The sequence below is a fragment of the Streptomyces sp. CC228A genome (assembly GCF_021390935.1).
GTDB lineage: Bacteria > Actinomycetota > Actinomycetes > Streptomycetales > Streptomycetaceae > Streptomyces.
This window is the reverse complement of record NZ_JAJPUI010000005.1, coordinates 1-110,816: the sequence shown is the minus strand read 5'-3', so window position 1 is coordinate 110,816 and position 110,816 is coordinate 1. Positions and strand designations below refer to the sequence as shown.

The window sequence follows — 110,816 nt, the reverse complement described above, 5'->3', positions numbered from 1 at the left end:
GTGGAGGCCGTGCCGCTGATCGTCCCGGCGGTGCCGCTGCTCGTCGTGCACGGCGACCGCGACCCGTACTTCCCGCTCGACCACCCGCTGGCGCTCGCCGAGGCGGCGGGCGGCGCCGCCGAGCTGTGGCTGGAGCGGGGGATGGGGCACGCCGAGAACGCCGCGGACGACGCCCTGCTGGGCCGGATCGGCCGCTGGCTGGCGGCGGGTCCGCCGGACGCGTGGCCCATGATGGAACCCTGACGAAAGGAGCCCCCATGGCAGCGGGAACCATCCGCTACTGGGCCGCGGCCAAGGCCGCCGCCGGTATCGCCGAGGAGCCGTACGCCGCGCAGACCCTGGCCGAGGCGCTCGACGCCGCACGCCGGCGGCACCCCGGGGAGCTGGAGCGGGTGCTGAAGCGCTGCTCGTTCCTGGTCGACGGCGACCCCGTGGGCACGCGCGCGCATGAGACGGTACGGCTGGCCGAGGGCGGCACGGTCGAGGTGCTCCCGCCGTTCGCAGGAGGGTGAACCCCAGCAGCATGAGCAGCGATCAGCAGTACCCGTACCAGGGCGCCCACGGGGGCGGGCACCGGAACGGGCCGCAGGGCGGACCCGACCAGGACGTCTCCCAGACGTGGGAGGGCCAGACCTGGGACACCCACTACCAGCCCGCCGTGCCGTCCGCCCCGGACGGCGGCGTGTACCTGCCGCCGCAGCAGACCGGCCCGGCACCCGCCGCGTACGACGCGCCCACCGACTGTCTGCCGCCGGTGGCGGACCCGGCGCCCCCGGCCCCGGCGTACCCCGCGGAACCGCAGGCCGCGCACCCCGGCTACGGCTCCCGGGTGTACGCCCCCGAGCCGCCGCGCCCGCGCAGGACAGCGGATACGCGGCGGCCCCGTACCCGCAGGACCAGGCGGCCCCGGGGGCCGCGCCGGCCGCCACGGGTCCGCCCCGTACCCGGCGGGAGCCGCGCAGGCCGGGTACGGCTCGGCTCCGTACGCACCGGAGGCGGGGCCTGCCGGTGACGCGTCCACCGCGTACGGCTCCACCGGGTACGGGCCGCAGCCGGCTCCGGGGGCGGCGCGCCCGGGGGCACGAGCCTTCCCCGTACGGGGGAGCACCGGAGCCCGCGCCGGACGCGGCCGAGGCGCCCGGCGGCGGGGCGGGGCCCGCGTGCGGCGCTCCCACCACCCTCGGCGACACCCGCATCACGGACGCCCAGCGGGCCCGCGCCGAAGGGCGCTCGCCGATCATCGCCCCCGGGATCCGGCCCGCGGGGCTGACCGCGCTCCTGGGCGTCCTGCTGGCGGCGGGCGCGGCCGTCGGCCCGTACGGACTGCTGGTGCCCGTCCTGCTGCTCCAGGCGGTGACGGCCGCGGGTTGGTTCCGCCTCAACGGCATGTGGCCGGCCCGGCAGGGCATCGCGCTGGCCTTCCTGGGCGGGGTCGTCGCGGACGCCGTGCTGCTGGCCGCGGGCCGCGAGCACGCGCCGCCGCGATCCTCGGCACGCTCGGCGTGTGGGTGCTGCTCGTCCTGGTCCTCCAGCTGCGCAGCCACGCGGCGCCGGAGGAGCGGATGTACGGGCTGATGGCGACGGTCGCCTCGTCGGCACTGGCCGTCGTGGGCGCCGGCTTCCTGGCCGCCGGGCCGGACGCGGCCGTCGTCGCCGCCCTCGCGGTGGCCGCCGCGGCGGTGGCCCGCGCCCTGCCGCTGCCCGGCCCCGCCTCCTCGCCGCGGCGCTGCTCGCGGCGGCCGGCGCGGGCCTCGCCGCCGGTGCGGCGACCGGGACGGGCGCGGGCGCCGCGCCCGCGGGACTGGGCCTTGCGGCGGGAGTCTGCGCGGTGGTCGGCCTGCGGGTCGCCAGCTACGACTACCCGTCCCGGTTCGTGCACATGACGGCCGGGGTCGCGCTGCCGCTCGCGCTGGCGGCGCCCGTGGTGTACCTGCTGGGGCGCGCGCTGGGCTGAGCCCTCCCGGCCGGCTCCGACGGGGCCGGCCGGTGTGGCGTGTGTGACGCACGAGCCGTCGGGGGAACCAATCGGTGACCCAGGGCCGTATACCCGTGGGGGAGGCGGGGCCGGACCGTCCGGGACCGGCCGTACGAGCAGCGGGGGAGCGCCGACTTGCGAGCATTGCGGATACTGCTGACCATCGCCGTCGTCCTGGGCGGCCTGCTGGCCGTCGGGGACCGGCTCGCCGTGAGCGCTGCCGAGTCGGAGGCGGCCGACCGGCTGCGGGCCGCACAGGGGCTGAGCGCGCAGCCGGAGGTCTCCATCAGGGGCTTCCCGTTCCTGACGCAGTTCATGGACCGGCGGTTCGAGCAGGTCGACCTGGCGATGACCGGGGCGGCGGCGACCGTCGGCGGCAAGCAGGTGCGGCTGGGCGAGCTCACCGCGGAACTGCACGGCGTGCGGGTGGAGGGCGACTTCACGCGGGCCGTCGCCGCGACCGCGACCGGCACCGCGCGCGTCCCCTACGACGAGCTGGCCAAGGTCTCGGAGAGCGACGTCACCATCGGGTACGGCGGCAACGGCAAGATCAAGGTCACCGGGAGTGTGGAACTGCTCGGCCGGCAGATCACCCGCAGCGTGCTCTCCACGGTGAGCACCGTCGACGGCGACACGATCCGGGTGCGTGCCGACGAGGTGCCGGGCCAGGGCCTCCCGGGTCTTGAGGAACTGGTCAGGCAGCGCACGGACTTCGAGCGGGACGTGACGGGCTTCCCCGCGGGGCTGGAGATCCGGGACGTCGAGGCCGCGCCGGACGGCCTGATGGTGACGGTGGGCGGCGCGGACGTCGTCCTGGAGCGGTGAGGCCCGGCGCGGACGTCGTCCTGGAGCGGTGAGGCCCGGCGCGGGCAGCGGTGAGGGCCGGCGGGGCCGGCGCGGGGGAGCGGCCGGGGCTCCTCGGATGCTCCCGCGGCGGGCCTCCCGGCGGTCCTCCGGAACCACTGCGGCCACATGGTGAGACGCCGCCGTCCGCACCCTAGACGAAAGGCCGAAACGCTCCGGCGGCCGCCGTCCGGGAGGGCATGTCGCGGAGCCTTCCATCCCGGCATGCGGATGATCCCGTCTCGCCATATGACACACCGGTGACACGGTCCCCCCTCCCTCCCTACGATCGGGGCCATGATGAAGCGACAGGCGGACCTCACGAAGCGGCGGGCAGTAGACCTGTGCCGCGTCGCCGCCATGCTCTGTCGCACTGTCTGAGCGGGGCGCCTCCGAGCACCCCGCGCTTTTCGGCCCTTCCGCGCCGGAGGGCCTTCCCCGCGCCGCAGCCGCCCCGCACCCTCGTACACGAGTGCGCCCCGCGGAGAGCGCCCGGCGCGGTCTGTGCACCGTCAGCACCCGCAGCACCCCGCCGCACACTGCCCCGGAGGAGAAGACAGCATGAGCCGCAGCGACGTTCTGGTAGACGCCGACTGGGTCGAGGCCCACCTCGACGACCCGAAGGTCGTCATCGTGGAGGTCGACGAGGACACGTCCGCGTACGACAAGAACCACATCAGGAACGCCGTCCGCATCGACTGGAAGCAGGACCTCCAGGACCCGGTCCGCCGCGACTTCGTGGACCAGGAGGGCTTCGAGAAGCTGCTCTCCGCGAAGGGCATCGCGAACGACGACACGGTCGTCCTCTACGGCGGCAACAACAACTGGTTCGCCTCGTACGCCTACTGGTACTTCAAGCTGTACGGCCACGAGTCGGTCAAGCTCCTCGACGGCGGCCGCAAGAAGTGGGAGCTGGACTCCCGCGACCTGGTCGACGGCTCCGAGGTCCCGAACCGCCCGGCCACCCAGTACAAGGCCAAGCCGCAGGACACCTCCATCCGCGCCTTCCGCGACGACGTGGTCGCCGCGATCGGCAGCCGGAACCTGGTCGACGTGCGCTCGCCCGACGAGTTCAGCGGCAAGCTGCTCGCCCCGGCGCACCTGCCGCAGGAGCAGTCGCAGCGCCCCGGCCACGTGCCGACCGCCCGCAACATCCCGTGGTCGAAGAACGCCAACGACGACGGCACCTTCAAGTCGGACGAGGAGCTCAAGGCGCTCTACGCCGCCGAGCAGGTCGACCTGGAGAAGGACACCATCGCGTACTGCCGCATCGGTGAGCGCTCCGCCCTGACCTGGTTCGTGCTGCACGAGCTGCTGGGCCAGGAGAACGTCAAGAACTACGACGGCTCCTGGACCGAGTACGGCTCCCTCGTCGGCGTGCCGATCGAGCTCGGCCCGGCCAAGTAAACCCGTCGACCTGCGACAACGAAGGACAGATGCACCATGTGTGGAGCACAGGCCGGCGGCCCCGACGCCTCCGCGATCAAGCCCGGTGAGACCACCATCCAGGGCCAGGTGACCCGCGCCGGCGAGCCGGTGACCGGTTACGTCCGGCTGCTGGACTCGACCGGCGAGTTCACCGCCGAGGTCCCGACCTCCGCGACCGGCCAGTTCCGGTTCTACGCGGCCGAGGGCACCTGGACGCTCCGCGCCCTCGTGCCGGGCGCCGAGGCGGCCGACCGCACGGTGGTCGTCCAGACGGGCGGCCTCGCCGAGGTCGCGATCGCGGTCTGAGACCGCGTCTCCTGAACGGCCGAAGGGCCGCACCTCCTGGGGGTTGGACGCTTTCCGGGACTTGAGGTGCGGTCCTTCGGTCTTTCCGCACGCCGGGCGGCCGCGGCCCTCTGCACGCCCGGCGGACGCGCCCTCCCCGCACACACGCCCCGCCCCGCACACACGCCCCGCCGCGCGCCACGCCCCTCCCCGCACACTCGCCCCGCCCCGCCGACCGCCGCGCGGTCAGCGGTGCCGCCGTCCGTACGGGCAGCGGTGCCGCCGCCGTACGGGGGCGGCGCGGCGGACGTACGCTGAAGGCGTGTACGAGCGGCGGAGGCGCGCCTACTTCGCGATCATGGGGGCCTGCCTGGCCCTCTTCGTGAGCGCGTGGGTGCTCGTGCGCCTCTGGTCGACGGAGGCCGCCGTCGGCATGGCGTTCGCCGCCGCCCTGCTGCCGCCGATCGCCGCATGGGTGGCGAACCGGCGGGGCCCGGACGACCGCTGGTGGGACGACCCGTCCGGCGACGCCCAGTCCGACGCGTGGTGGGACGAGCTGGACGGCAGGCGGAAACCGGACTCGGGTCCGCAGTAGCGCCGCTCCCGGCCGCCCGGCTGAGCGCCACCTCACACGCCGGGCCCGGGACGCCACCCATTACGCTGGGACCCGGCCCCTTTTCCGTCCGCCCACCGCCATCGAGGAGCACCCCGTGCTTGAGGCTTTCTTCTCCGCCCTGCTGGTCCTGGTCTGCGTCGGCGTCCTCGCCTTCGCCGGGCTGACCGTGAAGAAGCTGTACCAGGGCCAGCGCTGACCCCGACCGGGTCCGCCGCCGCAGCCTCCGCCCCCCGCCGCCGCACAGATCTGCAGAGCAGCCAGACACCATGATCCAGATTCCGTCCGACCTGCACCCCGACCTCGTCCCGCTCGCGTTCCTGCTGGGGACGTGGGAGGGAGCCGGCGTCTTCGACTTCCCCGGTGACGAGAAGTGCAACTTCGGCCAGTCCGTGACCTTCACCCATGACGGCAGGGACTTCCTGGAGTACGTCTCCCGGTCCTGGGTCCTGGACGCCGAGGGCAAGAAGGTCCGCCCGCTGGAGAGCGAGAGCGGCTACTGGCGCGTCGCCCAGGACCGCAAGGTCGAGGTCGTCATGATCCGCGACCAGGGCGTCGTCGAGGTCTGGTACGGCGAGCTGGCCGAGAAGAAGCCGCAGATCGACCTGGCGACCGACGCCGTCGCCCGCACCGCCGCGTCCGGCCCCTACAGCGGCGGCAAGCGCCTGTACGGCTACGTGAAGAGCGACCTCATGTGGGTGGGCGAGAAGGCCACGCCGGAGGTCCCGCTGCGCCCGTACATGTCGGCGCACCTGAAGAAGGTCGTCACCCCGGAGGAGGTCGAGGAAATGGCCAAGAGCCTCGGCGACCTCCCCGACGACGGCATCGCCTTCTTCAAGTAGGCCACTGCGCCGCCGGTCGGCCGCCGGTCGGTCGCCGTACGCAGCGGCAGCCCGGCGGCGTTCGGCGTCCCGGGGCCGCCCGCCGCTCCCGGCACCGGCCCCCTGCCGTCCCGGAGGCGCGCCGGGCCCGCGGAAAGGCGCTGTTCTTCCGGTAGCCCCCTGGGAAACCGGCTCCGTCCTCCTACACTGGGGCGCGTGGTGAGCACCGACTGGAAGAGCGATCTTCGGCAGCGCGGTTACCGGCTGACGCCCCAGCGCCAGCTGGTCCTGGAGGCGGTCGACGTGCTGGAGCACGCCACGCCCGACGACATCCTCCACGAGGTCCGCAAGACCGCTTCCGGCGTCAACATCTCCACCGTCTACCGGACGCTGGAGCTGCTGGAGGAACTGGGGCTCGTCAGCCACGCCCACCTCGGGCACGGCGCGCCCACCTACCACCTCGCCGCCCGCCACCACCACCTCCACCTGGTCTGCCGGGACTGCGCCGAGGTCATCGAGGCGGACGTGGAGGTGGCCGCCGAGTTCACCGCCAAGCTCCGCGCCTCCTTCGGCTTCGACACGGACATGAAGCACTTCGCGATCTACGGCCGCTGCGCGGACTGCACCGGCAAGGCCGCCGAGGCCGCCGAGAGCGGCGGCGCCGAGACCGCGGACGCCGGCGAGCCGGCCGGCGGGACCGGCGGCACGCCGTAGGCCGGGACCCCTCCCGTCCCGTCCGTCCGCCGCCCACTCCCCGCCCCACGTGCGGGCACCCCCCGGCGTCCCGTCCGCGGGGCCGTACGCTGGACGCCATGAAGAGCCCTCTGCTGTCCCTGCCCGGCGCGGTCCCCGCCGAGGGGCGCGACGAAGGCGTCGCCGGCCACTACGGCGACCCGTTCCGCGAGCAGCGCGCCCTCGCCGCGGGCGACGGCCTCGTCGACCTGTCCCACCGCGGGGTGGTCGCGGTCACCGGCGACGACCGGCTCAGCTGGCTGCACCTGCTGCTCACCCAGCACGTCAGCGAGCTGCCCGCCGGCCGGGCCGCCGACGCGCTGATCCTGTCCGCGAACGGCCACATCGAGCACGCCCTGTACCTCGTCGACGACGGTGAGACGGTCTGGGCGCACGTCGAGCCCAGCACGCAGGAGGCCCTCATCGGCTACCTGGAGTCGATGAAGTTCTTCTACCGCGTCGAGGTCGCCGACCGCACGGGCGACACCGCCGTGGTCCACCTGCCGGCGGGCTCCCTCGCCGAGACCCCGGACGGCGTCGTCGTACGGGAGACAGCGCACGGCCGCGACCTGTTCCTGCCGCGCGCCGATCTGGAGGCGTACGCGGAGCGGCACGGGCCGCCCGCCGGCGTCCTCGCGTACGAGGCGCTGCGGGTGGAGGCGCACCGGCCGCGGCTCGGTTTCGAGACCGACCACCGGACCATCCCGCACGAGATCGGCCTCATCGGCTCCGCCGTCCACCTGCAGAAGGGCTGCTACCGCGGCCAGGAGACCGTGGCGCGCGTCCACAACCTGGGGAAGCCGCCGCGCCGGCTGGTGTTCCTGCACCTGGACGGCAGCGAGGTGCTCCTGCCGGAGCACGGCACGCCCGTGCGGCTGGCCGCCGACGGCCCGGACGGCCGCCAGGTCGGCTTCGTCACGACCGCCGTACGCCACTACGAGCTCGGCCCCATCGCGCTCGCCCTGGTGAAGCGGAACGTACCGGTCGACGCGCCCCTGCTGGCGGGCGGCACGGCGGCGGCCCAGGAGGCCGTCGTCCAGCCCTGACCGCCCGGGGCCGCCTGCCGCCGCCGACCGCGCCGTACGCACGGCTCACCCCCGCCGACCCGGGCCCCCGGGCTCCCCGGCTGCCCTGGCTTGCGGGCTCCCCCAGGCTCCCGGGCTGCCCTGGTTTTCCGGGCTCCCCAGGCTCCCGGGCTGCCCAGGCTTTCCGGGCCGTCCTGGTCGCCGGCTCACGGCTCACACCTGCGGGCTGCTGACCGCCCGGGGCCGGCTGAGGGTGTCCGCCGGGCCCCGGGCGGCAGCATCCGGCGCGGACCCCGGTCGGCTCCCTCCGGTCCGGGCCCGGCTCACACCTCCAGCAGCACCGTGAACGGGCCGTGGTTGGTGAGCGAGACACGCATCTCGGCACCGAACCGGCCCGTCTCCACAGTGGCGCCCAACTCCCGCAGCCGCGCGACGACCTCGTCCACCAGCGGCTCCGCCACCGGCCCCGGAGCCGCCGCGTTCCAGGTGGGGCGGCGGCCCTTGCGGGCGTCCCCGTAGAGGGTGAACTGGGAAATCACCAGCAAGGGTGCATTCACGTCGGAGCAGGACTTCTCGCCGTCCAGGATGCGGACGGACCACAGCTTGCGGGCCAGCTGCGCGGCCTGCTCCGGGGTGTCGCCGTGCGTGACGCCGACGAGTACGCACAGCCCCTCGCCCACGATCTCGCCGACCGTCTCGCCGGCGACGTCGACCCGTGCCCCGTCGACTCTCTGTACCACTGCTCGCATGCCACCCAACTTACCGAGGGCCGAACGGGTGCAGAGCACCTGCACCGGGCATGCGGGAATGGCACCATGCGTGTCAGGCGGTGCCCGTGAGCACCGGTCGAGGGGACGGATTCACATGAGCACACCTGGCGCCGGGCAGCGCCCCGGTTCTGTCTCGATCACCTGTGCCGACTCGGGCAAGGCTGTCGAACGGACCCGCCCACCGGTCCAGCGGACCCCGGCCGGCACGGCGGGAGCCTCCGGGAACCCGTGCGGCCGGGCCGCCGCGGACGCCCCCGGGGCGCTGCGGTCGCTGTGCCTGAAGGAGTTGCGCGCCCTGCGCCGCGACTCGCACACGGACGAGGCGGACCTCAGCTACGTGCGGCGGCTGCTGCAGGGCCGGATCGACATCCTGCGCGCCGAGCTGGCGCGGCGGGCCGGCCCCGAGGTGCCCGTGGTGCACCGGCTGTCGGAGATCCTGGTCGACACCCCGTCGCCGCGGGGCGGCGCCCGGCGCAGTTCGGCGCGGCACCTCACGCTGTCGACGCCGCGGAGCGAGGAGTACCGGCGGCTGGCCGCCGAGATGCTCTCCGAGGTGGAGCTGTCCGACCTGGCGGCCAGGACGGACGACGAACTCCAGGAGGCGATGGGGCGGTTGGCGCGCTACGAGCAGCAGGTGTCGCGGCAGCGCCAGGAGCTCCAGCGCACCGCGGACGAGTGCAGCGCGGAGATCGCCCGCCGGTACCGGGAGGGCGAGGCGCAGGTGGACGACCTGCTGGCCTGATCCGTGCGCCGGGCCGAAACGGGGGTGCGGCGCGGCGAGGCGGCCGCCTAGCGTGACGCGTATGAGCTCAGACGCCTCCCACGCCCCCCACGCCTCGGAAGCCCCCGAGACCCCGGACACCTCCCCCGCCGTCTCCTCCCCCATCTCCTCCGCCGCCTCCCGGCCCTCGCAGGCGGCTGACACCTCCTCGGCGTCCGGCGCCTCCGATGCCCCTGGTGCCTCGGGCGGCCCCGCCGGCCGCTTGCGCCCCGCGGCCGGAGGGTCCGGCGCCCTGCCGTCCCCGGTCGTCCGCACCGTCGGCGAGGCGGAGTTCGCGGAGTGGGTCCGGGCCAAGAAGACGGGCTTCCTGAACCCGCCGGTCGTGCCGGAGGAGGAGGTCGCGGTCCGGCTGCGGACCTTCGAACCGGACCGCACGTGGGGCGCGTTCGACGGCGGGCGCTGCGTGGCGACGTACCAGACCTTCGCCCAGGAGGTGACGGCGGTCGGCGGCGCGGCGGTGCCCGCGAGCGCGGTGTCCGGCGTGACGGTCTCCCCGACGCACCGGCGGCGCGGACTGCTGCGCCGCATGATGGCCGAGGGCCTGGCGGACGCGCGGGAGCGCGGCGACGTCCTCGCGTCGCTGATCGCCGCCGAGTACCCGATCTACGGGCGGTACGGCTTCGGGCCCGCCACCTGGTCGACCGTGTGGGAGGTCGACCTGCTGCGGGCGGGGCTCGACCGGCGCTGGTCCGGCCCGTCGGACGGCGGCCGTATCGACCTGGTCGACGGGGCGGCCGTCCGCGCGTTCGGCCCCGGGCTGCACGACCGGGTGCGGGCGCTGCGGCACGGCATGGTGAGCCGCTCGGCCCGCGTGTGGGAGCGCAGCACGGGGGTGGACCCGCATCCGTCCGACGGGTGGAAGGAGCCGTTCTACGCGGCGTACCGGTCCGCCGCCGGGGAGGTGGAGGGGTACGTGGCGTACTCCGCCGACGGCAAGTGGGACGACGCGAAGCAGCCGGTGAACACGGTCGTCGTCCACGAACTGCTCGCGGCCTCCCCGGATGCCGAGCAGGCGCTGTGGCGGTACGTGTGCGCCATCGACTGGGTGACGCGGGTGCGCAGCGGCCACCGCGCGCCGGACGACCTGCTGCCGCTGCTGCTGCCGGACCCGCGCGCGGCCCGGGTGCTGACGCACGCGGACATGCTGTGGCTGCGGATCCTCGACGTGCCGCGGGCCCTGGAGGCGCGGACGTACGCGGTGCCGGGGGTGCTGGTGCTGGAGGTGCGGGACGCGGCCGGGTTCGCCGGGGGGAGGTTCCGGCTGGACGCCTCGCCGGAGGGCGCGTCCTGCACGCCCACCACGGCGTCCGCGGACCTGGTGGCGGACGTGGCGGAGCTGGCCGCGCTGTCCTGGGGGACGAGTCGGCGGTCCGGCTGGCGGCGGTGGGCCGGGTGGAGGAGGCCCGCCCCGGGGCGGCGGCCACGGCCGACGTGCTGTTTCGGGCGGCACGGCGCGCGTGGTGCCCGGACATCTTCTGAGCGGCCGCCCCGGCCCGGCGGCGGGCGGTGCGGGCGGCCTCGGCCCGGCGGCGGGCGGTGCGGGCGGCCCGGCACCGCGGTGGCCGCCGCGTCCGGGTGACTGCCGCGCCGCGGGGGTGGCTGCCGGGTCCGATGCGGGCTGCTGCGTCCGTGGTGGGCCGCCGCCGCGGTCAGCGCGTCCGGAGTCCGCCGGAGTCCGGAGTCCGGAGTCCGGAACAGCGTGCCGGACAGGGCGACGGGACACCGAAGAGCAGCCCCGCGCACCAGGCGAGCGCGGGCCACGGTGCCGTACCGACGGGCTGGTCGAGTAGCAGATCGCGCAGCGACTCGATGAGCGGTGCGACGGGCTGGTGCGCGGCGAAACCGTGCAGCCGGCCCGGCCCGGCCTGTCGGCTGCGGACTGCGGGTTGCGGGCGGCATGGGGGCGTACCGCCTCCCCGCGGGGCGTGCCCCGCGAGCGCGCCCCGCGGTGGCCTGCCGCTTGCCGGTGGGGTGGCGGGCACCCGCCGACGACGGACCGGCCCGCCGCACCCCGCACGGCGGCCGCCCTCCGCGGAGACGCACCCGCCGCTACGATCGGCTCCGCCGGGTATGCAGGGACTTGGGGATGCCGGGGGTGGGGGGATGTCCGGGCCGCTCGTGGTACTCGGGGCAAGCGGAGACGTGGCAGCCGCGGCGGCCGCGCTCCCGGTGCCGGTCGTGCACGTCCGCATGCCGGGCGCCCCGCGCCCCGCGGGCCCCGCGGCGGTCGCGTACAGCGTCGACTACCAGCACCCGCCCGCGTTCCTGCCCTTCGTCGACGAGGTGCTCGCCCCCCTGAGGCCGGTCGCGGTGGTGTCCCTCACCGAACTCGGGCTCGAACCCGCCTCGGCCGCCGCGGAGCGGCTCGGCGTCACCGGTGTGCCCCTAGAGGCCGTACGGGACACCCGCGACAAGCTGCGGATGCGCCGCCTGCTGGCACGTGAGGCGCCGCACCTGAACCCGCCGTACGCGCCGGGCGACGCCCCACCGGACGAGGTGGCCGCGCTGTTCGCCGGGGGCGCGGGCGTCGTGGCCAAGCCGGTGGCCGGGACCGGCAGCCTCGCCGTGGCCCTGCTCCGGCGGCCCGGTGACCTCCCCGACAGCCGGCGGAGCCCGGGCACCCTCCTCGAACGGTACGTACCCGGTCGGGAGTTCAGCGTCGAGGCGCTGTCCTGCGGCGGGCGCCACCGGGTGCTGGGCATCGCGGAGAAGCGGACCTCACCGGACGGCTTCGTGGAGCTGGCCCACCTGATGCCGCCGCCCGGTCTGACGGAGGCGGACCGCGGGAGCGTCGAGCGGGCCGTGGCCGAACTGCTGGACGCGGTGGGCCTGGCCGACGGGCCGAGCCACACGGAGGTGAAGCTGGGCGAGGACGGCCGGGTCACCGTCGTCGAGACGCACAACCGCCCCGGCGGGGACGGGATCGCCGACCTCGTGCAGCTCACGACCGGTATCGACTGGCGCCGCGCCGCGCTCGGCTGGGCGGTCGGCGAAAGACTGCCGGCGACCGGGGAGCCACCGGGTGCTCCGGACGCCGGAACGACTGCGGGGCGGGCGGTGGCGGCTTCGGTGGGGTCGGGGCCGCCGGTGGCTGCGGCGGCCACGGTGTTCCTCACGGCGCCGCCCGGCCGGGTGACGGCGGTGGCGCCCGCACCGAAGCTCACCCGGGGGCGGATCGCCACCTGGGAGGTGCAGGTGGAGCCGGGCGACCCGGTGCAGCCGCTGCGCTCCTCCGCCGACCGTCTCGGCATGGCCCTGATCACCGCACCCGACGGACCGGACGCCTGCGCCGCGGCGGTCGCGGACCTGCTCGCCCGCCCCGTCGTGACGACGTGCCCCGACGAGGCCCCGCCGGAGCCCGCCCGCCCGTGAACCGGCAGGGCCCCGGTGTACGCGGGCTGCGGCGCCGCCACCGGAGCGGACTCGCGGGGCGCCGGCGCGTGGGGGTGCGGGCCCTGAGCCCGGGTGGGGCGGGCTCGGCGTACGCATCGATCGCGGGGCGCCGGCGGCGGCCCGACCGGCGGCCGGCCCCCGGTGGCCCGGCGGTCCCGGCCCCCGCACACGGGGCCGGGGCCGCCGCCCGCGGCCGGCCTCATCCGCGGCCCAGGACCTCCGCGACCCGGCTGATGCCGTCACCGCCGTGCCCGAGCCCGATCGCGCGGCGCGCCATGCCCTCGGCCGCGCGCATCAACCCGGCGTCGATGCCGTGGGCCTCGGACGCCTCGACGATGTGGGCCATGGAGGACACCGCCGAGGTCATCGGGTTGATCGCCCCGGAGAAGCTGCCGTTCTCCACGTCCCCGGCGAGCTCCTCGAAGAGCGGCGGCAGGATGGCGGCGATGCCCTGCGCGAAGGGTGTCAGCTCCGTGGGGGAGACGCCCTCCGCCCGCGCGACGGCGAGGGCGTGGGCGTAGCCGGCCATCGCGGTCCAGAAGATGTCGAGCAGCGCGATGTCGTACGCCGCGGCCCGCCCGAGGTCCTCGCCGAGGTGGGTGTGCGTGCCGCCCAGCGCCTCCAGCACGGGCAGGTGCTCCTCGTACAGGTCCTTCGGGCCGCTGTGGATGAACACCGCGCCCGGTGTCCCGATGCTCGGCGCGGGGGTCATGATCGCGCCGTCGAGGTAGCGGATGCCGTGGTCGGCGGCCCAGGCGGCGGTGGCGCGGGCCCGGCCAGGGGTGTCGGCGGTGAGGTTCACGACGGTGCGTCCCTTCAGCGCGGCGGCCACCGCGTCACGGCGCAGCACGGCGTCCGCGGCCCCGTAGTGGACGACGCACACGACGGTCAGCGGGCTCGCGGCGACGGCGGCCTCGGCGGACGGGGCGCTGACCGCGCCGCGTTCCACCAGCTCGCGGTCCTTGCCGGGCGTACGGTTCCACACGGTGGTGCGCACGCCGGAGGCGAGGAAGGCACCGGCGAGGGCGCGGCCCATGGGGCCGAGGCCGAGCACCGTGACGGACTCCGCGGCGGAGGGGGACGGGGAAGTGGACATGGCTCAACTCCGTTGCAGAAAAGGTAAGAAGGAACCGGAAGAGAGGTGGGCGGGGCGCGCGGAAGCCGGCGTGCCCGCCGACGGCGGAACGCGTACCGACGAAAGGACTTCCCAATCGTGATGTCAAGCCGCAGCGGTGACGGGAGGTGAACCTTGGTAGCACTTTCCGTCACGGATCATCGCCCACAACACGTTGAGGCGTCGGCGGGCAAGCGCGAGCAGGGCCTGCTTGTGCCCCTTCCCCTCGCTTCGCTTGCGCTGGTAGTACGTCTTCGAGGCGGGGCAGGTCGTGATGCTGACCATCGCCGACAAGTACATGCTTCGCAGCAGACCACGGTGATAACGCTTGGGCCTGCGCAGATTGCCGCTGACGCGGCCGGAGTCTCGGGGTCTGGGGGCCAAACCAGCGAAGCCGGCCAGGCGGTCGGCGCTGCCGAAGGCGTCCATGTCGCCGCCGGTCGCGGCGAGGAACTCGGCACCGAGCTTCGGGCCCATGCCGGGCAGGCTGGTGATCACTTCTGCGTGCGGATGCTCGCGAAACTTGGCCTCGATCAGGGCGTCGAGCTCGGCGATCTCCTCATCGAGGGCCATCACCCCCTTCGCGAGGCGGGCCACCATGGCGGCGGCCAGCTTCTCGCCGGGCAGCGCGGTCATCTGAGCCTGAGCAGCCTCCACCGCCGTCTTCGCAAGTGCGGCGGCACTGCGGACCTTACGGTTCTTCAGCCAGGTCTCGATCCGCTTGACGCCTGCGCGGCGGATCGCGGCCGGGGTCTGGTAGCCGGTCAGCAACATCACCGGCCCCTTGTTGACCAGGTCCAGCGACCGCTCCAACGCCGGGAAGATCTCCAGCAGTTGAGCCCGGAGCCGGTTGATCTGCCGGGTCCGGTCGAAGACCACGTCCAGGCGCCGGGTGGTCAGAGTGCGCAGGTCGACGGCGATCTCGTCGCCGGGCCGCAGCAGGCCGATGTCCCGGCGGACGCGGGCCTGGTCGGCGATGACGAAGGCGTCCTTGGCGTCCGTCTTGCCCTCGCCCTTGTAGGTGGCCGAGGCCCGGTGGACCGCCAGGCCGGTGAGGTAGGCCATGGGCTGGCCGTGGCTGAGCAGCAGGCCGATCAGCAGGGCGGCACCGCCGTGGTTGAGGTCGACGGCCCACAGCACGTCGGTGGATATCTCCAAGACGTCGCCGATGAGCTGGAGCAGCTCGGTCTCGTCGTTCAGGACCCGACGGGACAGCAGTCGCCGGCCGTCCGCGTCGATCACCACGCAGTGGTGATGTCCCTTGCCGATGTCCACTCCGGCCCAGATCTCGGGCACGTTCCCCTCCGCCAGCTCGCCGTCACATCGATCCCGCAGACGACCTCGCCGACGTTGTCCTACAGCAGCGATCGAGTCGCGTCTCCCAATTGGCGGTCGAGTCGTCGCGGGGCTCCGGGCGGCCAAGTCCTTTCAGCCGTCGGACCGGCACCCAGATGACAGCCATACCCAGAGCCCCCGGGCCCTCCGATCTTACGAATGACCAGATCAGACCCACGCCTTGAAAGGTAGGACCGACGATGACCCGCAGCCGGGCCCAGGACACGGAGGTGTGCGGCGTGACCGCCGCCATCGCCGTGATCGACGGCAAGTGGAAGACGCTGCTGCTGTGGCTGCTGGAGTCCGGGCCGCGTCGGCCGGGTGAGATGCGCCGGCTCGCGCCGGGCCTCAGCGAGAAGGTGCTGACCCAGGCACTGCGCGAGATGAAGTCCGACGGCCTGGTGCACCGGGAGGTGCACGAGGGGCTGCCGTTGAAGACCGTGTACTCGCTGACCCCGTTCGGGCGCGACCTGGCCGAAGCGCTCGGGCCCCTCGCGGACTGGGGCCACCGCCGCCTGGAGCGTCTCACCGAAGCCTCCGTGAAGGCTTCCTGAGGCTCCGTCATCCTCCTTCCGTGCCGGGCGACTCACCACCAGAGTCGCCCAGCCCCACGGCACCCACAAGTACCCACAAAAAGGTGGCTACAGCCGCACGCGGCCCCCTGAGCGGCATGCCGCGGCACGGTACGGCGGCGAAGAGGCGACGCGCCCAGGCGCCCGGCATCTGGCGCCTGGCGCCCGGCACCTGGTGCCCGGGGAGCGGTGCCCAGTGCCCGGGGAGCGATGCCCGGCGCCCGGTGTCCGGGGAGCGGTGCTCGGCGCCCGGTGCCCGGGGCGCGGCGGGCTGCGGGCGGCTGCGGGCGGCGGCGTCAGCCGGAGACCGGCCGGCCCCCGTCGAGGAACCGCAGCAGCACCTCGGCTTCGGCGCGCAGCCGCTCCGCCCGCCCGGCGTGCGCGGGAGCAGTCAACTGCCCCGCCGCAGCGAGCCGTTCGGCGACCTCGGCCCGCAGGACCGCCTGTACCTCGCGCTCCGTCAGCTCACGGCGCGCGACCTCCGTGGCACCGGCCCCCACCGGTGCCGCCTCCAGAGCCCCGGCGGCCGGAGCGGCAGCGTCAAGGGGCACCGCCTCCGCGTTGTCGAGCGCGGCGAGCGCCGCCCGCAGAGCGCTCACGGCGACCTTGTCCCGCGCGCGCATGGCCGCGGACAGCGCTTGACGCATGGGGACCCGTACCCGTACCGACATGCGGCGACCCTACGGCCACCGGTCCGCCGAGGCGACCGGATATGCCCCGGCCCCCGACATACCCACCGGCCCGCGAACTTCGGCACCGCAGGCCGCCGCCGGTGTCCTGTCTCAGTGAAGGTGAATCACGGCGAGGTCATGACCAGTGATGGGTCATCTTGAGTGAGACGCGGTGCGGCCTGACGTCTCGGTCAATCTGAGAACTGTGCACCCTGGGCTGCTTCGCGCTCGGCCGCGAACTCGTCGAGGAGCTTGAACAGGACCTTGATCGCGTGTTGTTCGTCCTCAGGTGGAAGGTTCCAGATGTCGTCCCAGCCGTTCGGGATGGCGACGTGGAGAACCTGGCCGGGCCAGGCGTGGCTGCAGTCACGTCCGCGACGGGCGACAAGCCAGTCGTGCCAGCCGGTGAGGCCGTGACCACCATGCCGGAGAGCGTGCTGGTCGTAGCCGGTCAGGAACGCGGTCAGCATGTGGAAGGAGGTCTTGCCGACGAACATGCCGGGACGTTGGCCAACGCTGGCGAAGTACTCGCGTTCGGTCATTTCCGAGAGGGGTTTCATGCGTCCGAGCCCTTGTGATCAGTGGTGTCGCTGTCCGGGACCGGACGAAGCCTGCGGCGGGCTGCTTCCAGACGTTCGGCGTAGTCCGCTGCGAAGATTCCCGGTAGCGACTTGTCGAGCGTTCCGGCGATGCGGTGAAGGGGCGCCCAGACCGCCGCATCGTCGACGAGCAGGCTGAGGTCCGTCATCTGCACCTGCTCCAGCCAGTCCGACAGGACCAGCGCCTCATCCGAGGTGAGCTTGATGATGATCTCCGGATCTTCCACCACTCGAACATAGTCCGTGGACCGGGTGTTGTCAGAGGTGCCTGGCACAGTGCCGTTGTGGACATCGATTCTTTCTGGGACCTCATCGAGGAGTGCCGGCGGCAGGTGCAAGGGCCAGACGAACGGCTCGCGTGGCTGCGTGGCGAACTGTCGCGAAGGTCGCTGACTGAGGTGGTGCAGTTCCAGGTGCGCTTGGACGAGGTGACGCACGAGGCGTTCACGTGGGACCTGTGGGCAGCCGCGGATAGGATCTTCGGCGGTTGGTGTACGGACGACGGGTTTTGCTACTTCGGCCTGTGGATGGTGAGTCTCGGCCGGGATGTGTTCTCCCAAGCGGTGGCCAACCCTGATGCCCTGGCCGACGCCCCGGAAGTCCAGGGCCTGCTGGGGCGTCCGCGGGAGGTGTGGAACGACGACTGGCCAGGGTGGGAGTCGCTCGACTATGTCGCCATGGAGGCGTACGGGATCCTGACCGGCGTCGATGACGAGTGCGGCGAGGCGTTCTACGACGCCCTCGACGCCGAGCAGCGCAATAGTGGCGACAGTTCTGAGCCGCTTGGCAAGCGGTGGGACGTGCGGTGCGAGGATGAGGCTTCCCTCCGGCTGCCGAGACTGAGCGCGATGTTTCCCTTGCGATCACTCACTTATTGATCAGAAACGGTTTGGGTTCTGGGTCGTTGGGTGGGTGTGAGCGATCTGGTGGGGGACGCGCGGCATCTGTCGCCGTCGGCGCAGGAGGCCCTGCGGCTGCGGGCGGTGGCCGCTCTGATGGCGGGGCGGGACCGCGAGGACGTGGCGGCAGTGTTCGGGGTGTCGCTGAAGGCGGTCGACGGCTGGTGGGCGAAGTGGCAGGCCGGTGGTCGGGAGGCCCTGGTCATGCGTCCTCGGGGTAAGCCGGTCGGTGTGCACCAGGTGCTCGGGGAGGCCGAGCAGGCCGCGGTGCGGCAGGCGGTCCTGGACCACCGGCCGTGTGACGTGGGGCTTTCCGGTCAGCTGTGGACACGGCGGCTGGTGGGCGAGCTGATCGCGAAGCTGTACCGGGTGCGGCTGACCGAGGTGGGGGTGGGCAAGTATTTGAAGCGATGGGGGCTGTCCTTCCAGCGCCCGGACAAGCGGGCCGTCGAGCAGGACCCCGAGGCCGTCCGGCGCTGGCATGAAGAGACCTGGCCGAAGATCCGCGTGCAGGCGAAGAAAGACGGCGGCGAGATCCTCTTCGCCGACCAGGTCGGCATCCGATCCGACCAGGTCACCGGCCGCACCTGGGGTGAGAAGGGGAAGACGCCCGTCGTGCGGCGGAGCGGGAACCGGTTCTCCGTGAACGCGATGTCGGCGATCAGCACCAAGGGCCGGATGCACTTCATGGTCTTCACCGAGTCCTTCACCGCCGAAGTGATGTGCCGCTTCCTGGGCCGGCTCGCCGGCCACTTCGACCACAAGGTCCACCTCGTGGTCGACGGTCACTCCGCGCACCGCTCGAAGAAGGTCCGCGACTGGCTCGCCGCCCACCCCGATGATGTAGAGCTGCACTTCCTGCCCCGTACTCGCCCGAGCTGAACCCCGACGAGCTGGTCAACGCCGACCTCAAGCACAGCCTGCCCAAGCAGCACCGGGCCCGCGACCAGGCCGAACTCGCTGCCGAAACCCGCCGCTTCTTCCGCAGGCGTCAGCGTCAGCCGCACATCGTCCGCGGCTACTTCGGTGGCCCACACGTCCGCTACGTCATGGACGAGAACCCCATGAGTTTCTGATCAATAGAAGGGCAGCTCATCGGCCTCGGGGAGCTCGGAGTACCCGCACGCCCATTGCCCAGGGACAGCCGAGTAGATCGACTGCAGGTCGGCAGCTGTCCTTCCTCGAACGTGCAACCAGCTGTGGTCGTCCTGTCCGTCCAAGCGCAGGAGCTTCCCCGGCGCCGAAAACCAGCGCACAGGTGCTTCCTCCATCCCCGTCCACATCGGGTAGTCGGGAAAGTCCACGTGCGTGAACCACCTCGGTAGCTCACTGATCAGCTCGGCGGGCAGTTCACAGGCGTTATAGAGTCGCCCTTCGCCGAGGAGCGTCTCACTGAGCACGAGTTCGACCCAGGCGAGAGAGGCCCTCTCCAGGAAGGGGATCCAGCCGTCTCGCGACTGCACGAACACCGGCGGATCGACCTGATCGAGGTCTCGAAGACGAACGCCCCAGAAGGCACACCCTTGGTTCTCGCTGCGGAAGACCAGGACTCCTCCGAACTCATCGTGCACGAAGAGTTCAGAGGCGGGCAGTAGCGGATCCTGGTTCCCCGTGAGATCGCGCCGCGTGGCTCCGAGAAGCGAATAGCCCTCGCGTAGCGCCACTGGCAAGCGGAACCCCAGGGCTGCCTCGGCCTGCTCCAACTCTGCCTCGTGCGCGCCGGAGCTGACGCCCAGCGGCGCCGACCATGCTGCCGCGAAATCACGGACAAAGTCCCAGGCCTGCCGTCTGTCGCGTATCCCGCCGCGCAGAGCCTGAGCCACGTCGAAAGACCCGACCATGTCGCTGACGGTACAGGGTCATGAGCTGAGCCTGGTCTGCATCCTGGAGATCGCAGGACATGACGGCCCGCTGGGCGCAGGCCCAGAGGAAACTCCTCGCCTTGCGGGGGCAGCGGCGTGCATTCTGGGCTGTCATACCTTGCACTCGACATCGGGAAGTGACGTGACGGATACCCTCCAGCAGCCTGATCCGGAGATGCTGAGCGCGGCCGTGATGGGCTACTACCAGGCTGTGCAGCGCTTCTTGCGGGACGTCACGCGAGTCACTGAGCACGACGACGGTTTTGCTGCCCTCGCCTCCGCAACGGAGTGCCTGTTCTGGCTGTGCTCACTCGAAGAGCAGATGCGCGAGAACGATCCGACGTATTTGAGTGACGCCGACAACTACGGCCGAAGGCTCGTTCAGGGAGCGCGCTGGGCGCGCAACCAGGCCACACATCAACTGGCCTTCATCATCGCTCAGTCCGACGGTCCGCAGTACCCACAGTCCGACGCCGCAGCGCTGGTCGAGGTCGTGTGGCGGCCCGCCGACGAGATGCCGGTGCCGAAGCGGGAGTACCAGAAGCAACGCGAAGCCTATGATCAGTATCTGGCCGGGCGTCCTGTACGCATCACCTTCGATCACATCAAGGGTTTCTTCGCGTCCGAGCAGAACCGGGCCGGTTCGCTGCTCAACCGCAGCACCATGGCGTGACGGCGTCCGCAGCCCGATCAGATCTCGCCCCGCGTTGTCGTGATTGATGCCACTTCGTGTATCAGGAGGCGGATCTGGGCGTCATCGACCTGGCGGTGGGACATCCATCGGTGGGTGGGCGACGTGCTCCACAGCCAGAAAGTGCCGGATATCGGATGCGAAGGACGACATCTGCTCGCCGGCCTCCAACCAGGTGGTCACCGAGGTGCTCCAGTCGCCTGCCACGCTCCGCCAGGGACGAATAGTCCAGGTCAGGCCGATGTAACCGCCGGAGCGGAAGACGGCAGAGACAGCGAGGTCGCGGTCCATGGTGTGCCAGGTCCGCTCACCTGCCCAGCCCCAGTAATCTGCGGCCAGCGCGTCCAGGAACGTGGTGAGGTCGTTGTCACAGATCCAGGCGACCACCTCGTTGACACGGGCGATCAGGCCAGGCGCCCGGGCTTCTACGGCGTAGTGGACAGAGTCCTGGTCGAAGCTGAATCGGTCGCAGAACGCCACGCTCACTGATGAGTTGTCCTGGCAACGGACGGTCACGCTGGGCTTGTCGTCGAGGTGGCTGTCTGGGGATGTCATGCACGGAACGCTAGGTCAGTGCTGCCTTGATCGTCATCCGGATTCGCTCCTGGCACCGTGCAAGAGAGATTCGGCGATTTCGCGTACGCGGTCCATGGTGATTCCGACGCGCTGTTCGACAGCGAGCGGGTGGTCGGTGGGTTCGAGCTCGATGAGGGGACGCTCACCGACTGGGCGGGTGTGGAGGTTGGTCTTCAGGTTGATGGTGGTGGGGGAGTAGATCGTCAGCTCGGTGGTGAGCCAGCCGAAGTACGGCTTCTCCGACTCGCGTCCCGGCGTGTCCCACAGGTCAGCCGCGCGGGAGAAGTTCTCACGGCTGAGGGAGACCCAGACGCCCCAGGAGAACACCTCGTCGCTGCCGATGACCGGTATCTCGATCAAGCCCTTGACGAAGTAGTGCTGCGCCTGGATGACGCACTGATCGGCGGACAGTAGGCAGTCAGGGGCATCGGCGAAATTCGGGTCCCAGACGTAGGGGGCCGTGGCGGAGTAGTTCATCGGCAGCTCGCCGTGGTGCCTGCCGCAACACGTGCAGGTGAATCCGAGATCGTTGGCCATGGGGAGGAGCCTAGTGATCTCGCCCGTCTCGCTGAAGGTGAGGAAGGGCTTGACCTGCGGAGTGTCAAGGCAGGAGAGACAGAGGGAGCTCGCCTGTCTCGCTCAATTTCAGGAGTCTGGCATAGGCGTCCATGCGCTTGGCCAGCGTGGCGAGGGCGTCTCGCATCCAGGGCCCCGTGATGGAGCGAGGGCGGTAGTCGAGGGGAAAGCGACGGGCGAACTCGTCAGGGACTTCACGTTCCGCGTCTTCGGAGGACCCTCGTGCGATGCGCCGCAAGGTGCGTGACGCGATCATTGCCGTGAACTTGACGACCTGGGGATAGCGGGACGCCTGGCGACGGCGGTCGAAGGAGCCAAGGCGGTATCGGACGTCAGGGACATCGATTTCGCAGAGGCGATCGAGTAGTTCTTCGGCATCGCTCCGGACTAGTCCTCGCTTGTCCAGGTTGGTCCAGAGCCGGTCGCAGTGTCGGTAGCACTCGGTCATGAACGGTTCGCCGTGCCGCCGAACAAGCCGGTTCAAGGCGATCTGGGCCCGGACGACTTGTGGAACCGTGGTTAGGTCGAGCTGGTGGCGGTGAGTCGTGATACCGGTGCCAATCCAGAGGTTGTGCTTGATGCAAACGTTCTCGAAGTGGGTGGCGACGTGAACGGTAATCGGCATTGTGCTTCCGGACTGGGCGACGCAGCGGCGGCAGGCGAAACGGGTGGTCACGCCGAGTTTCTTCGGAACAGGGGCGATGTCTGGAGCGTGGCATCGCAATTCGGGGAGGGCCCAAGCGAGGCTGGTGCGGGGCTGGTCGCTGAGGATGCGCAACAGCTCCAGTTCGTTCAGAGAGCAGCCGAGCCAGCGTGAAGGCGCACGAAGGAGGCGAGCCTTGGTCTGATTCGCTGCCGCGAGGCGGTCGGTGTAGGAAGCGACGGTCTCGTTGGCGAACGGAACGACGGTGTGCGGCAAGGGGCGGGCGATGATCGGGGTGAACGGGAGTGACGAGACAGCTGCCGGTGTGCTCATCCCGCCGCTGCCTCTCCGCGGTAGTCACGCTCGCTGGCGTGGTCGACGCGAAGTCGGTGGAGCTGCCGGCGGGTGATGCGTTCGCTGCCGTCGAGGATCGCGGAGATGGCGGCCAGCCGGACCAGGTGGGACAGGCTGCCAATCATGCCGCCGGTGCGCTGGTAGAGGTAGTCCGACAGTTCCACCAGGGTTCCGGGCTTGTAGTGGTGCAGCCGCAGGGTGGCTTCCAGCTGCGCGACCAGACCCTCCCACTCGGAGCCCCTGGGGAAGGGGCCGGTATGCAGGAGCGTGCAGCGGCCAGCGATCTGGTCGCCTCGGATGCCGGTGAACAGCCCGGAGTGCTCGACATCGATCCCGGCATAGACGAACGTAGCGGGCAGGTGCTCGGTGAAGTACTTCAGGTGGTCGGACAGCTCCTCGCCGGCGGTGGTGGCCAGGTTCATCAGGTGGATCTCGTCCACCAGCACCAGATCGGTGCGGGCCTCGATGAGGACCTGGCAGACCGCGTTGGTGACATCCGCGGTGTTGGCACGGGGAGTGATCGACGGCAGGCCGAGGAAGCGGGCGAACTCCATCGCGAGCTTGCGGGCCGAGCCCTTGGGCGGGGCGGTGACGTAGACAACCGGGATGCGTCGGCCGCCGGGATAGCGCTGGCGGACGCGCAGTTCGTGCAGGCGGCCGAGCTGTTTGAGTGCGGTCGTCTTCCCCGTGGTCCGCTCCCCAGAGATGATCAGCCCGCGGCGGGCGCCTTCTTCGCGACGGTTCAGCAGGGTCAGCAGCCGCCCCTGGTGGGCGACTTCCCTGACCGTGGAGGTGCGCACGACTTGCAGTTCGGAGTGGTAGTCGATGCGGGCCTCGTCGTAGGCGGCGCGCGCACGGTCATCCATGGCCTCCCACTGCGCCGTGGGAAGGAGGTCGAAGGTCGCGTGATCCTTCTCGACGAACCGGCGCCACCCGCTCAGCGAGGTGGGCGGTTCGATCCGCTCGTCGTCGCCCGGCGCCTGCTCGGGCTCCTCGGGTGTATTCACCACCATCGTTTCGCCTCCTCCCGGGCGTCGAAGATGCCCAGCGGCACCACCTTCGCCACCTCCTCCATCTCCTCGGCGGTCTCGGGATCCGGGGCCGGTTCGAGCCGGGACGTCGGGCCGGCCGTCGGCGGCTCGGGGCGGGGCCAGGCCGGGGTGCTGGTCGCCCTGGCGCGGGCGGCGACCTTGCGGTCGCGCCGCTCGGCCGCTCGGCGCCCGCCCTTGCCGCGGCGGGCGGGCCGCCCGGCCCCGCCCTCGGGACCGTCGGCCGCGCGGTCCAGCAACTCAGCAGCAACTTGCGCGACTTCCTCCTCGTGCGGCCGGCGGCCAGCGCGTTCGGCCAGCACCTGGTGGGCCCGGTCGAAGACCAGCTCACCCATCGGGACCGGGCAACTCCGCAAGTGGCGCCAGGTCGCGGTGATCCACCCTTCGCTGCGGTGGTTGCGTACCCAGACGCAGGAGATGTCGTAAGGGTCGTAGTGAACCTCCCAGAGCCTGCCGTCCGGCCCGGCCCCGGAGGGCTGGCGCCTGCAGGGGCCCAGCTCGCGGGCGTCGTAGGTTCGGTTGTTGATCCGCACCCCGCCAGGGCCGACGACCCGCCACTCGCGCGGCATGAGCTGGATGTACTCCTCCGGGCTGAGCGCGACCGGCACGTACCCGGCTGCCGAGACCAACGCGGCGTACTTCTCGTTCGGACTCAGCGGACGGTCCGGCATCAGCGGGTCCCGAAGCCCGTCGTGCGGCCTGACCTGCCAGACGGCGACGACCCATTCCTGAAGGAGTTCCTGGAGTTCGTGGATTGACCAGGCCGCCTGCGCGGCCGGGTCCTTGCCCCGCATCTCCGCGCTGCGGCCGGTGTAGCCGGCCACGTACTGGGCGAACATCGTCGCCACCGACCCCAGCGTCCGCTCGATGTGCGGCTTGTCGGTCGGGGTGTCCGGGTGCGCGGGCTGGAACGAGATCCCCAGGTGCCGGCAGGCATTGCGGAAGTTGTCCGAGATGAACGCCTTGCCGCGGTCGCTGACCACTGTCTCCGGAACGATCACCGGCTTCGCGGCGGCCTTGGCCAGCCGCTCGTCCAGTGGCAACAACGAGGCATAGGGCAGCACCGAACGCGACATGCGCAACGCGTCCGACCAGCCGGGCCGCGTCGGCTCCGGCGTCATCGCCCGGGCCAGCAGCAGCGCGGCGTCCACCGCCTTCGTCGACGGCCGCAGCACCACCGCCGCCAGCGTCCTGGTCGCCAGATCCACCAGCCCGGTCAGCTCGCAGCGGTCCACCGTTCCGTCATCGTGGACGACCATCACGTCCAGCGGCGTGGAGTCGATCTCCATCACCTCACCCGGCCGGACCGCGGTCAGCTGCCCGAACATCCGCTTCGGCTGCTTTCCCAGCGCACGGCGTGTGCGGGCCGATCCCAACAGGTGCCGCCCTGTCGAAACCGCCTCCAGCAGCCGGTAGAACGTCGCCCTGGACGGCATCGGGACTTCTCCGGCGCCGTGCTCGTCCGCCAAGAGGCGTTCGACCTGGCGCCGCAGCACCTGCGCGGACACCGTCGCCTCATTGGTCCGGCGGTTCACGACCTGCTCGATCGCGGCCACCACCCGCGGATCGGCCCGGCCCGTGCCGGTGGCCGGCTTGCGCTGCCGCCCGTCCACCAAACCCGCCACCCCGTCACGCTCGAAGCGGGCCCGCATCCGGCGCAGCGTGCTCAGCGCCACCTCCTCGCCGCCCTGCCGTAGTTCGGCGAGCTTGGCCAGCTCCCGCTGACGCACCGAGTGCACCTCCGGGTCGTACTCGGCCCTCATGGGGGCGTGCGGATCACCATCCACGCGGCCCGTCATCAGCTCGGTCAGATGCCGCTGCCACCACCAGGCCCGCTCCACCACTTCCTCCGGCAGCCCATCCAGCACGCCCTCCTCCGGCAACGGCGGGCGCGAAGGGCCGGTGCTGAGCACGGCGAAGCCCTCCGAGGCCAGCAGATGCCCCAGCAGCACGACGCTCGCCGCCTGGGCGTCGTCGACCAGGCGGACCGATGTGCCGTGCAGGGCGGCCACGGTGTGCTCCCGCCTGTCGAAGCGGACCCTGTCACCCAGCGACAGCAGCCGCGGACGCGTCGGCATCCCAGCCCACCTCCCTCACGGCTGCGGGCGCCGGCCGCACCAGCGACGCCGCTGACAAGCGCTCGGTCCGGAGTTCCGCTGTCAGCTCGCGGCGCCAGAGCAGGTGGTAGAGCACCGGCAGCACCGCGAGCGGATCCCCGACCGCGCGAGCCCCGGCCAACAGCCCCAGTGGCTCGCTGAACGCTGCCAGCAGAGCACCTGCCACCGGCTCCTGCCGAACCCTGGGATGCCGGTAGCCCGACAGCCACCGCAGATTCGCCGCCAACACCGGATCGAGAACCCCGACCCGTTCGTAGCCCCAGCCGACCCGGGCGCAGGCCTCTGCCGTCGCTGTGAACTTCGCCGCATCCCCGGGCTCGATCCGCTCGTCCGGGCGCACGTCCAGCACGATGGCAGTGCCGTCCCGGCGGCGTACGAAGTAGTCCGGTGTGTGCCTGATCCGCCGGCCCCGTCCGCCGTACCGCCAGGACAGCCGGAACGGCTGTGAGGCCACCGCCACCACGTCCGGTTCGGCGTCGAGCCTCATCAGGTGCCCGAGCTCCCCCCACGACTCGTAGCCCACCAGCTCGGCGCAGGTCGCAGCCCAGTACCAGCCCGAGAAGTTGCGCTGCCCCCTGTACGACGGGAACGCACGCACCTGCCTGGCCATCTCGAACCGGACAGGCCACATCACGTCAAGCGGACCGGCGTGTGACTCGCCGCGGGCATCGGCGTACTCCAGCCAGAAGTCCTCCGCCTCCACCAGGCACCCCCACTAACCGCCGACCAGGTACGACGACGGTAGGGATCCGGCTACGGCGGCGGGTCAGGAAGAGCGAGACAGATCGACAGATGGCCAAGGTTGACTGAGACGTGTGACCAGATGGTTCACATGGACCGAGACTGGCTCACCTTCAGCGAGACACGTCAGCCGGCCCTGATGGCGCCGCCGGGCTTCCCGCTGTTGCATGCTGTGCTGCAAGCAGATGCTTGCAATAGTTAGCGGGATGGGGCAGCATCGGGGCATGGCATCGCTCCACGTCGGCAGTCTTGGCGAGTTCCTCCGCGAGCAGCGGCGCAGTGCGCAGCTCTCGCTGCGGCAGCTGGCCGAGGCGGCCGGAGTGTCGAACCCGTACCTGAGCCAGATCGAGCGCGGGCTGCGCAAGCCGAGCGCGGAGGTGCTCCAGCAGGTCGCCAAGGCGCTGCGGATCTCCGCCGAGACGCTGTACGTGCGCGCCGGCATCCTCGACGAGCGGGACCGCGAGGAGGTGGAGACACGGGCCGCCATCCTCGCCGATCCGTCGATCAACGAGCGGCAGAAGCAGGTGCTGCTCCAGATCTACGACTCCTTCCGCAAGGAGAACGGGTTCGACGCCCACCCCGCGCCGGAGGGCGACGGCGGTGCCGGAGCAGGCGCAGGAACGACCGAACGCTGACCGCGCTACACGGGAGGAACCCAACCCCATGGCCATCATCGACGAGCTGCGCACCCCCCTGTACTTCGCCGCCGGAACGGCCGATCTCGCCGTGCAGCAGGCGCGCAGGATCGCCGCGGAGGCCCCGGCCCGCATCGAGCAGGTCCGCGCCACCGACCCCAAGGCCGTGCAGCAGAAGGTGACCGCCCAGGCCAAGGAGGCCCAGACGGTCGTCCAGACGAAGGTCGCCGAGCTCGTGGGCGGCCTCGACACCGACCTGAAGAAGCTGGGCGAGACCGCCCAGGGCCTCGCGCTGCGCGGGGCGGGCGTCGCCGCGGAGTACGCGGTGAGGGCGCGCGAGACCTACGAGAAGGTCGCCGAACGCGGCGAGCAGGCCGTGAGGACGTGGCGCGGCGACGCCGCCGAGGAGATCACCGAGATCGCCGTCGCCGTCGAGCCCGACCCCGAGCCGAAGACCGGGGCGTCGGCCGGCACGAAGTCCGGGCCGGCGGCCGCTGCCAAGACCGACTCCAAGACCGGCCCCGAGGCTGAGTGCAAGACCGACGCCACCGCGCCGGAGGCCGGCGCGCCGAAGAAGGCCCCGGCTCGCCGGACCGCGACCAGGAAGTCCGCGCCCGCCACCGACGCGTAGGTGCCGCAGGGAGCCCGGTCGGCGCCGCTCCGGGGGCCGGCCGGGCACATTCACGGAGACCGGAGCGTTGTACGGGTACGGTGACTACGAAGCGCTCCATCCACTTCACTAGGCGGTGCTCACCATGCTGATGGCCGGATTCAACTCCCTCATGGGACTCCTGTTCCTTGCCATGCTCGTCCTGGCCGTGGTGGCGCTGGTCTTCGCCGTCGTGGCACGCGAAGACGCCTACCGGGCCGCCGACAAGCAGAGCAAGCAGTTCTGGCTGATCATCCTGGGTATCACGGTCGTGGTGGACCTCTTCCTGCCCATGCTGTTCCTCCAGATCGCCGGCCTCATCGCCACCATCGTCTTCCTGGTCGACGTCCGCCCGGCCCTCCAGCAGGTGTCCGGCGGTGGCGGCGGCCGCGGTCGCCGCGGTTCCAGCAGCGACGGGCCGTACGGTCCCTACAACGGCGGCCGGTAAGCACCCCGAGAGCACCCCGCAGCCCCAGAGGCCCGGGCCGCCCCGACGGGCGGCCCGGGCCGTTGCGCGTGCGGCTCGGTTGCGCTGCGTGCCAGGGACCGCCGCCCGCGCCGCGCGGTGCGGGTCGCTGCCCGGTCCGGGCGTCATGATCCGTTGTGCCTGCGGCCTGGTGGCGCCGCGGGGCGTCGCACGGGCCGTGCTGCAAGCGCCGTTCCCCGCGCCGCGCGGTGGGGGCGCTGCTTTGTGCCGTGCGTCGCTGCCTTGCGCTGCGCGTCGCTGCCCGTTGCTCGCTGCCGCTTGCCGCAGTTCGTTTGCCGCAGTTGGTTTGCCGGTGTCGCGCGTCGCAGCCGCCCGTCGCTGCGGGGCGTGCCGCATCGCAGCCCGTCGCTCCGGGGTGTGCCGCGTCGTCCGTTGCGCGAGCGTGACTCCGAGTCCCTTACCCCGGGCAGCGCGGCCCTCAGCGGCCTTGCCGGTCCAGCAGCAGGACCGCCACGTCGTCCGTGAGCTCGCCGCCGTTCAGGTCCCGCACCTCCGCCACGGCCGCCTCCAGCAGCTCCTCGCCGCGCAGGCCGCCGGTCAGCAGCGACTCCACCATCGCGAGCATGCCGTCCTGGCCGAGCCTCGGCGACCCCGGGCCCGCCGACCGGCCCTCGATCAGCCCGTCCGTGTACATCATCAGGCTCCACGTCCCGCCCAACTCCACCTGGCGGCGCGGCCAGCGGGCGTGCGGCAGCAGGCCCAGCGCCGGGCCTCCGTCGTCGTTCGGCAGGAGCCGCGGGCCCAGTCCCGGCCGGGCGACGAGGGGCGCGGGGTGCCCGGCGAGGCACAGTCCGGCCCGGCGGCCGTCCGGCGCGATGTCCACGGTGCAGAGCGTCGCGAAGATCTCCTCGCTCTCCCGCTCGTGCTCCAGCACCCGCTGCAGCGTCGACAGGAGCTCGTCGCCGCACAGCCCCGCGAACGTCAGCGCCCGCCACGCGATGCGCAGCTCCACGCCGAGCGCCGCCTCGTCGGGGCCGTGCCCGCACACGTCGCCGATCATGGCGTGGACCGTGCCGTCGGGTGTGCGGACGGTGTCGTAGAAGTCGCCGCCGAGCAGGGCGCGCGAGCGGCCGGGCCGGTAGCGGGCGGCGAACCGCAGGTCCGAACCCTCCAGCAGCGGTGTCGGCAGCAGTCCCCGCTCAAGGCGGGCGTTCTCCTGGGCCCGCAGCCGCGACTCGGCGAGCTTCACCTGGACCGAGTCGGCGCGCTTGCGCTCCACCGCGTACCGGATGGCGCGGCTCAGCAGCGGCCCGTCCAGCTCCTCCCGGAACAGCCGGTCCTGCGCCCCGGCCCGGACCGCCTCCGCCGCCAGCTCGGCCCGCTCGGAGGTGGCCAGCGCCAGGACCGGGTGCCGGGGTGCGAGCCGGAGGATGCGGTGCAGCGGTTCCAGCGGGTCGTCGCCCTCGCGGCGGGCGTCCGCCGCCAGGTCCAGGTCGAGCAGGACGCAGTGCACGTCGTCCGTGAGCAGCCGCTCGGCCTCGGTGAGGTTCCTGGCCGTGCGGATCCGCACCCGGCTGCCGGCCGCGTCGACCAGCTCGGGGACGGTGAACGTGCCCGCAGGGTCGTCCTCGATCACCAGCAGGGTGAGGTCACCGCTTGACACGTCGATCGGGTGCACCCTCTGTCGCTGTGCGGGCACGGGCGCGGGTACGGGCATCGGTAAGGCTTCCTTCCCTCCCCCCGAGGGTGCGGCCGGAGCGCCAGGTCGACGCCCCGCCGGTCCGGACCATAGCGGCACCCGGGGCTCGAACGGAATGGTGATCACCGAAGAGGGGATGGCATATGCCCCACAAGGGGGAGGTAGTTGGGCAGGGCTCCATGACGAACATCACGCTTCGGACCCCGCTCCGTACGGTATGGCCCGCCACCCCGCCCGGCCCTTCCCCTCACCCGCCGCGACGCCCAGGCGCGAACCCCCCGTGCCCCGCGGCCGGACACGGCTCCTCGCCGCCTGCGGCTGCCCCTGCGCAGCCCTGGTGTCGGGGGCCCGAGCCTGTGCCCGCGTCGGGCCCCTCGCGGCGCGCGGCTGCCCTGTGCGGCGCCCTGTGTCCAGCGCCCGCTTACGGCGCCTCGCCGCTTGCCGCTGCCCCTGGGCGGTGCCCTGTGTCCGGCGCCCGCTTACGGCGCCTCGCCGCTTGCCGCTGCCCCTGTGCGGTACCCCGCGTCTGCGCCCGCGTCCCGCCCTTTCGCCGCTCCGCCACGGCCCGCCCGGCCCCGCGCGCGCGGTGGGTCGACCACCGGCCGGACCGGCCGGTGGGCCCGTGGCTGCGCCTACATGTCCGGGCGTACGACTCCGAGGATTGGCATCGAGCCCGCGCCCGCCACCGTCACGTCACGGCCCGGCCGCGGGGCGTGGACCATCAGTCCGTCGCCTATGTACATCGCCACGTGCGTCGCGTCCGCGTAGTAGATGATCAGGTCGCCCGGGCGCATGTCCCGGACCGCGACGCGCGGCAGCAGCCGCCACTGCTCCTGAGACGTCCGCGGTATCGCCCGGCCCGCCGCGGCCCACGCGCTCTGCGTCAGTCCGGAGCAGTCGTACGAGTCCGGGCCCTCCGCGCCCCACACGTACGGCTTGCCGGTCTGCGCCGTCGCGAACGCGATGGCCTTCCGGCCCTGCGGCCCGGCCGCCCGGTCGATGTCCTTCAGGACACCGGAGTCCAGCCAGGCCGTCTGCGACCGCTGCTGCGCCTGCCGCTCCAGCTCGCGCAGCCGCTTGCGCTCCTCGGCCTCCAGCCGGGACTCCAGCTTCTCCGCGGCGGCGATCTTCTCCTGGATGCGCTTCCTGGCCTTCTCCTGGGCCGCCCGGTGCTGCTCCAGCCGGTTCCACTCGGTGCCGGCGTCGTGCGTGTACGTCTGGAGGTCCGTCTGCCGCTGCTCCAGCTCGGCCAGCAGGTCACGCGTGGCCTTCAGCCCCTGGACGAGACGGCCGGCGCCGTCCAGGAACAGCTGCGGGTCGTCGGTGAGCACGAGCCTGGCCTCGTCCGGTATGCCGCCGTTGCGGTACTGGGCGCGGGCCGCCGCGCCGGCCCGCTGCCTCAGCTGCTCGATCCGGGCCTGGCCCGCCACGATAGCCTGCGACAGCCGCGCCACCTCGGCGGACTGCTTCTCGGCCCGCTCCTCGGCGAGGTTGTACGCGTCCGTGGCCGCGGCGGCCTGCCGGTACAGGTCCTCGATCTGGGTCCGCACCTGCTCCAGGCTCCGCTCCGGCTGCCGCGGCTGCTCCGCGGCGCCGGAACGGCTGGGCGCGGGCACGGGCGCCGCGTGCGCGGCCGCGGCCGGGACCAAGGCCGCGAGCACGGTCAGGGCGCACACCGCGGTGGCCGCGGCGGCGGCGCGACGGTGACGTCGGTTCACAGGCTCCCCCTCCTGGCAGCGACCAGCCGCTCCGATCTGACTTACCGTCAGTAACGTAGGCTCCCCGGCGATCGTGCCATGTCACCAGCGAAAGTAACAGGCGCCTACGACAACGGACCCGCCGCCCAGCCCCGCGGGGCCACCGCCTCCCACCGCACCGTCAGCTCCCCTGCCGCACCCGCCGCCGCCCGTCCACCAGCGGCCAGTCGGCCGCCAGCGCCGCCGCCGTGGCGATCCACCGCTGCCGCGCCCCCAGCGAGGCGTACGGCGCGGCCGCCGCCCAGGCCCGGTCGGCGTCCCGCAGGAACGCGTGGACCGGCTCCCCGGGGACGTTGCGGTGGATCAGTGCCTTCGGCAGCCGCTCCGCCAGGTCCGACGGCCGCTCCAGCGAACCCAGCCGGGTGGCGAACGTCACGGTGCGCGGCCCCTCGCGGTCCAGGGCGACCCACACGTGGCGGCGGCCGATCTCGTCGCACGTGCCCTCCACCAGCAGCCCGCCGGGCGCGAGGCGCGCGCGGAGCCGCGCCCACACGGCGGGCACCTGGTCCTCCTCGTACTGGCGCAGCACGTTCGCCGCCCGGATCAGGTCGACCTGGCCGGCGACCGGCACCTCGAAACCCCCGTGGACGAACGTGAGCCCTTCGCGGGCGTACGGCAGGGCGGCGGCGACCCGCTCCGGGTCGATCTCGACGCCCACGACGCGCGCCCGCGGGTCGGCGTCCCGCCGCAGCCTCGCCAGCAGCTCCACGGCGGTCCAGGGAGCGGCCCCGTACCCGAGGTCCACCGCGACGGGCGCGTCGGCGGCGCGCCGCAGGGCCGGGCCGTGCGCGGAGGCGATCCACCGGTCCATGCGGCGCAGCCGGTTGGGGTTGGTGGTCCCGCGGGTGGCGGCGCCGACGGGCCGGCCGCCGGCGGAACGGGAACTGCGCGGAACCATGCCCACGAGCCTAAGCGACCCGCCTGCCCCTTCCGCGGGGCCTCCCTGCGGCCCCCGTCCCGGGCCGCCTGCCCGTCTCCACCGGGGCACCTCCCGCCCGCCCGCACCGTGGGGCCTCCCTGCCGCCCGGGCCAGGCGTCGGCGCCCCAGGCCGTCGCCCGGCCGTCCGGCCGCACGGAAGCGGCACCCCCACCGGCACTCTCACGGTCACCCACCGGTCGCCCACCGGCAGCCCCCGCCCGCCCGCCGCCCGCCCGCCGCCCGCCCGGCGGACGGCAGGTCCCGTAATGAATTGGCAAAGCGGAAATGAAAGGGGCCGCCGCGGTGTTCTCCCCCCTACGGAGAGGAGCACGGACACCGCCGTCCACCCTCTCCGTTGCTGTGCCCTGCCCCGCGACCGACCTGCTCCCGAGCGGAAGGACCGACGACGTGAGCCAGTACGTGTCCCGGCTCGCCGGCACCCTGGTACCGCCGCCCCGGCTCCGGCCGCCCGGTCCCCCCAGGGTGCAGCGCGGCTACCGCGCCCCCCGCCGGGTCGCCATGCTCAGCGTCCACACGTCGCCGCTGCACCAGCCCGGCACGGGCGACGCGGGGGGCATGAACGTCTACATCGTCGAACTGGCGAAACGTCTCGCCGCCATCGACGTCGAGGTGGAGATCTTCACCCGCGCCACCGCGGGCGGCCTGCCGCCGGCCGTGGAGCTCGCGCCGGGCGTGCTCGTACGCCACGTCGAGGCCGGGCCGTACGAAGGGCTCAACAAGGAGGACCTGCCGGCCCAGCTGTGCGCCTTCACCCACGAGGTGATGCGCGCGTGGGCCGTGCACCGCCCCGGCCACTACGACCTCGTCCACTCGCACTACTGGCTCAGCGGCCACGTCGGCTGGCTGGCCGCCGACCGCTGGCGTACGCCGCTCGTGCACGCCATGCACACCATGGCCAAGGTCAAGAACGCCGCGCTCGCGGCCGGCGACACCCCGGAGCCGGCGTCCCGGGTGATCGGCGAGACCCGGATCGTCCAGGCGTCCGACCGGCTCATCGCCAACACCGAGGGCGAGGCCGGGGAGCTGGTCCACCACTACGACGCCGACCCCGCGCGCGTGGCGGTGGTGCACCCGGGTGTGAACCTCGACCGCTTCCGCCCCGCCGACGGGCGGGCGGCGGCCCGCCGCCGCCTGGGCCTGCCGCAGGACGCCTTCATCCCGGTCTTCGCGGGCCGCATCCAGCCGCTGAAGGCGCCGGACGTGCTGCTCCGCGCGGCGGCCCGCCTCCTGGAGGAGGACCCGGGCCTGCGCTCCCGCATGGTGGTCCCCGTCGTCGGCGGGCCCAGCGGCAGCGGCCTCGCCAAGCCGGAGGGCCTCCAGAAGCTGGCCGCGTCCCTGGGCATCGCGGACGTGGTGCGCTTCCACCCGCCGGTCGCGCAGCCGCAGCTCGCGGACTGGTTCCGCGCGGCCAGCGTGCTGGTCATGCCGTCGCACAGCGAGTCCTTCGGTCTGGTCGCCGTGGAGGCGCAGGCCACGGGCACCCCGGTCGTGGCGGCGGCCGTCGGCGGGCTGCCGGTGGCGGTCCGGGACGGCGAGACGGGCTACCTGGTGCAGGGGCACGACCCGGCCGGCTACGCGCGCGTACTGCGCCGCTTCGTGGACGAGCCGGCCCTCACCGCCCGCCTGGGAGAGGCGGCGGCCCGCCACGCCCGCTGCTTCGGCTGGGACCGGGCGGCGTCCGCCACGGCCGACGTGTACGCGGCTGCGATGCACGATCACCGCCGTCGCGTACGCTCGGGCCATGGCTGACGCAGAGCAGACAGAGCAGTCCGACCAGACCCGGCAGCCCCACCCGCCCCAGAGCCCCGGCTCCGGACGTCCCTCGGAGGATCCCTCGGGAAAGCCCGCGGGAAGCCCCTCGGAAACGGCTTCGAGCCCCTCGGAAACGGCTTCGGGAAAGCCCTCCGGGCAGCCCGACGCGGGGCAGGTCGTGGAGTCCGCGCTGCGTGACGCGGACCTGCCCTGGGAGTCGCCGTCGCCCGGCACGTACGTCGTCACGCTCCCCGGCACCCAGAAGCTCTCCACGACGCTGTCCCTGCGCCTCGGCAACCACTCGCTGTCCCTGAACGCCTTCGTGATCCGCCACCCCGACGAGAACGAGGCGGCCGTCCACCGCTGGCTGCTGGAGCGCAACCTCAAGCTGTACGGCGTCGGCTACGCCGTCGACGGGCTGGGCGACATCTACCTGACCGGCAAGCTGCCCCTGTCCGCGGTCACCCCGGACGAACTGGACCGCCTCATGGGCTCCGTCCTGGAGGCGGCGGACGGCGCCTTCAACACGCTCCTGGAGCTGGGGTTCGCGACGGCCATCCGCAAGGAGTACGAGTGGCGGGTGGCGCGCGGCGAGTCCACGCGGAACCTCGACGCCTTCAGCCACCTGACGCAGCCGTCGAAGTGACCCCCGGCCGCCGAGGGAGCGCCGGCGTGGCGCCCTGACCCGGCCCGCCTGCCCTGCCCCGCGAGCGCCGGAGTCCGGCCGAGCCCACCGCGCGCCCTCCCGCCGGAGCGCGCCGCTCCGACCGGGCGGGCAGGCCCGCCGCACCGAGGGTGAACCCCCTGCACGTGCACCGGGGGCGTACGGCACCCCCGTGTCCGTACGCCCCCGGAGTCCTGTGCGGACGCGCTCCGCGCCTAGCCGGCCGAGCCGGGTTCTCCACCCCGGTCCGCGAGGGCGCCGCCCTTGTCCAAGGCCACCGCGGCGACCCCGGCGACCGCGGCCCCCGCGGCGACCGGCGCCGCCGAGGCATCCGCGATGTCCGCGGCGACCGGTGCGACCCGACCGCCCGCGACCGTGGCGACCGGAGCGCCGGCAACCCCCGCGGCGACCGGTGCCGACTGCGCCTCCGACGCGCCCTGTGCCCCCGGTGTGTTCTTTCCTCCCGGGGTGTCCTTCGCTCCCGGGATGTCCTTCGCCCCCGATGGGCCCTGGGGCTCCGGCGCGTCCTGCGAGGGTCGCGTGAGGGCCGCGCCCGCGTCCTTCGGCGCCTCCTCGGACAGGGCGCGGCGCAGCAGCAGCGCGTACCCGGCCGCGGCCGCCACGCCGATGACCGCGCACGACGCCCACAGCACCTCGGGGCCGGGCCCCCCGACGATCCAGCCGGCAGCGATCGGGGCGACGAAGCCGCCCACCGACCAGGACATGCCCATCAGCCCCTGGTAGCGGCCGCGGGCGTGCACCGGGGCCAGGTGGGCGGTGGCGGCGGCGGTGACCGGGACGTACACCATCTCGCCGACCGTCCACACCACCACGGTCGCCGCGAACAGCAGGGGCGTCCCTGCCAGCGCGGTGGCGCCCGTGCCGACCGCGAACAGCAGGGAGGACACGACCAGCAGCGCGACCTGCGACCGGCGTTCGGTGAGCTTGTTGACGAGGAGCTGGAAGACCACGATGACCACGCCGTTGACGGCGATGACCCGGCCGTACGCGTCGGGCTCCAGGCCCTCGCCCGCCATGGTCAGCGGCAGGCCCACCCATGGTGTGCTGAAGACGGTGCAGACCAGCAGGTTCAGCAGGACCAGCGTGCGGAAGGGGCCGTCCCGCAGCACGTCCCGCGTGGACAGCCGCGGCGCGGCGGCAGGCGCGTCGGCGGACGGGTCGGCGGACGGGTCGGCCGCCGCGTCGCGCGGGGCCTGCGGGCGGGTCTCCGGCAGGCGCAGGAAGACGATCAGCGCGCACAGCACCGTGGCGACCGCGTCCACGACGAACAGCGCCCGGTAGCCGAAGACGATCGCCGCGCCGCCGCCGGTCGCCGCGATGGCGAAGCCGAGGTTGAGGGCCCAGTAGTTCAGCGCGTACGCCCGCCGCCGGTCGTGTTCGGGCACCTGGTCGGCGATGGTGGCGCTGATCGCCGGCCGGACCGCCTGCATGGCGACGCCCATGAGCAGCACCACCGTCGCCACCGCCCACGGGCTGCTCACCACGGCGAGCGCCGCCGCGCAGGCCGCGCCCGCGAGGTGGCCGGCCAGCATGGTGGGCCGGCGTCCCCACCGGTCGCTGAGCATCCCGCCGAGCGGCGACCCGGCGATGCCGCCCAGGCCGTGCAGGGCGATGACGACACCCGCGTACCAGCCGGAGAAGCCCAGCTCCTGGGTGAGAAAGAGGGACAGGAACGTCAGGACGAACGCCCCCGTGCGGTTCACGAGCGTCGACAGCCAGAGCCACCAGAAGCCCCGGGGGAGCCCGGAGCCCGCGGCGCGCACCGAACGTATGAGCGAAACAACGGGCACGCGGGCTCCCCCGGGACAGGTCACGTAAGTGGTGGCTTTCGTAAGGGGAAGTTACGGGGGGCCGACCGCCCGCTGCCACTGAATTGACGGGAGGCGTCAAGCGTCGCGGAGGGCCCCTCGGAGCCCGTACGGGCCGGAGGCGTCCATTAGGCTCGTACGCATGGCCGACGCACCGTACAAGCTGATCCTCCTCCGCCACGGCGAGAGCGAGTGGAACGCGAAGAACCTGTTCACCGGCTGGGTGGACGTCAACCTCACGGAGAAGGGCGAGAAGGAGGCGGTCCGGGGCGGTGAGCTGCTCAAGGACGCCGGTCTGCTGCCCGACGTGCTGCACACCTCCCTCCAGAAGCGCGCCATCCGCACCGCGCAGCTCGCCCTGGAGGCCGCCGACCGCCACTGGATCCCGGTGCACCGCTCCTGGCGCCTGAACGAGCGCCACTACGGCGCCCTCCAGGGCAAGGACAAGGCGCAGACCCTCGCCGAGTTCGGCGAGGAGCAGTTCATGCTGTGGCGCCGCTCGTACGACACCCCGCCCCCGGTCCTCGCCGACGACGCCGAGTACTCCCAGGCCCACGACCCCCGCTACGCGACGATCCCGAGCGAGCTGCGCCCCCGCACGGAGTGCCTCAAGGACGTCGTCGACCGCATGCTGCCGTACTGGTACGACGGCATCGTCCCCGACCTGCTCGCCGGCCGCACGGTCCTGATCGCCGCCCACGGCAACAGCCTGCGCGCCCTGGTCAAGCACCTGGACGGCATCTCCGACGCCGACATCGCGGGCCTCAACATCCCGACCGGCATCCCGCTCGCCTACGAACTGGACGCCGACTTCAACCCGGTCACCCCGGGCGGCACGTACCTCGACCCGGAGGCCGCGGCGGCCGCCATCGAGGCGGTCAAGAACCAGGGCAAGAAGAAGTAGGAATAGTGATCATGCCCCTGACCTGCGCACACGGCGCAGATCGGGGGCATTTTCGCGCTCTGGGCCCACCCTGGGCCCTCAGCGCGGAGAGTCGTCCGGCCTCAGGGCCCTGCCGAGTGCCTGCCGCGCGCGGTCCCGGCTGCTCGGCATCAGGTGGGCGTAGACCTTCAGTGTGAGCCCCGGGTCGGAGTGGCCCAGGTACTCGCTGACGGCCTTGATGCTCTCTCCGGCGTCCAGCAGCACCGAGGCGTAGAAGTGCCTCAGGGCATGCATGCCGTGCTCTCGCGCGGCGGCGTGCTCCCGGCTCTTCGCCGTGGGGATGACGCCCACCTTGGCCAGCGCGGGCTTCCAGTGGTCCTCGTTCAGCGACGTGCGCCAGACGTGCCCGCCCAGCGGGCCGGTAAAGAGCAGCCGCTTGGTCACAGGCGGACCGCCGGCGCGCATCCAGGGCAACGTGATCTCCACTGGCGGGAAGAGCTTCATGTGGGCCTTGAGGGCATCCGCCACGGGGTCGGGCAGCGGCACGTCACGCAGCTTGCCACCCTTCGGCGGGGCGAACACCGGCTGACTCAGACTCAGCTTGAGCTGCTGAACGACGTGCAGCGTGGCGTTGTCGAAGTCCAGCTCCTCTTCGGACAGCCCGAGGATCTCGCCCTGCCGGAGACCGCATCCGGCGCCCACGTCCACCATGGGCTGGAACCGCCCGACCAGGGCGGCGCGCACGGCGAAGACCCGTTCCGGCGTCCAGGGGACCACCCGACGTGCGCCCATTTCCGGGAGCGTCACCGTGCGCGAGTTGCAGGGGTTCCGGGGCAGGCAGCCGTCCTCGACGGCCGCGCTCAGGATGGCGCGCACGTTGGAGAAGATGACGCGGGCGTACGAGCCGGACATGCCGGAAGCTTCGAGCTGCGTCACGAACTCTCGGATGTGGCTCGGCTGGAACGAGCCCAGCGGGCGGGAACCGATGCGCGGGAAGGCGTGCAGCTTGAGCTGGGACTGCATCGACGCCTTGGTGTTCGGGTCGCCGCTCTGGCTCGCCAGCCACCTCTCCGCGAACTCCTGGAAGGTCGTCCGGGCCGCGTTCGGGTCGATGTACTGGCCCCGGGCCACGTCGGCGCTGATGCTGCTGAGCCACTGCTCGGCGAGGCGCTTCTGTCCGTCGGCGAAAGACTTGGACTTCCGCTTGCCGTCAGGTGCGAAGTAGCGGGCCCGGTAGCGCAGACCGCTGCCGTGGCGGGCGGTCTTGGTGCGGACGGTCTTGCCGTTGGCGTCGGTCTCGGTCTTGAACCAGCGGTCTTGGATGCTGCCAGCCATGTGGGCTGTGTCCTCTCGGGTGGGTGGTGTGCCGCCCTCAGGGAGGGAGGCATGGGGGTGCCGTGGAAGCGGCTGTGGAGGGGTTCTGGCGCGGCGGGGAGGGTGCCTCCCTGCCTCCCTGGAAGGGGTTCTGTGCAGGTCACCGGCAGGGAGGCGAGCGAGGGAGGCGCTGAGGGAGTTCTCCCTGCCTCCCTGACGCCTCCCTGCCCGTGACGGGGGCGTGACGGGCGGAGTCACGGCCGTGACGGCGCCCCTCTACCCTCCTTACCGTGCAGGTCACCGGCCTTTACCGGCCCCTCTACCGGGGTAGAGGGGCCCTCTACTTCGGTGGTGCGGGCGGAGGGTGTGACGGTGGGCGTGACGGGGATGTGACGCCGTGACGGGTAGCGGGGGAGGGCTCTACCCGTCGCGGCCGGCGGGGTCAGGCGGCGGTGTCGGTGGCTTCCTGGTGCTGGACCCAGGCGCGGACGGCGGCGGGGTCGTAGCGGACGTGCCGACCGACGCGGAAGCCGGGCGGGCCGGTGCGCTGCTTGCGCCAGCGGTAGACGGTCTCGATGGGGACGGAGAACATCGACGCGATGTCCTCGGGGGTGAGGTAGCGGTCCGGGAGTCCGGCGCGCAGGGTCTCGATCGGCTTGCTATCCACGGGGTCGGGTGACTCCTCGTGTCCGGTGGGCGGAGGGGGGAGTGGTGCCGGTGGCCGTCATCAGAGAGCTGGTGCATTTCAGCGTCCGCAGCGTCCTAGCGTCCGGGCGCTCCCGTTCTCGCAGGTCAGAGCACATGAGAGGTGTGGACGCTGGAGCGGACGCTGCGGGCGCTGGACGGCGGCAGCGTCCGCAGCTTCCTGCCGTGTCCGGGCCGCTGGTGTGCGGCCCGGTCCGGCTGGGTCAGTGCAGGTCAGACGGCATGTGCCCTTGACCGATCGGGGCCACGTCGGGCCACAAGGGGCCCGTCTCGGGTGCGGACGCTGTCTCGTCCGGGCGGTCGGTGCGGGTGAGGATGAGGAGCTTGTGGCGGTGCCGGTCGCGGCTGCGCTGCGTGTCGTCCACGGTGATGCCGACGGTCCGCAGGAGCGGGGCGAGGCGGCGGACCTTACCGCCGGCGCGGGTGGCGTCCTTGGGCCAGGTCGGCGGCCGGATGCCGCCGGGTGGCTGGACCTGTTCCAGAAGCATGGCGGCGGTGCCGGTCCAGGTGCCGAACTGCTCGACCAAGGCGACGATGGCGGAGCCGAACGGGTCGCCCTCCAGGGCGTCTCCGGCGACGTTCGCGGAGGTGGCGAGGTAGTCGTCCAGGGTGTTCCAGCCCATGACCTGGTCGACGGCGGCCAGCACGCGGGCAAAGTCCGCCATGCGGGGCATGGTCTCCAGCTTCACGTTCGGCAGCACGGCGAGCACGGTGGCCAGGAGGTCGAAGAGCGAGCCGAGGACGGCCGGGCGGACGGCTTCGAACGCGGTGTCCAGCTCCTCCTCCGTGCGTCGACGGCTGGGGTCGATCAACTGGAGTTCGAGCATCAGTAGCCGTTCGGCGAGGTCTCCGGCGAACGCGCCGGCGTCGATCGTGGTCATCGACAGCACGCGGCGGAAGGAGAGCACCACGACGTCATCGTCGGTGTACAGGGCCCGGTCCACGATGCCGTCCCCGGTCACCGCCTTGCACAGGGTGTCCGACAGCCACGCGGGGATCGATGAGACGTTGTCCAGGCACAGGGCCCAGGAGTTGAACGCCTGCGTCGACCATGCCTTGACGTCCCGCGGCTGTGACCGCTTGGCGGCCGGGGAGGGATCGACCAGGTTCACGACCATCTGCGCGGTCTTGGACTTCCCCGTGCCTTGCTCGCCCTTGAACGTGATCACCGGGTGGGGGATGTTCGGCATCCACGCGGCGATCAGCCAGGCGACGAGCTGACGGAACGCGGACTCGTGCATGTTGAACAGGCTGTGCAGCATGCTCAGCCCGTCGCCTTCGAGGATCGGGGCGGGCATGGGTGCCATGGCCCCGGACCGGCGAAAGAGGACCGGGGAGCGGTCCACGACGTGCCAGCCCCCGGCGGACACGGTGACTGCGCGGCCGTCGGCGGTGCCGAGGTCGACCACGATCGTCCCGGTCTCGTCCTGTCCGACCCGCAGGTGCACCGGCACCGGGTCGTCGTCCTCCGCGATCCCCTCCAGGACGGTCATGGCGTCCGCGAGCGCGGACTGGGAGGCCACGTCCCCCTCGTACGTGTCGGCGTACAGGCGGGCGAGACGCTGGCGCACCCCGGAGCGGCCCCGTAGCGGGAGGACGGTGTTCGGGCCGTCGAGGGCGACGGCGTAGGGGCGGCCATCGGTCGACATGACGAACCGGTACTGCTCCCGGGCGAGCTGGACGAGCCGCACGGCGGCTGACGGCTTCTTGTCCCCGCCCTCGGCCGGTGGGCGCTTGTTCACGGCCGTGCGACCGGTGTCCACGGTCGTCTGGTTGGGGTCGATCGGTCGGGTGGTGCCGTTCACGGGCGTGGTGGTCGTGTTCACGCGCTCACCCCTCGATCGGTCGACTGCTCACAGGTGTTCCGGGCCGATCGGCGGGAGTGGTCGAGTCGACCGACACGCACTCGCCGCTCAACCGGTTTGGTGGATTTTGTCTGGTCAGGGGTCGATCGTGCGGCCGATGAACGGGCCTGAACGGTCCGCGCGAGCATCAGCCAGTCGACCTTGTCGGGCCCGAGCTGGATCGACCGGGAGTCAGCCGACTCGTCGCCGGTCGTGAACAGCGGGCCGACCGGGTCGACGGTCGGCTGAACGCCCGTGAACGCCGGGTCGGTCGACCAGACCAGGAGCAGCGCGATCGAGAGGAACAGGCGGTCGGCCTTGGCGTGGTTGCACGGCTGGCAGGCGAGCACGAGCGCGCTGGCGGACCAGGTGCGGTAGAGCGAGTACGGCACGACGTGGTCCATCGTGGCGTCGCGCAGGTGGCGGAAGCGGTGCCGGCAGTAGGTGCACCGCCAGCCGTCGCGGGCCGTGAGCTGTGCCTTGCGGGCGCGACGGCGGGCGGAGTTGAGCCGTGGAGCGGTGTGCAGGCTCACGCGTTCACCCCGGAGACGTCGACCAGGTCGAGCACCGTGCGCAGCGCGGCCGAGAGCGAGCCGAGGTGCATGGCCATCGCGGTCGGGCTCGCCGTGCCGAGGTCGAGGTTCTCGACCAGGCTCAGCGCGTCCCTCGCGGCGGCCAGCAGCACCGGCGGCAGCGGCACCACGGCGGGCGCCTGCGGCCGGTCCTGCGGACGCAGCGCGGGCCACAGGTCCCACACCGTCGTCCCCAGGATCCGGGCCAGCGCGTGGCACGTGCGGGCGTACGGGCGACGGCCCGGCTCGTTCACCCACCGTTCCACCGTCTTCGGGTCCACCCGCAGCTCCTCGGCGAGCTCGGCGTAGGTCATCCCGGACTCCACGATCGCGGCAGCCAGCCGCACGTTCCGCTCCGGCGCCACAACGGGCGCGTTCAGCGGGGTCTCCGGCGCGATCGTCACAGCGCCACCCCCTCGACCATGCCGAGGTGCCCGGTCAGCCGCGTCACCATGGACTCCAGCTCCGCGATCCGCTCCCGCAGACTCTTCGTCGTCGCGGACTCCCGGGACTCGCGGGAAGAGGAGAAGCCCAGCTCCTCCGGCGTCACGCGGTAGATCGCGCACAGCAGGGACTGGTACGTCTTGCCCGGCCGGGTCAGGCCGTGCTCCCAGCGGGACAGGTACACCTTCAGGGACGGCTCGGCGGCGATTTGCCAGTTCCAGGACTCAGCCAGCAGGGTCAAGGCCCGTACGGCCTTGTCCTGCGACCAGCCCCGGGCCACGCGGGCCCGCCCCAGCGGCGTGTCAGCCGCCCGTAAGGTGTGCGGCTGCTCAGGTGCCGCCATGGTGTTCTCGGGCATCATGGGATTACCCCTTCGTGGGTCGGGGAGCGGCTGACTGCTTGGCGGTAGGTGGCCGCTCCCTGCTTCGTCCTAGGCCATTGACCAGGACGTTTCCATGCCTCAGCCCCCATGCAGGGAGCCGTACCCGTTCCGATCGGTTCGACCGGCGGGCACATCCCTAAGGTTCCCTAGGGCGCCCTAGGGTGTCAAGCGGTACGCTAGGGAACGCATCCAATGAGGCAAAGGAGTTGACGTGGTGTCGGATCAGGCCGGCCATCGGGCGCCGTACGCACGAATCGCCGCGCACTACGAGGAACTGATCACGTCCGGCCAGCTTCAGCCGGGCGAGCTTCTGCCCAGCATCAAGACGCTCTCCCAGGAGTGGAGCGTCAGCACGGCGACGGCCGAGAAGGCGCTTCGGAAGCTGCGCACCGACGGGCTCGTCCGGGGAATCCATGGCATCGGCACCGAGGTGATCGACCGCCCCGCTCCCATGTCCTCCGGCGCCCAGCGACAAGACCGGGGGCGCCGTAGCGGGTCGAGCTGGGGAGCGGGCGAGCGGTCCGACTCCCACCAGGCGGCGGTGGTCCCGGCGCCGGCCGACGTGGCTCAGGTACTGGACATCGCTCCGGGCGCGGACGTGATCCGGCGGCGCCGCGTCTACCGCGACCGGCACGGCATCGTCGCGCACTCCACGTCATGGATCCCGGTGCGTTACGGGAAGCTTGTCCCCCAGTTGGCGGAGAGCAAGCGCCTGACCGGCGGAACGTCCCTCCAGCTCATCGCGCAAGCCACGGGGCGGCCGATCACCCGCCGGATCGACACGGCTTCAGCGCGGCTCCTGACGCCTGTGGACGCGGAGCTCCTAGAGCTGGACCCCTCGAATCCGCCCGCAGAGCCGGTGGTCGTCATGACGGCGAAGTTCATCGACAGCGCGGACCACATCGTGGAGTACGGCGTGGACCTCGGCGGCCCGGGTCGTACCTGGCTCACAGAATCCGAGGTCGCCCAGTGACGGCGGGCTCGGCCCGTGCGCCGTTCTGCGTGTTGATGGTCGGCCTTCCGGGCTCGGGGAAGACGACGCTGTCCCGTGCGCTCACAGCCCGCGGTTTCATTCGGCTGTGCCCGGATGAGGTCATGTTCCAGCGGCACGGCGTGTACGGGGTCGACTTCCCTCGGGGCACGTTCCCCACTCTGGAGCGGCCGGTGCTGGAAGAGATCGCCGTGGACCTCCACGAACAGCTCCAGGCGGGACGCGACGTGGTGGTGGATCACGGGTTCTGGACGCCCGAAGAGCGTGCCCGATGGCTCGGGATCGCGGCAGCCGCCGGCCACCCGCTGCTCGTCTACCTGGAGGCGAGTCACGAGGAACTGTGGTCGCGTGTGAGCCAGAGAAACGCACGGCATGAAGCGGATCCGAACTCGATCTACTTCTCGGAGAGCGACTTGGTCCGCTACCGGGCCCGGTTCGTCCCTCCTCGACCGGACGAGCCTCACGTCGTCTACGACGGTGACCCTGATTCAGTGCTGAAGGTACTCGAAGCAGCGGGGCTTCAGGCGCCGGACCGTGAGAGGCCGGGACCCTCGTCCTAGCGGGCGGAGCGAGACCTTGCCAACCCCGGGGATCGGACGCGATTCCGGGGGCTCTACGTGTGCCCTGCTAGACGCTAGAGAGCTGGTCACGGGCCCTTCTGGTTGCTAGCGGTGCTGCTAGGTCTAGCAAGGGAGGTTGCTAGGACTGCTGAGGTCTCAGGGGTCGAACCCGTCGCGCAGCGGGAAGGGATAGTAGGACGCCCTCCGGGCGCGTCCTTTGGCAGCTCGCTCCGCGAGCGCTGCGGAGCCCGCCGCCGGGGTGCGGGCGGCCGGTGCGGTGCGGCTTGCGACAAGACAAGTGACAACGCCCCAACCGGGGGCGGGGGCGCTGGAAGCGGTGGCCGCGTACAGGCAAGAGGAGCACCCAGGCGCGGCGCGGCGTGCTCCTCTTTCCTGTACGCGGTTCCGTGACGTGGGAGGTCCAGCGTCCGGCGCCCGTATCGCTCTAAGAGCCCTCTGACCTGGGGTGATCCTCCTAGAGGGCAGTAGGTCTCGCGGACGCTGCGGACGCTACGCATCTCGTTTAGCGTCCGAACGGAAAGCGCAGGTCAGGAGCGGTACTGGGAAGGCGGCGGACGCTGCGGACGCTGTTTTCCTCGACTCTCTAGGGCGAGGGGAAGAGGCTTTTCAGGAGCGGGGGCGGCCGAGGGCGCGCACGGCCGTCCTCCGCCTCTCTGAAAAGCCCTCCTGGAGTTCCGTCCAGCGGCAGACGGCGGGGGCCTCAGTTCGTCTCTGGGCGCGGCCCGGCGGTCAGGAAAGTGACCACCCGCGCGGCCGGTGGTCTCTTCTGCTCGGGACGCGATGTGCGTCGGCCGCCCTCCGACGGTTCCCTGGACGGTGGTGGGCGCCCGAGAGTCGCCCGCCCGAAGGGCGGTCCTTCTCACTCTTCCCTGACGACCGGCGATAGCGGCCCGGCCGGCCGGTCCCCACGCCGCGCCTCACGCCGAGCTTCGGCGTGGCGGCCGGAACGGCAGCTAAATGAATGAGTCCGATGTTCGTGCTGGTCGCGACCATGGCGAAGGGCGCCCGTTGGTCAGTGTGTGAAGACAAACCTGGACGCCCTTCTGGCGGCACTGTACGTGTTCATCGACGACCATGTGGCGCCTTGTCGCCGGATCGGGCGACCCCCGAAACTGACGGACGCCGAACTGCTGTGCCTGGCGGTCGCCCAGGTCCTGCTCGGTTTTCCCTCGGCCCGGCACTGGATCCGCTTCGCCCACGCCCGCCTCGGCCACCTGTTCCGCTACCTGCCCCAGCAGTCCGCCTACAACAAGCGCCTCAACGCCGCAGGCCCCCTGATCAGCCGCGTGATCGAGGCACTGGCCCGGCAGGTGCCGACCTGGCACGACGACCTGCGGCTGATCGACTCCACCCCGCTGCCCTGCGCGGCCTCCCGCGAGACCGTCAAACGCTCCGAACTGGCCGGACACTGCGGGTACGGCTACTGCCGCAGCCACTCCCGCTTCTTCTGGGGCCTTCCGCCTCTACCTGGTCACCACCGCCGAAGGCATGCCCGTCACCTGGTGCCTGGCCAACCCCAAGATCGGCGAACGGGAGGTGATGGCCGCGCTACTCGAACGCGACCACCACCTCGTCCGCCAAGGACAGGTGATCCTCGCCGACAAGGGCTTCGCCGGGAAGGAGTTCGAAACCTTCTGCTCCGAGCGGCTCGGGGTTCATCTGGTGCGGCCGGACCGCGAGGACGAACCGGCCCGGCACGGAAAGATCGCCCGGGTCCGGCAGTGGATCGAAGCCGTCATCGACACCCTCAAGGGCCAGCTCAGCCTCGAACAGCACGGCGGCAGAACCCCGGCCGGAGTCTTCGCCCGCACCGGCCAACGACTCCTCGCCCTCGCCGCCGGCATCTGGCACAACTGGGCCACCAACGCCCCCGTCAAGCGATCACTGATCGCCTACGACCACTGAAGACATCGGACTCATTCATCTAACGGCTAACACGCTGTTCACGGCTGGTTTAGCCCGCTAGCGAGGGCGCTAACGTTAGAGGGCCGTACTGCTAGCGCTAGCGGTTATGGCGGGCCCTGAGCTGGGCCCTCTCTGGGCCCTCCGACGGTGACCCGTGACGACCAACAGCGACCAACAACGACCGCTCGACCGCAGGTCACTTGGGGTGCGTGCCCCTCTGATCAGGGGTGGAGAACGGGCCCTCCAGACCCAGGGCAAGAAGAAGTAACCCCCCCCACGAGCAAGCCCCCCGCCCGCGGTTCCCCCGCCGGCGGGGGGCTTGTTCCGTTGCGCGAATCGAGTGCGGCTCCGCCGCCCCGGTCACGGTGGAGCGCGTCGCCCGAGGCGGCCGCCCCACCGACGGCACCCCGCCTCCGCGGTGACCCCGGTGACCCGGCGAGGCGCCCGGCGCGGACGGTCGCGACGGTCTGCCCGGTCCGTCCGTCCCCGGCGGCTCGGCATGGAGGCGCAAGGTCCGGGACGTCAGCTCAAGACCGCCCCGGCGGCCCTCCCAACGCCCCTCCCACCCACCAGCGCCCAGCTGTGCGACGGCTACAGTCCCCTGGTCATTCCACCGTCACTGATCGACGACCACCACAGGGGGGAACGTCCCGCATGCGTCTGGGAAGCAGACTTGCCGCCCGCCTGGGCGGCGTACTCGCCGCCTCCGTTCTCGCCCTCGCCGGACCAGTGGGCACCGCCGCGCCCGCGCAGGCCGCGCCGGCCGAGGCGTTCGACTACCCGGTGACCCCCAAGGCCGGCAGCCCGTACTGGGACATCCCCGGTACGGAGGTGACGTTCACGGCCGCTGCCGGGGAGCGCTCGTACCTGTGGGCCCGCAACGTCCTCATCGAGAACGTCACGGAGTTGACCGGGGACGACTGGCTCGGCACCACCTTCTCCATCCGCTGCGCCCGGGGCGGCGGCACGCCGGAGACCGACCCGCTGCCCGCCGGTGTGGAGGCCGGGGCCTACTGGGCGGCCAACCTGCTGCCGCACGAGCACACGCAGAAGCCCACGGTGCGGTGGGTCTTCATCGCTCCCGAGCAGGGCACGTACACCTGCCGCCTGTCGGTCACCAGCTACTCCACCATCGTCGCCGACGGCCGCAAGGTGACCATGCGGGTCGCCGCCGGCGCCGAACTCGCCCGGGCCGCCTACCCGTACACGGCACGCTGGACGCTCCTCCAGGACGACGAGCGGGTGGTGGGGTCCGGCAGCACCGTGACGACTCTCGGTTCCACGATCACGCCGACCGGCGCCGACCGGATCGCCGTCGTCCAGGACGCCGCCCTGACCACCTGCAAGGCCGGCTCCGTCATCTGCCCGGGCGGCACCAGCCAGTACGACGGCACCACCGTGCAGACCTGGGTCGAGGCCCAGCCGCAGAACCCCGACGGCAGCCGGTGCGGCGCCCCGAAGACGAGCACGGCCACCACCTGGCACATCGCGAACCGCAAGCACCATCAGGCAGCGGTCAACACGCTTCTGCTGACCACCGCCGACCTCGGCGGCTGCTCGCAGTTCCGGGTCTCGCTGAAGGTCAAGCACACCTGGGGCAACCCGGTCGTGATCCACGCCGGACACGTCGGCGGGCACCTCGCCCGCACGCACGGCCTGGCCTTCACCTACTGAACCCGGTATCAGCGAACCGACGAGCGCCCGCCGCCCCGCCGCCCCGCCGCACCCGCATGCGCGGCCGGGGCCCTGTCCGTGTGTGTCGGACAGGGCCCCGGCCAGGGGCGGAACGGAGCGCCCTCCTACCCGCAGCAGCCGCCGCACTGGCAGGGGCCGCCCGACTGGCAGCCGCAGCCGCAGCCGGAACCGCAGCCGCAGCCGCCGAGCAGGGGGAGCCGGTGTGCCGCCCGCGCGTCGCGCACTTCGACAGGGGCCTTCTCGTACTCGGCGTGGGTCGTGGGGGAATCTGCCATGGGTTCCTCCTGAACGGTCGTACGTCAGCACGGCGTACGGACGTCGTCGCCTCACCCATTGCATGCCCACCCGGCAGGGCGCATCAACGGCGCACTGATGCGCCCGGTGCTCCCGTGCGCCGGGCGCGCGGCGGCGGCCGGCGGGGGCGCCGTGCGGTCACACGCCCTCGACGGGGGTGTCAGGCTGCAGCTCGTCGGCGTGCTCGCCCGTCACCAGGTACACGACGCGCTTCGCCACGGACACGGCGTGGTCGGCGAAGCGCTCGTAGTAGCGGCCCAGCAGGGTGACGTCCACGGCGGTCTCGATGCCGTGCTTCCAGCGGTCGTCCATCAGGTGCTGGAACAGCGTCCGGTGCAGCAGGTCCATCTCGTCGTCGTCCTGCTCCAGCTGGAGGGCCAGGTCGACGTCCTTCGTGATGATGACCTCGGCGGCCTTCGCCATGAGGCGCTGCGCCAGCTGGCCCATCTCCAGGATCGTGGCGTGCAGGTCGTTCGGCACGACCCGCTCGGGGAAGCGGAGCCGGGCCAGCTTCGCCACGTGCTGGGCGAGGTCGCCGGAGCGCTCCAGGTCCGCGCTCATGCGCAGGGACGTGACGACGATCCGCAGGTCCGTCGCCACCGGCTGCTGGCGGGCCAGCAGCGCTATCGCGCGGGCCTCCAGCTCGTGCTGGAGGTCGTCGATCCGCTGGTCGGCGGCGATCACCGCCTCCGCGAGCTTGAGGTCCGCGTCGAGCATCGCCGTCGTGGCGCGCCCGATCGCGGACCCGACCAGCCGTGCCATCTCGACGAGCGCCTCGCCGATCGAGTCGAGTTCCTCGTGGTACGCGTCCCGCATAAGGTGTCCCTCTTTCCTGACGTACGGGGTCCGGGTGGGGCTCGGACCCCACGCTCTCACGCTCCGGGCCCGACAAGTCGGGCGCCTCCCTCCCAAGTGAACCGGCACGGTCCCCACGGTGAACTCTGGGCGACGAGTGTTCGAGCAGCGACTCGGACGGCTGGGAGAGTGTCACCGGCCATGCCTAACCTGGACGCATGGACGTGAACGCGGCGGTCGCCGCAGCGGCAGCGATCGCCGGGTTGCTCACCGGTGTCATCGCCATGCTGGCGTTCCGCTGGAGCGAGCGGGAGCAGTCGCGGTTCACCCGCAGCTCCCTGCACACGGAGGCGGTCCTGCCGCCCGGTGTCGACACCGTGCTGTCGGTGCTCCGCTCCTCCGCCGTCGTCCTCGACGAGAGCGACTCCGTCGTCAAGGCGAGCTCCGCGGCGTACGCCCTGGGCCTCGTCAGGGGCGGCAAGCTCGCCGTGGACCAGATGCTCCAGATGGCCCGCGAGACCCGGCGCGACGGCGAGATACGGCAGGTGGAGCTGGACCTGCCCCGCCGGGGCACCGGCCGCGGCGAGGCCCTCGCCGTCTCCGCGCGCGTCGCGCCGCTCGGGTCCCGGCTGGTGCTGCTGCTGGTCGAGGACCTCACCGAGGCCCGCCGCATCGAGGCGGTACGGCGCGACTTCGTCGCGAACGTCAGCCACGAGCTGAAGACCCCGGTCGGCGCCCTGTCGCTGCTCTCCGAGGCGGTCATGGACGCGGCCGACGACCCCGAGGCGGTCACCCGCTTCGCGGGGCGCATGCAGATCGAGGCGACCCGGCTCACCAACCTCGTGCAGGAGCTCATCGACCTCTCCCGGGTGCAGAACGACGACCCGCTGGAGGACGCCGAGCCCGTACGGGTCGACGAGCTGGTCGCGGAGGCCATCGACCGGTCGCGGCACACCGCCACCACCAAGAACATCACCATGGCCGCGGGCGGCACCGCGGACCTGCACGTGTGGGGCCACCGCGGGCAGCTCGCCGCGGCGCTCGGCAACCTCGTCGAGAACGCCGTCAACTACTCGCCGGCCCACACCCGCGTGGGCATCGCCGCCCGCCGGGTGACCGCGCCCGGCGGGGACCTGATCGAGATCGCCGTCACCGACCAGGGCATCGGCATCCCGGACAAGGACAAGGAGCGCATCTTCGAGCGCTTCTACCGCGTCGACCCGGCGCGGTCCCGCGCCACCGGCGGCACCGGCCTCGGCCTTGCCATCGTCAAGCACGTGGCGGCCTCGCACGGGGGCGAGGTCACCGTCTGGTCCAGCGAGGGCCAGGGCTCCACCTTCACCCTCCGCCTCCCCGAGGCGGGCATGGCCCGCGGCCGCGGCCGCGGCTCGTCCGCCCCCGCGGACGCGGGTGGACCGGACCGCACGAGTTCCATGATCAACCGTGAACCACTCTCAGCCCCGGAGGTCCTTCCGTGACCCGAGTGCTTGTCGTCGAGGACGAGGAGTCCTTCAGCGAAGCCCTGTCCTACATGCTCCGCAAGGAGGGATTCGAGGTCGCGGTCGCGGCCACCGGGCCGGAAGGACTCGACGAGTTCGAGCGCAACGGCGCCGACCTCGTCCTGCTCGACCTCATGCTGCCGGGGCTGCCCGGCACGGAGGTGTGCCGCCAGCTGCGCAGCCGCTCCAACGTCCCCGTCATCATGGTCACGGCGAAGGACAGCGAGATCGACAAGGTCGTGGGGCTGGAGATAGGAGCCGACGACTACGTCACCAAGCCGTTCTCCTCCCGCGAGCTCGTCGCCCGCATCCGCGCGGTGCTCCGCCGCCGCGGCGAGCCGGAGGAGACCGCGCCCGCGGCCCTGGAGGCCGGCCCGGTGCGGATGGACGTGGACCGCCACGTCGTCACCGTCGACGGCACCAAGGTGGACCTGCCGCTCAAGGAGTTCGACCTGCTGGAGATGCTGCTGCGCAACGCGGGCCGGGTGCTCACCCGCATGCAGCTCATCGACCGGGTCTGGGGCGCGGACTACGTCGGCGACACGAAGACCCTCGATGTCCACGTGAAGCGGCTGCGGGCCAAGATCGAGCCGGACCCCGGGGCCCCGCGGTACCTGGTGACGGTGCGCGGCCTCGGCTACAAGTTCGAGCCGTAGACACCACCGCGTACGGCCGACCCCTGACGAGCCCCCTCAGGATGAGGCCCCTCGAAGTGCGAGGACCCGCCCCTGAGGCGCCGCGTGCGCCGGTACGCCCCGGGGGCGCCGTGTCCGGGGCGTGCAGGGCGAGGGAGCGGCGTACGACCGTACGCCGAGGGGCGCCGCACCGGCCGGACCGGTGCGGCGCCCCTCGGCGTCTGTACGGGCGGGTGTCAGTGGTCGTGGTCCTCGCCGTGCTCCTCGCCGTGCTCCTCGCCCTCGGCGCCCGCCGCCGGGGAACCGGTGGCGGCCGGGGAGCCCGCGGGCGACGCGTTCGCGTCGGGGCTCGGCGAGGCGGCCGGGGAGGTGGCGGGCGACGGCGACGCGGTGCCGGCCGTGCTCGGCGCGCCCGACGGGCCGAAGTCCTTGTAGAAGCCGTCCGCCGGGACGACGAGCGCGCGGAGGCCGACGTCACCGGTACGGCTGAGCTGGAAGACGACTTCCTGGACGCTGCCGTCCTTGGCGGCCTCGCTGCCGTTCTCGATCTGCGCGGCGGCGTTGCCCTCGCCGCCGAGGACGAGGAAGCCGCCCGCGGGGATGGTGACCGGGCCGGAGCCCTCCGCCGGCGTCAGCTCCACCGTGGCCTTCGTACCGGGAAGGGTGACGGCTTCCAGGGTCTCGGCGCTGTCGCCGTCGTTGAAGAGGGTGGCCGACACCACGGACGGGCCCTGGGCGCCCGCCCCCGGCTGGGTGATGACCACGGCGTTCTGCACCTTGATCGTGCCGACGGACGTGGCGGCGTTGTCCGGCCTGACGCCGAGGGTCTGCGCGTCGTTGCCCGCACCGCAGGCGGTGAGCGAGGCGAGCGAGATCACGAGGGTGGTGGCGGCGAGGGCGCCGCGTCGAAGGCTGCGGCTCACGGCGGCGGCAACTCCTAGGACGTACGGACTGCTGGGCACGGTCGGTGTAGCGGCCTCAGGTTACCGACCCCCGGTTGCCGCCCCGCACCCGACCCGCCCCTGTCACGCCCGCAAGCCCCGCGCGGGCGCGGCGGGCCCCGTTCCTGCCCTCCCCGCTGCCACCCCCTTGTGCCGCACCCCGCCACCCGCCCCCTGGCATCCGCCGCCCGCCACCGCCCGCCCCCTGGCCATCCCGCCACCCACCGCCCCCTTACCGCTCCCTCTCCCTCTGACTCCCGCCGCCCAGCGCCCCCTTACCGCTCCCTCCGGCTCCCGCCGCCCAGCGCTGCCGTTCTGCTCCCCGTCCTCGCCGTCCGCGGCCCCGCAGCACGCCCCGCCGCCCACGGCCACCGGCTCCACCACCGGCTCCACACAGCCGTACCGCCCCAGAAGCCCCCGCCCACGCCAGACCCCAACGCCCCGCGCCGTACCTGAGCACCGCCCTCGCGCCCGCACCACGCCCCCAGCCCACCCCCGCGCCGGTAGCGCCCCGCACCGCTCCCGCACCGCTCCCGTACTGCTCCCGCCCCGCACCCGCATCGTGCCCCGCCCGCCACGTCCCGCAGCACGCCCGCCCCAGACCCCGCCGCCGGACCCCACCACCCCTGGGCCCACCGCGCCCCGCCCCCGGGCTCGCGCCGCCGCTTGGGTCCGTTCCCGGCAGGGATAACCCCGCTTGATCAATTCCACGGCTCCCCCGCATTCCCCGCGGAATAGCCACGCGTGATCAAATTCGGGAAAGTTCACCGACGCTTCCTCCGTGCGTGTGACCGACATCCGAACGGAGCACGCGAACTGGACGACTCCGAACCAGACAAACCGGGGCGTTTCGCCTGGCAGGTGGCGCTCCGGACGCGCGTAGCGTGGTCGTTTCCGACCGTGCGCAGAGCCGCTCCGACCTGCGAATACCCGCTTCCGCTCGGCCTCCGCAGCACGTCCGCGACGCTGTTGTCAAGCCCCGAGATATGCCCTGACCTGCGAAAACGCCATTCAGAAGAAGCCGTTCTCGTGTTACCCTGGATAGCCACGGAAGGGGTACCTGTCACATGACGTTCAAGGTTGGCGACACCGTGGTCTATCCCCATCACGGGGCCGCGCTGATCGAGGCTATCGAAACTCGTCAGATCAAAGGCGTGGACAAGACCTACTTGGTGCTCAAGGTCGCCCAGGGCGACTTGACGGTACGTGTGCCAGCGGACAACGCAGAGTTCGTCGGCGTGCGCGATGTGGTCGGTCAGGACGGACTGGACCGGGTCTTCGAGGTGCTGCGTGCACCCTACGCCGAGGAGCCGACGAACTGGTCCCGTCGCTACAAGGCAAATCTCGAGAAGCTCGCCTCCGGCGACGTCATCAAGGTCGCCGAAGTGGTGCGCGACCTGTGGCGCCGCGAGCGCGAGCGCGGTCTCTCCGCAGGAGAGAAGCGCATGCTGGCGAAGGCGCGCCAGATCCTGGTCAGCGAGCTCGCGCTCGCCGAGAACACCAACGAGGACAAGGCCGAGGCCCTGCTCGACGAGGTCCTCGCCTCCTGAGCATCCGCAGTATCCGCACGGACGAGGCCCCAGGCGGCTGACGACGCCACCGCGTCACCGGCGGGCATCCGCCCGCCGCGACCGCTGGACGCCCCGGCGCCTCCCCGCATTCGGTCCATCATTGCCGCGGTGCCCGATGACATGCTGTGTCCCACAGCATCGTCGCCGGGCGCTGCGGCATGTCCGGGGCAGGGCGCCGCACCTCCGCTGCTGTGCACCCGCCCCCACCAGCGTCACGGAAGGGTCCGGTCGAGGCGTCGCGCCCAGCATGTCCCCCGGTCCTACAGCCGGGGGCGCGCCCAGTCCATACCCATGTCGGCCGAGTGAACAAACCTGCCGGAGTGCAACGATGACAGACGCAGCACGTCCCGCCCGTACCGCCGCGGTCATCCCCGCGGCCGGCCGAGGCGTACGGCTCGGCCCGGGCGCCCCGAAGGCGCTCCGCACGCTGGGCGGCACCCCGATCCTGGTGCACGCGGTCCGGGCCATGTCCGCGTCCCGCGCCGTGTCCCACGTCGTGGTGGTGGCGCCTCCCGACGGCGTCGCGGGCGTGCGGGCCCTCCTCGACGAGTACCCGGCGCCCGAGCGCACCGAGGTCACCGTCGTCCCCGGCGGCGCCACCCGCCAGGAGTCCGTCCGGCTCGGCCTCGCCGCGCTCCCCGACGACATCGGCATCGTGCTCGTCCACGACGCCGCCCGCCCCCTGGTGCCCGTCGACACCGTCGACGCCGTCATCGAGGCGGTACGGGACGGGGGCGCGCCCGCCGTCGTCCCGGCCGTGCCGTTGGCGGACACCGTCAAGGAGGTCGAGCCGGTCCCCGGCGGCGGCGCCGAACCGGTGCTGGGCACGCCCGAACGCGCCCGGCTGCGCGCCGTCCAGACCCCGCAGGGCTTCGACCGCGCCACCCTCGTCCGCGCCCACGACGAGGTCACCGACGGCTGCACCGACGACGCCGGCATGGTCGAGAAGCTCGGCCTGCCTGTCGTCGCCGTCCCCGGCCACGAGGAGGCGTTCAAGGTCACCCGGCCCCTCGACCTGGTCCTGGCCGAGGCCGTACTCGCCCGCAGGAGGGTCACCGATGGCTTCTGACCTGCCCGTGATGCCGCTGGTCGGCATCGGCACCGACGTCCACGCCTTCGAGCGCGGCCGCGAGCTGTGGTGCGCCGGCCTGCTGTGGGAGGACGAGGAGTACGGGCTCGCCGGCCACTCCGACGGCGACGTCGCCGCCCACGCCGCCTGCGACGCGCTGTTCTCCGCCGCCGGCCTGGGCGACCTCGGTGCGCACTTCGGCACCGACCGGCCCGAGTGGTCCGGCGCCTCCGGGGCCACCCTGCTCGCCGAGGCCGCCCGCATCGTCCGCGCCGAGGGCTACGAGATCGGGAACATCGCCGTCCAGGTCATCGGCGTCCGCCCCAAGATCGGCAAGCGGCGCGCGGAGGCGCAGAAGGCGCTCGGTGCGGCGGCCGGTGCGCCCGTGTCCGTCTCCGGCACCACCACCGACGGCCTGGGCCTCACCGGCCGTGCCGAGGGCCTGGCGGCCCTCGCGACCGCGCTGGTGTACCGGGTCCCGTAAGCGGCGCGCGGCGCCCGGGGACGTACACCGCGGACGGTGCGGCCCCGGGGCGCCCTCGCCCGCTCGGCGCACGGGCCGCGGACCGTACGCCCCGGGGCATCCGCCGGTGCCCCGCGTGAATCCCGCACGCACGGGTGCCCACTACTCTTGATGCGTGACTATTCGGCTGTACGACACCAGCGCCCGCCAGATCCGCGACTTCACCCCGCTCGCACCGGGCTGCGTCTCGATCTACCTGTGTGGCGCCACCGTGCAGGCGGCCCCGCACATCGGGCACATCAGGTCCGGGCTGAACTTCGACATCCTGCGCCGCTGGTTCGCCTACCGCGGCTACGACGTGACGTTCGTCCGCAACGTCACGGACATCGACGACAAGATCATCGCGAAGGCCGCGGAGCAGGGCCGCCCGTGGTGGTCCATCGGGTACGAGAACGAGCGCGCGTTCGACGACGGCTACACCGCCCTCGGCTGCCTGCCGCCCACCTACGAGCCGCGCGCCACCGGGCACGTCACCGAGATGGTCGAGATGATGCGGGGGCTCATCGAGCGGGGCCACGCCTACGAGGCGGACGGCAACGTCTACTTCGACGTGCGGTCCTACCCCGGCTACCTGGAGCTGTCCCGGCAGGACCTCGACGACCTGCGCCAGCCGTCCGGCGACGGCGAGACCGGCAAGCGGGACCCCCGGGACTTCGCGCTGTGGAAGGCCGCCAAGCCCGGCGAGCCGTCCTGGGAGACCCCGTGGGGCCGCGGCAGGCCCGGCTGGCACCTGGAGTGCTCGGCCATGGCGCACAAGTACCTGGGCGAGGTCTTCGACATCCACGGCGGCGGCCTGGACCTGGTGTTCCCGCACCACGAGAACGAGATCGCCCAGGCCAAGGCGTACGGCGACGAGTTCGCCCGCTACTGGCTGCACAACGCCTGGGTCACCATGAGCGGCGAGAAGATGTCCAAGTCGCTGGGCAACTCGGTGCTCGTGTCCGAGATGGTCAAGCAGTGGCGGCCCGTCGTCCTGCGCTACTACCTCGGCACCCCGCACTACCGCTCGATGATCGAGTACAGCGAGGAGGCCCTGCGCGAGGCCGACGCGGCGTACTCCCGCATCGAGGGGTTCGTGCAGCGGGCCGTCGAGAAGGCCGGGCGGACCGTCGAGCCCGCCGCCGAGGTGCCCGCGGCCTTCGCCGAGGCCATGGACGACGACCTGGGCGTCCCGCAGGCCCTCGCCGTGATCCACACCACCGTCCGGCAGGGCAACAGCGCCCTCGCCGAGGACGACAAGGACGCGGCCGTCGCCCGGCTCGCGGAGGTGCGGGCCATGCTCGGGGTGCTCGGGCTCGACCCGCTCGACCCGCAGTGGGCCGGCGAGCAGGACCGCGGCCAGGACCTGCACGGAGTCGTCGACAGCCTCGTACGGGTGGTGCTCGACCAGCGGGAGGCCGCCCGGGCCCGCAAGGACTGGGCCACCGCGGACGCGATCCGCGACCAGCTCGGGCAGTCCGGGCTGGTCGTCGAGGACGGCCCGGACGGCCCGCGGTGGACGCTCGGCGGCCGCTGACGCACCCTTGACGTGCCGCCCGGTCCGTCCGGGCGGCACACTTACGTAGGTACGTACGCTCACAGCTTGACGACGACAGGTAGACATCATGGCCGGGAACAGCCAGCGCAGGAACCGCCGCACCAGCAACAAGAAGGGCGCGATGGTCGGCAGCGGTGGCAACCGGCGTCGCTCCCTCGAAGGCAAGGGGCCGACGCCGCCCGCGCACATGCGCAAGGGCCACGTGAAGAACCGCGTCGCGAACGCCAAGGCCAAGCAGGCGCAGCGGCGCCCCGTCGCCCGCCGGGGAGGCAAGGGCCAGGCCGAGATGGTCGTCGGCCGCAACCCGGTCTTCGAGGCGCTGCGCGACGGTGTGCCCGCCACCACGCTCTACGTCCAGCAGTTCATCGACAACGACGAGCGGGTCCGCGAGGCGCTGAAGCTCGCGGCGGACCGCGGCGGCATCCACCTGATGGAGGCCCCGCGCGCCGAGCTGGACCGGATGACCGGCGGCCTCAACCACCAGGGCCTCGTCCTCCAGGTCCCGCCGTACGAGTACGCGCACCCGGAGGACCTGGCGGCGGCCGCGTTCGACGAGGGCGAGGACCCGCTGATCGTCGCGCTGGACGGCGTCACCGACCCGCGCAACCTCGGGGCGATCGTGCGCTCCGTGTCCGCGTTCGGCGGCCACGGCGTCGTCGTGCCCGAGCGGCGCGCCGCGGGCATGACCGCGGGTGCCTGGAAGACGTCGGCGGGGACGGCCGCCCGCACCCCGGTCGCCCGCGCCACCAACCTGACCCGGGCCCTGGAGGCGTACAAGAAGGCGGGCATCACCGTCGTCGGCCTCGCCGCCGACGGCGACGTGGAGCTGTCCGACCTGGAGGCCCTCGGCGGGCCGGTCGTCATCGTGGTCGGCAGTGAGGGCAAGGGCCTGTCCCGCCTCGTCGGCGAGACCTGCGACGTCCGGGTGTCCATCCCGATGCCGGGCGGCGCCGAGTCGCTGAACGCCGGCGTCGCGGCCGGTGTCGTCCTCTACGAGGCGGCCAGGCGCCGCGTCTGACCGGGCCGCCCGCCCCGTCCTGCCGGGACCCGTCATGATCTTGACGGGTCTCGGACATTTCCCCGCCGTCAAGGCAGTGTCCTAAACGCTCATCACTCGGTTAGATGAGTGTGGACACCAGAACGCCCCGGCCCGGGTTCGATGATCAGCCTGCGCTGAGCATGGTCAAGGTGAACAGTGACCCCGCGCAGGTCATCGTGAACCACGCCAGCTTCCGGGTACAGCTCGCCCCGGTCCGGAAGCCCCGCTTCTCCGACCCCGCCCGCGTCCCCGCCCTCAGCGGCGCGGCCCCGGGCGCCGCCCGGCGGCGGCCCGTCGTGTGGACCGGAAAGTCCTCGCCCGGCGACGCCGGCGCGACCGGACTCCTCCAGGCCGTACGGGACTCCGCGGCCGTCGACGCGCTCGCCGGCCCCCGGGCACCGCCGCGCGGGATGCCGGAGCGACGCAGGTCATCCCGCGCATCGCCCTCGCCGACGACGACACCCGCCCCACCCCGGTCGTCGGCGGCCCCCGCGGACCGCACGCCACCGAGTCCCCGCTGCTGCCGCCCATGCGGCGCGCGGAGGGCGCGTACGACGCCCCGCTCGACGAGCCGGACCCGCACGGCGCCGCCGGACACCCGTACGACGACCCGTACGACGAGCGCGCCGGCCAGGCCGACCAGCGGCACGCCTACTACCCGGGGCGCCGCATGAACCTCGGCGTCGTCCTGCTGCCGCTGCGCGTCTTCCTCGGCTTCATCTCGGTCTACGCCGGCATGGGCAAGCTCTGCGACCCCGTCTACTTCGACGGCGGCGAGCGCGGCTCCATGGTCAACTGGCTGAACTCGCTGCACCCCTGGCCGCTCGCCGAGCCGCTGCGGGACTTCGCCCTCGCCCACCCCGTGGGCGCCGGGCTCAGCGTGGCCTTCGCCCAGGTCGTCGTCGGTGTCCTCACCGTCCTCGGCCTCTGGCAGCGGGTCGCCGCCGTGTTCGGCGCGCTGCTGTCGGCCGCGCTGCTGCTGACGGTCAGCTGGCGGGCCGTGCCCGCGTACGACGCGCCCGACATCATCTACCTGGCCGCCTGGTCCCCGCTGATCATCGCCGGAGCACCCGTCTACTCCGTCGACGGCCGCCTGGCCGGCGAGGCGTGGCGCACCCTCGGCCCGCGCTCCGCGCTGTGGGCGCTGCGCCGCCGCGTCCTGCGGCGCGGCGCCGTCGCCGCCGCCGTGGTGGTGGGGCTCACCCTGCTCGTCGGCTCGCTGCTGGGCGGAGCCGTACGGTCCTCCGACCTGATCACCGTGCCGGGGCCGAACGACGACCCCACCAACCACCTGCCGGGCCGCCCCCTGCCGCAGGAGCCGGAGGGCGAGGGCTCCCCGTCCCGCGCGGCGACCACCCGCGAGCCGCGGCCGTCGTCGTCGGCGGCCAGCACCCCGTCGGCCTCCGCGTCGGCGGCGAGGAGCCCTCGGAGGGCCGCACCGGCGGACCCACCGGGACGGTCCGGGAGACCGGCCGCGTCGAGGAGCAGCAGCCCACCGCCACCCAGGGCGGCGGCGCGCCGCAGCAGCCCCGCCCCGAGCCGCCCGCCACCAGCTCCGGCCCGACGGCCGGCGGCGACAGCGGCGGGACCACCGGCGGCGGCACGGGCGAGGACACCGGCTCGGACAGCGGCACGGGCTCCGACTCCGACGAGGGCGGATCCTCCGACGGCAACCGCAACCCGCTCGGCGGCCTCCTGGGCTGACCCCAGGGCCGCACCACCCGTCCCCGCAGGGCGGTCACCGCGCAGGCGCCGGTGACCGCCCTGCCGCATACGGCGTGCTGTACCGGCAACGGGAATTGCCATCCCGGGGAAGGACGGCTGGACTGGGGGCATGGCGGACGACATCAGCGGGGCGCTCGCGGCGGTGGGGCCCCGCCTGAAGGATCTGCGCACCCGGCGCGGGCTGACCCTGACCGCGCTGTCGGAGGCGACCGGCATCTCCCGCAGCACCCTGTCCCGGCTGGAGTCGGGGCAGCGCCGCCCCACGCTGGAGCTGCTGCTGCCGATCTCCCAGGCCCACCAGGTGCCCCTGGACGAGCTGGTCGGCGCGCCGGACGTGGGGGACCCGCGGGTGCGGCTGAAGCCGGTGCGGACCGGGCACGACGCCACCGTGGTGCCGCTGACCCGGACCCCGGGCCCGCTCCAGGCGTACAAGATGGTCATCCCCGCCGGCCGCACCACGCCGGAGCCGCGCACCCACGAGGGGTACGAGTGGCTCTACGTGCTGTCGGGGCGGCTGCGGCTGGTGCTGGCCGACCACGACCTGGTGATGGGGCAGGGGGAGGCGGCCGAGTTCGACACGCGGCTGCCCCACTGGTTCGGCAGCACGGGGGAGGGCCCGGTGGAGCTGCTCAGCCTCTTCGGGCGGCAGGGGGAGCGGATGCACGTACGGGCGCAGCCGCGGGCGCGGCGGGGCAGCGCCTAGGCGCGGTCGCCGACCAGCTCCTTGGCGGCCTCGGTGAGGTCCTTGGCGGTGTCGATGGCCCGCCAGTAGGCGCCCTGCGGCAGCGGGAAGCCGGCGAGGCGGCGTTCGCGCGCGAGGCGGGGGAAGGTGGTGCGCTCGTGGTCGCCGCGCTCGGGGAGCAGGTCGCGGAAGCCCGCGGAGAAGACGTACACACCCGCGTTGATGAGGTAGGGCGAGGGCGGCGCCTCGATGAAGTCGGTGATGTGGCCGAAGGCGTCGGTCTCGACGGCGCCCCACGGGATGCGGGGCCGGGCCAGGGCGAGGGTCGCGGCGGCGTCGCGCTCGGTGTGGAACGCGGCCATCTCGCGCAGCGAGAACCGGGTCCAGATGTCGCCGTTGGTGGCGTACCAGGGCGCGTCGGGGCGGGGCAGGCCGGCTGCCGCGTACTTCAGTGCCCCGCCGCGGCCGAGGGGCTCGTCCTCCACGACGGTGCTGACGCGCAGCGGCAGCCGGGCGGTGGCCAGCCAGTCCTGGAGGACGCCGGCGAGGTGGCCGCAGGAGACCACGGCGTCGGTGACGCCCTCGGCGGCGAGCCAGGACAGCTGATGGCCGATGATCGGGGTCCCGGTGCCCGGGATCTCGACCATCGGCTTGGGGCGGTCGTCGGTGTACGGACGCAGACGGGATCCCTGGCCTCCTGCCAGGATCACGGCCTGCGTGGGGGGCGCCTCGCCAGGGTGCGCGAGGGGGGTGCCGGCCACGTGGGGGGTGCGGGGGCTGTCAGCTGGCGTGGGCGACGCCGGAGGCGAAGGACGTGTCGCAGACCGGGCGCGAGTAGGACTGCGCGCGGGTCGGCCCGTAGTGGAGGACGGCGGCCTGGCCGAGGTCGCGGGCGAGGGACATGCAGTACTTGCCCAGGGACGGGCTCTGCTCCACGGCGCGCTGCAGGCTGGTGAGCGCGGTGCCGGGGTCCTTCTCGCGCAGCTCGACCATCAGGCGGTCGCGCAGGACGTCCTGCGGGGCGCGGGGCTTGGCGGGCTCCGAGACGCTCTCTGCGGACGCCGTGAGGAGCTCGGTTTCGGGGTGTGCACCTGCCCAGGGGACGCTGGTGACCGCGAGAGTTCCGGAGAGCACCAGGACGACGGGCAGGACGAGAGCGAGGGTGCGGCCGATGCGGCGTGCTGTCTGGGTCACGGGAGGGAGCGTAGCGGTCGGTGAAGTTTCAGAGACGTTTAGTCACTCTGATGAGGGAGGTTTCTTTCCCCTTTTGGGCGTGCGGAGTTGACGCCGGCAGGGGAACGGCGGCCGAAACGCGCCCTGCGGGCGGGGCCGGTGGGGTGGCGGGGACGCGAACGGCCCCGCGTCCGGCGGACGGACGCGGGGCCGCTGCGGTGCCGCGCGCACCCGCCCCCGGCGTGCGGGCCGCTCGCCGGGGGCGGGCCGGTGCGCGGGCGTGGCGGGTGGTGCGCGGTTCGTGCGGTGGTGCGGGTGGTGCCTGGTGGGCGCGGGTCAGTCGGAGAGGCGCTCGCCGGTGGTGGTCGAGAAGACGTGCATCTCGTCCGCGCGCGGCACGACGTGCAGCGTGGAGCCCTTCGCCGGGATGGAGCGGCCGCCGACGCGGACGACGAGGTCCTTGGTCTCGCCGGCGACCTGGGCGGTGCCGTAGACGTAGCCGTCGGCGCCGAGCTCCTCGACGACGTTGACGGAGACGGCGAGGCCGGCCGGCGCACCGGCGGCGGAGCCGTCGGCCACGTCGAAGTGCTCGGGGCGGACGCCGACCGTGACGGTCCGGTCGCCCTTGGCGGCGGCCGCGGACAGCGCGTCGCGGGACACCGGCACGACGCTGTCGCCGAACATGACGCCGCCCTCGGCGATCGGGACCTCGACGAGGTTCATGGCGGGGGAGCCGATGAAGCCGGCGACGAAGAGGTTGGCCGGGCGGTCGTACATGGTGCGCGGGGTGTCGACCTGCTGGAGCAGGCCGTCCTTGAGGACGGCGACGCGGTCGCCCATCGTCAGGGCCTCGACCTGGTCGTGCGTGACGTAGACCGTGGTGATGCCGAGGCGGCGCTGGAGCGACGCGATCTGCGTACGGGTCGAGACGCGGAGCTTGGCGTCCAGGTTGGACAGCGGCTCGTCCATGAGGAAGACCTGCGGCTCGCGGACGATGGCGCGGCCCATGGCGACGCGCTGGCGCTGGCCGCCGGACAGGGCCTTCGGCTTGCGGTCCAGGTACGGGGTGAGGTCGAGGATCTTGGCGGCCTCCTCGACCTTCTTGCGGATCTCCGCCTTGTTCACGCCGGCGATCTTGAGGGCGAAGCCCATGTTGTCGGCGACGGTCATGTGCGGGTAGAGCGCGTAGTTCTGGAACACCATGGCGATGTCCCGGTCCTTCGGCGGCAGGTGGGTGACGTCGCGGTCCCCGATGCGGATGGCGCCGCCGTTGACGTCCTCCAGACCGGCGAGCATGCGCAGGGACGTGGACTTGCCGCAGCCGGAGGGGCCGACGAGGACGAGGAACTCGCCGTCCGCGATCTCGATGTCGAGCTGGTCGACGGCGGGCTTGGTGCCACCCGGGTACAGCCGGGTGGCCTTGTCGAACGTGACAGAAGCCATGGTGGTGGTTTCCCTTCACCGGCAGGAACGTGCCGGACGATCCGAGTAAAGGAAGGAATGTTCAGGTCTAGTCCATGCGAGTGAACTGCGGGTGACGGTACCTGGCCGGGGCGGCTCCTGTCAGCACCCGCGGGCCGGTGACCTTCCCGACCACGGCGCGCCGCGGCTCCGGTTACACTGGCCCGGTTGCCGCCTTAGCTCAGTTGGCTAGAGCGCTTGACTTGTAATCTTGAGGTCGTCGGTTCGATTCCGACAGGCGGCTCTTCCCCGAAGGCCCCCGGCCCCTCCCGGCCGGGGGCCTTCGGCGTCGTACGGGGCCGGTCGCGGCCGGGCGGCGGACCGGCGGGTGCGGTCGGCGGCGGACCGGCCCGGCGGGGTGCGGTCAGTGGCGGCCCGCGACGCGGTCGGCGATGCGGGCGAGGCGCGCGGTGTCCGCGCTGTGCGTGGCGGCCTCCCGGCGGTCGGCGTGCCGGTACGCGGCGTACAGGGCGTGCACGCCGAGCCAGCGCAGCGGCTCGGGCTCCCACGTGCGGACCCGGTGGCCGACCCACGGCAGCGCGGTCAGCTCGGTGGGGCCGGACTGGCCGGAGTCCTGCTGGATGAGGTCGCGCAGGGTGCGCGCGGCGAGGTTCGCGGTGGCGACGCCCGAGCCGACGTAGCCGCCGGCCCAGCCCAGGCCGGTGGTGCGGTCCAGGGTGACGGTGGCGCACCAGTCGCGGGGCACCCCGAGGACGCCCGACCAGGTGTGGGCGATCTCCACACCCGCGAGCCGCGGGAAGAAGTCGACCAGGATGCCGTGCAGCTCCCGGACGGCAGCGGGCCGGGTGCGGCCGTCGTGGTCGGTGCGGGAGCCGTAGCGGTACGGGGCGCCGCGCCCGCCGAGCGCGATCCGGTCGTCGGCGGTGCGCTGGGCGTACATGTAGGCGTGGGCGGTGTCGCCGAGGGTCTCGCGGCCCTCCCAGCCCAGCTCGGCCCAGACCGGGGCCGGCAGCGGAGCCGTCACGATCATGGACGAGTTCATGGGGAGCCAGGTGCGGCGCCGGCCCTTGAGGGAGGCGGTGAAGCCCTCGGTGCAGCGCAGCACGTACGGGGCGCGGACGGTGCCGTACGGGGTGACGGCGTGCTTCGGCCTGATCTCGGTGACGGGGGTGTTCTCGTGGATCGTCACGCCGAGGGACTCGACGGTGGCGGCAAGGCCCTTGGCGAGCTTCGCCGGCTGGATGCGGGCGCCGTGCGGCGTCCACGACGAGCCGACGGCGCCGCTGACCTTGAGGCGCGCGGCGGTCTCGCGGGCCCCGTACCACTCGCGGTCCTGCTCGCCGAAGGCCAGCTCGGCGGCGTAGAGGCTTTTGAGGCGGGCCAGTTGGGCGGGGGTGCGGGCGACTTCCAGGACCCCGCCGCGGTGGATGTCGGCGTCGATGCCCTCCCGCGCGGCGACGTCGACGACCTCGGAGACGGTGGCGTTCATGGCCTGCTGGAGCCGTACGGCGGCGTCGTGGCCGTGCAGCCGGGCGTACCGGTCGCGGCCGGCGATGCCGTTGTACAGCCAGCCGCCGTTGCGCCCGGAGGCGCCGTACCCGCAGAAGCGGGCCTCCAGGACGACGATGTCGAGGAACGGCACGGCCTTCTTCAGGTAGTAGGCCGTCCACAGGCCCGTGTAGCCGCCTCCCACGATGCAGACGTCGGCGGCGATGTCCCCGGGCAGCGGCTCCCGCGGCGTCGGAGTGCCCTCCTGCGCGTACCAGAACGAGATGCCGCCGTTGATCGTGTTCATGGCGGGGGACGTTACTGGATGGGCGGGGCCGCGGGGAGGGGCGCAGCGGGTGGACGGCGGCGGGGCGGTGGCGGCAGGCTGCGGGCATGATTCGTACCGCCGTACCCGCCGACGTCCCGCTCATCCACGCCATGGTCCGTGAGCTCGCCCTGTACGAGAAGGCACTGGAGGAGGTGCGGGCGACCGAGGACCAGCTGAGGGAGGCGCTCTTCGGCGAGCGGCCGGCCGCGTTCGCGCATGTCGCGCAGGACGACAGCGGGGAGGTCGTCGGCTTCGCCCTGTGGTTCCTGAACTTCTCGACGTGGCGCGGGGTCCACGGCATCTACCTGGAGGACCTGTACGTCCGCCCCGAGGCCCGGGGCGGCGGCCACGGCAGGGCGCTGCTGCGGGAGCTGGCGCGGATCTGCGGGGAGCGCGGCTACGAGCGGCTGGAGTGGTCCGTCCTGGACTGGAACGAGCCCGCGATCGGTTTCTACAGGTCGCTCGGCGCGGTGGCGATGGACGAGTGGACGGTGCACCGGCTGACGGACGACGCACTGGCCGCGCTGGGCAAGGAGTAGGCGGCGAGGGGGGTGCCTCTATGTCTTTCGTCAAGGCACCTCTGTCGGGTTTCGGGTGGTTCGGGCTTGCTGAAGCTATGCGGCGAGTTCGACGTCCGTCGGTGTCCGGGGTTCGTAGAAGGTGCCGTCGCGGAGCATGGCGAACAGGACGCTGATGCGTTGGCGGGCGAGGCGGAGGAGTGCCTGGGTGTGGGTTTTGCCGCGGGCTCGTTGCTTGTCGTAGTAGGTGCGGGAGGCCGGGTCGGCGTTCATGCAGGCGAAGGCCGAGAGGAACATCGCCCGTTTGAGCTGCCGGTTTCCGCCTCGGGGTGCGTGTTCGCCGTGGATCGAGGTCCCGGACTGCTTCGTGGTGGGTGCGAGGCCGGCGTAGGAGGCGAGGTGGGCTGCGGTGGGGAAGCTGGTGCCGTCGCCGACGGTAACCAGCAGGACGGCGGCGGTCCTGACGCCGACGCCGGGCATCGACGTCAGGACCGGGGAAAGAGGGTGAGCCTCCAGCAGAGCGTTGATCTGGGCTTCCATCGCCCGGCGCTGGGTGTGAACAGCGGTGAGCGAGGCGGCCAGGGAGGGGATCACGATGTCGAGGGTGCCGGTGCCCGGGACCACGACGGTCTGTTCGTCGAGCGCGTCGAAGACGTCGTCGATCAGCCGGGTGGCCATGCGCGGGGCCTTCGGGCGGATCAGCTCCACGAGTCTGCGGCGGCCTGCCTTGCGCAGGGCGGCCGGGGATCCGTAGCGCTCCAGCAACCAGGTCACGGCCTGGTGGTCCAGGCGCGGGCCCAGGACGCGCTCCAGCGAGGGGTGGAACTGGGTGAGCAGACCGCGTATCCGGTTGGAGGTGCGGGTGGCCTCGGCGGCGAGGTCCTGGTCGAAGCCGACGAGCACGGTGAGCTCGGCAGTGATCTCGTCGGTCAGTTCCAGCGAGCGCAGGGTGTGCGGCATAGTCCGTGCGGCGTCCGCGATGACGGCGGCGTCTTTGGCGTCGGTCTTGGCCTCGCCCGGGTAGAGGTCGGCGATCCGGCGCATCGCGAGTCCGGGCAGGTAGGCGACCTGGCAGCCGGCGTCGCGGGCGACGGTCAGCGGCAGGGCGCCGATGGAGGCGGGCTGGTCCACGATCACCAGGACGGTGCCGAACTTGTCGCGCAGCTTGTCGAAGACGGCCCGCAGCCTGGGCTCGCTGTTGGGCAGCGGTTTGTCGAAGACCTTCTTCCCGCCCGGGGTGAGCCCATGACCGTGGTGGGCACTCTTGCCGACGTCCAGGCCCAGGAACACGCCCACGTCTTCGATCTCGAACATCGTGCCCCTTCCCAGGGGGTGTTGGCGGTGCCGGCCTCGGCTCGGGTGTCGTGCTCGCGCATCCACGTTATGCAGACCTGCCGCCCGCGAACTGTCCGGCATTGCGCCGGACCGGACGGTGGCCGGACCTCTGATCAGCGTCTCCGACGAACACCCCCGGACCCGGTGACACCACCCCCCAGGTCATGCCTTCGACAGGGGGCAACAGTCATGCCGGGCCCGGAGGCCAGCGGCCCCGTTGCGGAGCCGCAGAAAACATAACGGGGCGGTCCCGGTGGCGCCGGTGCCGGCGGGGCCTCTTCCCACGGGGCGCGGCCGCTCGCTCACCGGGCAGGGCCGGGCGGGTGCCCGGCTTGCGCGGGGGTGCTCGTGGGCCGGGGTGGGGCCCCGGCCGGGGCGGGTGGGGGGTCGCGGCGGTCCGGTGGGTGTCAGGCGGGGATGCTTTCGGACGCGGCGGCCCGGTGGACGGCCTGGGCGTCCGCGTTCATCTCCTCTATGACGCGTGCTCCCCGGTCCGGTGCCATGTCGAGGCGTGCCAGTACGGCCGGGGTGGCGATGCTCGGGTAGATGTAGCCGTACAGGTCGGCGACGCGGTCCTCGAAGTCCTCGCGGTCCGTGAGGGTCTCGGACACGGACTGGGCGCCGGTCCAGGCGGCGGTGAGGGTCCACGCCGCCGAGGCCGTCTCCACGTGCGGCAGCAGCTCGCCCTGGTTCTTGGCCTGGTCCAGCAGGTCCCGGGTGAGCTCGATCCAGCCGGGCAGGGAACCGCCGCGGAAGGTCTTGTTCGTCGCCGGGCCGAGGGACAGCCGGGCTCCGGCGCTCAGCATCGGCTCGCGGCGCATGCGGTACGCCAGGACCATCGACATGTCGAAGATCTCCTGGAGCTTGATGTCCCGGGGCGGCACGCCCCCCTCCGCGAACTGCTCGTCGATCACGCCCTGCGCGAGGAGTTGCTTCGACGGGAAGTGGAAGTACAGGGCGCCCTTGGTGACACCGGCCCGGGTGAGGATGTCCGCGATCGTCGCGGCCTCGTACCCCCGCTCGTCGAACACGGCCGCTGCCGCCTCAAGGATCGTGCGACGGGTGCGGACTGCCCGTTCCTGCTGTGCCACGGTGCCTCCGGTTGCCAGGTCTCGTACGGCCGAGCGGGTCCACTGCATCAGCCATGTACCTGGAATTCAACCAGGGGGTCCGTATTTTTGTCAGCTCCGTCACCGGGGCGGGCGGCCGACGCGGCGCGCCTCTGGCGGAGAACCTACTGGTCAGCGCAGGGCGCGCGGGCCCGGAGGCGACTTGTTCAGGAGTGTAGTACCGCATGTCCGGTTTGATAGAGGCTGACTGGTACCGTCCGTCGCATGATCGCCGGTAGCAGCTTGCTCGCAGGGAAGTCGGTACTGGTCACGGGGGCGGGGCGGGGGATCGGGGCCGCCGCGGCGCGGGTGTTCTGCCGCGAGGGCGCCGCGGTGACGCTCGTCGCCCGCAAGGAGGCCCAACTGGCCTCATTGGTCGAAGAGTTGACGGCTCAGGGGGGTCGGGCGCAGTACGTTGCCGGGGATGTCGCGCGGCGGGCGGACGCCGACCGCGCGGTGGCGGCGGCGGTCTCCGCGTACGGGGGGCTCGACGCGGCGTTCAACAACGCCGGTGTGGCCGCCCTGCCCGGGCCCATGCACCTCATGGAGGACGCCGTCTTCGACGAGGTGATGGAGGTGAACGTCCGGGGGGTGTGGAACTGCATGCGCGCCGAGCTCACCGCGATGCTGGAGCGGGGTGCCGGCGCCATCGTCAACAACAGCAGCACCGCCGGGCTGGTCGCCACCGCGGCCGGATCGCCGTACATGGCGGCCAAGCACGCGGTGATCGGTCTGACGAAGGCGGCGGCCAACGAGTACGGCTCCGCCGGTATACGGGTCAACGCCCTGGCCACGGGCGCCACCCGCACCGAGATGCTCACCGGCTGGCTGGCGGAGGACCACCCGGCCCGGGAGAACGCGATGGCGGGCAAGGCCATGCTGGGCCGTCTCGCGGAGAGTGAGGAGATCGCCGAGGCTGCGGCCTGGCTGTGCAGCGACCGCGCCTCCTATCTGACGGGCACCACGGTCGCGGTGGACGGCGGCCGCCTCGCCCGCTGAGCCCGCGGCGCGGTGGGGAAACATGCCGACGGTCCGTTTTTCCGGGCGGCATTGACCTCAAGTGGAGTTGAGGTCCTACGTTCTCCGTATCGCCCCGCAGCCGCGGCGGCGGGGCCAAAGTGGCGGAAACGGAGGGGTGTCGCGATGCGGGGTGTCGTGTTCCACGCGTACGGGGGGCCGGAGGTCCCGAACCGGCGGAGCGCCGACGCCCCGAAGACCCCTCCGGTACGCCTCCCCGCCCGGCGTGGGCGCCGCCGCCCCGGCCGCGTGCGGGCACGGTCTGACCGGCCCTGACCGGCCCTGACCCGACTCGGTCGGGCCTGACCGGTCCGCTGACTCCGTGTGCGACTGCCTCCTGTGTGACTGCCTCCTGTGCGGCCGCCTCTCGTGCGGCCGCCCCCTGCTCGGTGGCCCCACGTCTGGGCGGTGGGTCGCGGGGGCGCTCGGTGGGCCGCCTGTCTGGGCGGTGGGTCGCCGGTCTGCGCGGTGGGCCGCGGGGCGCTCGGTGGGCCGAGGGTCCACTGCGGCGCCGCCTTCTTCGTCCTCTTCTTCTTTGCTCCCTCAACTCCACGAATCGAGGAACACCATGTCCGAGTCGCCTCTCAAGATCGGTGTCATCGTCGGCAGCGTCCGCACCGGGCGGTTCGCCGACACCATCGCCCGGTGGTTCGTCTCCGAGATCGGCAAGCGCGACGACATGGAGGTCCATGTCGTCGACCTGACCGAACCGGCCCTCGTCGAGGAGCTGAAGCTCACCCTGGAGGAGGCCGGGGCCTCCGGCAGCGCGCCGCGCCTCGCCGAGCGGATCGCCGGCCTCGACGGCTTCGTGGTGATCACGCCGGAGTACAACCACGGCTACCCGGCCTCGCTGAAACTCGCCATCGACTACGTCTACAGCGAGTGGCGGGCCAAGCCCGTCGGCTTCGTGTCGTACGGCGGGATGGTCGGCGGCCAGCGGGCCGTCGAGCAGCTGCGCCAGGTCTTCGCGGAGCTGCACGCCGTGACCCTGCGCGACACGGTCAGCTTCCACATGGCGTGGGAGAAGTTCGACGAGGACGGCCGGCCGTACGACGCGGAGGGGCCGGCGAAGGCCGCCGCGGTCATGCTGGACCAGCTCGCCTGGTGGGGGGTCACCCTGCGCGAGGGCCGTGCGGCCCGTCCGTACGGGGGCTGACCGCCGCTGCGTACGCGGTACGGCCCGGAGTGCCCGGGCCGTACCGCGTGGTGGCGGGGCGTGCGGGCGTGGGGGGTGGGGCGTGGGGGGTGGCGGGTGCCGTGCCGAGGGCGGGTCAGACGGCCATGCGCTGGGGCGTCAGGAACGTGCACTGGAAGACCGGTTCGCCGGCCTGGTGGCCGGTGACGCTCACGACCGCCCGGGTGCCGGGGGCGAGCGGCGGGATGACGCGCGTCGCGATCCGGCAGGGGATGCCGAACTCGGCATAGCGGTGGAACGAGATGCTGCCGTGCACGGGCAGGAACGCGGTCGGCGCGGTGGCGGCGTACGCGGCCTGGCGGGCTGCCTCGAAGAGCAGCATGCCGGGGATGTGGTCGTTGGGCCGCTGGAAGAGCGTGGGGTGCCGGGTGTCCACCCGGAGGTTCCACTCGCCGGGCTCCTCGGCCGTGGGCGAGAGCAGGACGTGGTCGACGTGCGGGCGCCCCACGAGGAACGGGTCGACCGGCGGTTCGACCGGAACGGCGAGCACCGGCACCGAGCGGTCGCCGCGCAGCCGGCGGTAGGCGGGCCCGCTGGTGAGGCGGACGTCGCCGCCGCTGGTGGCCACCGGGCGGCCGTCGCGCTCGAAGACGGTGTCCACACGCATCTGCGAGACCCGGCCGCAGCGGTACGTGAGCTGCGAGAACGTGATGCGGACGTCCACCGTGTTGTCGCTGTCGCTGACACCGAGGCCCTCGGGGTGGCAGGTGTAGTCGAGGTCGGTGAGCAGGAAGTGGTGGTCCAGCGGTATGTCGTACGCCGCGTGGATGACCGCCATCGCTGCCTGCCGCATCGTTTCTGCAATCAGCATCGGATCGTGGATGCCGCCCTGGACGGGGGCGAAGAACGGGTGGTCGGCCGGCCAGCACGCCTTGACGAGGAACTGGTTCGCGTCGAGGGCGGTCCAGGCGATCGGGAACGCGTCCTCCTCGCGCACCCGGTGGCACATCGCCGCGGACATGGGATGGAAGGGTCTGGGCGCGGGCGCCGTGGCCACCGCGGTACCGCCCGTGCGCTCCGTGTACACCAAGTCGAGCATGCGTCTCCCCCTTGATTGAGAGCCACGTCTTGTCGCTCCGCGGCCAAAGATACAGACGCGCCGGTATTTTGTCGTGGCTAAAGATCGAGCCCCGGTCGCTCGCTTTCTGCCGAATGAACGAACGGTTTCGCGACTCCGAAAGCGTGACAAGCGGGGTCAACTGGCCAGCGAGGAGGGGGAGATGGGGCGCTTCGTCTGTGGAGAGTGAGGAGATCGCTACGCTGTGTAGCGGAATTTCTCGTTCCCTGCGAGGCGTCGAAGCGGGTAACAAACCAGGAGCGCGGTTTCGTACTCGGAATGAGTACGCGTAACTACGTCAGCTGATGGACGCGCTGTCCGTGATCGAGCGGGGACAGCTCGTGCACGGTTTGAGTGCGGTTACGGATCGGTTCATGAACAGTTCGGTGTGGGTGTGGGTGTGGGTGTGGTGCGGGCGGGGTCGCGTGCGTGGTGCGGGTGCGGTGCTGCGTGTGTGAGGCGGATGCGCGTGTCGGGGGCGGGTGCCGCGTGCGGGCGCGTGCCGCGTGCCGTGTGCCGGGGTGCGGGTGCGCGCGCGTGGTGGGGCGCGGGTGCCGCGTGGGGCGTAGGGCGCGGGCTGCGGGGCGCCGCCTCCTCGTAGCCGGGAGGGTGCCCCGGGTGTCGGGCTCCGCCTGCGCGCGGCGGGCCCCGGGTACGGGGAGTGCCCCGGTACGGCGCCCCGGGTACGGGCGCGCCCCGGTGCAGGGCCACAGGCGCAGGGACCCGGTGCAGGGCCCCGGTAGGGGGCGTACTCCGGTGCGGCGCCGGGAGGCCGCCGGCAGGGCCGGCCGTCTACCGCGCGCCCACTTCCGCGCTGCGCCGGGCGTGGTCCTGCGCGTACCAGTCGGCGTACGCGGGGAAGGCGTCACGGAACGCCGGGCCGGGCCCCGCCGGCACCATCGACCACAGGCGGCTGCTGTCGTACCAGTGGTCCGTCGCCAGCAGCGACACCATCCTGCGCCCGCCGGGCATCCCGGCCGCCGCCAGCAGCTCCGCGGCGCGCTCACGCGCGACCTCGCCCGCGGGCTCCGGCAGGCCCAGCGCACGGCACACCGCGGTGAGGAGCTCCCGTGCGGTGACGGGTTCCGGGTGGCTCGCGTGCAGCACCCCGCTGGCCAGCCGCCGGGACGGCGCCCCCGTCGCGAGGTGGGCGAGCGCACCGGCCAGCGCGTCGGCGGACACCATGGAGATGCGGGCGCGGCCGCCGTCCACCCAGTGCGGTACCGCGGCCAGGATCCGCACCAGTGCCGGCACGACCCAGGTGTCGCCCGCCCCGTACACGAGATGCGGGCGGAGCACCGTGCCTCCGGCCGCGAGTACCAGCCGCTCCCCGGCCAGCCGGGTCACGCTCGTCGGGGACACCGGCTCCTCGGCCAGGCACCCCTCGGCCTCCCCGCGGTGGGGCTCGTCCCGGTACACGGCCGCGGTGCCCAGCTGGACCACGCGCCCGACGCCGGCCCGCCCGGCCTCCGCGAGCAGGGCGCGGGTGCCCTCGGTGTTGACGGCGCGGCAGCTCTCCTCGTCGCCGCCGACGCGCGCCGCGAGGTGCAGGACGGTGTCGACGCCCTCGCAGACGCCGCGGAGCGAGGCGGGGTCGGCCAGATCGCCCCGTACGGCCCGCACGGGCCGGTCGGACCACCGGGCGGGCAGCTCCCGGCGGTGTGTCAGGATCCGCACGTCGACGTCGGGGCCGAGGCGGTCCACCACATGGGCCCCGACGAAGCCGGTGCCCCCCGTCACGAGTATCCGCTGCCTGATCAACCGGGTCCCCTCCCCGCGCGGTCCCGGGGGACCGCTCGCCGACGATCGTTCGGAACGCCCGATGCTACTGGCCCCGTGCGGGACGCGTTACGGCACGCGGGGAAAGCGTGCCTGGAGGTCCCAGACGGCCGGGTTGTCGGCCAGGTCCTCGTGCAGGTCGGTGAGGTCCGCGATCAGGTCGTGCAGGAAGTCCCTTGCCTCGCGGCGCAGTTCGGCGTGGCTGAAGGTGAGCGGGGGCTCGTGTCCGGGCATCCAGTCGGCCTCGACGTCCACCCAGCCGAAGCGCCGCTCGAAGAGCATCCGGTCCGCGGACTCCGTGAAGTCCAGCTCGGCGTGCTGGGGCTGGGCGGCGCGGCTGCCGCGGGGGTCGCGGTCGAGCTGCTCGACGATGTCGCACAGCGCCCACGCGAAGTCCAGCACGGGCACCCATCCCCAGGCTGTGGACAGCTCCCGGTCGGCCTCGGTGTCGGCCAGGTACACGTCCCCGCAGAACAGGTCGTGCCGCAGCGCGTAGACGTCCGCCCGCCGGTAGTCCGTCTGCGGCGGGTCGGGGAAGCGGCGGGAGAGCGAGTAGCCGATGTCGAGCACGTAGGCGATGGTGTCATGGCCGCGGGCCCGCCCGCGGCCGGGCCCGCACGACGGGACGCCCGGCCCCGCGGGCCGCCTGTGCGGCGCCTGCGCGCCTGCGCGCCTGCGCGTCTGCGCGTCTGCGCGGAGCCTGCGCCCGGCGGAGGGCGGGCGGGCGAGGGCAGCCGGGTGGTCCGGGTCCGGGCCGCCGGTCCGGGGCAGCCGGGTGGGCCGCCGGGCCGGGGCCGCCGCAGGCGCCGGGGCGCGCGGCCGGGCTCCAGCCCATCGGGGCGGCAGGCGCATGGCCGGGTCATGGCGGGCCGCCGGCCCAGGGCGCGAGGCCGGGGCGGGCGGGCTTCAGCCCATGGGCGGCAGGTGCATGGCCGGGTCATGACGGGTCGTCGGCCCAGGGCACGGGGCCAAGGCGGGCCGCCGGGCCACGGCGGGTCTCGACGCACGGCCCGCGGCCACGGCGGGCTCCCGGACGAGGGCCCGCGGCCACGGCGGCCCCCGACGCACGGCCCCCGTCCAGGGCAGGTCCCCCCGCTCAGAGCAGCCTCCGCTGAGGGCAGGCCCCCCGCCCAGTGCAGGCCCCCCGCCCAGTGCAGGCGCCCCGCCCAGTGCAGGCGCCCCGCCCAGTGCAGGCGCCCCGCCCAGTGCAGGCGCCCCGCCCAGTGCAGGCGCCCCGCCCAGTGCAGGCCCCCGCCCACCCGCCCCGCGCCGCGCGCAGGCGGCGGCCCAGGGCAGGCCCCCCACTCAGAGCAGCCTCCGCCGAGGGCAGGCCCCCGCCCAGAGCAGCCTCCGCCGAGGGCAGGCCCCCGCCCAGGGCAGGCGGCCGTTCCGGGCGCAGGTGGCGGGCAGGGCATGGCGCGGTCCGTGGCCAGGGTGGGCGGTCCGCGCCTCGGGCGGGCAAGGCATGGGCCGTTGCCTCCCCCGCGTGGGGCGGTCAGGGCAGGAGGCGCTGTTCCTTCGCCTGGGCCACCGCGCCCGCGCGGGTCTCCACGCCGAGCTTCGTGTAGATGCGGCCCAGGTGCGTCTTCACCGTGGCCTCGCTGATGAACAGCGCGCGGGCGATGTCGCGGTTGCCGAGGCCCCGGGCCAGCTGGCCCAGGATGTCGCGTTCGCGGGCCGTCAGCGCGGGGGCCGCCGCGCCCCGCACCCGGTTCATGACGCGGCCCGCCACCGGGGCCGACAGGGCGGTGCGGCCCTCGGCGGCGGCGCGGATCGCCGCGAAGAGCTCCTCCGGGCGCTCCGCCTTCAGCAGGTAGCCCGTCGCGCCCGCGTCGATCGCGCGCGTGATGTCGGCGTCCGTGTCGTACGTGGTGAGGACCAGCACCCGCGCGTACGACGCCTGCGTGATGCGCCGGGTGGCCTCCACCCCGTCCGTGCCGGGCCCCAGTTGGAGGTCCATGAGCACCACGTCGGGCCGCAGCTTCGCGGCGGCCGCCACCGCCTCCTCGCCGCCGCCCGCCTCCCCGACGACCGTGAGGCCCGGCTCGCTGGCGAGCAGCGCCAGCAGTCCGGCGCGCACGACCGCGTGGTCGTCGCACAGCAGGACCCGTACCTCCTTCACGGTGCCTCCTCCCTCGCCGCCGCCGGGCCGCGCAGCGGGATCGCCGCCGACAGCACCGTGCCCTCGCCCGGTGCCGACTCGACCGCCAGCGTGCCGCCCAGCGAAGCCGCCCGCGCGCGCAGCGCGGGCAGGCCGTGGCCCCGGCCGTCCCGCGCCGGAGCCGCCGCCGGGGCGAAGCCGCGCCCGTCGTCCGCGACGTCCAGCACCACCTGGTCGTCCAGGTACGTCAGGGTGAGCGCCGCCGTGGCCGCGCCCGCGTGCTCCCGTACGTTCGCCAGGGCGCCCTGGGCGATCCTCAGCAGGGCCGACGCGACCGGCGCGGGCAGCAGGGTGCCGGGTCCCGCCGCGCCCTCGATGTGCACCCGCACCTCCACGCCGCCCGACGCGGTCTCGCGCGCCGCGAGGGCCGCCAGCGCCTGCGGCAGGTCCCCGCCGCCGGCCAGGTCCGCGGGCGCCAGGTCGTGCACGAACCGGCGCGCCTCCGCGAGGTTGTGCTCCGCGATCGACGCGGCCGTACGGACGTGGCGGCGGGCCGTCGCCGGATCGCCGTCCCAGGTCCGCTCCGCCGCCTGGAGCAGCATGCGCTGGCTCGACAGGCCCTGCGCGAGGGTGTCGTGGATCTCCATGGACAGCCGCTGCCGCTCCGCCAGCGTGCCCTCGCGCCGCTCCGTCGCGGCCAGCTCCCTGCGGGTCCTGATCAGGTCGTCGATGAGCGCCCGCTGCCGGTCGGCCTGGCGCTGCGCCTGCACGAACACGGCCGTCGCGATGGCCGCCGCGGCGGGCGGCGCGGCGAGCAGCACCGGGTCCACGCCGTCGTCGGCGAGCTTCTGCAGCGCGGCCACCACGAACACGGTGAGCAGCGCGACCAGGAGCAGCGCGGCGCGCGGCGGCAGCGTGCGCAGGCCGGTGTACAGCAGGGGCACGGCGCACAGCGCGAAACTCGGCGCCAGCACCACCAGCACCATCCACACCGCGACCACCGCCACCAGCCACACCGTCCGCCGGCGCGCGATCCGCGGCTCCAGCACGTACAGCAGCGCGAGCACCGCGGACAGGGCGACCACCCACAGGCCCCGGTCCTCCCACGGGTGGCGCAGCAGGAACCGTACGAGGGACGAGACGAGCAGCGCGAAGAACGCGGCGTGCATCACCCACGCCAACCACCGCGCGTCCACTTCCCGCTCCTGCCGCTCCACGTGCACGCCCCCATCCTCCGCCGGGCCTGGCGATTCGGCATCAACCGATCGGCTGACCCCGCTGTCACCCCCTCCGTTGACGCGAAACCCCAGGTCAGAGCCGCAGGATCGGGAAGTGCGGCGGGACGCGGCGGATCGGCCCCGCGCCCCGCGGCAGCCGCACGCGGCCCTCTCGGACCGCCCGACACCTCACGGAGCCAGCCATGCACAAGCAGCAGAAGCAGACGTCCCTGCGCGCCCGCGTCCTCGCCGGGGGCGCGGTCGCCGCCGCCCTCACCGCCGGCACCGTCGGCGCCCTGTCCGCGAACGCCGCCGAGCCCGCCGCCGCCGAGCCCGCCGCCGCCAAGCCCGCGGCCGCCGTGTCCGTGACCGACCGCGACGACCTCACCCGTACCACCCACCTCACCGTCGACGCCGCGACCCGGGCCGCCCAGGCCACCCTCAAGGCCGCGGCCGAGGACGGTCAGCGGGTCACCGTCGCCGTCGTCGACCGCAACGGCAACACCCTCGTCGTCCTGCGCGGCGACGGCGCGGGCCCGCAGTCGTACGAGTCGGCGCAGCGCAAGGCGTTCACCGCCGTGTCCTGGAACGCGCCCACGTCCGTGCTGGTCGAGCGCCTGGAGTCGGCACCGAACCTGAAGGACATCCCGGGCACCCTCTTCCTCGGCGGCGGCGTGCCCGTCACCGCCTCCGGCGCGCCCGTCGCCGGCATCGGCGTGGCGGGGGCGCCCAGCGGCGGCCTCGACGAGGAGTACGCCCGGGCGGGCGCCGCCGCCCTCGCCGACTGACCCGCTCCGCTTACCATCGCCGGGTGTACCGGACCCGGCCCCGCACCCCCGCCGGCCGCCGCCCCGCCGCCGCGGGCGCCGCCGCCCTGCTCCTGCTGGGCGCGGCGCTCGCGGGCTGCACCGGCGGGGTGCGGGGAGCCCGGCGCGGCGGGCCTGCGCGACCCGTACTTCCCGCGGCTCGGCAACGGCGGCTACGACGTCGGCCACTACGCCCTCACCCTGGCGTACGACCCGCGCGCCCGGCACCTGGAGGGCACCGCGGAGATCACCGCCCGCGCCACCGAGGACCTCAGCGCCTTCAACCTCGACCTCGCGGGGCTCACCGTGCACGGCGCCACCGTCGACGGCGACCCGGCCTCCGTGCGCCGCGCCGGACACGAGCTGACCCTGCGGCCGCGCGACGACATCGGGAAGGGCGCCACCTTCCGCACCGTCGTCCGCTACTCGGGCACGCCCCGCACGGTCACCGACCCGGACGGCTCGCAGGAGGGCTGGCTGCCGACCGCGGACGGCGCCCTGGCCGTCGGCCAGCCCACCGGGTCCATGGCGTGGTTCCCCGGCAACCACCACCCCTCCGACAAGGCCGCGTACCAGCTGCGGATCACCGTCCCGAAGGGCGTCCGGGCCGTCTCCAACGGCGAGCTCACCAGCACCCGCACCGCCGCCGACGGCGCCACCACCACCACGTGGCGGACCGCCGAGCCGATGGCGAGCTACCTCGCGGTGCTGGCCGTCGGCGCCTTCGAGGTGGAGACGTCCCGCACCGCGTCGGGACTGCCCGTCCTCACCGCGGTGGACTCCTCGGTCGCCCGCCGCGGGGGCACCGGCCAGGTCCTCGCCCGGCTGCCGGACGCGGTGGCGTGGGGGGAGCGGCGCTTCGGGCCGTACCCGTTCTCCTCGACCGGGGTGATCGTCGAGCGGGCGGAGGACATCGGCTACGCCCTGGAGACCCAGACGCGGCCGGTGTTCCCCGAGGACGCGTTCACCGAGCCGGTCCTCGTCCACGAGCTGGCCCACCAGTGGTACGGCGACTCCGTGTCGCCGGAGACATGGCGGGACATGTGGCTCAACGAGGGCTTCGCGACCTACGCCGAGTGGCTGTACGCGGAGGACCTCGCGGGCACGCCCGCGCGGCAGGCCCACGAAGCGGCCTTCGCTGACGACGCCAACTGGGCCTTCCCCCCGGCCGAGCCGCCGGGACCGGAGCACATCTCGGACGCGCCCGTGTACGGCCGCGGCGCGATGGTCCTGCAGAAGCTGCGCGAAAGCGTCGGCGACGAGGTCTTCTTCGCGATCCTCAAGGGCTGGGCGGCGGAGCACCGCCACGGCAACGCGTCGACGGAGGACTTCACCCGCTACGCCGAGGCCCGCGCCGACCGGGACCTGGCGGAGCTGTGGGACACCTGGCTGTACGGCGGGACGAAGCCGGCACGACCCTGACGGCGGGTGGGCGCGGCGCTCCGGGCCGGCGGGCCCCCGGCGGCCCGGAGCCGCGTACCCGGCACGTCGGCTGCCCGGCGCACCCGGCACCGGCGTCCGCGACACCGGGCGCACGCCGCCTCACGCCGGCTGCGCCTCCAGCGCCTTGCGCTGGCTGCGCCTACGGGGCCTTGCGTCGGCTGCGCCTACAGCGCCTTGCGCATCACGACGCAGTCGCGGCCCGACTTCCTGTCCTTGCGGCGGTCGGTCTCGTGGTAGCCGAGGGCGCGCCAGAAGGCCAGGGCCCGGGTGTTGTTGTCCAGTACGGCCAGCTTGACGCCCGTACGGCCCAGGCCGCGGAACCGCTTCTCGACGATCTCCGCCAGCTCCCGGCCGAAGCCCATGCGGTGGTCCCGGGCGTGCACCATCAGCAGCCCGATCCACGGGTCCGGGTCGTCGGGGTCCGGGTGGTGGGCGAGCGTCACCGCGATGCCGATGACGCGGCCCTCCGAACGGGCCAGCAGCACCTCCGCGCCCGGCCGCGCCAGCTCCTCCGCGAGGGAGGTGGCGACCTGCTCGGGCGTGATGTCGGCCGGATCCGGGAACTCCCCGCTGAGCTGCTGGAACTCCCGGTTCGACGCGTACAGCGCGGTCAGCTCGGTGAGCAGCTGCCCGGGCAGGGCTGCCTCCTCGCCGAGCTCCAGCGGTTCCACGATCATGCGGCCACAGTAGGGCCCCGGCGCGCGGACCGCCGCCGGGGCCACACCGCTGGGGTGCGGGTCAGACGTTCACGCCGAAGTCGCGGGCGATGCCCTCCAGGCCGGAGGCGTAGCCCTGGCCGACGGCGCGGAACTTCCACTCGGCGCCGTTCCGGTACAGCTCGCCGAAGACCATGGCGGTCTCGGTGGCGGCGTCCTCGCTGAGGTCGTAGCGCGCGATCTCGCCGCCGCCGTTCTGGTTGACGACGCGGATGTAGGCGTTGCGGACCTGGCCGAAGTTCTGGCCGCGGGACGCCGCGTCGTAGATGGAGACCGGGAAGACGATCTTGTCGACGTTGGCGGGCAGGCCCGCCAGGTTGACGTTGATCTGCTCGTCGTCGCCGCCGCCCTCGCCGGTGCGGTTGTCACCGGTGTGGACGATGGTGCCGTCGGGGGTGGACTTGTTGTTGAAGAACACGAAGTGCGCTTCGGAGGCGACCTGGCCGGACGCGTCGACGCCGATCGCGGAGGCGTCCAGGTCGAAGTCGGTGCCGGTGGTGGTCCGGACGTCCCAGCCGAGGCCGACCGTGATGGCGGTCAGACCCGGGGCCTCCTTGGTCAGCGAGACGTTGCCGCCCTTGGACAGGCTTACAGCCATGGGAGTCCCTTTCAGTCACGTGAGTGCGTCACTGCACTTAACGTCGTCGGTGCCGCGCTGGTTCCAGCTGAGTGCGTCCGACCCGAAACGGGCCGTGCAGGCGGGGTGCGCCCGGTCCGGGACCGGCCGCGCGGCGGTGTGGCCGGTCCGAAAACAGGATGACGCGAACACGCCCGGGACGCGACCATGGGGGCATGCCCGGTCCTTACCCCATCCGCGGCTCGGTCGTCCTCCCGGAGGCCGAGCTGATGTGGCGTTTCTCCCGGTCGTCCGGGCCCGGCGGGCAGCACGTCAACACCAGTGACTCGCAGGTGGAGCTGCGCTTCGACCTCGCCCGCACGGAGGCGCTGCCCCCGGTGTGGAAGCAGCGGGCGCTGGAGCGGCTCGGCGGGCGCCTGGTCGGCGGGGTGGTCACCGTACGGGCCTCGGAGCACCGCTCCCAGTGGCGCAACCGCGAGACCGCGGCGGTCCGCCTCGCGTCCCTGCTGGCGGAGGCGACGGCGCCGCCGCCGAAGCCGCGCAAGCCGACGCGGATCCCGAAGGGCATCAACGAGCGCAGGCTGCGCGAGAAGAAGCAGCGGGCGCAGACCAAGCGCGGCCGCTCCGCCCGCGACTGGACGTGACGCCCGCCCGGGGACTGCGGGGCGGGGGCCGCACTGCCCGGTGGGGCCGGACGGTTCGCCGGTGCCGGCGGAGGGTCGGCGGGGAAGCCGCTCTGCCCGGCGGTGCCGGACGCGACGCGCCCGCCCGGGGAAGGCCGGCGGGGTCGCTCGGTGCGCGGGACGCGTGAGGCCGGGCGGGGCGCCCGCGCCGAGAGAGGGTCCGCGTCCGCCGCGGGAGGAGCCGACCCCGGCCCCGCGCCGGAGGTGGCCGCGGGGGCGTCCTTCCGCCGGAGGAAGACGGTCAGGCGGGGCCCCGGAGGCGCGGCTGGACCGGCCGGAGGCGCGAGCCGACCCCCGGAGGCGCGGCTGGACCGGCCGGAGGCGCGAGCCGCCCCGGAGGCGCGGCCTACCCCAGGTGGCGGTAGCGGCCGCGGAAGTACAGCAGGGGCGAGCCCTCACCGCGGGGCGACGCGGCGGACAGCACCCGTCCGACGACCAGTGTGTGGTCGCCCGCCTCGACCCGCTGCTCCGTGCGGCACTCCAGGACCGCCAGCGCCCCTTCCACCAGCGGCGCCCCCGACCGCTCGCCGCGCGTGTGCGGCAGGTCGGCGAAGAGCAGCCGGTCGCTGAGCCGCCCCTTCATCGCGAAGCGGGCCGCGACCTGCCGCTGGTCATCGGCCAGCACCGACACCGCCCACAGGGGCTGCTCCGCCAGCAGGTCGTCCATGCGGGAGCCGGACCGCACGCTCACCATCACCAGCGGCGGGTCCAGGGAGACCGACACGAACGCGGTCGCGGTCATGCCGGCGTCCTCGCCGGGCGGTCCGTCCGCGCCCAGCGGCGGCTCGACGGCCGTCACCAGGACCACGCCCCCGGCCAGCCGGGACATCGCCGCGCGGAAGTCGTCGGGGCTCACCTCCTCAGCATCCCCCGGAGCGGGGGCGGAGGCGGCGGGCACGGGCAGCGGGGTGCGGGTTGTTGGCGACACACCCGAAACGCTAACCTCGCCCGCCACCCGGTCGCATCGGGCCGGGGAACCAGTCCGGGCCCCGCCGCGGTCCTAGGACCCGGGGCGATTTGCGTTCACTAACCCTTCGGGCAATCGACGGAGCACCATGGGGCTGGACCTCACCTTGTGTGACTTGAGTCACAGAGCGCAGTAATTGTTGACCCTGTGTACCGAGTGCACAGCTCGCTGTGATTCAGTGGCCGTGCGCCGCACACATGTATGCCGATCACACCGCCTGGAGTTGTTGCTGTCGAGGTCTCGGGGAGAGCGAACGATGGAGACCGAGTCGGAGCCGTACGTCCGTCTTGCGACCCTGCGGCAGCTGCACCAGGTCGTCGCCACCCTGAACACGGCCCGCAGCCTGGCCGACACCCTGCAGACCGTCGCCGACGGCGTCATCACCGGACTCGGCTACGAGCTGGCCTGCGTGAACCTCGTCCGCCCCGACGGCGACCTGGTCGTCGCCGCCTTCGCGGGCAACGCCGCGGCGGAAGCGCTGATCACCGGCCGGGTCGGCTCGCGCGCCTCCTGGGACCGCCGCCTCGGCATGGGCGAGGCGTGGGGCGACCTGCGGTTCATACCGCACACCGAGGGCTGGGTGCTGATAGACGACGACGTGCCGCAGTGGCACACCGACGGCCCCGAACCCCGCTTCGAGGACGAGTGGCACCCCCGCGACCGGCTCTACGCCCCGATGTACTCCTCCGGCGGCAAGCGCGAGCTCCTCGGTGTCATCTCCGTCGACCGGCCCCGCAACGGCCGCCGCCCGGGCGCCTGGGGGCGCGAAGCGCTGCAAATGTATGCTTCCCAAGCCGCCATTGCGATCAGTAACGCGCGTCTGCGCTCAAACATGCAGCGCGCGCTGGTCCGCCTGGAGCGGGAGCAGCAGGCGCTGCGGGCCAGCGAGGAGTCGTTCCGGCAGGCGTTCGAGTACGCCCCCTCCGGCATGGCCATCGCCGAGATGGGCGGCGACCAGCACGGGCGGATCCTGCGCACCAACGACGCGCTGTGCCGGCTGCTGGGGCGGCCCGCGTCCGTGATGCGCCGCTACTCCTTCGCCGACCTCGTCCACCCGGAGGACGTCGGCACGCTGCTGCGCACCTCGGCCGAGGGCGGCCGGGCCGAGCTGCGGCTCGCGCGGCGCGACGGCTCGTACGTCTGGGTGTCGCTGCGCAACTCGGTGGTGGCGGACACGGCGGACGGCCCCCGCTTCCTCCTCACGCACATCGAGGACATCGAGGAGCGCAAGCGCCACGAGCTCCAGCTCGCACACCGCGCCTCGCACGACGCGCTGACCGGCCTGCCCAACAGCGCCGAGCTGCGCGCCCGGCTCAGCGCCCGGCTGTGCTCCCGGCCGGGCGGCCGGCCCGTGCGGGCGACGGCGGCGGACGCCGCCGCGTACGAGGGCGGCTACGCGGTGGACGCCGCCGCCTACGACTCGGACCACGACTACGAGTACGGCTACCGCGGGGACGGCTTCGACTTCGATCCGTCGTCCGCCGGCGCCCCGTACGACGCGCACGTGCACGCGGTCGCGCCGAGCGGCGACCCGGACGAGGGCACCAAGGGCCTGGCGGTGCTCTTCTGCGACCTGGACGGCTTCAAGTCGATCAACGACAGGTTCGGGCACCACACCGGCGACGCGGTGCTCATCGAGGTGGCGCGGCGGCTGACGGCCGGGGTCCGGGACGGCGACACGGTGGCGCGGCTGGGCGGTGACGAGTTCGTCGTCCTCGCCGACGGGCTCGGCGCCGCGGACGCCGCCGACCTGGCCGTACGGCTCCGCAACGGCATCATCCCGCCGATCCGGGTGGACGGCAGGGCGGTCCGCGTCGGTGCCAGCTTCGGCATCGGCTGGGCGGAGTGCGGCATGTCCGTCGAGGAGGTGCTGAACTCCGCCGACCAGCGGATGTACATGGAGAAGCGCTCCCGTGCCAAGGTCCACCGGAGGGCCGGCTAGCACCGGCGGGCCCCTCGCGGCCCGCCGCGGTCCCCCGTTCGGGGTAGGCTCGCCGAGGTCGGTGACCCCTCGCGAGCACGGATGAGGAGTGAGGCAGGGATGGCTGCCGGTAACAGCGGCAACGGCACGGGGACGCCCGAGGACGACGATCCCTTCGGCTACCTGTACGCCGACGGCCAGGCATCGGGTGCCCAGGCGCAGCGCCAGGGCGGCTACGGCTACCCCGGTCCCGCCGCAGCCCCGCAGCCGGGGCGGCCCCGCACCTCGTACAACCAGGTCAGGGCCGTCGGTGAACGCCAGTACGGCCAGCCGCAGCCCCCTCAGCAGTACGGCCAGCAGCCTCCGCAGCAGTACGGCCAGCCGCACGCCCAGTACGCCGCGCCCGAGACGTACCCGGGCGGCGCGCCGACCCGGCCGGTGCCCCCGCAGGGCGGTCGCGGCGGTCGCGGCGGCGGCCCCAACACGCGGGGCCTGCTGATCGGCGCGGTCGCGGTGGTCCTGGTCGTGCTGGCCGGTATCACGGTGGCGCTGCTCACCAAGGACTCCGAGGACAAGAACGCCGACGCGCGGCCCACGCCGCCGGCCCCGGCGGCCTCGCAGCCCGAGGACGCGCCGAGCCCCCAGCCCTCCGGCTCCGGCCCCGCCGGCGGCGAACTCCCCAAGCGCGACGCGGCCACCCTGGAGCTGACGCCGCCGGCTGCCTTGGGCAAGGAGCTGCCGGGCGCGAAGGGCACCGGCGGCGCGTACGTCATGTTCAACGGTGTCGGCGGCGCCGCCAGCTGGAAGGTCGACGTGCCGGAGGACGGCTGGTACACGCTGTTCCTCACCTACGCCGTACCGGGCCGGGATGCCAAGACCTCCCTCACGGTCAACGGCGGTGCGCCGCGCGAGATCAACATGTCCAACTTCGCCAACGCCCCGGAGGGCGACTGGGAGAAGGGCTGGACGCACACGTTCTCGTACATGCAGCTGGACAAGGGCGAGAACACCCTGAGGATGTCCTGCGAGCAGGGCAACACGTGTGAGGCGTACCTCGACCAGGTCTGGATCGAGCGCGGTCAGGTGCGGAAGAAGAGCTAGCCCCGGCGCCCGCGCCCCCGGCGGCGGCAGGTCGGCAGTGCGCCCTCCCGGTGGACCGGGAGGGCGCACCCGTGCGGGGGCGGCTCGTGCCGTGCCCGCCGCCGGCGGTTCAGGCCGCCGCGGCCTGTTCCGTCACCGCGATGCGGGGCCCGAGGTCGGCGTACGCGCCCGGGTCGAACTCGCCCGCGACGGGCGCCAGCACCGCCGCCGCGGCCAGTGCCGCGGCGCGGGCCAGGCGGTCCGGCCAGGGGAGGCCCTCCACCAGGGCGGACAGCAGGCCCGCCACCGCCGCGTCGCCGGCGCCCGTCGGGTTGCCCGCCAGGCGGGACGGGGCTCCGCGCGCCACGTGCCGTCCGGTGTGACGGCCAGCAGGCCGTCCGCGCCGAGGAGGTGACCACCGCGTGCGCGCCCCGGCGGCGGGCGTCCCGGGTGGCGCGCAGCGGCTCGCGGCCGCCGGTCAGCGCGGCCAGCTCCGCCGCGTTCGGCTTCACGATGTCGGGGCGGGCGGCGATGCCGCGGCGCAGGGGTTCCCCGCTGGTGTCGAGGAGCACCGGGACGCCGGCCGCGCGGGCGCGGCGCACCAGAGGGGCGTACGCGCCGACGTGGACGCCCGGCGGCAGGCTGCCGCACAGGGCGACCGCCCGGGCCCGGGGCAGCAGCGCGTCGTACGCGGTGAGCAGGGCCGCCCACTCGGCGGAGGAGACGGCCGGGCCCGGTTCGTCGAACCGGGTCGCCTCGCCGCTCGCCGTGTCGGCGACCGCGACCGTGCGGCGGGTGGTGCCCGCGATCGGGACCAGTGCGTCCCGCACGGGCAGCGGGGCGAGCAGACCGCGCAGCACCTCGCCCGTGGGGCCGCCCGCGAAGCCCGTGACGACCGCCTCGTGGCCGAGTGCGGCCAGCACGCGCGCCACGTTGACCCCCTTGCCGCCGGGGCGCTCGGCCGCCTCGGCGACCCGGTGCGCGCTGCGCGGGACGAGGGCCGGGACCGTGTAGGTGAGGTCCAGCGCGGTGTTGAGCGTGACCGTGAGGATCACCGGTTCCACCACCCCCGAGAGTCATGGACCGGTTTCCCTGAGGTGTCCGGCCCGGAAAATTTGCGGTGCACGATCATGCCAAACGTGCGGCGGCCAGCCCAGTCCCCGGGGCCGGCCGCCTCACCGCAATCCGCTCGGAGATTCACCCCAGTTGGGGCTCAACCACCCATTCGCCGCGCCGCATGACGCCCTTGAGGGCGAAGTCGGCGTCCAGGACGACGAGGTCGGCGTCCTTGCCGGGCTCCACGGAGCCGATCCGGTCGTACAGCCCCAGCAGCTTCGCCGGGTTGGCGGACAGGGCCCTGACCACGTCCTCGACGGGCAGCCCGTCGATCGTGGCCGCCCGGCGGAACGCGGTGTCCAGCGTCAGGGTGGACCCGGCGATGGAGCCGCCCTCCACCAGCCGCGCCACGCCGTCCTTCACCTCCACCTCCAGCGGGCCGAGGTGGTAGACGCCGTCGCCGAAGCCCGCCGCGTCCATGGCGTCGGTGATGAACGCGACCCGCCCGGCGCCTGCGTGGCGGAACGCCAGCTCCAGGGCGGCGGGGTGCAGGTGCGTGCCGTCGTTGATGAGCTCGACGGTGACCCGCTCGTCCTCCAGGAGGGCGGCGATGGGGCCGGGGGAGCGGTGGTTCAGCGGCGGCATGGCGTTGAACAGGTGCGTGGCGACGGTCGCCCCGGCCTCGATCGCCTCGACGGTCTGCTCGTACGTGGCGTCGGTGTGGCCGACCGCCGCGATGACGCCGTGCTCGGCGAGGAGCCGTACGGAGTCGAGGCCGCCGGGCAGTTCGGTGGCGAGGGTGACCATGCGGGCGTGGCCGTGGGAGGCGTCGATCAGCTTGCGCACCTCGGCCGGGTCCGGTTCGCGCAGCAGCGCCTCGCTGTGGGCGCCCTTGCGGCAGGGGGAGATGAACGGGCCCTCGAAGTGGATGCCCGCGATGTCGCCCTGCTCGGCCAGCTCGGACAGTTCGGCGGCGCGGTGCGCGAGGAAGGCGAGGTCGCCGGTGACGGTGGAGGCGACGAGGGTGGTCGTGCCGTGCAGGCGGTGCGTGCGGATGCCGTGCAGCACGTCGTCCAGGCTGCCCGAGGTGAAGGACGCGCCGCCGCCGCCGTGGTTGTGGAGGTCGACGAAGCCGGGGACCAGCCAGTGCCCGGTGAGGTCCAGCGCGGGGGCGCCCGCCTGCTCCCCCGCGCCCGCCTGCTCCCCCGGCTCTCCCGTGCCCGCCGGTGCCGGACCCGCCGGGTCGGCGGCGGGTCCGGTGACGCTCTCGATGGTGCGGCCGCGGACGGCCACCCGGCCGCCGTCGACGATCCCGCCCGGCAGCACCACGCGGGCGCCGGCGAGAACCTTGAGGGGGTCGTGAGCGGCCATCAGGCGTTACCTTCCGAGTCGGTGGCGGCGGGGCCGCCGGGTACGGCGGTCGCGAGGAGGTCCCAGGCGAGGAGCCCCGCGCCCAGGCAGCCTGCGGTGTCCCCGAGGGCCGCGGGCACGATGGAGGGCGGCTTCTGGAACGTCACGCGCTCCTCGACGGCGGCCCGGAGGGGTGTGAACAAGGTTTCCCCCGCCTCGGCGAGCCCGCCACCGATGATCAGGGTGCGCGGGTCCAGCAGGGTGAGGGCGGTCACCAGGCCGTCGGCGAGCGCGTCGACCGCGGTGGTCCACACCCGTACGGCGGCGGGGTCGCCGGCCTCGACGGCCTTGGCGCAGTCGGCGGCGTCCGCGGAGGGCTCGCCGCTCGCCTCCGCCCAGGCGCGGCTCACCGCGGCGGCGGACGCCAGGGTCTCCAGGCAGCCGCGCTGCCCGCAGCCGCAGGCGGGGCCGCCGGGGCGGACGACGATGTGCCCGATCTCGCCGGCGCAGCCGTGGGCGCCCGCCTCGATGGAGCCGCCGATGCCGATGGCGCCCGCGATGCCGGTGCCGAGCGGGACGAACAGGAACCGGTCCGCGCCGCGCCCGGCGCCGACGCGGCCCTCGGCGAGCCCGCCGGCGCGCACGTCGTGGCCGAGGGCGACCGGCAGCCCGCCGAGCCGCTCGCCCAGCAGGGAGCGCAGCGGGACGTCCCGCCAGCCGAGGTTCGCGGCGTACACGGCGACGCCCTCGCCGGGGTCGACGATGCCGGGCACGGCGACGCCCGCGGCCGCGGCGCGCACGCCGTAGCGCACCTCGCCGACCGCGAGGAGGTCGGCGGCGAAGCCGAGGATCGACTCCACGACGGCTCCCGGGCCGCGCTCGCGCCCGGTGGGGCGGCGTGCCTCGTACAGCAGCGAACCGTCCGCCCCTACCAGGGCGGCTTTCATCCCGGTGCCGCCCACATCGAGGGCGATGACGTGTTCCACGGGACCCAGTGTCGCCCGAGCGGCGCTAAAGGTCTAGTCCACTTGACGAGGATTGTTGTCGCGCCTTACAAATCCCGGTGCACCCCGTGGTTTAGACCTAGGTGTAGACCTCTTATCCTTCCGGTGAACGCGAAAACGCAGCTTGGATGAGGGTGGGACGGCCGTGCAGCGACGCCGCAACAAGGGACTGACCGCGGCGCTGGCCGCACTGGGCGTCACGGCGACGCTGACACTGACCGGCTGCGGGGCGGACGGGGCCGGTGACACCGTCACCCTCCGGCTCGTCGCCGCCGACTACGGCAGCGGCGAGGCCAACACCTCGAAGAAGTACTGGGACGATCTCGCCCGCGCCTACGAGGCCGAGCACGCCGGCGTGAAGATCGACGTCACCGTCCTGTCCTGGAAGGACGTGGACCGCGAGGTGGCCGCGATGGTCGCCCGCGGCGAGGCGCCCGACCTCGCCCAGATCGGCGCCTACGCCGACTACGCCCGCGCCGGCAAGCTCTACCCCGTCGAGAACCTCGTCTCCGTGCCCACCCAGTCGAACTGGCAGCCCCTGCTGCGCCAGGCGGGCGAGGTCGACCGCGTGCAGTACGGCATGCCCTTCGGCGCCAGCACCCGCCTGCTGTTCTTCAACGAGGACCTCTTCACCCGGGCGGGCGCCGAGCCGCCCAAGACCTGGGACGAGCTGCAGAAGGCCGCGAAGAAGCTCAAGGCGAAGGACGTGACGTACCCCTTCGCCCTGCCGCTGGGCTCCGAGGAGTCGCAGGCCGAGACCATGATGTGGCTGCTCAGCGGGGGCGGCGGCTACCGCGACACCACCGGCACGGCGTACCAGCTCGACTCGCCCGCGAACGTGGCCACCATGACGTGGCTCAAGGACGAACTGGTCGGCGAGGGCCTGACCGGGCCCGTCGCCCCCGGCAAGCTCGACCGGCAGCAGGCCTTCGACGCCTTCGTACGGGGCGAGGTCGGCATGCTCAACGGCCACCCGACGCTGATGGAGACCGCCGAGAAGGCCGGCATCAAGGTCGGCAAGGTCCCGCTGCCCAGCCGCGACGGCGAACCCACCGCGACCATGGGCGTGGCCGACTGGATGATGGCCTTCAAGCAGAACGGCCACCGCAAGGAGATCGGCGCCTTCCTCGACTACGTCTACGAGGACAAGAACGTGCTGGCCTTCTCCGACCGCTACGACCTGCTGCCCGTCACCGTCACCGCCGGCGACGCCATGGAGGCCGACAAGAAGCACGCGGCCCTCAAGCCCTTCCTGGAGCAGATGCCGGGCTCCGAGCTGTACCCGGTCGGCGAGAAGTCCTGGGCCAGGGTCAGCGAGAGCATCAAGAAGAACATCGGCCGCGCCGTCGCCCCGGACGGGAACCCGAAGGCCGTCCTGGAGGACATAGCGACGGACGCCCGCACGGCGGAGTCCCGGTCCGCCGACGAGGACTGACCGGCCGCCGTCCCGGCACGGCATGCCGCACCCGGCGGCCCGCGCCCAGAGCCGGGTCGCGCCAGGGCGACCGCGGTCAGCGCCGACCCTGGTTCCGCGCCGGGGCAGGCCGCCGTTCGCCCGCCTGGGCTGCGCACGGCCCGGCGAGGCCCCGGATCCCGGGGGCTCCTGGCCCGGTGCGCCTCCCGGCCGGGTCGGGCGCCTCGCCCTGCGGGCAGCCCGCCGCGCCCGCCCCGTCCCGGGCCGCGCGGGGGCCGGCCTCGGCGGCCCGCGTCCGCGCCGCCCCGCGCGGCGGTGTCAGCGGGGTGTCGTAAGTTTGCTGATATGACCGCCGAGGAACCGCAGGGGCCGGCGCGCCCCCGCCCGCTCAGTGAGCGCGAGCGCGCGGTCCTGGCGATGGAGCGGCGCTCCTGGCCGGGGCCGGGCGCCAAGGAGCGCGCCATCCGGGAGCAGCTCGAACTGTCGCCCGTGCGCTACTACCAGGTCCTCAACGCCCTGCTGGACGACGAGGCGGCGCTCGCCCACGACCCCGTCACGGTCAACCGCCTGCGCCGGGTCCGCGCGCTGCGGGAGTCCCGCCGGTAGGGGTGTCGGGGGCACGGGTTGTGGATAGATACGCACACATGTCCACGATTCCGGAACACCCGGCGCCGGATCTGCCCCGCCCCGCCACCGCCGAGGGCCGGGCGGGTCTGGCCGCGATCCTGGCGCACCCCGGCAAGGCCGTGGTCGCCGTCGACTTCGACGGCACCCTCGCCCCCATCGTCCCCGACCCCGAGCAGGCCCGCGCCCACCCGGGCGCCGTACCGGCCCTGGCCGCGCTGGCGCGGCACGTCGCTGCCGTGGCGGTGGTGACGGGCCGCCCGGCCGAGGTCGCCGTCCGCTACGGCGGCTTCGCCGGGGTCCCCGGCCTGGAGCGCCTCGTGGTCCTCGGCCACTACGGCGCCGAGCGCTGGGACGCCGCCACCGGCGAGGTGCGCGCCGCCCCGGTGCACCCCGGCGTGGCCGCCGCCCGCGCCGACCTGCCCCGCGTGCTGGAGCGCAGCGGCGCGGGGCCCGGCGTCGCCGTCGAGGAGAAGGGCCGCGCGGTCGCCGTCCACACCCGCCGCGCCGAGGACCCGCAGCGCGCCTTCGACGCCCTGGCCGAGCGCCTCGCCGACCTGGCCGCCCGCCACGGCCTCGTCCTGGAACCCGGCCGCATGGTGCTGGAGCTGCGCCCACCGGGCATGGACAAGGGCAGGGCGGTCGCCGACCTGGCCCGCGAGACGGGCGCCGGGGCCCTCCTCTACGCGGGCGACGACCTGGGCGACCTGCCCGCGTACGCGGCCGTCGAGAAGCTCCGCCGCGACGGCGTCCCCGGCCTGCTGCTGTGCAGCGGCAGCGACGAGGTCCTGGAACTCGCCACCCGCGCCGACCTCACCCTCCCGGGACCCGAGGCGGTGGTCGGCTTCCTGGGCGCCCTGGCGCGCGGGCTAGCCGAGTGACGAGGTGTCCAGCTCGATGCCGAACGGCTCGGGAAGACGGACCGCGGTCCCGTACGGGTGCGGTCCGTCCACCCGCGCGCAACCGAGCGGACCGGGCTCGGAGAACAGGGTGACGCTGCGCTCCCGCACACCCGCGGGTAACCGAGCGGACCGGGCTCGGAGAAGAGGGTGACGCTGCGCTCCCGCAGGTCGACCAGCAGGTACAGCGGCGCGCCGTACTCCGCGCACCGCTTCCGCTTGACGACCCGGTCCGTGTCGCCGTCGGACTCGGAGGTCACTTCCCTCACCAGGAGCGTCCGGTCGGGCAGCAGAGCCTTCGCACCCCTTTGCGCTGGATCGCGTACTTGAGAGCGCGCTCCGGGTCCGCGACGACGCGGTAGTCGTCAGGTGCGGTTGCCATGCGACATCCCTGCCACGAGCCATGACACGAGCAGGCATAGCACCAGCGTGCACCGGCGGCTGCCCGGGTCCCCGGAGCATCGCCCGGACGAGTGCCCGCCCCGCCCCGGCCCGTTCAGCCCCGCAGGGCCCGCAGGGCCTCCAGCTGGTCGAGGAACCACCGCTGCGGCGGCAGCGCGGTCGCCGCGGCCGCCAGGCGCTTCGTGCGCTCCGCCCGTTCGGCCTCCGGCATCGTCAGCGCCTCGTGCAGCGCCCGCGCGGTCGCCGTCACGTCGTACGGGTTCACCACCACCGCGTCCTCGCGCAGCTCCTCGTGCGCCCCCGCCTCCCGCGACAGCACCAGCGCGCAGCCCGCGTCGGAGACCACCGGGACCTCCTTGGCGACCAGGTTCATGCCGTCCCGGATCGGGTTCACCAGCGCCACGTCCGCCAGCCGGTACGCCGCCAGGGAGCGGGCGAAGTCGTCCTTCACGTGCAGGACCACCGGCGTCCAGCCCGGCACCCCGAACTCCGCGTTGATCTCGTCCGCCAGCCGGGACACCTCCGCGGTGTACGCGCGGTACACCTCCAGGTCCTGCCGCGAGGGGTACGCGAACGCGATGTGCACCACCCGCTCACGCCACTCCGGACGCTCCTCCAGCAGCGTCCGGAACGCCAGCAGACCCCGCACGATGTTCTTCGACAGCTCCGTGCGGTCCACTCGGACGATCACCTTGCGGGACGGGTCGCCGATCTGGTCGCGCAGCAGCTCCATCCGCTCCGCCACGTCCGGCTGCCGCGACCGCCCCCGCAGGAAGTCGGCGTCCGCGCCCAGCCCGTGCACGCCCAGCTCCGTGCCGCCGGTGCCGCCGACCACCCGGTCGCAGCACGCGGCGAAGGCGTCCGCCCACCGGCGGGTCAGGAAACCGAGCCGGTCCGCGCCGAGCATGCCCCGCAGCAGCTCCTCCGCCACGTCGTCCGGCAGCATCCCGAAGTAGTCCGGCGGCGCCCACGGGGTGTGCGAGAAGTGGCCGATCCGCAGGTCGGGGCGGAGCTCGCGCAGCATGCCCGGCGTCAGCGCCAGGTGGTAGTCCTGGATCAGCACCGCCGCGCCCGGCGCCGCCTGGGCGGCCAGGGCCTCGGCGAAGGCCCGGTTGTACGCTCGGTACGCCTCCCAGTCCCTGCGGAAGCCCGCGTCGAAGACCGGCTCCAGCGGCGTCTGGTACAGCATGTGGTGCACGAACCACAGCACCGAGTTGGCGATCCCGTTGTACGCCGCGTCCTGCACCTCGGACGGGATGTCCAGCATCCGGACGCCGTCCTCGCCGGTGCCCCGCCGGACCGCCTCCCGGTCGCCCTCGCCCAGCGCCGCGCACACCCACAGCGCGCCCGCGTCCGGGCCGATCGCGGACAGGCCCGACACCAGCCCGCCGCCGCCCCTGCGCGCCTCCAGCGAACCGTCGCCCCGCAGCGCGTAGCTGACCGGGCCCCGGTTCGAAGCCACGAGAATTCCGTAAGCCGTACCGTTCGCCGTCTCCGAAGCCATGGACACGAACCTAGCCGCAAGCAGAAACGCTCAAACGTACGGAAATCAAGCCACGCGGCGCTTTTGCGTGTACTCCGCCACCTCCCGCATGGGCGGCCGCTCCTCCGTGTCCACCGCGTGCGTCCGCGGCACGAAACCGTCCTCGCCCCGATCGAACTGCGTCAGCCGGGGCCGTACGAGGTGCCCGCGCGTCAGCCGCGCCTGCGCCGTCCGGTAGATCGCCGCCGCCATCCGCCCCAGCGCCCGGTCGTCCTGGTGCCTGTGCAGCCGCACGCCCACGTCCACCTGCGCCAACGCGTCCAGACCGACCGTGTGCAGCGCGTCCACCAGCAGCCCCAGCTCCACCCCGTACCCCACCGGGAACGGCAGCCGCTCCAGCAGCGAGCGGCGCGCCGCGTACTCCCCGCCGAGCGGCTGCACGAACCCCGCGAGCTGCGGCCAGTGCAGGTTCAGCAGCGGCCGCGCCACCAGCTCCGTCACCCGGCCGCCCTGCCCGCCGGCCGGACCCGCGCCCAGCGGCCGCTCGTACATCGCCTTCACGAAGGCCACGTCCGGGTCCGTCAGCAGCGGGCCCACGATGCCCGTCACGAAGTCCGCGCTGAACTCCCGCAGGTCCGCGTCCACAAAGCACACCACGTCCCCGCCCGTCACCAGCAGCGACCGCCACAGCACCTCCCCCTTGCCCGCCACGGCCGGTATCCGCGGCAGCACGTCGTCCCTGGCCACCACCCGCGCCCCGGCCTCCGCGGCGACCTTCGCCGTGGCGTCCGCCGACCCCGAGTCGACCACCACCAGCTCGTCCACCAGCGGCACCGCCTCCGACATCAGCTCCCGGCGGATGACCGCGACGATCTCGCCGACCGTCGCCTCCTCGTCCAGCGCGGGCAGCACCACGCTCACCGTCGTGCCCTGCGCCCGCTTGGCGGCGAGCAGCACGTCGACCGGCCGGTCGGCCGCCTTCCAGGACCGCCGGTCGAGCCAGCGCTCCACCTCTTCCAGCACCCGCGCCACTCCTCGTCCTCGGCCGTCCGGACCGCGTTGTGATCCATCTCGCGAGTCGGACGCCTATCTCAGGCATCCACCCCTTCGGTTACAGTCTTGAACAACGCGCAGGACGCCCGCATGCCGGGTCCGCCCCGGCCACCGTGTCCCGCGCCGACAACTTCACACCGCTCATCCAGAGGGGCAGAGGGATACGGCCCGATGAAGCCCCGGCAACCCTCCAGCCGTCAGCTCGCACCCCGCGAGGCCACGGCTAGGGAAGGTGCCAAATCCGTCTCATGGCGAAACGCGCCAGTGAGAAAGATGAGGAGAAAGGGCCTCGCCTCCCATGGCTGTGCAGACCGACGCACCCACCACCAGCACCTCCGCCGCCGCTTCCGGTGCCGCCTCCGTCGACCTCGGGCCCGCCGCCGGCCTCTCCTGCCGCGAGTGCGGCGAGCGCTTCGCCCTCGGCCCGATCTTCGCCTGCGAGCAGTGTTTCGGCCCCCTCGAAGTGGCCTACGACCTGCCGACCGGTGACCCGGAGCGCCTGCGCAAGCAGATCGAGGCCGGCCCCGCCAACATCTGGCGCTACGCCCCGCTGCTGCCCGTCCCGGCCGACGTCGCCGACAAGCCGAACCTCAACCCCGGCTGGACCAAGCTCGTCAAGGCCGACAACCTCGCCCGCGAACTGGGCGTGACCGGCGGCCTGTTCGTCAAGGACGACTCCGGCAACCCCACCCACTCCTTCAAGGACCGCGTGGTCGCCCAGGCCCTGGAGGCCGCCCGCGCCTTCGGCTTCACCACCCTGTCCTGCTCCTCCACCGGCAACCTCGCCGGCGCCGTGGGCGCCGCGGCCGCCCGCGCCGGCTTCCGCTCCTGCGTGTTCATCCCGCACGACCTGGAGCAGGGCAAGGTCGTCATGGCCGCCGTCTACGGCGGCGACCTCGTCGGCATCGAGGGCACCTACGACGACGTCAACCGCTTCTGCAGCGAACTCATCGGCGACCCGATCGGCGAGGGCTGGGGCTTCGTCAACGTCAACCTCCGCCCGTACTACGCCGAGGGCTCCAAGACCCTCGCGTACGAGATCTGCGAGCAGCTCGGCTGGCGCCTCCCCGACCAGATCGTCGTCCCCATCGCCTCCGGCTCCCAGCTCACCAAGATCGACAAGGGGCTCCAGGAGCTGATCAAGCTGGGCCTCGTCGAGGACCGCCCCTACAAGATCTTCGGCGCCCAGGCCGAGGGCTGCTCCCCGGTCTCCGCCGCCTTCAAGGCCGGCCACGACGTCGTACGGCCCCAGAAGCCGGACACCATCGCCAAGTCGCTGGCCATCGGCAACCCGGCCGACGGCCCGTACGTCCTCGACATCGCCCGCCGCACCGGCGGCGCCGTGGAGGACGTGAACGACGAGCAGGTCGTCGACGCGATCAAGCTGCTGGCCCGCACCGAGGGCATCTTCGCCGAGACGGCCGGCGGCGTGACGGTCGGCGTGACGCGCAAGCTGATCGAGAACGGCGTCCTCGACCCCGCCCTCACCACCGTCGTCCTCAACACGGGCGACGGCCTCAAGACCCTCGACGCGGTCTCCCCGTCCACCGGTCCGACCGCCACGATCCGCCCCAGCCTGGACGCGTTCCGCGCCGCCGGTCTGGCCCACTGAGCACCCCGCCCACCTGAGCACCCCCGGAGACCCGCACATGAGCGTCAACGTCCGCATCCCCACCATCCTGCGCACCTACACCGGCGGCCAGGCCGAGGTGCCCGCCGAGGGCGGCACCCTCGCCGAGGTCATCCAGTCCCTGGAGCAGAACCACCCGGGCATCGCCGCCCGCGTGCTGGACGACCAGGGCCAGCTGCGGCGCTTCGTGAACGTCTACGTCAACGACGACGACGTGCGCTTCGAGGGCGGCCTGGCGACCGCCACCCCGGACGGTGCCGGCGTCTCCATCATCCCGGCCGTCGCCGGCGGCTGCTGACCGCAGGACGGCCCTCCGCAGTACCCCGCCACGCCCCCTCCGCAAAAAGCGGAGGGGGCAATTCTGCATGGTTAGGCGCGATAGAGTTGGGGAAGCCCCCGTCGCCGCCTGTGCCACGCGCATATGTGAATGCGCCCGAGCACGACAAGATGAAGCCAAAATGCCTTCGCGTGATGCGGCTTTTGCGCGCTTTGACCGGCCCGACTTGCCCTGGCTTGTTGTCATTTCAGCCACCTTTTCCGATCACTGGTGCTCGGAATTCTCGTCCGATTGACCTGTTGCAGAGGGCAGTTGGGCAGATACATTCAGCCGCGGTCGACGCGTTCCGGCGCACGCTCACTCCTGTCGGTGAGCGAGGTCTGACCCGGGTCCGCGAAGTGCGGTCCTGTGCAAGGGCCAGTAATAGGGGAGTTAGGCATGGCTCAGGGCACCGTCAAGTGGTTCAACGCGGAGAAGGGGTACGGCTTCATCGCGGTCGACGGTGGTGCGGATGTATTCGTGCACTACAGCGCGATCCAGATGGATGGCTACCGCACCCTGGAGGAGGGTCAGCGGGTCGAGTTCGAGATCTCGCAGGGCCAGAAGGGGCCGCAGGCTGACATGGTCAAGCTCACGGCCTGACCGCAACGCGTTTCGGCCGACCAGAATCGAGCGGAGGGCTCGGCTCCCACGTGGAGCCGAGCCCTCCGTCATGCCCGGCGCCCCCGCGGCCGGCCCTGTGGTCGGCGGTCGGCCGTGCGGGGCCCTGAGGGCGACGGTCGGGCCCCGCGGCCGGCCCTGGTCGGCGGCCGGCCGTGCGGGGCCCTGCGGGCGGCACACGATCCTGCCGGGTGCCGGGTGCCGGGTGCCGGGTGCCGGGTGCCGGGTGCCGGGTGCCGGGTCCCGGGTCCCGGGTGCCGGGTCGGGGTGCGGAGCCGGGGTGTCGGGCGGCGGGTGCGGGATGGGCGCGGAGTGCGGGGGTGTCGGGGCTCTGCCCGGGGGCCGGGGTCGGGCTGGGGCGGTCTGCCGCCGGAGGTGTCCGGGCCCGTGCCGGAGGCGTGGGAGCGGCCGTCGCCGGGCCGGGGCGGAGGCGTCGGTCGGCGAACAGGGCCGGCGGGCCGCAGGCGGTGCGGCGTGGCCCCAACGGGGCCGGCCGGGGCGCCTGGTGGGGCCGCGGGGCCGGTGGACCGCCGGCCGCCGCCGCAGGGGCGCCCGGGAGGCGGTCAGAGGGGCGGAACGGCCCTGCGGGGCGCGGTGGCGGAGTGGTCCGAAGGCCCTGTCTCGGCGTGAGGCGCTTGCACTCTCATAGGCCGAGTGCTAATCATTGGCGTTAGCACTCTACGAGCGAGAGTGACAACGAAGGACCTCGTCGGTGAGGCCCGCAGACCGGGTGGAGCAGGGAACCACCCGGTGCGCAGGCCGTCCGTCGCGGGCACCAGCGCGGTCCGAGGCAATCCTTCCCCAAGCTCTCAACTGCGTTCGAGCAGGGGAGACCCCATAAGTCCGGGAGGACCACTTCACATGGCCAAGATCATCGCGTTCGACGAGGAGGCCCGGCGCGGCCTTGAGCGCGGGATGAACCAGCTCGCCGACGCCGTCAAGGTGACCCTGGGCCCCAAGGGCCGCAACGTCGTCCTTGAGAAGAAGTGGGGCGCCCCCACGATCACCAACGACGGTGTCTCCATCGCCAAGGAGATCGAGCTCGAGGACCCGTACGAGAAGATCGGCGCCGAGCTCGTCAAGGAGGTCGCGAAGAAGACGGACGACGTCGCCGGTGACGGTACGACCACCGCGACCGTCCTGGCCCAGGCTCTCGTCCGCGAGGGTCTGCGCAACGTCGCCGCCGGCGCCAACCCGATGGCTCTGAAGCGCGGCATCGAGAAGGCCGTCGAGGCCGTCTCCGGTGCGCTGCTGGAGCAGGCGAAGGACGTCGAGACCAAGGAGCAGATCGCCTCCACCGCGTCCATCTCCGCCGCCGACACCCAGATCGGCGAGCTCATCGCCGAGGCCATGGACAAGGTCGGCAAGGAAGGCGTCATCACCGTCGAGGAGAGCAACACCTTCGGTCTGGAGCTTGAGCTCACCGAGGGCATGCGCTTCGACAAGGGCTACATCTCGGCGTACTTCGCGACCGACATGGAGCGCATGGAGGCGGTCCTCGAGGACCCCTACATCCTCATCGTCAACTCCAAGGTCTCCGCGGTGAAGGACCTCCTTCCGCTGCTGGAGAAGGTCATGCAGTCGGGCAAGCCGCTGCTGATCATCGCCGAGGACGTCGAGGGCGAGGCCCTGTCCACGCTGGTCGTGAACAAGATCCGCGGCACCTTCAAGTCCGTCGCCGTCAAGGCCCCGGGCTTCGGCGACCGCCGCAAGGCCATGCTCGGCGACATCGCCATCCTCACCGGTGGCCAGGTCATCTCCGAGGAGGTCGGCCTCAAGCTGGAGAACGCCGGTCTGGACCTGCTGGGCCGCGCCCGCAAGGTCGTCATCACCAAGGACGAGACCACGATCGTCGACGGTGCCGGTGACAGCGACCAGGTCCAGGGCCGCGTCAACCAGATCCGCGCCGAGATCGAGAACTCGGACTCGGACTACGACCGCGAGAAGCTCCAGGAGCGTCTGGCGAAGCTGGCCGGCGGCGTGGCCGTCATCAAGGCCGGTGCCGCCACCGAGGTGGAGCTCAAGGAGCGCAAGCACCGCATCGAGGACGCGGTGCGCAACGCCAAGGCCGCCGTCGAGGAGGGCATCGTCGCCGGTGGTGGCGTGGCCCTGCTCCAGGCCGGCAGCGTCTTCGAGAAGCTGGAGCTGGACGGCGACGAGGCCACCGGTGCCGAGATCGTCCGCAAGGCCCTGGCTGCCCCGCTGACGCAGATCGCCGTCAACGCCGGCCTTGAGGGCGGCGTCGTGGTGGAGAAGGTCCGCAACCTCACCCCGGGTCACGGCCTGAACGCCGCGACCGGTGAGTACGTCGACCTTATCGCCGAGGGCATCATCGACCCGGCCAAGGTGACGCGCTCCGCGCTGCAGAACGCCGCGTCCATCGCGGGCCTGTTCCTCACCACCGAGGCCGTCGTCGCCGACAAGCCGGAGAAGGCCGCCGCGGGCGCGCCGGGCGGCATGCCGGGCGGTGACATGGACTTCTGATCCCCGCGGATCGGACCCGTCCTTGACCGAGGGCGGCACCTTCCTCCAGGAAGGTGCCGCCCTCGGGCGCGTCCGGGGCGCGGTGCGGTGCGGTGGGGGCGGCGGTTGCTCCTACCCCGTTCCGACACGCCTCACGTGTGACTTTTTACGTAATGCCTGGTTGACCGCCGTATGTCAGGATGTCCCGGGCCCTGGGCCACCCATGCCCGAGCGCCGCTCCCCCGTAGTCCCCCCACAAGGAAGCACGTGGACAGCCTCGACTCCCTGATCGTCGACATCAACGACGTTTTCTGGACGTACCTGCTCATTCCCGTCGTCGTGCTCGCGGGACTCTGGTTCACCCTGCGGTCCAAGGGCGTGCAGCTGCGGCTGCTGCCGGAGATGTTCCGGGTGGTGAGGGAGCCCGCGCCGACGGCCGAGGGCGGCGCCAAGCCGGTCTCCTCCTTCGCCGCCTTCACCGTCTCGGCCGCGGCCCGCGTCGGCACCGGCAACATCGCGGGTGTCGCGGGCGCCATCACGCTGGGCGGCGCGGGCGCCGTCTTCTGGATGTGGGTCATGGCGCTGGTCGGCGCCGCGTCCGCGTTCGTCGAGTCGACGCTGGCGCAGCTGTACAAGGTGCGGGGCGAGGGCGGCACGTACCGCGGCGGCCCGGCGTACTACATGCGGCGCGCGCTCGGGAAGCCGTGGCTGGGCCTCCTCTTCGCGGTGACGATCACCGTGACCTTCGGTTTCGTCTTCAACGCCGTGCAGTCCAACACGATCACCGCGGTCGCGGGCGGCTCGCTGGGCGGCGCGGACTCCGAGTGGTTCGCCCCGGCCGTGGGCGCGGGCGTCGCGCTCCTGCTGGGCCTGGTCATCTTCGGCGGCATCCACCGCATCGCCTCGGTCACGCAGTGGCTGGTCCCCGTGATGGCGATCGTCTACCTCGTGCTGGGCGCGGCGGTCGTGCTGCTCAACGTCAGCGACATCCCGCGGGTCTTCGCGGACATCGTCGGCGGCGCGTTCGGCTTCCGCGAGGTGGCGGGCGGCGCGGTCGGCGCGGCGATCCAGAACGGCATCCGGCGCGGCATGTTCTCGAACGAGGCGGGCCTGGGCTCCGCGCCCAACGCGGGCGCCACGGCGGAGGTGTCCCACCCGGTCAAGCAGGGCCTGGTGCAGGCGCTGGGCGTCTTCTTCGACACGCTGCTGATCTGCTCGATGACGGCGTTCATCATCCTGACGACCAACCCGGCGCTGGCGGGCCGCCAGGGCGCCGACCTGACGCAGTCCGCGCTCCAGTCCGCGCTGGGCGGCTGGGCGGGCCACGTCCTCACGGCGGTCGTCTTCATGCTGTGCTTCTCGACGCTGATCGGGAACTACTACTACGGCGAGTCGAACATCGAGTACATGACGGACAAGCGCTGGGTGCTGCCCGCGTACCGCGTGCTGGTGCTGGCGACCGTCTTCCTCGGCGCGCTGGGCACGGTCAGCGTGGTGTGGAACCTCGCGGACGTCTTCATGGGCCTCATGGCGCTGATCAACCTCGCGGCGATCGTCCCCCTGTCCGTGATCGCCTTCCGCCTGATGGACGACTACCAGAAGCAGCGGCGGGCCGGTCTGGACCCGGTGTTCACCAAGGACCGCATGCCGGACCTGGTGAACGTCGAGTGCTGGGACACCCGCCCGGCCGCCGTCCTGGTCCGCGAGCGCGTGGGCTGACGGCACCTGTCGTACCCGTACGAGGGCGGCGCACCGGAACCTTCCGGGGCGCCGCCCTCGGGCGTCCCGGCCCGAGCACCCCGCCACGCGGCACGGCCTCCGAGGGGCCGCGGAAGGCCCGCGGAAGGGCCGCGAAGGACCGGCGTCGCACGGAGCCCACAGGGCGCGGCACGGCTGTCGACCGGGGTGCTGAAGGCCCGCGCGGCACGGCTCCGAGGCGGCGCGGAAGGCCCGCGTCGCCGCCGTCACGTCCTGGTGCTCCCTTCAGGCGCCGGTAGGCCGACGGCCGCCGCGCGGGCTTCCGCCGCGCGTGCCGCTGCCGCGCGGGCTTCCGCGGCGCGGGCGCGGACCTGGGCCGGGTCGAGGGGCGACGGGCGGGGGTGGGGGCGGCCTCGCCCCGGCAGGCGGGACAGTCGCCCTCCCGCAGGAGTTCGGCGGGTACGGGCCGCCCGCAAGTGGAGCACTCCAGTCTGCGGGCGGTGCGGCGGGCGGACGGCGGCGGGGCGAACGGCGGCGGGGGCGGCACCTTGTCGACCAGGCGCCTGCGGACGAGCCCCGCAGGGTGGTGCACGGGGGTCGGCAGCCCGGTCGTGAGGGCGTGCAGCACCTGCTGCTCGGTGGCGCCGCGCACGAACCACTCCTCCACCAGCGGCACCATGGCGGTGCACTCGCCCGCCGACAGCGACAGCACGGGCGCCTCGCGGCCGAGCGCGGCCAGCAGGATGTGGGCGCGCGAGCGGGTGGCCCTCACGCGCTCCTCCGGCACGTCGCCGTTGCGGAAGGCCGTCCACCAGGCGTCGTCGCGCGGGGTGCGCGACCACCAGGTGCGGGTGACCCACAGCTGGCCGCCGTCCGGGGACTCCACCTGCTCGCCGCCGCGCCGCAGGTGGCCCGCCCTGCTGATGCGGCCCAGGGACGTGGCGACGGCGCGCTGCCCGTACGGGAGGACCTGGGCGAGGGTCTTGATGGAGATGTCGGCGCCGTCGTCGAGCCGGTCGATGTAACCGGCGATGGCCGCGTCGCGCGGGACGAGGTGCTTGAAGTCGTTCTCGGAGCGGGGGTGTTGGGCGGGGGCGGTCCGCTTGCCGTAACCGGGGTTGGCGCGCGGGTGCGGGGTCGCACTAGGGTGACTGTCAGCCATCGATCGGAAACTTTCTTTTCTCGATCTGATCGGTCAGGCCCCTTCGGCGCGTTGCAGGCACCGTGGGGGCCGACTTGTGTCATCAGTCGGGTGGTCGGACACCGCGCACGCTAGCCCTTGGCAACTGACCGTGGCAAATCGCTTGCGTACGGTCACCAGTTCGGGCGGGTGGGTGGGCTTCACCTGACCCATGAACCATTCCACTGTTAAGAGCGCTCGCGTCTCGGGGCTTGAGACCCGGGCGCTGAGCAGGGGCTTCAGCGCCAGAAACCGAAGATCGCGACGTGCGTACCGGTGCCGGTGGCGGGTGGCGCATGCGGTTCCTGCCTGAGGCGGAGCCGGGGGACGCCTTCGGAGTGTCAGGCCGCTTTCACGTGCGCCACGAAGGCGCTCCAGGGGCCCGCCCGGAACACGAGCTCCGGGCGCTCCGGTGCCTTGGAGTCCCGGACGGGGACCAAGCCGGGGTAGCCGTCGGCGACTTCGAGGCAGTCGCCTCCGCTACCTCCGCTGTAGCTGGACTTGCGCCACTCGAAGCTGCTGGTCTCCATGGGCGTCATCCGCAGGCCGGACGCCAGGCCGCTTTCACATGCGCCACGAAGGCGCTCCAGGAGTCCGCCCGGAACACGAGCTCCGGGCGCTCCGGTGCCTTGGAGTCCCGGACGGGGACCAAGCCGGGGTGGTCGTCGGCGACTTCGAGGCAGTTCCCCCCACTACCGCCGCTGTAGCTGGACTTGCGCCACTCAAAGCTGCTGGTCTCCATGGGCGTAATCCTCTGCCACCGATTCGATCAGGGCCAGGGAATCCCCGAGCGACAAAGCGCCGGCCCCCAGCAGATCGTAGGTCAGTTCGTGCCGTCTGACCGCCTCCTCGTCGTCGTCGAGACGCCCGGAGCTCAGGCCCTCCGTGTACGCGAGCGGGGTGGCGTCGTCGAAGTACATCAGCTTCAGGGCGCCCTCCATGGCGGCGTGCGCGCCCGCCCGGAAGGGCAGCACCTGCACGATGACGCGGTGGCCGCGGATGAGGGCGGCGATGTGCCGCAGCGCCTCCGCCATCACCTCCGGCCCGCCGACCGGTCGCCGCAGCACCGCCTCGTCGAGGATCGCCCAGAACAACGGCTTTGTTGGATCGTCAAGCAGCTTCGTCCGGGCCATCCGGTCGTCCACGCTCTGGTCGATCACCTGCTCGGGCGCCGTCGGCGCGTACGCACGGAACACCGCCTTCGCGTACGCGCGGGTCTGGATCAACCCCGGGATCAGCAGCGGGGTGTACTCCTTGATGGCCGACGCGAGCGCCTCCGCGGCCGCCGCCGCCGCGAAGTGGTCCGGATACGGCGACTTCTTCGAGGCGTCGCAGTTGCGCTCGAAGAAGCCGTCCGTCTTCAGCTCCTGGTCCAACCGGACCGCCATACGGGGGTGCATGCGGCGGGTCCCCGCCTCCAACTGCCCGATGAAGGAACCGCTGACGAAGAGCGGTCTGCCCAGAGCCTCCTGGCTGAGTCCGGCCTTCTCGCGCGCGTAGCGGAGCTCGGAGCCGAGGAGGGCCCGGGGCGAGGCGGACGCATCCAGACGCTTCGGAGCGGGCATGGTGCAACTCCCGTTAGCCAGTTGGGGTTGTTGGGATGCCGACTCTGTTCAGGCTAGCCACGCAGCGGCCACGCTGTGTGTGGAACGCGAATACTCAGCGTGTGTATCAGGAGGTGCGTGGACATGATGGGGCGCGGCAAGGAACGGCTGCAGGCCGCGGAGGACACCGTCGAACGGCTGCGGGGGGAGCTGCTGCGTGTGGGGGTGGTCCTGCCGTCGCTGGGCCTGGACCTGGTGACCGTCGCCGGGGACGTGCCGTGCCCGCTGGTGGAGCTCGGCCGGTGCAACCTGGACACGGCGGAGCGGCTGGCGGCGGCCCTGGAGGTGGCGCGCCGGTGAGGCCGGACCCGGCGGTGCCGGTCGGGGCGTACGTCCTGGACGGGCGCGACGGGCGGGTGGGCCAGGTCATGGGCCATGAGGGCGGCCGCGTGCGCTGCGCCCGCCGGGCGGCGGCCGCGAATGGGACTGCCCGCCGCACGAACTCGCCCCGGCACCGCCGTACCTCGTGCTGAGCGCCCGCGTCCGCGCCCTCAACCGGGCCAGCCTCCGCTAGGCCTTCCGGAAGGCCAGGGGCCGGCAACGGCTGTCGGCGGTGAGGCGGATCCCCGTGGCGGGGCCGCCGCGCGGGCGGCCGATGGCGTGGCCGTCCGGCTCGTCGGCCGGGGCCCTTCCTGTGGATCCCGGCCGCATGCCGGTGACCCCGCACGGTCGCGGAGTCCGCCCAGGTGACGCAGGCGCGCGGGCCCGCCGACCACGCCCGGGACGGTCGCCGGCCCCGCTCGGACGGCCGTCCACGGGGCGCGGCGCACCCGCCTCGTCGTGGACTGGGCCATCACCCAGGCAGTGCAGCCTCCTGAAGTGCGCCCCGCGCACCCGGGCGCTCCGCAGCCGCCTGCCGGCCCCTGACGGGCTGAATCCGTTGCTGACGATACGCAGCCTGCCGGTCCCCGTCGCCGAGTCGCGCGGCCTGCGACTCGCCGCTACACAGGAGTCATGAGCGGCGCGCCCCCCCCGCCCCGGCGGAAAGGTCCCTGGCAGCGGCATGACCACGGCGACCGGGGGCAGAGCCACGAGGACGGCACGGAGGTGAAGGCCCGGCCCTTCACGCCCCTGCCGCAGGGCCGTTCCGGCTCGGACCGGACCCGCAGGACGGCGCCCCGCCCGTAGCCGTCCCCCGGCCTGCCGCCGACTGCCCTGACCGGCCGGAGGAGGCGCGGCTGCCGGACCGGGGTAGGCGGGCGCTTCGCGGCGCCTTCCGGCGGCTCGGCCACGACGGCCGGGGAGGGGCCGGGGCCGCCTCCCGCGGATGCCACTCGGGCGCCGTACGGCGCCGCCCGCCCCTCGCTCACCCGGGAAGGGAGCCCGCATGTCCGCACCGCCGGACCCCCGGGAGATCTACCACCGCGCCGAGGAGGAAGGCCGGCGCCGGCTGGCCATGCCTCCGCTGGAGAAGACCTCCACCGGGTTCATCGCCGGTGTCACCATCGTGTTCGGCATCGTGGCGCTCGCGATGGCGGACGAACTGGCCAGACCCCGGCTGGGAACCGGCCTGGCCCACCTCGCCGGAGCCCTCGCCTTCGGGATCGGCGTGGTCTTCGTCGTCGTCGGCCGTTCCGAGCTGTTCACCGAGAACTTCTTCGGCCCGGTCGCAGCAGTGATCCACCGGAACAACCGCTCGGCCTGGATCCGGCTGGGCCGCCTCTGGGCCGTCGTCCTGGTGCTCAACTTCGTCGGCGGGGCCGTCATGGCCGCGATCTTCTCGGTGGAGGGGACGCTCCCCGCGGGAGCCCACCACGTCCTCGCGGAAGCAGCCCGGGACCTCGCGGCGAAGGGCGGTCTGGCCACCTTCACCCGCGGCATCGCGGCCGGAACGCTGCTGACCCTGCTGTCGTATCTGCTGCATGCAGCCGACTCGACCGGAAGCCGCATCGTCCTCGCCTACGTGGTCGGCTTCTTCCTCGCGCTCGGGCCGTTCGACCACGTCGTCGTCTCCGGCCTGCACCTGCTGTTCGGCGTATGGCTCGGCGACGCGGTCACCTACGCCGATGTCGGCTTCAACGTCCTCCTGGCGGGCGCGGGCAACCTGCTGGGAGGACTGCTGCTCATGACGCTCACCCACACCGCTCAGGTCAGGGGGGCCCGGCAGGACAAGTAGGGCGCGGCCGGGACAGCCGACGAGGCATCCCGGGGCGCCCGCCCCACGCGGCCGCCCGCCCCGGACGCCGCATCGGCACGGCGAGCAGCCCCGACGCCCCGGCGCCGCGCGTGGGGCCCCGGGGGCGGGGTGCCGCGTCTTGAGGCCCCGTATCTCGGGGCGCCGCGTCCTGCCCTGCCGGGCGGTGGAGTGCCCTGCCCTGGGACGCCGCGCCCCGAGCCGTGCCCGGGGAGCCGCGCCCCGAGCGCCGCCGCGGGGGCGGGGCGGGCCGCCGCCATCGGCGGGCCGGTCGGGGCGGCCCGCCCCGGCGGATGCACCGTGATGGCCGCGCCGGGTGGCGGGCCGGGGGCACGGGCCGCACGGTGGCAACGGGACCCGTCCGGGGCCCCGAAGCGACAAGGAGCATGTGCGATGCGGATGATGCTGCGCGCCAGGATGGACACCGCGCTCGGGAACGAGGCGGTCCGGAGCGGCCAGGTCGAGGGCATGCTGCGCCGGATGATGGAGGAGCTGCGGCCGGAAGCCGCCTACTTCGTCGCCGAGGAAGGGCGGCGGGCCGCCATCCTCGTCTTCGACATGCAGGACCCGTCGCAGGTACCGGCCGTCTGCGAGCCGCTGTTCCTGACGGTCGGCGCCGAAGTCACCCTCCAGCCCTGCATGGACATGGACGACCTGCGGCGCGGCCTGGAAGCCCTGGGCGACCGGCAGTAGACCGGCGGCGGTTCCGCCGGAGAGGGGCGGGCCCGCGCCCCGCGCATGCCGTACACGCGGGCCGGCCTGCGCGCCGCGCCCTTGCTTCGAGCGCGCTCCAACGCGTTGGCTTGGGTCCATGAAGTACACGCAGCTCGGACGCACCGGACTCAAGGTCAGCCGCCTCGTCCTCGGCACGATGAACTTCGGCCCTCAGACGGACGAGGCCGCCGGCCACGCCATCATGGACGCCGCGCTCGACGCGGGCGTCAACTTCTTCGACACCGCCAACGTCTACGGCTGGGGCGAGAACAAGGGACGCACCGAGGAGATCATCGGCTCCTGGTTCGCGGGGGGTGGCGAGCGGCGCGACAAGGTGGTGCTCGCCACCAAGGTGTACGGGTCGATGCACCGCGACGGGGAGACCTGGCCCAACCACGACAAGCTGTCCGCCGTGAACATCCGGCGCGCCGTCGACGCCAGCCTCAAGCGGCTGCGGACCGACTACATCGACGTCTACCAGTTCCACCACATCGACCGCGACACGCCCTTCGAGGAGATCTGGCAGGCGGTCGACGTCCTGATCCGGCAGGGAAAGATCCTCTACGCCGGATCCAGCAACTTCCCCGGCTACAAGATCGCCCAGGCCAACGAGGCCGCCGCCCGCCGCGGCATGGTCGGCCTGGTCAGCGAGCAGTGCCTGTACAACCTCGTGGAGCGGCGCGCCGAGATGGAGGTCATCCCGGCCGCCCAGGACTACGGCCTCGGCGTCATCCCGTGGTCCCCGCTGCACGGCGGGCTGCTCGGCGGGGCCCTGCGCAAGCAGCGCGAGGGCTCGGCGGGCCCGCGCTCCGGCGGCGGACGGGCGGCGGAGGCGCTCGCCGACCCCGAGACCCGGCGCAGGATCCAGGCGTACGAGGACCTGCTCGACAAGCACGGCCTCCAGCCCGGCGAGGTCGCCCTGGCGTGGCTGCTGACGCGGCCCGGCGTCACCGGCCCGATCGTCGGGCCGCGCGTCGCCGACCAGCTCGACTCCGCGCTGCGGGCGGTCGAGCTGGAGCTGGGCGACGAGGTGCTGGCCGAGCTGGACGCGATCTTCCCCGGGCCGGGGCCGTCGCCGGAGGCGTTCGCCTGGTAGACCGCGCGGGCGCGGGGCGGCCCAGGTCAGCCCAGGGCCGCCGCCACCGCGACGATCGCGAACATCAGCACGAGCACACCGGCCATGATCCGGTTTCGGGTCTTCGGGTCCACCCTTCGAGGTTAACCCGCCCGCCACGGGCGCGGCCCCGCCCCTCGGACACAAGGGGCGGGGCCGTCGTACCGGCAGGCGGGTCAGCCGACGGGGGAGGCGAAGCCCATCACGCGGCCCGCGCCGACCGGGCTGGAAGCGGTCTTCCAGGTGAACCAGCCGCTCTTGCTGACCTTGCGGCTCTCGTTGCCGCCGACCGTCTGGATCTGGGTGCCGTCCGACGAGACGCCGACCACGATGTTCACGTGGTTGGCCTCGCCGTCGCCCAGGCTGCCGTCCGTGTCGTACAGCACCGCGTCGCCGACCTTCGGGGAGCCCGTCTTCCAGGTGCCGTGACCGGTCCCGTACTTGTAGAGGCTCCAGGCGCGGGCGTCGAGCTGCGAGGCGTAGTCGACGTCCTCGCCGGCCCAGATGTACTTGACGAACTCGGCGCACCAGGCGCTGCTGTGGTCGAACGGGTAGCTGGTGAAGGTCTTGCCGACCTCCGCGTTGGCGGCGTTGGCGATGTCCTGGCCGAGGGTGCTCACGCTCTTGCAGCTCACGGTGCGGGGCGCCGCGGACAGCAGCTGCTGCGTCCAGCCGGAGGCGTCGACCGGGTCGGAGAGGTGGTAGGCGATGTCCGTGCCGCTGCCGTCCGAGATGTTCCCGTCCTTGTACCAGTACATGGCACCGGTGGTCGGGATGCGGCCGTAGTAGAAGCCGGCACCGGGCGACACGAGCTGGTCGAAGGCGGACCAGCCGTCGGTCTTCAGGTCGCTGCGGCGCCAGGCGTCGCCGATGATCTGGTACGAGATCAGCTTGCCGTCGACGCTGGTGGCGATCAGGCGGTCCTGGCCCGCGGCGGCCAGCGTCTTCAGGACGAAGCCGCTGTCGATCTCCTTGCGCATGCCGATGTGCTGGGATCCGGCGGGCTTGTCCTCGGTGACGGTGTACTGGAGGAGCAGGCCGGACGAGGTGGTGCCGTAGAGGTGCCCGTAGCCGTCGTAGGTGAGCTTGTCGTGGGTCCAGCCGCTGTCGGCGATGCGGACCGGGGCGCCCGCCAGGACGAGCGAGGTGTTGTTGGTCTGGACGTCGACGCGGTATAGGGCGCCGGTGGTGGAGGTGACCAGGATGGTGTTGAAGTTCAGGGTGGCCATCGCCTTGGGCTCGAAGCCGAGGTCCGCGCCGACGAGGCTCTTGATGCGGTCGCCGTTGGTCGGGTTGATCGCCGAGTACGTCAGGCGGCCGTCCGGGAGGACGCCGTAGACGGAGGCCGTGCCGGAGCACACCGTCTCCGCGGCCACGGCCGTGCCGGTGTTCACGGTGACGAGGCCGAGGGAGAAGGCGCCGGCGGCGAGGGCGGTGACGGCGGTGCGCAGGGTCTTGCTGGTGCGGAACATGCCCGATGTCTCCTGGTGTGAAAGGTGGAGTGGACGGCCCTGACGCGGGGCCGGAAGTCTGTGAAGGGGTGCAGGCGGGCCGGCGGGACCTCGGCCGGGCGCGGCTCAGTACCAGTTGTTCGCCTGGAAGAAGCGCCAGGCGCCGCAGGGGGAGCCGTAGCGGCCGTCGACGTACCCGAGGCCCCACTTGATCTGCGTGAGCGGGTTGGTCTGCCAGTCGGCGCCCGCGGTGCCCATCTTCGAGCCGGGCAGGGACTGCGGAATGCCGTAGGCGCCGGAGGAGGGGTTCGACGCGTTCCAGCGCCAGCCGCTCTCCTTGTCCCAGAGCTTCTCCAGGCAGGACCACTCGCTGGAGTTGGCCCAGGCGGCGTCGTGCGCGTTCATCATGTCGCGGCCCGCGGCCTTGACCTCGGCGATGTTGTCCCGGTCGAGACTCGTCGTGCAGGTGTACGAGTCGGGCTGCGCCGACAGCAGCTGCTGCGACCAACCGCTCGTGCTGACCGGGTCGTCGGTGTGGTACGCGATGTCCGCGCCGCTCTTGTCGGTCGGGTCGGCGTCCTTGTACCAGTACATGGCGCCGCTGGTGGGGATGCGGCCGTAGTAGACGCCCGCTCCGGGGGAGAGGAGCTGGTCGAAGGCGGACCAGCCCTCGGCCTTCAGGTCGTTGCGGCTCCACGTGCCGCTGCTGCTGATGACGTACTCGTACAGCGCGCCGCCGGAGGTGGTGGCGAGGAGGCGGTCGTCGCCGGTGGCGGTCAGCGTCTTGAGGGCGAAGCCGCTGTCGATCTCCTTGCGCATGCCGATGTGCTGGGATCCGGCGGGCTTGTCCTCGGTGACGGTGTACTGGAGGAGCAGGCCGGACGAGGTGGTGCCGTAAAGGTGGCCGTGGCCGTCGTAGGCGAGCATGTCGTGGGTCCAGCCGCTGTCGGCGATGCGGACCGGGGCGCCCGCCAGGACGAGCGAGGTGTTGTTGGTCTGGACGTCGACGCGGTACAGGGCACCGGTGGTGGAGGTGACCAGGACGGTGTTGAAGTTCAGCGTGGCCATCGCCTTCGGCGTGAAGCCAAGGTCGGGGCCGATGCGGACGCGGGTCAGGTCCCCGTTGGACGGGTTGATCGCCGAGTACGTCAGGCGGCCGTCCGGGAGGATGCCGTAGATCGACGCGGTGCCGGTGCAGGTGGTGGCCGCTTCGGCGTCAGTGGCCTGGGTGACGGCGCCGGCGGTGAGCAGGGCAGCTCCGGCGGCTCCGGCGAGCAGCGCGCCCGGTGGTCCGACCGGCCCGTGCGGGCCGTACAGGGCGATCTGGCCGACCCCGCCTCGCTCCGCGGCGTCTGCGAGGGCGTCGACACCGTCCTGCACCTCGCGGCGCGCGTCGGCGGCGACGAAGGAGAGCTGCCGCGCCGTCAACACCGAGGGCACCCGCGCCCTGCTCGCGGAGGCCGGGCGGGCGGCGTCGGGCGCGTGGTCCAGCTGGGCACCGCGGCCATTAATGGCCCTGCCGGGACGAGCCCCACCGCGGGGAAGGCGGGGGTGCCTGGCCGAGGAGCCGGTGTCCCCGACGAGCGTGACCCGGCTGGCCGGGGAGCGGCTGGTACTCGCGGCCGGAGGCACGGTGCTCCACCCGCATCTCGTGTACGGGGCGGGCGACACCTGGGTCGTGCCCGGCACTGGTGCGGATCCTGGCCGCGGTACCGCACTGGGTGGACGGCGGCCGCGCCCGCATCTCCATGGTGTCCGCCGACGCGCTGGCCGGTGCGCTCGCCCACCTCGCGACGGGGCGCCGTCCCGGCGGCTGGCCAGCGGGGTGCTGCACGCGAGCCACCCGGAACCCGTCACCGCACGGGAGCTCCTCACCGCGGTGTGCCGTGCGCTGGGCCTGCCGGAGCCGCGGGCGAGGTCGCGCGTGAGCGCGCCGCGGGAGCTGCTGGCGGCGGCCGGGATGCCCGGCGGGCGCAGGACGGTGTCGCTGCTGGCGACGGACCACTGGTACGACAGCAGCCGCCTGTGGTCGATGGTGTCGGGTGGGGCCCGGCCCGGCGTTCTGCGACGCCTTCCCGCGTACTGCCGACTGGTAATGCGGTGACCACGCCCGGCGCAGCGAAGTGGGGCGGCGGTGACGGTCGGGCCCTGCCGGCGGCCTCTTCGGCGCCGCACCGGAGCATGCTTCCTTACCGGGGCCCTGCACCGGGTCCCTGCGCCTGGGCCCTGCA

General features: G+C 73.0%; 103 protein-coding genes, 1 tRNA gene, 9 pseudogenes and 1 riboswitch (1 of these 114 running past the window's edge). Of the genes and pseudogenes, 60 read left to right on the top strand and 53 right to left on the bottom strand.

Features of this window, described 5'->3' with window-relative positions:
- The 12 genes and pseudogenes from L6E17_RS16005 to L6E17_RS15960 form a co-directional block, all read left to right on the top strand.
- Nucleotides 1-243 carry the end of an alpha/beta hydrolase gene (locus L6E17_RS16005; RefSeq protein ID WP_236241448.1) on the top strand. 636 nt of this gene lie to the left of the window's left edge, so 243 of the gene's 879 nt are visible here — the last part of the coding sequence; its start codon lies beyond the left edge, outside the window; its stop codon occupies nt 241-243.
- Nucleotides 244-257: 14 nt separating this feature from the next.
- Complete coding sequence (locus L6E17_RS16000) at nt 258-512, top strand: MoaD/ThiS family protein (protein WP_236241447.1); 255 nt, start codon at nt 258-260, stop codon at nt 510-512.
- 11 nt (nt 513-523) lie between these two features.
- Nucleotides 524-1,012 carry a hypothetical protein gene (locus tag L6E17_RS31500; RefSeq protein ID WP_374109063.1) on the top strand — a complete coding sequence of 163 codons (489 nt, stop codon included), beginning with the start codon at nt 524-526 and terminating at the stop codon, nt 1,010-1,012.
- A 71-nt stretch (nt 1,013-1,083) separates the two neighbouring features.
- Nucleotides 1,084-1,954, top strand: a pseudogene (locus tag L6E17_RS15995) (hypothetical protein); the annotation flags it as partial.
- A 156-nt stretch (nt 1,955-2,110) separates the two neighbouring features.
- Nucleotides 2,111-2,800: a DUF2993 domain-containing protein gene (locus tag L6E17_RS15990; protein WP_236241446.1), complete on the top strand. Its 690-nt coding sequence runs from the start codon at nt 2,111-2,113 to the stop codon at nt 2,798-2,800.
- A 315-nt stretch (nt 2,801-3,115) separates the two neighbouring features.
- Nucleotides 3,116-3,199: a putative leader peptide gene (locus tag L6E17_RS31495; RefSeq protein ID WP_361657456.1), complete on the top strand. Its 84-nt coding sequence runs from the start codon at nt 3,116-3,118 to the stop codon at nt 3,197-3,199.
- A 180-nt stretch (nt 3,200-3,379) separates the two neighbouring features.
- Nucleotides 3,380-4,225, top strand: a complete 846-nt coding sequence (locus L6E17_RS15985; protein WP_236241445.1) for a sulfurtransferase — start codon at nt 3,380-3,382, stop codon at nt 4,223-4,225.
- Between the two features lie 36 nt (nt 4,226-4,261).
- Nucleotides 4,262-4,552: a DUF1416 domain-containing protein gene (locus L6E17_RS15980; protein WP_071269517.1), complete on the top strand. Its 291-nt coding sequence runs from the start codon at nt 4,262-4,264 to the stop codon at nt 4,550-4,552.
- A gap of 301 nt (nt 4,553-4,853) precedes the next feature.
- Nucleotides 4,854-5,126, top strand: a complete 273-nt coding sequence (locus L6E17_RS15975) for a DUF3099 domain-containing protein (RefSeq protein ID WP_236241444.1) — start codon at nt 4,854-4,856, stop codon at nt 5,124-5,126.
- Between the two features lie 287 nt (nt 5,127-5,413).
- Nucleotides 5,414-5,986 (top strand): FABP family protein, encoded by a 573-nt coding sequence (locus L6E17_RS15970; protein WP_236241443.1) that lies wholly within the window; start codon nt 5,414-5,416, stop codon nt 5,984-5,986.
- 195 nt (nt 5,987-6,181) lie between these two features.
- A complete protein-coding gene (locus L6E17_RS15965) occupies nt 6,182-6,679 on the top strand; it encodes a Fur family transcriptional regulator (protein WP_236241442.1) in 498 nt (165 codons plus the stop codon).
- A 98-nt stretch (nt 6,680-6,777) separates the two neighbouring features.
- Nucleotides 6,778-7,743, top strand: a complete 966-nt coding sequence (locus L6E17_RS15960) for a folate-binding protein YgfZ (protein ID WP_236241441.1) — start codon at nt 6,778-6,780, stop codon at nt 7,741-7,743.
- 302 nt (nt 7,744-8,045) lie between these two features.
- Here L6E17_RS15960 and dtd read toward each other — a convergent pair whose 3' ends face one another.
- Complete coding sequence (gene dtd, locus L6E17_RS15955; protein WP_236241440.1) at nt 8,046-8,471, bottom strand: D-aminoacyl-tRNA deacylase; 426 nt, start codon at nt 8,469-8,471, stop codon at nt 8,046-8,048.
- Between the two features lie 115 nt (nt 8,472-8,586).
- Between dtd and L6E17_RS15950 the strand changes: the two genes are divergently transcribed.
- Nucleotides 8,587-9,234, top strand: a complete 648-nt coding sequence (locus L6E17_RS15950) for an ABC transporter substrate-binding protein (protein ID WP_236241439.1) — start codon at nt 8,587-8,589, stop codon at nt 9,232-9,234.
- A 271-nt stretch (nt 9,235-9,505) separates the two neighbouring features.
- Nucleotides 9,506-10,752, top strand: a pseudogene (locus L6E17_RS15945) (GNAT family N-acetyltransferase).
- A gap of 210 nt (nt 10,753-10,962) precedes the next feature.
- Here L6E17_RS15945 and L6E17_RS15940 read toward each other — a convergent pair.
- Nucleotides 10,963-11,132: pseudogene (locus L6E17_RS15940) on the bottom strand (ABC transporter permease); the annotation flags it as partial.
- 283 nt (nt 11,133-11,415) lie between these two features.
- On the opposite strand from L6E17_RS15940, the gene L6E17_RS30550 reads away from it, so the two are divergent.
- Nucleotides 11,416-12,645 (top strand): ATP-grasp domain-containing protein, encoded by a 1,230-nt coding sequence (locus tag L6E17_RS30550; RefSeq protein ID WP_308315885.1) that lies wholly within the window; start codon nt 11,416-11,418, stop codon nt 12,643-12,645.
- Nucleotides 12,646-12,865: 220 nt separating this feature from the next.
- Here the strand turns inward: L6E17_RS30550 and L6E17_RS15920 are convergent, their stop codons facing one another.
- Together L6E17_RS15920 and L6E17_RS15915 are read right to left on the bottom strand one after the other, a co-directional pair.
- Nucleotides 12,866-13,762 carry an NAD(P)-dependent oxidoreductase gene (locus tag L6E17_RS15920; protein ID WP_236241438.1) on the bottom strand — a complete coding sequence of 299 codons (897 nt, stop codon included), beginning with the start codon at nt 13,760-13,762 and terminating at the stop codon, nt 12,866-12,868.
- A gap of 123 nt (nt 13,763-13,885) precedes the next feature.
- Entirely contained in the window at nt 13,886-15,076 is a 1,191-nt protein-coding gene (locus tag L6E17_RS15915; protein WP_236241437.1) for an IS110 family transposase, read from the bottom strand.
- 239 nt (nt 15,077-15,315) lie between these two features.
- Here L6E17_RS15915 and L6E17_RS15910 point away from each other — a divergent pair, with 239 nt between their 5' ends.
- Nucleotides 15,316-15,669: a helix-turn-helix domain-containing protein gene (locus L6E17_RS15910; RefSeq protein WP_236241436.1), complete on the top strand. Its 354-nt coding sequence runs from the start codon at nt 15,316-15,318 to the stop codon at nt 15,667-15,669.
- A 314-nt stretch (nt 15,670-15,983) separates the two neighbouring features.
- Here the strand turns inward: L6E17_RS15910 and L6E17_RS15905 are convergent, their stop codons facing one another.
- The 3 genes from L6E17_RS15905 to L6E17_RS15895 all read right to left on the bottom strand — a co-directional run bounded on the left by L6E17_RS15905 (nt 15,984) and on the right by L6E17_RS15895 (nt 17,184).
- Complete coding sequence (locus L6E17_RS15905) at nt 15,984-16,310, bottom strand: hypothetical protein (protein ID WP_236241722.1); 327 nt, start codon at nt 16,308-16,310, stop codon at nt 15,984-15,986.
- 239 nt (nt 16,311-16,549) lie between these two features.
- Nucleotides 16,550-16,900: a hypothetical protein gene (locus tag L6E17_RS15900; RefSeq protein ID WP_236241435.1), complete on the bottom strand. Its 351-nt coding sequence runs from the start codon at nt 16,898-16,900 to the stop codon at nt 16,550-16,552.
- Between the two features lie 14 nt (nt 16,901-16,914).
- The gene (locus tag L6E17_RS15895; protein ID WP_236241434.1) at nt 16,915-17,184 is read right to left on the bottom strand and encodes a hypothetical protein; all 270 of its coding nucleotides are present in this window, start codon (nt 17,182-17,184) and stop codon (nt 16,915-16,917) included.
- 57 nt (nt 17,185-17,241) lie between these two features.
- Here L6E17_RS15895 and L6E17_RS15890 point away from each other — a divergent pair, with 57 nt between their 5' ends.
- Both L6E17_RS15890 and L6E17_RS15885 read left to right on the top strand, forming a co-directional pair.
- Entirely contained in the window at nt 17,242-17,835 is a 594-nt protein-coding gene (locus tag L6E17_RS15890; RefSeq protein WP_236241433.1) for a DUF4240 domain-containing protein, read from the top strand.
- Nucleotides 17,836-17,931: 96 nt separating this feature from the next.
- Nucleotides 17,932-18,932 (top strand): annotated as a pseudogene (locus tag L6E17_RS15885) (IS630 family transposase).
- On the opposite strand, the gene L6E17_RS15880 reads toward L6E17_RS15885, so the two are convergent.
- Nucleotides 18,933-19,697: an SMI1/KNR4 family protein gene (locus L6E17_RS15880; protein ID WP_236241431.1), complete on the bottom strand. Its 765-nt coding sequence runs from the start codon at nt 19,695-19,697 to the stop codon at nt 18,933-18,935.
- Between L6E17_RS15880 and L6E17_RS15875 the strand changes: the two genes are divergently transcribed.
- Entirely contained in the window at nt 19,696-20,391 is a 696-nt protein-coding gene (locus L6E17_RS15875; RefSeq protein ID WP_236241430.1) for a hypothetical protein, read from the top strand. The genes L6E17_RS15880 and L6E17_RS15875 overlap by 2 nt on opposite strands.
- 81 nt (nt 20,392-20,472) lie before the next feature.
- Here the strand turns inward: L6E17_RS15875 and L6E17_RS15870 are convergent, their stop codons facing one another.
- The 6 genes from L6E17_RS15870 to L6E17_RS15845 form a co-directional block, all read right to left on the bottom strand.
- Complete coding sequence (locus tag L6E17_RS15870; protein WP_236241429.1) at nt 20,473-20,964, bottom strand: DUF6228 family protein; 492 nt, start codon at nt 20,962-20,964, stop codon at nt 20,473-20,475.
- A gap of 33 nt (nt 20,965-20,997) precedes the next feature.
- Nucleotides 20,998-21,462 (bottom strand): DUF2199 domain-containing protein, encoded by a 465-nt coding sequence (locus tag L6E17_RS15865; RefSeq protein WP_236241721.1) that lies wholly within the window; start codon nt 21,460-21,462, stop codon nt 20,998-21,000.
- Nucleotides 21,463-21,586: 124 nt separating this feature from the next.
- Nucleotides 21,587-22,537: a hypothetical protein gene (locus L6E17_RS15860; protein ID WP_236241428.1), complete on the bottom strand. Its 951-nt coding sequence runs from the start codon at nt 22,535-22,537 to the stop codon at nt 21,587-21,589.
- Nucleotides 22,534-23,571, bottom strand: a complete 1,038-nt coding sequence (locus L6E17_RS15855; RefSeq protein ID WP_236241427.1) for a TniB family NTP-binding protein — start codon at nt 23,569-23,571, stop codon at nt 22,534-22,536. The genes L6E17_RS15860 and L6E17_RS15855 overlap by 4 nt, the downstream gene beginning before the upstream one ends.
- Entirely contained in the window at nt 23,562-25,685 is a 2,124-nt protein-coding gene (locus tag L6E17_RS15850) for a Mu transposase C-terminal domain-containing protein (RefSeq protein ID WP_236241426.1), read from the bottom strand. The genes L6E17_RS15855 and L6E17_RS15850 overlap by 10 nt, the downstream gene beginning before the upstream one ends.
- Entirely contained in the window at nt 25,651-26,427 is a 777-nt protein-coding gene (locus L6E17_RS15845) for a TnsA-like heteromeric transposase endonuclease subunit (RefSeq protein WP_236241425.1), read from the bottom strand. Before L6E17_RS15845 ends, L6E17_RS15850 begins: the two co-directional genes overlap by 35 nt.
- A 262-nt stretch (nt 26,428-26,689) precedes the next feature.
- On the opposite strand from L6E17_RS15845, the gene L6E17_RS15840 reads away from it, so the two are divergent.
- The 3 genes from L6E17_RS15840 (at nt 26,690) to L6E17_RS15830 (ending at nt 28,197) form a co-directional block, all read left to right on the top strand.
- Complete coding sequence (locus tag L6E17_RS15840; RefSeq protein WP_071269070.1) at nt 26,690-27,100, top strand: helix-turn-helix domain-containing protein; 411 nt, start codon at nt 26,690-26,692, stop codon at nt 27,098-27,100.
- 28 nt (nt 27,101-27,128) lie between these two features.
- Nucleotides 27,129-27,731 (top strand): hypothetical protein, encoded by a 603-nt coding sequence (locus tag L6E17_RS15835; protein WP_236241424.1) that lies wholly within the window; start codon nt 27,129-27,131, stop codon nt 27,729-27,731.
- A 124-nt stretch (nt 27,732-27,855) separates the two neighbouring features.
- Entirely contained in the window at nt 27,856-28,197 is a 342-nt protein-coding gene (locus L6E17_RS15830) for a DUF2516 family protein (protein ID WP_071269074.1), read from the top strand.
- A gap of 457 nt (nt 28,198-28,654) precedes the next feature.
- On the opposite strand, the gene L6E17_RS15825 is transcribed toward L6E17_RS15830, so the two are convergent.
- The 3 genes and pseudogenes from L6E17_RS15825 to L6E17_RS15815 all read right to left on the bottom strand — a co-directional run bounded on the left by L6E17_RS15825 (nt 28,655) and on the right by L6E17_RS15815 (nt 32,530).
- Nucleotides 28,655-29,893: a PP2C family protein-serine/threonine phosphatase gene (locus L6E17_RS15825; protein ID WP_236241423.1), complete on the bottom strand. Its 1,239-nt coding sequence runs from the start codon at nt 29,891-29,893 to the stop codon at nt 28,655-28,657.
- Nucleotides 29,894-30,507: 614 nt separating this feature from the next.
- Entirely contained in the window at nt 30,508-31,593 is a 1,086-nt protein-coding gene (locus L6E17_RS15820; RefSeq protein WP_236241422.1) for a C40 family peptidase, read from the bottom strand.
- 104 nt (nt 31,594-31,697) lie between these two features.
- Nucleotides 31,698-32,530 (bottom strand): annotated as a pseudogene (locus L6E17_RS15815) (trans-aconitate 2-methyltransferase).
- Between the two features lie 429 nt (nt 32,531-32,959).
- Here L6E17_RS15815 and mshA point away from each other — a divergent pair.
- Together mshA and L6E17_RS15805 are read left to right on the top strand one after the other, a co-directional pair.
- On the top strand, nt 32,960-34,321 hold the full coding sequence (mshA, locus tag L6E17_RS15810) for a D-inositol-3-phosphate glycosyltransferase (protein ID WP_374109062.1): 1,362 nt from the start codon (nt 32,960-32,962) through the stop codon (nt 34,319-34,321).
- Nucleotides 34,322-34,502: 181 nt separating this feature from the next.
- On the top strand, nt 34,503-34,970 hold the full coding sequence (locus L6E17_RS15805; protein ID WP_236241719.1) for a YbjN domain-containing protein: 468 nt from the start codon (nt 34,503-34,505) through the stop codon (nt 34,968-34,970).
- A 233-nt stretch (nt 34,971-35,203) separates the two neighbouring features.
- Here the strand turns inward: L6E17_RS15805 and L6E17_RS15800 are convergent, their stop codons facing one another.
- Nucleotides 35,204-36,799 carry an MFS transporter gene (locus tag L6E17_RS15800; RefSeq protein ID WP_236241421.1) on the bottom strand — a complete coding sequence of 532 codons (1,596 nt, stop codon included), beginning with the start codon at nt 36,797-36,799 and terminating at the stop codon, nt 35,204-35,206.
- A 160-nt stretch (nt 36,800-36,959) separates the two neighbouring features.
- Here L6E17_RS15800 and L6E17_RS15795 point away from each other — a divergent pair, with 160 nt between their 5' ends.
- Entirely contained in the window at nt 36,960-37,721 is a 762-nt protein-coding gene (locus L6E17_RS15795) for a phosphoglyceromutase (protein ID WP_236241420.1), read from the top strand.
- 78 nt (nt 37,722-37,799) lie between these two features.
- On the opposite strand, the gene L6E17_RS15790 is transcribed toward L6E17_RS15795, so the two are convergent.
- The 6 genes from L6E17_RS15790 to L6E17_RS15765 form a co-directional block, all read right to left on the bottom strand.
- Nucleotides 37,800-39,035, bottom strand: coding sequence for a tyrosine-type recombinase/integrase (locus tag L6E17_RS15790; protein WP_236241419.1), 1,236 nt, complete (start codon nt 39,033-39,035; stop codon nt 37,800-37,802).
- Between the two features lie 421 nt (nt 39,036-39,456).
- Nucleotides 39,457-39,681 (bottom strand): AlpA family transcriptional regulator, encoded by a 225-nt coding sequence (locus tag L6E17_RS15785; RefSeq protein ID WP_236241418.1) that lies wholly within the window; start codon nt 39,679-39,681, stop codon nt 39,457-39,459.
- A gap of 241 nt (nt 39,682-39,922) precedes the next feature.
- Nucleotides 39,923-41,545: an ATP-binding protein gene (locus tag L6E17_RS15780; RefSeq protein ID WP_236241417.1), complete on the bottom strand. Its 1,623-nt coding sequence runs from the start codon at nt 41,543-41,545 to the stop codon at nt 39,923-39,925.
- Nucleotides 41,542-42,096: an HNH endonuclease gene (locus L6E17_RS15775; protein ID WP_236241416.1), complete on the bottom strand. Its 555-nt coding sequence runs from the start codon at nt 42,094-42,096 to the stop codon at nt 41,542-41,544. Before L6E17_RS15775 ends, L6E17_RS15780 begins: the two co-directional genes overlap by 4 nt.
- The gene (locus tag L6E17_RS15770; protein WP_236241415.1) at nt 42,093-42,539 is read right to left on the bottom strand and encodes a helix-turn-helix transcriptional regulator; all 447 of its coding nucleotides are present in this window, start codon (nt 42,537-42,539) and stop codon (nt 42,093-42,095) included. The genes L6E17_RS15775 and L6E17_RS15770 overlap by 4 nt, the downstream gene beginning before the upstream one ends.
- Nucleotides 42,536-42,940: an XRE family transcriptional regulator gene (locus L6E17_RS15765; RefSeq protein ID WP_236241414.1), complete on the bottom strand. Its 405-nt coding sequence runs from the start codon at nt 42,938-42,940 to the stop codon at nt 42,536-42,538. Before L6E17_RS15765 ends, L6E17_RS15770 begins: the two co-directional genes overlap by 4 nt.
- 235 nt (nt 42,941-43,175) lie before the next feature.
- Between L6E17_RS15765 and L6E17_RS15760 the strand changes: the two genes are divergently transcribed.
- From L6E17_RS15760 to L6E17_RS15745, 4 genes and pseudogenes are all read left to right on the top strand, one after another.
- On the top strand, nt 43,176-43,934 hold the full coding sequence (locus L6E17_RS15760) for a GntR family transcriptional regulator (protein WP_236241718.1): 759 nt from the start codon (nt 43,176-43,178) through the stop codon (nt 43,932-43,934).
- Complete coding sequence (locus tag L6E17_RS15755) at nt 43,931-44,512, top strand: ATP-binding protein (RefSeq protein WP_308315884.1); 582 nt, start codon at nt 43,931-43,933, stop codon at nt 44,510-44,512. Before L6E17_RS15760 ends, L6E17_RS15755 begins: the two co-directional genes overlap by 4 nt.
- 1,040 nt (nt 44,513-45,552) lie before the next feature.
- Nucleotides 45,553-46,438, top strand: a pseudogene (locus L6E17_RS15750) (IS982 family transposase).
- A 654-nt stretch (nt 46,439-47,092) separates the two neighbouring features.
- Nucleotides 47,093-48,112 carry a hypothetical protein gene (locus L6E17_RS15745; protein ID WP_236241413.1) on the top strand — a complete coding sequence of 340 codons (1,020 nt, stop codon included), beginning with the start codon at nt 47,093-47,095 and terminating at the stop codon, nt 48,110-48,112.
- Between the two features lie 125 nt (nt 48,113-48,237).
- On the opposite strand, the gene L6E17_RS15740 is transcribed toward L6E17_RS15745, so the two are convergent.
- Together L6E17_RS15740 and phoU are read right to left on the bottom strand one after the other, a co-directional pair.
- A complete protein-coding gene (locus L6E17_RS15740) occupies nt 48,238-48,408 on the bottom strand; it encodes a hypothetical protein (protein WP_236241412.1) in 171 nt (56 codons plus the stop codon).
- A 157-nt stretch (nt 48,409-48,565) separates the two neighbouring features.
- Nucleotides 48,566-49,243 (bottom strand): phosphate signaling complex protein PhoU, encoded by a 678-nt coding sequence (gene phoU, locus L6E17_RS15735; protein ID WP_071266866.1) that lies wholly within the window; start codon nt 49,241-49,243, stop codon nt 48,566-48,568.
- Between the two features lie 197 nt (nt 49,244-49,440).
- Here phoU and L6E17_RS15730 point away from each other — a divergent pair, with 197 nt between their 5' ends.
- Together L6E17_RS15730 and L6E17_RS15725 are read left to right on the top strand one after the other, a co-directional pair.
- Complete coding sequence (locus tag L6E17_RS15730; RefSeq protein ID WP_236241411.1) at nt 49,441-50,700, top strand: cell wall metabolism sensor histidine kinase WalK; 1,260 nt, start codon at nt 49,441-49,443, stop codon at nt 50,698-50,700.
- Nucleotides 50,697-51,377, top strand: a complete 681-nt coding sequence (locus L6E17_RS15725) for a response regulator transcription factor (protein ID WP_236241410.1) — start codon at nt 50,697-50,699, stop codon at nt 51,375-51,377. Before L6E17_RS15730 ends, L6E17_RS15725 begins: the two co-directional genes overlap by 4 nt.
- Nucleotides 51,378-51,592: 215 nt before the next feature.
- Here L6E17_RS15725 and L6E17_RS15720 read toward each other — a convergent pair whose 3' ends face one another.
- Nucleotides 51,593-52,279, bottom strand: a complete 687-nt coding sequence (locus L6E17_RS15720) for a DUF461 domain-containing protein (protein WP_236241409.1) — start codon at nt 52,277-52,279, stop codon at nt 51,593-51,595.
- A 1,085-nt stretch (nt 52,280-53,364) separates the two neighbouring features.
- On the opposite strand from L6E17_RS15720, the gene L6E17_RS15710 reads away from it, so the two are divergent.
- The 7 genes from L6E17_RS15710 to L6E17_RS15680 all read left to right on the top strand — a co-directional run bounded on the left by L6E17_RS15710 (nt 53,365) and on the right by L6E17_RS15680 (nt 60,464).
- A complete protein-coding gene (locus tag L6E17_RS15710) occupies nt 53,365-53,847 on the top strand; it encodes a CarD family transcriptional regulator (RefSeq protein WP_003953493.1) in 483 nt (160 codons plus the stop codon).
- A gap of 349 nt (nt 53,848-54,196) precedes the next feature.
- Nucleotides 54,197-54,937 carry a 2-C-methyl-D-erythritol 4-phosphate cytidylyltransferase gene (gene ispD / locus L6E17_RS15705; protein WP_236241408.1) on the top strand — a complete coding sequence of 247 codons (741 nt, stop codon included), beginning with the start codon at nt 54,197-54,199 and terminating at the stop codon, nt 54,935-54,937.
- Complete coding sequence (gene ispF, locus L6E17_RS15700) at nt 54,927-55,421, top strand: 2-C-methyl-D-erythritol 2,4-cyclodiphosphate synthase (protein ID WP_236241407.1); 495 nt, start codon at nt 54,927-54,929, stop codon at nt 55,419-55,421. Before ispD ends, ispF begins: the two co-directional genes overlap by 11 nt.
- Before the next feature lie 154 nt (nt 55,422-55,575).
- Nucleotides 55,576-56,976: a cysteine--tRNA ligase gene (gene cysS / locus L6E17_RS15695; protein ID WP_236241406.1), complete on the top strand. Its 1,401-nt coding sequence runs from the start codon at nt 55,576-55,578 to the stop codon at nt 56,974-56,976.
- Between the two features lie 88 nt (nt 56,977-57,064).
- Nucleotides 57,065-58,015, top strand: a complete 951-nt coding sequence (gene rlmB / locus L6E17_RS15690; protein ID WP_236241405.1) for a 23S rRNA (guanosine(2251)-2'-O)-methyltransferase RlmB — start codon at nt 57,065-57,067, stop codon at nt 58,013-58,015.
- A 319-nt stretch (nt 58,016-58,334) separates the two neighbouring features.
- Nucleotides 58,335-59,795 (top strand): DoxX family membrane protein, encoded by a 1,461-nt coding sequence (locus L6E17_RS15685; RefSeq protein WP_308315883.1) that lies wholly within the window; start codon nt 58,335-58,337, stop codon nt 59,793-59,795.
- A 75-nt stretch (nt 59,796-59,870) separates the two neighbouring features.
- Nucleotides 59,871-60,464, top strand: a complete 594-nt coding sequence (locus tag L6E17_RS15680; protein ID WP_236241404.1) for a helix-turn-helix domain-containing protein — start codon at nt 59,871-59,873, stop codon at nt 60,462-60,464.
- Here the strand turns inward: L6E17_RS15680 and L6E17_RS15675 are convergent.
- The 3 genes from L6E17_RS15675 to L6E17_RS15665 all read right to left on the bottom strand — a co-directional run bounded on the left by L6E17_RS15675 (nt 60,461) and on the right by L6E17_RS15665 (nt 63,059).
- Nucleotides 60,461-61,153 (bottom strand): nucleotidyltransferase family protein, encoded by a 693-nt coding sequence (locus L6E17_RS15675; RefSeq protein ID WP_236241403.1) that lies wholly within the window; start codon nt 61,151-61,153, stop codon nt 60,461-60,463. The genes L6E17_RS15680 and L6E17_RS15675 overlap by 4 nt on opposite strands.
- Nucleotides 61,154-61,223: 70 nt before the next feature.
- A complete protein-coding gene (locus L6E17_RS15670; RefSeq protein ID WP_236241402.1) occupies nt 61,224-61,637 on the bottom strand; it encodes a hypothetical protein in 414 nt (137 codons plus the stop codon).
- Between the two features lie 315 nt (nt 61,638-61,952).
- Nucleotides 61,953-63,059, bottom strand: coding sequence for an ABC transporter ATP-binding protein (locus L6E17_RS15665; RefSeq protein ID WP_236241401.1), 1,107 nt, complete (start codon nt 63,057-63,059; stop codon nt 61,953-61,955).
- A 188-nt stretch (nt 63,060-63,247) separates the two neighbouring features.
- On the opposite strand from L6E17_RS15665, the gene L6E17_RS15660 reads away from it, so the two are divergent.
- Nucleotides 63,248-63,321: transfer RNA gene (locus L6E17_RS15660), tRNA-Thr, on the top strand.
- A 120-nt stretch (nt 63,322-63,441) separates the two neighbouring features.
- On the opposite strand, the gene L6E17_RS15655 is transcribed toward L6E17_RS15660, so the two are convergent.
- On the bottom strand, nt 63,442-64,833 hold the full coding sequence (locus L6E17_RS15655; RefSeq protein ID WP_236241400.1) for an FAD-binding oxidoreductase: 1,392 nt from the start codon (nt 64,831-64,833) through the stop codon (nt 63,442-63,444).
- A gap of 86 nt (nt 64,834-64,919) precedes the next feature.
- Here L6E17_RS15655 and L6E17_RS15650 point away from each other — a divergent pair, with 86 nt between their 5' ends.
- A complete protein-coding gene (locus L6E17_RS15650; protein WP_236241399.1) occupies nt 64,920-65,393 on the top strand; it encodes a GNAT family N-acetyltransferase in 474 nt (157 codons plus the stop codon).
- Between the two features lie 75 nt (nt 65,394-65,468).
- Here the strand turns inward: L6E17_RS15650 and L6E17_RS15645 are convergent, their stop codons facing one another.
- Together L6E17_RS15645 and L6E17_RS15640 are read right to left on the bottom strand one after the other, a co-directional pair.
- The gene (locus L6E17_RS15645) at nt 65,469-66,686 is read right to left on the bottom strand and encodes an IS110 family transposase (RefSeq protein ID WP_236238829.1); all 1,218 of its coding nucleotides are present in this window, start codon (nt 66,684-66,686) and stop codon (nt 65,469-65,471) included.
- Between the two features lie 428 nt (nt 66,687-67,114).
- Nucleotides 67,115-67,798: a ScbR family autoregulator-binding transcription factor gene (locus L6E17_RS15640; protein WP_236241398.1), complete on the bottom strand. Its 684-nt coding sequence runs from the start codon at nt 67,796-67,798 to the stop codon at nt 67,115-67,117.
- 243 nt (nt 67,799-68,041) lie between these two features.
- Here L6E17_RS15640 and L6E17_RS15635 point away from each other — a divergent pair, with 243 nt between their 5' ends.
- Both L6E17_RS15635 and L6E17_RS15630 read left to right on the top strand, forming a co-directional pair.
- On the top strand, nt 68,042-68,815 hold the full coding sequence (locus L6E17_RS15635; RefSeq protein WP_236241397.1) for an SDR family NAD(P)-dependent oxidoreductase: 774 nt from the start codon (nt 68,042-68,044) through the stop codon (nt 68,813-68,815).
- Nucleotides 68,816-69,401: 586 nt separating this feature from the next.
- A complete protein-coding gene (locus tag L6E17_RS15630) occupies nt 69,402-69,989 on the top strand; it encodes an NADPH-dependent FMN reductase (RefSeq protein WP_236241396.1) in 588 nt (195 codons plus the stop codon).
- 115 nt (nt 69,990-70,104) lie between these two features.
- Here L6E17_RS15630 and L6E17_RS15625 read toward each other — a convergent pair whose 3' ends face one another.
- The 5 genes from L6E17_RS15625 to L6E17_RS15605 form a co-directional block, all read right to left on the bottom strand.
- Complete coding sequence (locus L6E17_RS15625; protein WP_236241395.1) at nt 70,105-71,067, bottom strand: ScbA/BarX family gamma-butyrolactone biosynthesis protein; 963 nt, start codon at nt 71,065-71,067, stop codon at nt 70,105-70,107.
- 810 nt (nt 71,068-71,877) lie between these two features.
- Nucleotides 71,878-72,825 carry an NAD(P)-dependent oxidoreductase gene (locus L6E17_RS15620; protein WP_236241394.1) on the bottom strand — a complete coding sequence of 316 codons (948 nt, stop codon included), beginning with the start codon at nt 72,823-72,825 and terminating at the stop codon, nt 71,878-71,880.
- A gap of 108 nt (nt 72,826-72,933) precedes the next feature.
- Nucleotides 72,934-73,434 (bottom strand): hypothetical protein, encoded by a 501-nt coding sequence (locus L6E17_RS15615; protein WP_236241393.1) that lies wholly within the window; start codon nt 73,432-73,434, stop codon nt 72,934-72,936.
- A 925-nt stretch (nt 73,435-74,359) separates the two neighbouring features.
- Nucleotides 74,360-74,986 (bottom strand): response regulator transcription factor, encoded by a 627-nt coding sequence (locus tag L6E17_RS15610; protein ID WP_236241392.1) that lies wholly within the window; start codon nt 74,984-74,986, stop codon nt 74,360-74,362.
- Nucleotides 74,983-76,134 (bottom strand): sensor histidine kinase, encoded by a 1,152-nt coding sequence (locus L6E17_RS15605; protein WP_236241716.1) that lies wholly within the window; start codon nt 76,132-76,134, stop codon nt 74,983-74,985. Before L6E17_RS15605 ends, L6E17_RS15610 begins: the two co-directional genes overlap by 4 nt.
- A gap of 251 nt (nt 76,135-76,385) precedes the next feature.
- On the opposite strand from L6E17_RS15605, the gene L6E17_RS15600 reads away from it, so the two are divergent.
- Together L6E17_RS15600 and L6E17_RS15595 are read left to right on the top strand one after the other, a co-directional pair.
- Nucleotides 76,386-76,970 carry a heme-binding protein gene (locus L6E17_RS15600; protein ID WP_236241391.1) on the top strand — a complete coding sequence of 195 codons (585 nt, stop codon included), beginning with the start codon at nt 76,386-76,388 and terminating at the stop codon, nt 76,968-76,970.
- Nucleotides 76,971-77,056: 86 nt separating this feature from the next.
- A pseudogene (locus tag L6E17_RS15595) lies at nt 77,057-78,410 on the top strand (M1 family metallopeptidase).
- Between the two features lie 185 nt (nt 78,411-78,595).
- Here L6E17_RS15595 and L6E17_RS15590 read toward each other — a convergent pair.
- On the bottom strand, nt 78,596-79,108 hold the full coding sequence (locus L6E17_RS15590; protein WP_236241390.1) for a GNAT family N-acetyltransferase: 513 nt from the start codon (nt 79,106-79,108) through the stop codon (nt 78,596-78,598).
- 61 nt (nt 79,109-79,169) lie between these two features.
- On the bottom strand, nt 79,170-79,745 hold the full coding sequence (locus L6E17_RS15585; RefSeq protein ID WP_236241389.1) for a TerD family protein: 576 nt from the start codon (nt 79,743-79,745) through the stop codon (nt 79,170-79,172).
- Between the two features lie 194 nt (nt 79,746-79,939).
- On the opposite strand from L6E17_RS15585, the gene arfB reads away from it, so the two are divergent.
- Nucleotides 79,940-80,368, top strand: coding sequence for an alternative ribosome rescue aminoacyl-tRNA hydrolase ArfB (arfB, locus tag L6E17_RS15580; protein WP_236241388.1), 429 nt, complete (start codon nt 79,940-79,942; stop codon nt 80,366-80,368).
- A 385-nt stretch (nt 80,369-80,753) separates the two neighbouring features.
- Here the strand turns inward: arfB and L6E17_RS15575 are convergent, their stop codons facing one another.
- A complete protein-coding gene (locus L6E17_RS15575) occupies nt 80,754-81,335 on the bottom strand; it encodes a flavin reductase family protein (protein ID WP_236241387.1) in 582 nt (193 codons plus the stop codon).
- 295 nt (nt 81,336-81,630) lie between these two features.
- On the opposite strand from L6E17_RS15575, the gene cdgB reads away from it, so the two are divergent.
- On the top strand, nt 81,631-83,316 hold the full coding sequence (cdgB, locus tag L6E17_RS15570) for a diguanylate cyclase CdgB (RefSeq protein WP_236241386.1): 1,686 nt from the start codon (nt 81,631-81,633) through the stop codon (nt 83,314-83,316).
- A gap of 99 nt (nt 83,317-83,415) precedes the next feature.
- Nucleotides 83,416-84,396: a carbohydrate-binding protein gene (locus L6E17_RS15565; protein WP_236241385.1), complete on the top strand. Its 981-nt coding sequence runs from the start codon at nt 83,416-83,418 to the stop codon at nt 84,394-84,396.
- Nucleotides 84,397-84,505: 109 nt separating this feature from the next.
- On the opposite strand, the pseudogene L6E17_RS15560 reads toward L6E17_RS15565, so the two are convergent.
- The 3 genes and pseudogenes from L6E17_RS15560 to L6E17_RS15550 form a co-directional block, all read right to left on the bottom strand.
- Nucleotides 84,506-85,439, bottom strand: a pseudogene (locus L6E17_RS15560) (1-phosphofructokinase family hexose kinase).
- Nucleotides 85,440-85,572: 133 nt separating this feature from the next.
- Complete coding sequence (nagA, locus tag L6E17_RS15555; protein ID WP_236241384.1) at nt 85,573-86,802, bottom strand: N-acetylglucosamine-6-phosphate deacetylase; 1,230 nt, start codon at nt 86,800-86,802, stop codon at nt 85,573-85,575.
- Complete coding sequence (locus L6E17_RS15550; protein WP_236241383.1) at nt 86,802-87,767, bottom strand: ROK family protein; 966 nt, start codon at nt 87,765-87,767, stop codon at nt 86,802-86,804. Before L6E17_RS15550 ends, nagA begins: the two co-directional genes overlap by 1 nt.
- A 163-nt stretch (nt 87,768-87,930) precedes the next feature.
- Here L6E17_RS15550 and L6E17_RS15545 point away from each other — a divergent pair, with 163 nt between their 5' ends.
- The 3 genes from L6E17_RS15545 to otsB all read left to right on the top strand — a co-directional run bounded on the left by L6E17_RS15545 (nt 87,931) and on the right by otsB (nt 90,704).
- On the top strand, nt 87,931-89,220 hold the full coding sequence (locus L6E17_RS15545; RefSeq protein WP_236241382.1) for an extracellular solute-binding protein: 1,290 nt from the start codon (nt 87,931-87,933) through the stop codon (nt 89,218-89,220).
- Nucleotides 89,221-89,544: 324 nt separating this feature from the next.
- A complete protein-coding gene (locus tag L6E17_RS15540; RefSeq protein ID WP_236241715.1) occupies nt 89,545-89,805 on the top strand; it encodes a DUF3263 domain-containing protein in 261 nt (86 codons plus the stop codon).
- 38 nt (nt 89,806-89,843) lie between these two features.
- Nucleotides 89,844-90,704, top strand: a complete 861-nt coding sequence (gene otsB / locus L6E17_RS15535; protein ID WP_236241381.1) for a trehalose-phosphatase — start codon at nt 89,844-89,846, stop codon at nt 90,702-90,704.
- Here the strand turns inward: otsB and L6E17_RS15530 are convergent.
- The 3 genes and pseudogenes from L6E17_RS15530 to L6E17_RS15520 form a co-directional block, all read right to left on the bottom strand.
- A pseudogene (locus tag L6E17_RS15530) lies at nt 90,693-91,030 on the bottom strand (Uma2 family endonuclease); the annotation flags it as partial. The gene otsB and the pseudogene L6E17_RS15530 overlap by 12 nt on opposite strands.
- Before the next feature lie 188 nt (nt 91,031-91,218).
- On the bottom strand, nt 91,219-92,628 hold the full coding sequence (locus tag L6E17_RS15525; RefSeq protein WP_236241380.1) for a trehalose-6-phosphate synthase: 1,410 nt from the start codon (nt 92,626-92,628) through the stop codon (nt 91,219-91,221).
- 45 nt (nt 92,629-92,673) lie between these two features.
- Nucleotides 92,674-93,630 (bottom strand): glucosyl-3-phosphoglycerate synthase, encoded by a 957-nt coding sequence (locus L6E17_RS15520; protein WP_236241379.1) that lies wholly within the window; start codon nt 93,628-93,630, stop codon nt 92,674-92,676.
- Between the two features lie 168 nt (nt 93,631-93,798).
- Nucleotides 93,799-93,940: riboswitch (SAM riboswitch) on the top strand.
- Nucleotides 93,941-93,958: 18 nt separating this feature from the next.
- Between L6E17_RS15520 and thrC the strand changes: the two genes are divergently transcribed.
- The 5 genes from thrC to L6E17_RS15495 all read left to right on the top strand — a co-directional run bounded on the left by thrC (nt 93,959) and on the right by L6E17_RS15495 (nt 100,409).
- Nucleotides 93,959-95,272: a threonine synthase gene (gene thrC, locus L6E17_RS15515; protein ID WP_236241378.1), complete on the top strand. Its 1,314-nt coding sequence runs from the start codon at nt 93,959-93,961 to the stop codon at nt 95,270-95,272.
- A gap of 37 nt (nt 95,273-95,309) precedes the next feature.
- Nucleotides 95,310-95,588: a MoaD/ThiS family protein gene (locus L6E17_RS15510; protein ID WP_236241377.1), complete on the top strand. Its 279-nt coding sequence runs from the start codon at nt 95,310-95,312 to the stop codon at nt 95,586-95,588.
- Between the two features lie 417 nt (nt 95,589-96,005).
- On the top strand, nt 96,006-96,209 hold the full coding sequence (locus L6E17_RS15505) for a cold-shock protein (protein ID WP_003953467.1): 204 nt from the start codon (nt 96,006-96,008) through the stop codon (nt 96,207-96,209).
- 879 nt (nt 96,210-97,088) lie between these two features.
- Nucleotides 97,089-98,711 carry a chaperonin GroEL gene (gene groL, locus L6E17_RS15500; protein WP_236241376.1) on the top strand — a complete coding sequence of 541 codons (1,623 nt, stop codon included), beginning with the start codon at nt 97,089-97,091 and terminating at the stop codon, nt 98,709-98,711.
- Nucleotides 98,712-98,957: 246 nt separating this feature from the next.
- Nucleotides 98,958-100,409 carry a sodium:alanine symporter family protein gene (locus tag L6E17_RS15495; RefSeq protein WP_236241375.1) on the top strand — a complete coding sequence of 484 codons (1,452 nt, stop codon included), beginning with the start codon at nt 98,958-98,960 and terminating at the stop codon, nt 100,407-100,409.
- On the opposite strand, the gene L6E17_RS15490 is transcribed toward L6E17_RS15495, so the two are convergent.
- From L6E17_RS15490 to L6E17_RS15475, 4 genes are all read right to left on the bottom strand, one after another.
- Nucleotides 100,321-101,550, bottom strand: coding sequence for a hypothetical protein (locus tag L6E17_RS15490; protein ID WP_236241374.1), 1,230 nt, complete (start codon nt 101,548-101,550; stop codon nt 100,321-100,323). The genes L6E17_RS15495 and L6E17_RS15490 overlap by 89 nt on opposite strands.
- Before the next feature lie 359 nt (nt 101,551-101,909).
- Nucleotides 101,910-102,098, bottom strand: coding sequence for a DUF397 domain-containing protein (locus L6E17_RS15485; RefSeq protein ID WP_236241373.1), 189 nt, complete (start codon nt 102,096-102,098; stop codon nt 101,910-101,912).
- Between the two features lie 5 nt (nt 102,099-102,103).
- Entirely contained in the window at nt 102,104-102,310 is a 207-nt protein-coding gene (locus tag L6E17_RS15480; protein ID WP_236241372.1) for a DUF397 domain-containing protein, read from the bottom strand.
- A complete protein-coding gene (locus tag L6E17_RS15475) occupies nt 102,291-103,133 on the bottom strand; it encodes a helix-turn-helix transcriptional regulator (RefSeq protein ID WP_236241371.1) in 843 nt (280 codons plus the stop codon). The genes L6E17_RS15480 and L6E17_RS15475 overlap by 20 nt, the downstream gene beginning before the upstream one ends.
- A gap of 123 nt (nt 103,134-103,256) precedes the next feature.
- Between L6E17_RS15475 and L6E17_RS15470 the strand changes: the two genes are divergently transcribed.
- The 4 genes from L6E17_RS15470 to L6E17_RS15455 all read left to right on the top strand — a co-directional run bounded on the left by L6E17_RS15470 (nt 103,257) and on the right by L6E17_RS15455 (nt 107,116).
- Complete coding sequence (locus L6E17_RS15470) at nt 103,257-103,472, top strand: hypothetical protein (RefSeq protein WP_236241714.1); 216 nt, start codon at nt 103,257-103,259, stop codon at nt 103,470-103,472.
- A gap of 1,027 nt (nt 103,473-104,499) precedes the next feature.
- Nucleotides 104,500-105,288 (top strand): formate/nitrite transporter family protein, encoded by a 789-nt coding sequence (locus L6E17_RS15465; RefSeq protein ID WP_236241370.1) that lies wholly within the window; start codon nt 104,500-104,502, stop codon nt 105,286-105,288.
- A gap of 411 nt (nt 105,289-105,699) precedes the next feature.
- The gene (locus L6E17_RS15460; protein ID WP_236241369.1) at nt 105,700-105,999 is read left to right on the top strand and encodes a hypothetical protein; all 300 of its coding nucleotides are present in this window, start codon (nt 105,700-105,702) and stop codon (nt 105,997-105,999) included.
- Between the two features lie 118 nt (nt 106,000-106,117).
- Entirely contained in the window at nt 106,118-107,116 is a 999-nt protein-coding gene (locus tag L6E17_RS15455; protein WP_236241368.1) for an aldo/keto reductase, read from the top strand.
- A gap of 194 nt (nt 107,117-107,310) precedes the next feature.
- On the opposite strand, the gene L6E17_RS15450 is transcribed toward L6E17_RS15455, so the two are convergent.
- Together L6E17_RS15450 and L6E17_RS15445 are read right to left on the bottom strand one after the other, a co-directional pair.
- A complete protein-coding gene (locus L6E17_RS15450; protein ID WP_236241367.1) occupies nt 107,311-108,606 on the bottom strand; it encodes a CHAP domain-containing protein in 1,296 nt (431 codons plus the stop codon).
- A gap of 105 nt (nt 108,607-108,711) precedes the next feature.
- A complete protein-coding gene (locus L6E17_RS15445) occupies nt 108,712-109,902 on the bottom strand; it encodes a tachylectin-related carbohydrate-binding protein (protein ID WP_374109075.1) in 1,191 nt (396 codons plus the stop codon).
- Nucleotides 109,903-110,509: 607 nt separating this feature from the next.
- Between L6E17_RS15445 and L6E17_RS15440 the strand changes: the two genes are divergently transcribed.
- Nucleotides 110,510-110,689 (top strand): hypothetical protein, encoded by a 180-nt coding sequence (locus L6E17_RS15440; RefSeq protein WP_236241366.1) that lies wholly within the window; start codon nt 110,510-110,512, stop codon nt 110,687-110,689.
- The last annotated feature ends 127 nt before the right edge of the window (nt 110,690-110,816 follow it).

What these genes read in the sequence shown, in the direction of transcription:
- L6E17_RS16000 (WP_236241447.1), top strand. Translation starts at nt 258, where the DNA reads ATGGCAGCGGGAACCATCCGCTACTGGGCCGCGGCCAAGGCCGCCGCC.
- L6E17_RS31500 (WP_374109063.1), top strand. Translation starts at nt 524, where the DNA reads ATGAGCAGCGATCAGCAGTACCCGTACCAGGGCGCCCACGGGGGCGGG.
- L6E17_RS31495 (WP_361657456.1), top strand. Translation starts at nt 3,116, where the DNA reads ATGATGAAGCGACAGGCGGACCTCACGAAGCGGCGGGCAGTAGACCTG.
- L6E17_RS15985 (WP_236241445.1), top strand. Translation starts at nt 3,380, where the DNA reads ATGAGCCGCAGCGACGTTCTGGTAGACGCCGACTGGGTCGAGGCCCAC.
- L6E17_RS15980 (WP_071269517.1), top strand. Translation starts at nt 4,262, where the DNA reads ATGTGTGGAGCACAGGCCGGCGGCCCCGACGCCTCCGCGATCAAGCCC.
- L6E17_RS15970 (WP_236241443.1), top strand. Translation starts at nt 5,414, where the DNA reads ATGATCCAGATTCCGTCCGACCTGCACCCCGACCTCGTCCCGCTCGCG.
- L6E17_RS15960 (WP_236241441.1), top strand. Translation starts at nt 6,778, where the DNA reads ATGAAGAGCCCTCTGCTGTCCCTGCCCGGCGCGGTCCCCGCCGAGGGG.
- dtd (WP_236241440.1), bottom strand. Translation starts at nt 8,471, where the DNA reads ATGCGAGCAGTGGTACAGAGAGTCGACGGGGCACGGGTCGACGTCGCC.
- L6E17_RS15950 (WP_236241439.1), top strand. Translation starts at nt 8,587, where the DNA reads ATGAGCACACCTGGCGCCGGGCAGCGCCCCGGTTCTGTCTCGATCACC.
- L6E17_RS15920 (WP_236241438.1), bottom strand. Translation starts at nt 13,762, where the DNA reads ATGTCCACTTCCCCGTCCCCCTCCGCCGCGGAGTCCGTCACGGTGCTC.
- L6E17_RS15910 (WP_236241436.1), top strand. Translation starts at nt 15,316, where the DNA reads ATGACCCGCAGCCGGGCCCAGGACACGGAGGTGTGCGGCGTGACCGCC.
- L6E17_RS15905 (WP_236241722.1), bottom strand. Translation starts at nt 16,310, where the DNA reads ATGCGCGCGCGGGACAAGGTCGCCGTGAGCGCTCTGCGGGCGGCGCTC.
- L6E17_RS15900 (WP_236241435.1), bottom strand. Translation starts at nt 16,900, where the DNA reads ATGACCGAACGCGAGTACTTCGCCAGCGTTGGCCAACGTCCCGGCATG.
- L6E17_RS15875 (WP_236241430.1), top strand. Translation starts at nt 19,696, where the DNA reads ATGTCGCTGACGGTACAGGGTCATGAGCTGAGCCTGGTCTGCATCCTG.
- L6E17_RS15880 (WP_236241431.1), bottom strand. Translation starts at nt 19,697, where the DNA reads ATGGTCGGGTCTTTCGACGTGGCTCAGGCTCTGCGCGGCGGGATACGC.
- L6E17_RS15870 (WP_236241429.1), bottom strand. Translation starts at nt 20,964, where the DNA reads ATGACATCCCCAGACAGCCACCTCGACGACAAGCCCAGCGTGACCGTC.
- L6E17_RS15865 (WP_236241721.1), bottom strand. Translation starts at nt 21,462, where the DNA reads ATGAACTACTCCGCCACGGCCCCCTACGTCTGGGACCCGAATTTCGCC.
- L6E17_RS15860 (WP_236241428.1), bottom strand. Translation starts at nt 22,537, where the DNA reads ATGAGCACACCGGCAGCTGTCTCGTCACTCCCGTTCACCCCGATCATC.
- L6E17_RS15855 (WP_236241427.1), bottom strand. Translation starts at nt 23,571, where the DNA reads ATGGTGGTGAATACACCCGAGGAGCCCGAGCAGGCGCCGGGCGACGAC.
- L6E17_RS15850 (WP_236241426.1), bottom strand. Translation starts at nt 25,685, where the DNA reads ATGCCGACGCGTCCGCGGCTGCTGTCGCTGGGTGACAGGGTCCGCTTC.
- L6E17_RS15840 (WP_071269070.1), top strand. Translation starts at nt 26,690, where the DNA reads ATGGCATCGCTCCACGTCGGCAGTCTTGGCGAGTTCCTCCGCGAGCAG.
- L6E17_RS15835 (WP_236241424.1), top strand. Translation starts at nt 27,129, where the DNA reads ATGGCCATCATCGACGAGCTGCGCACCCCCCTGTACTTCGCCGCCGGA.
- L6E17_RS15830 (WP_071269074.1), top strand. Translation starts at nt 27,856, where the DNA reads ATGCTGATGGCCGGATTCAACTCCCTCATGGGACTCCTGTTCCTTGCC.
- L6E17_RS15825 (WP_236241423.1), bottom strand. Translation starts at nt 29,893, where the DNA reads ATGCCCGTACCCGCGCCCGTGCCCGCACAGCGACAGAGGGTGCACCCG.
- L6E17_RS15795 (WP_236241420.1), top strand. Translation starts at nt 36,960, where the DNA reads ATGGCCGACGCACCGTACAAGCTGATCCTCCTCCGCCACGGCGAGAGC.
- L6E17_RS15790 (WP_236241419.1), bottom strand. Translation starts at nt 39,035, where the DNA reads ATGGCTGGCAGCATCCAAGACCGCTGGTTCAAGACCGAGACCGACGCC.
- L6E17_RS15765 (WP_236241414.1), bottom strand. Translation starts at nt 42,940, where the DNA reads ATGATGCCCGAGAACACCATGGCGGCACCTGAGCAGCCGCACACCTTA.
- L6E17_RS15745 (WP_236241413.1), top strand. Translation starts at nt 47,093, where the DNA reads ATGCGTCTGGGAAGCAGACTTGCCGCCCGCCTGGGCGGCGTACTCGCC.
- L6E17_RS15740 (WP_236241412.1), bottom strand. Translation starts at nt 48,408, where the DNA reads ATGGCAGATTCCCCCACGACCCACGCCGAGTACGAGAAGGCCCCTGTC.
- phoU (WP_071266866.1), bottom strand. Translation starts at nt 49,243, where the DNA reads ATGCGGGACGCGTACCACGAGGAACTCGACTCGATCGGCGAGGCGCTC.
- L6E17_RS15730 (WP_236241411.1), top strand. Translation starts at nt 49,441, where the DNA reads ATGGACGTGAACGCGGCGGTCGCCGCAGCGGCAGCGATCGCCGGGTTG.
- L6E17_RS15710 (WP_003953493.1), top strand. Translation starts at nt 53,365, where the DNA reads ATGACGTTCAAGGTTGGCGACACCGTGGTCTATCCCCATCACGGGGCC.
- ispD (WP_236241408.1), top strand. Translation starts at nt 54,197, where the DNA reads ATGACAGACGCAGCACGTCCCGCCCGTACCGCCGCGGTCATCCCCGCG.
- ispF (WP_236241407.1), top strand. Translation starts at nt 54,927, where the DNA reads ATGGCTTCTGACCTGCCCGTGATGCCGCTGGTCGGCATCGGCACCGAC.
- rlmB (WP_236241405.1), top strand. Translation starts at nt 57,065, where the DNA reads ATGGCCGGGAACAGCCAGCGCAGGAACCGCCGCACCAGCAACAAGAAG.
- L6E17_RS15680 (WP_236241404.1), top strand. Translation starts at nt 59,871, where the DNA reads ATGGCGGACGACATCAGCGGGGCGCTCGCGGCGGTGGGGCCCCGCCTG.
- L6E17_RS15665 (WP_236241401.1), bottom strand. Translation starts at nt 63,059, where the DNA reads ATGGCTTCTGTCACGTTCGACAAGGCCACCCGGCTGTACCCGGGTGGC.
- L6E17_RS15655 (WP_236241400.1), bottom strand. Translation starts at nt 64,833, where the DNA reads ATGAACACGATCAACGGCGGCATCTCGTTCTGGTACGCGCAGGAGGGC.
- L6E17_RS15650 (WP_236241399.1), top strand. Translation starts at nt 64,920, where the DNA reads ATGATTCGTACCGCCGTACCCGCCGACGTCCCGCTCATCCACGCCATG.
- L6E17_RS15645 (WP_236238829.1), bottom strand. Translation starts at nt 66,686, where the DNA reads ATGTTCGAGATCGAAGACGTGGGCGTGTTCCTGGGCCTGGACGTCGGC.
- L6E17_RS15635 (WP_236241397.1), top strand. Translation starts at nt 68,042, where the DNA reads ATGATCGCCGGTAGCAGCTTGCTCGCAGGGAAGTCGGTACTGGTCACG.
- L6E17_RS15630 (WP_236241396.1), top strand. Translation starts at nt 69,402, where the DNA reads ATGTCCGAGTCGCCTCTCAAGATCGGTGTCATCGTCGGCAGCGTCCGC.
- L6E17_RS15625 (WP_236241395.1), bottom strand. Translation starts at nt 71,067, where the DNA reads ATGCTCGACTTGGTGTACACGGAGCGCACGGGCGGTACCGCGGTGGCC.
- L6E17_RS15605 (WP_236241716.1), bottom strand. Translation starts at nt 76,134, where the DNA reads ATGCACGCCGCGTTCTTCGCGCTGCTCGTCTCGTCCCTCGTACGGTTC.
- L6E17_RS15600 (WP_236241391.1), top strand. Translation starts at nt 76,386, where the DNA reads ATGCACAAGCAGCAGAAGCAGACGTCCCTGCGCGCCCGCGTCCTCGCC.
- L6E17_RS15590 (WP_236241390.1), bottom strand. Translation starts at nt 79,108, where the DNA reads ATGATCGTGGAACCGCTGGAGCTCGGCGAGGAGGCAGCCCTGCCCGGG.
- L6E17_RS15585 (WP_236241389.1), bottom strand. Translation starts at nt 79,745, where the DNA reads ATGGCTGTAAGCCTGTCCAAGGGCGGCAACGTCTCGCTGACCAAGGAG.
- arfB (WP_236241388.1), top strand. Translation starts at nt 79,940, where the DNA reads ATGCCCGGTCCTTACCCCATCCGCGGCTCGGTCGTCCTCCCGGAGGCC.
- cdgB (WP_236241386.1), top strand. Translation starts at nt 81,631, where the DNA reads ATGGAGACCGAGTCGGAGCCGTACGTCCGTCTTGCGACCCTGCGGCAG.
- L6E17_RS15565 (WP_236241385.1), top strand. Translation starts at nt 83,416, where the DNA reads ATGGCTGCCGGTAACAGCGGCAACGGCACGGGGACGCCCGAGGACGAC.
- nagA (WP_236241384.1), bottom strand. Translation starts at nt 86,802, where the DNA reads ATGGCCGCTCACGACCCCCTCAAGGTTCTCGCCGGCGCCCGCGTGGTG.
- L6E17_RS15540 (WP_236241715.1), top strand. Translation starts at nt 89,545, where the DNA reads ATGACCGCCGAGGAACCGCAGGGGCCGGCGCGCCCCCGCCCGCTCAGT.
- otsB (WP_236241381.1), top strand. Translation starts at nt 89,844, where the DNA reads ATGTCCACGATTCCGGAACACCCGGCGCCGGATCTGCCCCGCCCCGCC.
- L6E17_RS15525 (WP_236241380.1), bottom strand. Translation starts at nt 92,628, where the DNA reads ATGGCTTCGGAGACGGCGAACGGTACGGCTTACGGAATTCTCGTGGCT.
- thrC (WP_236241378.1), top strand. Translation starts at nt 93,959, where the DNA reads ATGGCTGTGCAGACCGACGCACCCACCACCAGCACCTCCGCCGCCGCT.
- L6E17_RS15510 (WP_236241377.1), top strand. Translation starts at nt 95,310, where the DNA reads ATGAGCGTCAACGTCCGCATCCCCACCATCCTGCGCACCTACACCGGC.
- L6E17_RS15505 (WP_003953467.1), top strand. Translation starts at nt 96,006, where the DNA reads ATGGCTCAGGGCACCGTCAAGTGGTTCAACGCGGAGAAGGGGTACGGC.
- groL (WP_236241376.1), top strand. Translation starts at nt 97,089, where the DNA reads ATGGCCAAGATCATCGCGTTCGACGAGGAGGCCCGGCGCGGCCTTGAG.
- L6E17_RS15490 (WP_236241374.1), bottom strand. Translation starts at nt 101,550, where the DNA reads ATGGCTGACAGTCACCCTAGTGCGACCCCGCACCCGCGCGCCAACCCC.
- L6E17_RS15485 (WP_236241373.1), bottom strand. Translation starts at nt 102,098, where the DNA reads ATGGAGACCAGCAGCTTCGAGTGGCGCAAGTCCAGCTACAGCGGAGGT.
- L6E17_RS15480 (WP_236241372.1), bottom strand. Translation starts at nt 102,310, where the DNA reads ATGGAGACCAGCAGCTTTGAGTGGCGCAAGTCCAGCTACAGCGGCGGT.
- L6E17_RS15475 (WP_236241371.1), bottom strand. Translation starts at nt 103,133, where the DNA reads ATGCCCGCTCCGAAGCGTCTGGATGCGTCCGCCTCGCCCCGGGCCCTC.
- L6E17_RS15470 (WP_236241714.1), top strand. Translation starts at nt 103,257, where the DNA reads ATGATGGGGCGCGGCAAGGAACGGCTGCAGGCCGCGGAGGACACCGTC.
- L6E17_RS15465 (WP_236241370.1), top strand. Translation starts at nt 104,500, where the DNA reads ATGTCCGCACCGCCGGACCCCCGGGAGATCTACCACCGCGCCGAGGAG.
- L6E17_RS15460 (WP_236241369.1), top strand. Translation starts at nt 105,700, where the DNA reads ATGCGGATGATGCTGCGCGCCAGGATGGACACCGCGCTCGGGAACGAG.
- L6E17_RS15455 (WP_236241368.1), top strand. Translation starts at nt 106,118, where the DNA reads ATGAAGTACACGCAGCTCGGACGCACCGGACTCAAGGTCAGCCGCCTC.
- L6E17_RS15450 (WP_236241367.1), bottom strand. Translation starts at nt 108,606, where the DNA reads ATGTTCCGCACCAGCAAGACCCTGCGCACCGCCGTCACCGCCCTCGCC.